Genomic DNA, 115,343 nt, shown 5'->3' with positions numbered 1-115,343 from the left:
TGCAGAGATATTTCTATGCTGGAGTCCATCCCACCGAGGAAGAAGGAAGCCGGGAGTATGACTATAAAAGGCTGAATCGAGTCCTTACATACGTAGATCAGCATTACAGTGAAAAAATAACGCTGCAGGCTATGGCAGCTCGTGAGCATCTAAGCCTGCATTATTTCTCCCATTTCTTTACAGATAAAATCGGCATACCCTTTCAAAAATATTTGACGCTGATTCGGCTGGAGAAGGCTCAGGCCGAGCTGGCAGGCGGTGACAAGAGTATCACGCAAATTGCCCTGGATTGTGGCTTTGCTAATGTGAAGCTGTTTAATAAGTATTTCAAGGAAAAGTACGGCTATACTCCCGGTGCTTACCGTGAAGCCAGCCTGATCCGTGAACCTGACAGGCCTGATCGCAAGCCACTGACATATGAGGAATCCTCAAGCGGGGATTATTATGAGATGGATACTTTGAATGCCATGGGCTCGTTGTATCGTTATCTTGGTCCTAGGACGGATTCGCAGCAGAAGACAATGGACTCCTCGACTCACCAGACAGCAGAACATCAGCTCATTGAGATTAAGGCGGATCATGCGTCTACTCCTTATGATCAGCATTGGAATGTCATAACGACAGCAGGCAGGGCTGTGGAAGGGCTGAGAGAAGACTGGCGACAGCAGCTATCCGAAATGATAGGGCGTATTCCCTTTCAATACATCCGTTTTCATGGCTTATTTAATGATGAAATGATGGTATACAGTGAGGATATGGATGGGAATCCCGCGTATAACTGGGCTTATGTGGACAAGCTGTATGATTATCTGCTGGAATTGGGCATCAGACCGTTCGTAGAGCTCAGCTTTATGCCAAGTCAGCTCGCCCGCTCCGGTGAAACTGTGTTCTGGTGGCGAGGAAATATATCGCCTCCGGCTGATCAAAGTAAATGGAATGCATTAGTCCGCGAGTTCATCCGTCATTGTTTGAATCGGTATGGGGCAGATGAGGTGAAGCGCTGGTATTTCGAAGTGTGGAATGAGCCGGATTTGCTCGGGGTTTGCTGGGCGGGGAGCAAGGAGGAGTATTTTCACTTCTATGAATCGACGGTCCGCACAATCAAGTCAATCATGCCAGAGCTGAAGACAGGAGGACCAGCCATGGGGTATGGTTCGCTATGGAATGACACATGGGCCGAGGAATTTATGAACTTTTGTGAAGAACGAGAGGTGCCGCTCGATTTCTTTTCATTTCATATTTATTCGGAATACCCAAGAACCAAGCTGGAGAAAGAGCTTCTAACCCAAATTATGCCCCCGTCCTACTATAAAGAGAGCCTCGATCGTTTGAAGCAGAAAATAAGTGTCCCTGCCTTCCGTGAGCTTGAGCTTCTGATCACGGAGTGGAATTTTTCGCTATATGACCGAAATTTGCTGCATGATACGATGTTTATGGGTCCGTTTGTCATTCATCAAGCGATGAATACGCTCGGCCTAGCTCATGCCTTGGCATTTTGGAGCTTCACCGATGTATTTGAAGAAAGTGTGGTTCCTTCATCTCCATTCTATGGCGGGTTTGGTCTTATCAGCAGAGATGGGTTAAAAAAACCGAGTTACTATGCTTTTGAACTGCTGCAGAAGCTGGGTGATGAACTGCTTGGCATTGGTGAAGGTTATGTGGTAACTCGCAGTCAGAATGGAAGTATCCAGCTCTTGTTCTACCATTATGTTCATGTGGATCAGCTCTTTGCCAGTGGGGATTGGTCTGAGCTTTCGAGTCTAAACCGTTATGATGTGTTTGAGAAAAAAGGAAATAGAGTATTCGATGTCACACTCGATCAGCTATCCGGAAGCTATAAATGCACCCGTTATCAGCTGGATCAGAAGCACGGATCGGTGTTTGATGAGTGGGTTCGCATGGGAGCTCCTGAATCTCTCACAGATGAAGAGAAGATGTATCTTCATGGCAGAAGCGGTCCAGATATCGAGACACAAATAGTACACGGAGACAGCTGGCAGTGCGAAATTATACTTCCGCCTCATGGTGTGATGATGATTACGCTGGAGAGACAATATTAGAATAATGAATTTTATTTTCGAAACATCCCTCTTTTAGTTCGAGGGGTGTTTTTTGTTGTTTATTTTAGAGAGGGAAAGAAAAGATAGTAAGAAGATAAAGAAGTAGGCAAAAAACAACCCGTGACACGGCAAGTTATAACAAGAAAGCGTTAACAGCAAAAAATATACTATAGATATGAAATACGAAACACCAAGGAGAGACGAGGGGGAGTACAGATGAAGCGTTTCATGAAATGGATGACAGAATCCTTTGCGCCTAGATTGGAGGCGTTTACAAATAATATCTGGGTTGCATCTATTCAGGAAGCCATCATGGTTGCCATACCGATGATATTCATCGGTTCCATTATTACACTGATTTCGATCTTACAGGACTTCATACCGGGCATGCCGGACCTAACACCAATTACGACGTTTAGCTTCGGACTGTTAGGTTTATTTATTGCATTTCTAACGCCCTATGTGGTGATGGAGAAAAAAGAACGCCACAAAGTAAAACTGCTTGCAGGTATGACCGGGGTATCTTTGTTTGTCATGCTGCTAGGCCCGACGATAAACGAAGATGGAACCATCCAGTTCATTCTTGAGCGCTTTGGTCCATCAGGTATGATTACTGCACTTCTGGTAGGTGTCTTTGTAGCTGTCATTATGAATGTCTGCAATAAATTTTCTTTCTTTAAGAAAGGCTCTACGCTTCCGGAATTCATTATGGACTGGTTTGATTTCCTTGTTCCGATTGCCGTTGTTCTTGTCACAGGCTGGGTGCTTGTATATCAGCTTCAATTTGATATTTTTGCACTCATTGTAAGCGTGTTCGAGCCAATCAACGCAGTGGGACAAAGTCTGCTAGGTTTTGTACTGTTTAATTTTATTGGTGTCGTGCTGTATTCCTTTGGTGTCAGTCCATGGGTGATGACTCCGATCTGGTATGCCATATGGATTCCTGCCATCGAGGAGAATGCTGCATTGGTGGCGCAAGGACAAGATCCAGTCAATATTAACACCTTTGAGACCTTCTTTTCCGGCTGGCTTGGTATTGGAGGGATGGGGGCGACGCTGCCGCTGGTCATCTGGTTCCTGCTCGCTAAGTCGAAGAAGCTGAAATCAGTCGGTAAGGCGACGATTATTCCTTCCTTATTTAATATTAACGAACCCGTGGTCTACGGAGCGCCGATTGCATTTAATCCGCTCTTAATGGTGCCAATGTGGATTAATGGACTCATCACGCCTGTCATTGTATATTTGGCGCTCGATATGGGACTTGCCCGCATCCCAAGTCAAATATTCCAGCTATGGTATACACCGATTGGATTATCGACATACATTATGTCTGGTTTGAATGGGCTCGTGCTGCTCGCTGTCGTGTTGGCCATTGTATTTATCGTATGGTTTCCGTTCTTCAAGCTGTACGATGCACAGGAATTGAAGAAAGAACAAGAACAAGCATCGAATTAAATATCGCTAGTAAAGGATAGTTATATAAAGGATGGTTAAAGATGAATAAGTCAATTGAAGCAACACTAGATGAAATGACACTGACGGAAAAGGCAGCTCTCACTGCAGGGCTAAACATGTGGATGACCAAAGGAATCGAACGGCTAAATATTCCTCCCATTCATATGTATGATGGAACCAATGGTATCCGCAAAACGAATAGTGATGAAGAAATGGGCATCACAACGGAAAATGTTCCGGCAACCTGCTATCCTACCGGCTCAGCCATTGGCTCGTCTTGGAACACGGAACTGCTGGGCGAAATCGGGATTGCGCTCGGTCGTGAATCCAAGGAGATGGGAGTTGAGCTCCTGCTCGGACCAGGGGTCAACATGAAGCGAACTCCGCTTGGGGGAAGAAACTTTGAATACTATTCGGAGGACCCTTTCCTCACAGGTGAGCTTGGTGCAGCCTTCATTAATGGACTCCAAAGTGAGGGGGTAGGTGCTTCCCTCAAGCATTTTGCCGGCAACAATCAGGAGTACGAGAAGATGGTGACAAGCTCGGAGATTGATGAGCGCACGCTACGCGAAATCTATTTAAGTGCGTTTGAACGGATTGTTAAAAAAGCAGATCCATGGACTATCATGTGCTCTTATAACTTGCTCAATGGATCTTATACAAGTGAGAACGAGTATTTGTTGAACGACATTCTGAGAGAGGAATGGGGCTACGAAGGGGTCGTATTGTCAGATTGGACAGCTGTGAATGACCGTATTCGCGGACTCAAAGCCGGACTTGACTTGGAAATGCCAGGGCCTGCTCATTACAATATGAAGCTGATTGTAGAAGCCGTTAACAACGGTACCCTCAAGGAGGAGCAGCTCGATAAAAGCGTTGCCCGTATCCTTAAGCTCGTAGAGCGAGTGACCGGTAATGAAGAGTCGGGTCCTGCTGCAGGCTCCAAGCCGGACTATCATGCACTTGCGAGAAGAGCTGCGGCAGAGAGCATCGTGCTGTTAAAGAATGAGGGCCGTATTCTTCCGCTGCAGCCGAATACCGATCGTTCGATTGCCATCATCGGACGATTTGCGAAGACGCCGAGAATCCAAGGCGCAGGAAGTGCGAAGGTAACACCTACACAGGTCGATATTCCATGGGAAGAAATGAAGGAGCTTGCGGGAGCATCAACGAATCTGAGCTATGCTGATGGTTATCCAGAAGATGACTCCATTAATGAGGCGATGATTCGAGAAAGTGTGTCCATCGCGGCGAAGTCTGATGTGGCTATTCTGTTCGTCGGCCAACCGGAGTATGCGGAGTCAGAAATGCATGACTTAAAAGATATTAAACTTCCAGATCATCAAGTTGCGCTCATTCAAGCGGTAGCAGCCGTTCAGCCGAAATGTGTGGTGGTGACCAGCAGCGGTACTGCACTGTCCATGCATCCTTGGGTAGAGCATGTGCCTGGTGTGATTCATTCTTGGTTAACAGGTCAGGGTATGGGCAGAGCCATAGCAGAAATATTGTTCGGTCTTACCAACCCATCTGGTAAGCTGTCAGAGACATTCCCGGTTAAATTGTCTGATAATCCTGCTCATATGCGGATTCGCGGAGAAAATGGCAAGCTGTACTATCGTGAAGGGATATTTGTTGGATATAGATATTATGACAGTAAGGAACTAGCACCGGCATTTCCGTTCGGCCACGGTTTATCTTACACCACGTTTACCTATACCGATCTAGAAGTAACTCAGCATGATGAAGGTGTCACCGTATCAATACAAATAGAAAATACAGGTGATCGGACAGGTAAAGAAGTCGTTCAATTGTATGTACATGATGAGGAGTGCAACTTCGTACGGCCTGACAAGGAATTAAAAGCTTTCGCGAAAATTGAGCTTGCTCCGGGAGGGAAACAGAAGATTGTCTTTACTCTGGAGGAAAGGGACTTTGCATACTATAATACCAAGCATGGCCGCTGGATAGCAGAGAGTGGTTATTTCAAGATCTCACTTGGCAGCACGTCTCGTGATCTAAGAATGACAGAGCGTCTCTATTGTGAATTTGAAGTGGAGGAGATTAAGCTTCATAAATTCAGTCTGATCAGTGAATGGGTCAGTGATCCAATTGCGAAGGCCGTATTTGAAGAAACGTTGGAAGAGATGAATCAGCACGTTACGGAACAAATTTATCTGGACGAGGTCTTTGTCGGCTTCTGGGGAGATGCTCCTGCGATAAAAATTCTTCAAATGTATGGACAGAATTGGTTGACGGAACGAACTCCGGATGATGTGATGGATGAGCTCATTACTCGTGTTCATGAGAGAAGATTTGCCGGTAAGCTCAGTTAATAATTATTGCGAAGAGATTTTGAACATGACAAGAAGCAGGAGATCCATGAAGATCTCCTGCTTCTTTTTGTCATCTACGTCTGTTTTATACGTTATTCAGCTGGGAATGGCTTGATTGTCTCTGTCGAATCTTCAGCTTCTGCTGGTGCTTCAGCTGACTCTTCAGGGGACTGACTGACGTCTACCGAATCAACAACGATCTTGATTGCATTGCCGATTGGAGGCAGGCTGCGAGTCAGAACACCATTGTGGAAGCCGATGACATAATCCTCGTCCGTAATGGATGCCGGATCAACCTTCTCGCCTTTGGTATTCACGACCTGAGTATCCTCATTAATCTGCAGTACGATTTCAGACTGCGGGTTTGCTGGAAGCATTCCGCTCTGGATGAGGAGGCTGCGGTCACCTTCGTCTGTTACACGAATATCACCGATGGTCCCTTCAACGCTGTGAAGGTTCTCTTGAGCCTGCTCTGTGACGGTGATTTTGTACACAGCAGATTGAGGCGGCATGCTGAGTGCCATTACCATGGAATGCTGTGCTACCACTTGATCCCCGACTTTTAGATCGGTGATATCCAGGCTAGTGCCATCCGCTAACAGGTATTCCGTATCGTCAATTGCATTCAGGATTAAGCTCTCTGGGCCGACTCCGTTAATGTGGACTCTGGAATCATCAGCATAAGTAACAACACCAACCGATGTGGCAAATTCCTGTACTTCTTCTGTCGTAATCGTTACTGAGGCTCCTTCCGTCTTCACATTGGCATGCAGTACTTCACTTGCAAAGTTTAGCGGAACGTATTGTGTACCCTCTACAATGACAGGTGCTTGCCCAAGCTCCACGTACATGCGATTCACATTATATTGATCTTTACCTGTCGGTATGGCAGTCCATACATTGCCTTTTGTTAGTTCCGCTGTCTTGCTATCCTTCACCCATGTGAGCTCCATGCCAAGCGCCTCTGCAAGGGAACGCACAGGAATCATTGGATGCTCGGCATCAGGCAGTATAAATCCTGCATCAATGGCATGACCGTTGACTGTAATACTCACCTTGCCTGCCGCTGTGGTGGAGACAGATACAGGGGCGTCGGTGTTGCCGTTAGCGTACACATATCCACTGCTTAGGGCTGCGGTCAGTGCGAGTGCTGCTGCGCCGGTTTTCATTTTCTTGTTCATTCGATCTTGATCTCTCCTTCGTCTTGATGTAAGTGTCACTTCAGCCGTAAGAACAACGCAAGCTACGGTGGTGGTCACCATGAAGCGGCGCGATTGGTCCAGCGGTTGACAAGTTATTAGACGAAGTCAATCCGATGAAGGTTGCAATGTCCTCAATACTGGTGCTTAGCTCCTATCCCTATACTCTTCCGTACATAGTCCATGGATGTTGCTGCCTTATGTTAATAAAATTAGGGATGATGACTTCCATAATACCCTGTTCTAAGATAGCGAGGAGAATAGAGACAGATGAGAGAAACCTTTAAGCAAGAAAAAATAGGAGGGAGGGACGTGCACATATATTTGCCTCCATCCTATCATCAAGGTGCTGCACGATTTCCCGTTGTTTATATACAGGACGGAATGACATTGGTACGAGATTGCTTGAATCTGCTAGAACACAAGCTTCGGATCAAGGAGCTTCCCGAGATCATATTTGTGGGTATCGTACCTATTCATCGCAATGATGAGTATACTCCATGGCCTGCTCCGTCATTAAATGGAAGGTCAGCGGGTTTTGGTGGCATGGGGGAGGAGTATATATCGTACGTTGCGGACGTGCTGAAGCCGCATATGGACCAGACTTACCGCACCCTTTCCGGTCCAGAGAATACAGCAATGGCAGGAGCCTCTCTGGGCGGGATGATCTCGATCTATGCGGCATATCAGCGCCCGGATCTGTTCGGAAGAATCGGTGCCATATCTGCCTCGATGTGGTACGAGGGGATGCTGGCCTTTATTCAGAATACGGAAGTGCCCTCATGTGATCAGAAGCTGTATATGTCTGTAGGCAGCCTGGAAGGTGTATATAAAGAAAGTATCCAGCGAAATATGGTAGAGAATACACATGAAGCCTACAGAGCACTGATTGACAATGGCTTTCCCGAGGATCGGCTAAAGTTCACGGTCGAAGAAGGCGGAACACATGATGCTATGTTTTTTGCCAAGCACTTTCCCGAAGCACTGAGATGGCTGTTCACATAGGTCGCTCTGCCTTCTTCTCATTTCACCGATTTACGGTCCCCATGTGACACTTAGATAAGGCAGTTCATCGTACGCGCCTGCCCAGTAATATCCGGATGCCATCATGCGGCGGGGCTCGAAGCTGATCTCGCCGTCAGCGGCGGTAATGCTCTCAGACACCGCTTGAAAAAGTCCGTTCGCATCCGTAGCGGCGGTAACATACTTGCCTGCCATGCGTGTGAATCTGCCGCTGACCTTGGCAGGCACCGGTTCTCCAGTTTCGCGGTCGATGACACTGAAGGAGACGGCTGCTTTTCCGCCAGTAAATTCGATGTTCATATCACGGATGACCATAGGCTTGAGTGTGGAAGAGCCAGTGGTCGCAGAGCCGATGCTGCTCGCCGGACCTTCATTGCCCTGAATATCGACAGCTGTCACTTGATAGTAGTAGGTCGTATCCGGCAGCAGCCCTTTGTCTATGAACGATAATCCTTTGGCTGTGCCTGCATACGTCTCCGGCCCAATACTAAATGCAGCATCTGTACTGCGATAAATCCGATAATCGTTGATGGCGGTATTATCCTGTGCCATCCCGTAAGAGAGGTCGATCCGTTGATGGTCAAAGGTTACAGCCTGCACCTGTCCGGCAGGAGCGGTTGGCGGCCCGCTGTCCGCAGGAGGTGCCCATCGATATCCTCCAGGTCCCCACTTGCTAGGGAAATCAATCAGTGATGAATAATGGTGCAGCGCAACGCCGCCGAAGGCAGGGTCATTCTCAAAGGCAGTGTAGACCTTGGCCAGCTCCTGTTCCATGTAGGTTCTTCCTTCTTCATGGAAACTGATCGTCTCCGGGTCTCCACCATCCGCAATGTCTTTGGTTTCCACTCCGATAATGACGGATTTCGGCTTGCCGATTGCATTCGCATAAGCAGCCTCACCAAGTGCATGATTGATGATGCCGGCGCTTCCTTCCGCCTGATCACGATAGTTCATAATCGAGATATAATCTGCTGTATCCTGAATATGTTCCGACATCCATTTGGTTGCTCCATTCCAAGGAATGTTGCTGGCATCGGCTGATGTGTCGTACCATCTTGGGATCGCTGCTCCAACTGGGAAGGTGAGGCCGGAAGCAGCCTTGCGTTCCATAAGTGCGGCAAGCATATCAAGATACTGAACCTGGACAGACGGTTTGGCTGTCTTGAAATCAGGCAGGATGTAAGGCTCTGTATCGAGATTGATGCCATCAAACTGCGCTTCGGAATCAGAAGCAATATTGTAATTCAGCACTTTTTCAAACTCCCGCACCGCCTGTGTACGGTATCTTGTGTAGGCTCCAAAATAAGGTGGCTTGGTTCCACCGGCAATCAGAGCTTCCACCCGAAATCCTGCTCCATGAGCCCATGTAATAAACTGCCGGACTTCACTGCGATAATCCTCCAGCATAGAGGCTCCATCATATTGGTCAACACCTAAGTATAATGTCGTGATGGGCCGCTGATTAAAGGTCGTTGTATCGGATGCAAGCGAGGACAAGACAGGCCAGGAATTTGGGTTCCGTACGAGATGATAAGACGCGGTCTCCCATATCCATATCGCCCGATCCTGATCAGGGAGTGGAGAAGGTTCAGCCAGCAATTCCCCCAATTCCTCTGTGGAAGAGTCTGGTTCATAGACACTATCTGTCACCGAATCCGATTCATATACACTGTCTACGACCGAATCAACCGAATCAATGGATTCGAGGTCCATCTGTAATGATCCGTCCTTCACTGTTTCACTATCTACATCATTCTCTATACCCATCTCCATATCATTCGCCGCGTCGTTTAACTCCCCGGCATTTGAAATCTTCCTTGTGTCTGCGTAAATCGTCGGACTGTATCCTGTATTCCCGTTCGCGTCGGTCGCTCTAGCTTCCAGACTGTGTACCTTCTTCGCTTCCATGCGTGTATCCCAGGTATAGGAATATCCATCACGGCTGGATGCAAGTGGAATCCACTCTTTACCATCAATGCGAAGCTCAACTGTTGTAATGGGGTTCTTGCTGTTAACCGCAATATTGACCCGCTCTTTGGCCTTCAGCATAGCGCGTTCGGCCGGACCTGTAACAAGAACCTCAGGGATGTGTGCTGCAGGGTTATCCACGACAAGTGACATAAAGGAGGACCATATCCCATATCTGGTGCCGGTATCCTTTGACTTCAAGACAACCTCAATCGGACCGTCCCATTGTGAAGTATCGAGGGAATACGACCAATCTCCGCTGTCGTTACCGTCCGGATCATCCATCTGCACATCGGTTACCATCTCGCCGTTCACAATCAGTTCCACTTCATACACATCGGTATACGTACCATAGAGCTGGGTCAAGCCTGGGGAGATCGTCTGTCCATCCTGATGCGAGTCAATCGTAATCCGGGCTGCTGCGGTAACAGAATAAGGGGAGACATAAATTAAGAAGAGTCCTAATACGAGGCTCAATAAACCACACGTTCGCAGAAATGAAAACATGATCATCTCACATCCTTGTCAATATGATGTAAACATATTTGACGGGAAACGCTGCTGTGATCACTGCCAAGACCGATCTACGAAATTTGGTGTTAGCTTGAAGCGGTTACTTTTAGATATTACGAAAAATCGTTGAATAGAACTGTTGAAGGGTTCATGTCAGGTTATTTTTGCTTAAATACGAAAAGACCAAATTCGTTGATGCGAATTTGGTCTTTTCGTAAGATGAAGCCTTCGTTACCTCGCTTCATTTCTTATCGAGTTTACTTGTTCATGGGTGAATTCTCATAGCCTCTATTGTCATAGTCGGAATGTTCTAGCTTGTCCAAGATCCGAAGATTACGGATCTCTGCGCGGGTGTCATCGGTTCCTGCGTCGTAGATGAACTGATACAGCTCTTTTAATTGACCTGTAAACTCATCATTTGCATCATCGTGATCCGCTGATTTGTAAGGCACAGGGGTCCGCTGCAACGTATATCTGTCCTCTTGATCCATGGCCCTGAGCATATCCTGCAGTATACTTAGCTGTTCTTCATCTAAGTGTACTTCATAATCACTCGATTCAGAGGAATCTTGATGAATTAACTTTTGAGTGATGGATACATAATAGGATTGTTTTCCCATTGGAGCACCTCCTCTTAAGCTGCCTGCGGCATACTCAAATTTAACGATTTCTATAAATTCGCGTAACGCAGCACTTATGAGTTCTTACACGGTTTTCTCCATAAGTGAATCATTTCATCTGTAATGCTTGGGTATGGCAGGGACCTCGCGCATTGATTTCTCCATCGCCGACTTGCACAGCGGACAGGACGGTGGTTTGTTAGACGGCGTACTCGTACCTTGAGCGGGATGCTGTCTAATCCAGGCAGGACAAGAGCTGGAAGTGCAGGACCATACAGGCACCGTTTCCATCCGCTGATGTGAAGATCGATCAGAGCGGCTGTGCTCCTTCTCCTTGGAACGGGAATGGTCCTTTGTATAGGCTTTGCGCTCGCTCACAGGCCCTCGCTGTTCCTGCGAATCTTTGATACCGAACGCCTCCAGCAGAAATCTGGACACCGGGGCCGGCTTACCGTGCTGACTTGCCGGTGATGTGATATACAGCTGCTTCTTGGCTCTTGTGACCGCAACATAGGCGAGTCTGCGCTCCTCTTCAAGCAGAGCCTCTTCGACTTCCGTGCTTGAAGCGCCTGTATTCAGAGCTGCCTTTCGATCCTCGGGTGCTTCCTTCGTGAGCGCAGAGCTGTGCGGCAGGATCCCTTCACTTGCTCCAATTAAGTAGACGATAGGGAACTCAAGTCCTTTTGCCCGATGAATCGTCATGAGCTGAACGGCGTCACTGTCGCTTGCTGCCTGCAGGCTTTCCATTTCCTTATGCCGTCTTGTAAGCTCATCTGCAAAAGCCACAAAGCTCTCCACCGTTTCAAAACGCTTAACTGCCGCTTCAAGCTCATCGAGTGTTTCAAGAATCGTCTCACGATAATGGGTGTAGATGCTTGGATCTCCGCTTTCCATATAGGAATCGTAGAATTGTCTTCTCATCTCCTGAATGGCAGCAAGCGGCGTCATGGACTTCAGCAGCTTAATCAGTTTGATACGTTCCTTCACTGCCTCCTGCTGAAACGGCTTCAGCTGTTCCCAACGGGTAAAATGGATCAATGGATACTTCTTCGGCTGCTGCTTCTCCTGCTGATCCAGATAGAGCAGACCCGCGTCCCTGGAAATGTAGAGAGGACCCAGTGTACTGGGAATAGCCTCAAAATTCCGCGGATTGAGAGACAGCCTGAGATGATCCATCAGCGGCTTGACCAAGCTCTGATCGTAGAACACCGGTCCTGCACCGTGCTGTATGAACGGAACGTCCTTCAGTACAAGCTGTTCAAAAATCGCGCGGCTGCTGCTCGCCGTTCGATGCAGAATGGCGATATCCTTATAAGAATGCTGTCCGTTCTCAATCTGCTCCTGCAGATGACCTACGATCCAGGAGGCTTCCTCTTCTACACCGGAAGGAGTTGCATACAAGGGCTGTGAGCCTTGCTTGCCGGCAGAAACAAGCCGTTTATATCTGCGTTTCTTATTATGCTTAATGATCTCGGTACCCAGCCCCAGGATGTGGGCGTCAGAGCGATAATTAATGTCGAGCGTAATGACCGATGCGCCGGGGTACAGCTTGTCGAATTCCAGTATGACCTCCTGTTTAGCCCCGTTGAAGGTGTAGATCGTCTGGTCATCATCTCCTACGACCATCAAATTCCGATGCGCTGCGGCCAGCTTGCGTACAATTTCGTACTGTAATCCGTTCGTATCCTGAAATTCATCCACCATAATATATTGAAAGCGCTGCTGAAGCGGACGAAGGATGTGAGGGTCAGACAGCAGCCGGTTCGCATGAAGCAGGATGTCGTCAAAATCCATTTTGTGACGTTCCTTCTTCCATGCTTCATAGCCGAGCAGTATTTGCTTGGTCTCCCGCTCCTCACGGCTTGCGTCCGGCAGCTCATCCGCGGTTTTGCCCTCCATCTTCCAGGCGGATAGGGAGGAGAGCAGGCTCTCGGGCTGAAAGGCATCACTGAGTCCGTGCTTGCGCTGAATCATCTTAATGATCGTATGCTGGGCTTTGGTATCGCCAAAAATATCTTCGGTCATGCCATAGTGACGCAGCAGCATCAGTGCAAAGGAATGAAATGTCCGTGCCTGGACCGCACGGGCGGCCGCCGGACGAATACCGGGAATGGCCGCAATTCTTGATTTCATCTCGCCGGCTGCCTTGCTCGTAAACGTGACGAGCAGTATACTACCGGCCGGGACATTAGCGACCTGGATAAGATAGCCTGTCCGGGAAGTCAGTACCGTGGTCTTGCCGCAGCCTGCGCCAGCAAGTGTCAGGAGCGGCCCCTTGCCGTGTCGTACGGCCTTGATCTGAGGAGCATTCAGCAGAATACCTGCCTGCTCAAGTGACCTGAAGAAGTAAGCATCCTTCTCTCTGTCAGACACAAGCTCAATACTTGTCTGATCAGGCGCAGGTTTGGCTTGCGGAAATCTCGAATTTCCGGTAACACCCAGCGGACGCAGATGAAAAATGGGGTTCACACTATACATAAAAACCGTACACCTCATCTAATTTCAAAGTAAATCATTGCCCTTTTCACAAGAGGGCTGTAAATTTGGTATGATAGAGTCACCTTAGCTACTGCAGCAGTGCTAGGGTGCATCATAGCACGATTCTAATCATGCCTGAGCCATCACAAAATGGAAGCAAATAAGTATAAACAAACCGCTCTCTATTATACCTAAACGAACAGACTTCTGCGAAGTATACGGTATAATTTAACGGCAGTTGAATCATTTTCATATCCTTTAGGTGCTTCAATCAAGGTTAGCGGGTTATGAAATTGATTCAGGTTTTATCTTTTTGGGTCTTGGCTAAGTAATGAGTGAAGGCTTAGCTGTTAAGTGAATTAACTTTCAGCTTGTCATGGGAAAGAGGAGGAAGAACCTGAGATGAATTTTTTACAGCGAATTAAAGACGGGGCAGGCCGTGCAACGGAGAAGGCACAGCATGCCGTGGAAATCAACAAACTAAACTCACAAATTGCGAATATCAAACACGAAATGTCGGTGAATTATACAGAAATGGGCCGTATCTTCTACGAGGGTTACCGTGCTCAAGACATGTCGATCGCTGAACAGAGAATGATGGAGCTGTCAGAAGCATGTGACGAGCTGCAGGAAGAGATCAATGAGCTTCGTGAGAAGATCGCAGTACTGAAGAACGAACGGGTCTGTGTATGTGGACATGTATCTGATCTGGATGCCAATTTCTGTCCGAAATGCGGTCGTCCGTTGACACCTGCGAACTCTGAGACTTATACGAGTCCGGCTAAACCGGAAGCTGCGGCAGCAGAAGAGGTTGTAGCTGAAGAGGAGAAGGAGGAACTCTTCCCTGATCTATTGCTCGATGATGATGTGCTGCCACCGGATGAGGAAGACTACGATCTGAAGGATTTCCTCCCTGAAGAGAAGGAAGAGTTTGACGCGGAGTGGGAACGCAGACGTCAAGAGGAACTGCAGCGGGAGCGGGAGAGACAGCAGGAGCTGGACGAGCGAATCCGTTACTGGAAAGAGAACAATGAGCACATGGAGGCGCCTGTCAAAGCAGAGGTGCCGAGAGATAGCGTCAAGTGTCAAATTTGCGCCTCTGAGCTGCCAAAAGGATCGAAATGGTGTCCGCATTGTGGTGCAGAGCAGATCTAACGATAAGGTACGCATAGGTTCCTTAACAGCATGGGAGGACAGTGACGATGGAGCAGCTGCTTGCGCACCTTAAGAATCTGGGCTTTACAGAGATGGAATCCAAAATTATGGTTGATCTGTCCCGCCAGGGGGCTTCATCAGGCTATGAGGTAGCTAAGCGTCTTGGCGCTTCACGTTCGAACATATATGCGATGCTCCAGCGCTTGAATGCGGAAGGATACCTTCATTGCAGCAAGGGGGAGCCGGCTAGATACAGCATGCTTACACCGGAAGAGCTGACAAGCAAGATTTCGGACAATGTGAGACAGTCCCTTCATTTCGTTGAAAGATCCTTGCCAAGACATCATCCGGGATCTCCGAGCTTCTATAACATGGAGGGAGACCGCCAGGTGCTGGACACATTATTGGTTCGGGTTGCTCAGGCAGAGAAGGAGATCGTCATAGATATGTGTGCAGAGGAGGCGGCGCTGTTCCACGAGGAGCTGAGAGCTGCAGAGGAACGGGGCGTTAGGCTGCTCTGGTCTTACGATGCTGATTCAGGGGAGCAGTATTCCATGCTCCCTTGGGATCCCTTTGAGCCCTCGGCCGAGTTATGCGGACGGAAGTTTTCTTTTGTCATTGACCGGCAATGGTGCATGCTGGGACTTCGAGGGGAAGAATGCATGACACAGGCACTCGTCACGGAGCATCCACTGATGGTCAAGCTGCTGCTGGAGTACTTTGCGCAGGAGTTGATTTTGTACGAATTAGAAGAAGATATGGGTGAGGAGCTGGAGAGACGTTATGGCCGGCGCTTCGAGCATATGATGAACAAATATGTTGTAGAGAGGTAACACTGTACTGTATGTAGGTTACAGGTTCTCTGCCCGCAGATGGTTTGCCTTGGTGCACCATCACGGCAGAGGACCTTTTTTTATGTCCCTGCGTCTATAGCTGCTGTAACTTTTGGAAGGCAGAAACGTAGTAGGAATAAGGGCGGGCAACAAATTGTCCTGGACGAATAGGCTCTGTAACCTTGGTATAATGGCCGTCTTCTTCATGATAGAGGATGCCGGTTGCTGTTATGTTGCTTGGACCGCCGAGGAACATATCGAGCATCTGCTTAAGATCTGCTTCGTACAATCCTGCAACCTCACTCGCTTGCAGCTTGTATTCTGTCAGCTCCCAAGAACTAAGGCAGCCGTACACATTACTAATCTCTCGATCAATGAAGGGTACGCCGGAAATCTCGCCGCTCATTTCCTCGGTGACTTCGAACAAATGGGTAAGCTGCTCGAATTCGGTACGGAGACCAAGCTCTTCTTCCAGCTCTCTTGCTGCATCCCGAACCGTTTCTCCGGCCGTGAGATGGCCGGCAGCAGTGATATCATAACAAGAGGGAAAGGTATCCTTGCTGCTCGTCCGCTTCTGGAACAGAACCCTTCTACCTTGCGGGGTGTCCCGCACCAGCCAGCAGTGAAAGGATTTGTGCCAGTGGCCTTCGCGGTGAACCTCAGAACGCGGTGCTGTACCGATGTGTGCACCAGATGGATCGTATATATCAAAATGCTCTTCACTCATTTCGGTTGACCTCCAGAGATGTGATATAACATACAATGCGATGATCTTATGTCAGCATCATTACATCTTTTTCAGGGGAATATAATTACAATATGGGTAGAGCGCTATAAGTACATACTGCTGCTTATGTATGATTGATGAGATAGAGAAGGGAGTATGAGAACCATGGAATGCATTGTAAAATTTCAAGTGATTTACAAAAATGAGGAGCCAAAACCATTAAGAGGGCTTCTGCTCATGGATAATAATACGCCTCCCGGACCGGAGCAGCTTATCCCGATGTTTAAACGCTTGGGTTATGAAGTGGTCACCGAGAATCCCGACGACCTGACCTTCAAGCCGGTGAATCCTGGCGCAGATTACATCAGACTTCGTGTGACCGAGCTTGATACAGGTGAAGAAGTCTACAGGGAAGATGCGAACCTGCGCAGAATTCTGGAGAATCTTCTCTAGGAAGATCTCTCCACTTCCAGCACAGAGGTGCAGTGAGCGCAGCGCGTAGCGGCAAGCGGGATGTCCGAGAGACAGTAAGGACAAGCCTTCGTTGTCAGCTCTGGCTGTGCGGGCTCCTCTTTTTTGCGTTTCAGTCGATTAATCCCTTTAATGAACAGGAAGATACAGAATGCCACGATCAGAAAGTCCAGTACGACATTGATAAATTGTCCATACTTCAGCACTGGGATGGCGTCTGCTTCAGCCATGGCGAGTGTCGTGTACTTGCTGCCTTCTGAGGTCAGCACCCCTCGCTCCAGCGGAATGAACAATTGCTCGAAGCTCTTGTTCCCCATCAGAAGTCCAATTGGCGGCATGAGGATATCATTAACGAACGAGGTTACAATCTTGCCGAATGCCCCCCCGATAATGACTCCGACAGCCAGATCAATGACGTTGCCACGAACGGCAAACTCCTTGAATTCATTCAACATTTTCTTCATATCTACTCTCCTAACATGGCTATATACACTCAGTGCAAGAACCTACCCCTCCATTTAAACATTAGGCTCAGTCCCTTGAACAAAAAACTGGCGACGCATTCCTCTTTCCGAACTACATTTTGGTGGAGATTAGTCGACCTTTTTTTCTTGGTTATATGATAATATCATAGAGGATAGTGGAAACGGGAGAGGTGAAATTTGTGAAGGTGGTCAAAACACTGAGATATAAAATTACAAGTCATTCTAAAATCTTTGATAAAACGATCGAAATCTACAATGAAGCACTTGGTTTTCTGATCAACGTGATTGACCAGGAGTTCAATTCGATTGGTCATCTATCAACCAAATCATTGGTCCCAGCAGTCGAATCTCTTATTCATTTCACAAAAAGTAACCTCCGCCCAAAGTACGGGGCATTCGATACCACTTTTTACAAGTTCCCGTCTTATTTTCGAAGAAGTGCCATTTCTGAAGCTTTTGGTATAGTCAAGAGTCATCGTTCCAACTTCTATAATTGGAACCTTGAAAAAGAAATGGCTGTTTCTGAAGGTAGACTTTTCAAGAAGAACCCGCCGAGATTACAATTTCAACACAAATCATTCCCTGTGTTTTATAAGGACAACATGTTTGAAAGAATATCTGAGAAAACAGGCAAGATTAAAGTGTTCCATAAGAAGGATTGGGTTTGGATCGACATCGATTTCAAAACACAAGATTTATATAAACGCGGAGTTTGGGACTGGAAGGAGAATAACCCGACCCTTGTAAAGGTTGGGAAAAAGTACTTTCTTAACATCTCATACCAATCACAGGTTAAACTCAAGACCGAAAAAATACAAAACCAACGAATTTGCTCGGTAGACCTAGGTCTCACAAAATCTGCGGTTTGTTCCATTATGGACGCTAACGGAACTGTCTTGGCTAGAAAGTTCATTAATCAGCCCAAAGAAAAAGACCGTTTTACTGCCATAATCAATAAATTAAAGAAATCCCAACGTGAGTCCGGAAATGGTGCGAAACCTAACTTTTGGAGACGCATTAACGGATTGCAGAATCAAATCGTTACCGATACAGCCCACCAGATTACAAAATTTGCTCATGACAATGGAGCTCACGTTATCGTGTTTGAGTATCTAGGAAAAATGCGTTTACCTAAAGGTGTTTATGGTGCGAAGCGATTACGCTTTAAATTTCAATATTGGGCGAAATTACTACTTCAAAACAAAGTGAAGCAAATGGGTCATTATTTAGGTATGCGTTTTTCAAGAGTTAACCCGAAAAACACAAGTGCCTTAGCTTTCGACGGGTCAGGCTATGTAGTACGCAGCGACCGTAAAGATTTGTGTGTGTTTACAACCGGTAAGACCTATCATTCCGACTTAAATGCATCCTACAATATAGCAGCTCGTTACTTTATTCGAGAAATCCAAAAATCCATCTCTGAAAAGAAGTGGTTGTCAATTCAGGCAAAAGTTCCTGAATTGGCAAAAAGAACATCTCTTACATTGTCTTCATTCATTAATCTAAAACAAGCACTCCGACCTGTGTATACAGTTAATTCGCTCGTTTAGACTGTATTTAAGATGATGTAAGCTCCATCTATAGTGCGCATGCATTTAGGTGGAAAAGGTTTAAAATAACACTTTATTTTGCTGCACCAATCCGTTATACTTCTAACATTGTTCTAACATAGGCGAGGGAGTACACCGATAAGGTAATTTGCTCCTTTGCTCATGTCGTGAAATATACAATTAACTCGTATATGTGCTGGAATGGGCCGGCATGTCTCTACCCGATCACCGGAAATGATTGGACTACGGGAGGAATATGAAGAATGCAACAAAATTTGAAGGCCTCTGCTATACTGCTGCATGTGAGCTTGAAATCTTTACTGCATCTTTATTCTAACCAGTACCTGTTCTAATCCATCCGTGTTTTCGGCGGTTGATTTGGAATGGGTTATTTGCATTTTGCCGGGTCAGGCTCAAATTTAAGAAATATCCATACAGGAGGAGAGATACCACTTGAAGCTGCTAAAGGAAAAAGTGATAAACGAAGGGATTGTGTTGTCAGATCAGGTACTGAAGGTGGATTCATTCCTGAACCATCAGATGGACCCGATTCTAATGAAGGAAGTCGGCCGCGAGTTTGTCAGACGGTTTGAGGGAGAGGATATTAATCGTGTGCTCACCATTGAATCCTCCGGGATTGCGCCTGGCATTATGACTGCACTTGAGCTGGAAGCGCCGCTGATCTTTGCCCGCAAGCAGAAGTCTTTGACCCTGCGTGATGATATTTTTGTAGAGAAGGTTTATTCCTTCACCAAGCAGGAGTCTAACGAAATTACGGTGGCTAAGAAGTTTATGAAGCCAGGAGACCGCGTACTTATTATTGATGATTTCCTTGCGAATGGGGAAGCGGCGTTTGGTCTTGCGCGGATTGTTGAGCAGGCAGGTGCTGAGGTTGTCGGTATCGGTATCGTAATTGAAAAAGCGTTCCAGCCTGGCGGTCGTCTGCTTCAAGAGAAAGGCTACCGTGTTGAATCACTGGTGCGAATTGCATCACTTGAGAATGGACAAGTTACATTTGCAGATGAAGAGGATGGAATCTAATGTCACGTGAACGTATATTTAACCGTAATCGTCACCCTTTAAAAACATTTTCGCTAGGCATTCAGCACGTCTTGGCTATGTATGCGGGAGCTGTCATCGTTCCCCTGATCGTCGGTGGACCGAGCGGTCTGAATCTGCCTCCAGATCAAATCACCTATCTGATTGCAATTGACCTACTGGCCTGTGGTCTGGCAACACTGCTGCAAGTATGGGGCGGCAAATATTTCGGTATCGGCCTTCCGGTAATGCTCGGCTGTGCCTTCCAGGCGGTTTCGCCGATGATTCTAATCGGTAATCAATATGGTGTTAGCGCCATTTATGGTGCGATTATCGCCTCTGGTCTGTTCGTCATGATCTTTGGCGGATTGTTCGGCAAGCTGATTCGTTTCTTCCCGCCGGTCGTTACAGGCTCGGTCGTCACCATTATTGGTCTCACACTTATTCCGGTTGCGTTAAACGATCTTGGCGGCGGTAATGGGGCTGCGGATTTCGGCGATCCTGTGAATCTGCTGCTGGGCTTTGGTGTACTATTATTCATTATTGTCTTGAACCGTTTAACAAAGGGATTTATCCAGTCGATTTCGATCCTGCTCGGTCTTGTTGCCGGCACATTGGTTGCAGGACTGTTCTTCGGTAAAGTAGACTTGTCTCCAATGCTTGAAGCAAGCTGGTTCCGTGCACCTGAACCGTTCCATTTTGGAACGCCTACCTTTAACCTGTCTGCTATTCTGACGATGATCCTGGTTGCGATCGTCAGTATCGCGGAATCAACAGGGGTATTTATGGCTCTGGGCAAAATTTTGAACAAAGAAATTGATTCTAAGGACTTGTCCAGAGGATACAGAGCAGAAGGGCTTGCGATTGTGGTTGGTGGGATCTTTAACTCCTTCCCGTATACAACGTACTCCCAGAACGTTGGTCTGCTCCAAATGAGCCGTGTGAAGACACGGGACGTTATCGCTGTAGCCGGTCTGCTGCTCATTCTGATCGGATTTGTTCCCAAGATTGCAGCAACGGCCCAGATGATTCCTCCTTCCGTGCTTGGCGGCGCTACCGTAGCCTTGTTTGGGATGGTCGTATCCTCCGGTATCCGGATGCTGGCCGATCAGGTAGACTTTAACCGATACGAGAATCTGCTTATTATTGCAGTGTCCGTAGGGATGGGTCTCGGCGTTACGGTTGTACCGAATCTGTTCTCACAGCTTCCTTCCGAGATCGGTATTTTGCTGAATAACGGAATTGTGGTCGGCAGCTTTACTGCGATTTTGCTGAATCTGATTTTTAACGGATTGGGTCCCAAACCGCAGAAAAAGGCTGAACTGGACACGACAACTGAATCCGTCTAATTTTTTCATAATTCTAGCCGCTGGTTATCCTGTTTGAGGGTCATCAGCGGTTTTTTTGTGTGCTATGAAGCTTGCTGGGGCAGGCAGGCGGCAAAGTATAATTGCCAGCTGCTCTGTTCGTGAGAGAGATTACAGCTTGCGCATCTGCTTCTCAGCAAGGTCGCCTACTAGAGGAAGTTTGAGCCACTTCCCTTGCAGTGTTGCTGCCAGCATAATTACCCATATCGCCACACCAAGCAGTGACAGCAGCGCAGCGAGCAGGGGGCCAAGCAAAGGGATCAAGCCGCTGAGTACATGACCGACGACAATAGCTCCGAAGGCAAACAGGGACTGAAGTGCATGAAACATAACGAAGCGGCTTCGCTTCTCGAGCGCAAGCAGCAATATGGCTCCGATAAAACCGAAGAAGTAGCACAGTGCACCTGCAATATTCTCATCCAGTCCGGTCGATGATTTGAATGGGGACATCAAGTATCCTCCTCCTTTGTCCATCTCTCTTAAGCATCATATGAGAGAGGGGCGTGGAGTTGAACAACCATCAAAATAAAAAAATATCACTCTTCCATGAAGGAACAGTGATATGTATTCTCTAACCAGAATCAGCTTCCGCCTTGAAATTGACGACGCGGGCTTGTTATTTTGCCTTTTTTATTCTCATCGTCCTCTTTGGGAACGAGGCGCTCGTCTGTTCTGCCTTCATGATGATTCTCAAACGCAAACTCCGTCAGCTCCCATTCCGTAGCTCCATGAATCGGGTCCGGCGGAAAATGCTGTCCTCTATGCAGATGTTCCGTCAGTCCGCGTTCATTGGTATATACTCCATCTACCTCAACCTTTTCCCGCGTGATCGGGAGCATGTCCTTATCCTTGCTGCTCATATCAGGAGCCTCCTTGAACTTATTTTATTTAATGAAACATGAATCTTAGGAAGTGCGGCCGCTTATATAAGCGGCTTTAAGCTCTTACTTCAGTAAGTTAGGTTATCCGTTTCGGTGCATAACTATCCGTGTTCACGGCATAATAAATGTATGTAAACGATTGGTATTCAAAACATTGACTGAATCCGAATTAAACATTGGCCGATATATTATGTATGGAGTACGGTATTCAGAATTTGATTTTGATTTTACAAAATTGATATTTCTGGAAAGCTGTACGCAAGCTTTGAATATGATACAATAGAAGTGTGATTCAAAAAGAATCGTTTCGGGTATTTATAATGTCAGGTACCTGTTTAAGTCAGGGATTCCCGGCCTGAAGCTAATTACAGCTGCACACACTTCTTCATGGTATCACTTAGATCTTTTTTTTCTACGGATTCTCTAAACGGAGCATTTACTTTTGAACGTTTTGGGAGGGAGTTATCATGGCAACAAAAGGTCATAATGAGGTCAAAGAAAGTTTACGAGAAATGACTCGGATTTTCAGGCCGAAGGATCCTAAAAAATTCGTGAAGGAGTATGTGAAAAAATACCGGATAACAGGAGGTTACGAAGAGGAGCTTACGCTCGTCGTCGAGCGTGAACTGACAAGACTGAATTCCTCAGTCTCCTGATTCTTCACTTTTGCGTCACTACTGTAATCAAGCATCTGAATATACTGTTCTTATTTGAATAGAACCGCCCGCCTGTGAATGGATGCAGGAGAGGCGGTTTTTTTTGCGCGGGAGTATGCATATACATAGAGTTAGCGCCACAACGGGAAGGGGCTGACCTGTAGATGTCTGTGATCCTGAAGACAAAAGAGGAAATCGGGTACATGCGGGAGGCAGGGAGAATACTGAAGGCTTGTCATCAAAAGATCGAATCCATGCTTACGCCAGGAATAACAACTCAAGCGATTGATAGCTTTGTTGAGGACTTCCTTGCCGAACAGGGCGCAACGCCGGAACAGAAGGGGTATAAAGGCTATCCCTATGCGATATGCGCATCAGTGAATGAAATTGTATGTCATGGCTTCCCTTCCGATACAGCATTAGTCAATGGAGATGTAGTAACCATTGATATGGTAGTCAACAAGGATGGCTGGCTGGCGGATTCCGCATGGACTTATGCGGTAGGGAAGACCGATGCCAAGACCGAGAGATTTCTGAAACGGACGGAAAAGGCAATGCATCAAGGGATTGCCGCAGCGCTGCCGGGCAAGACGGTAGGAGATATCGGTTACGCCATCGAAAAATGCGTGAAGCCTTGGCGCTACGGGATCGTCAAGCCGCTTGTCGGACATGGCATTGGCCGCATCATGCATGAGCAGCCAGACATTTTCCCTTATGGCAAGCCCGGTCAAGGCATCCGGCTTGAAGAGGGGATGGTTATCACAGTAGAGCCTGTTCTAACCATGGGGCCGACAGGTGCCGTTTACTGGGAAGAGGACGGCTGGACGATCCGTTCTGCGGATGGCAGCATCGGAGCCCAGTATGAGCATACGGTAGCCATTACAAAGGACGGCCCTCTGCTGCTAACCGTTTGAGTTGAAACAACAGCTTATTCTGTCTGGTAATTTATCCGAGATTTTCAATAAGATACTTCTGGCTTCCTAGTAACCCGCTTCTGCATAGGATCGGGTTTTCTTTTGTGGTAAATGATGGATGGAATTAGAAATGAGATGGCATTTCATATGCTGAGATGGCAAAAAAGAGAGATGCATTCTATAAATAGATTGCTAGTGTTGCCAGCAAATTATTTGCACTAAACTACATAAATCAGTAATCTGCCAAACTTGCTCGAAAGCTCCCGTATTATCCGTAATTTGGAAGAAAACAATGGAATATTGCGCTATTATTCAGTCGTGAAATCGTTAACAAACATAATAATGGCGCGGTTTCTAGGACTTTTTGAACAATTTGTGAACATGTGTCTAAAGATTGACAAAAACAGGGGGTCGACTTATATTTAATAAGTGATTGTATTAATTTACAGGATTACAACAAAGGTACTAGAGCAGGTAGAATACTCGCTTTTTGGAACCAGATGGTAATCAGCGAAATTGGGAAAAGTGGGGTAGATAGGTGATGAAAAGGTGGCGGCACGGAAAAAGAATCCTCCCATTGCTGGCAGCATTCTCATTGTTATTGTCCGCTTGCGGCCGTGAGGATTTGTCTGTATTGAGACCGCAGGGTCCCGTAGCACAAGGGCAGCTTGATCTAATGAAGCTTGCCATAACGATCATGGTCGTCGTACTCCTTGTGGTGTTTGCGATTGCGGCCTTTGTATTGATCAAGTTCCGGCGGAGGCCAGGACAGAATGAAATTCCTGAACAAGTGGAAGGTAATCACAAGCTGGAGATTATATGGACCGTCATTCCTCTCGTGCTTGTCATTATATTGGCTGTTCCAACCGTTCAGCAGCTCTCCGCTTTAGGCAAGGACTACACCAAAGACGAAAACGCCCTTCAGGTTAAAGTGACAGCTCACCAGTACTGGTGGGAATTCAGCTATCCTGATCTCGGTGTGACGACCGCACAAGACCTCATTATTCCAACCGATAAGACGATTTCATTTGTACTTGAAAGTAATGATGTAATTCACTCCTTCTGGGTACCGTCCCTGGCAGGTAAGATTGACACGAACTTTGACGGAACCTTGAATAAATTCCACTTCTCTGCACCGAATGAAGGCGTTTACCGCGGGAAGTGCGCCGAGCTGTGCGGACCATCCCATGCATATATGGAATTCAAGGTTAAGGCTGTCAGCCAAGAGGAGTTTGATAATTGGGTGACTGCGATGCAGGCGCCGGCTGTTCTGCCTGAAGATGAGCAGCTTGCCGAGAAATTCAAGTCTGCTTGTCTGAGCTGCCATGCTGTGGGCGATCAAGGCGGTCCGCTAGGTCCGAATCTTACAGGAATCGGCGGCAGGGAATCCATTGCGAGCATGCTTCTGAATGAACGTGAAGGTCAGGAGGGTGCACCTGTAGAGGAGAACCTCAAAGAATGGCTTCATGATCCGCAGGCTATCAAACCGGGCAATGAGATGCCGTCTCCGGCGGAGCTTGGACTGACCACTGAAGAGGTCGATGCAATAGCCGAGTATTTGGCCGATTACAAGCTGGATTATGAAACGAACAGTGCGGATTGAGAAGGAGGTACTTGAACTTGGCTCACGCTCATACGGTTAAACGGTATACGGGAATTATGGATTGGCTGACGACCGTTGACCACAAAAAAATCGCGATTCTTTACTTGGCGGCAGGAGGCTTGTTCTTCGGGATCGGTGGGATTGAAGCCATTCTGATTCGTCTTCAATTAATTATTCCTTACAATGGTATGATGACTACCCAGACATTTAATGAAATGATTACAATGCATGGAACGACAATGATCTTCCTCGGCGTTATGCCGATCATATTCGCACTGATGAATGCGGTGCTTCCACTGCAGATTGGGGCAAGGGACGTTGCGTTTCCTTTTCTGAACTCGCTCGGCTTCTGGACCTTTCTGTTCGGAGGATTGCTGCTTAATCTGAGCTGGTTGATGGGTGGTGCTCCGGACGCAGGTTGGACATCCTATGTCCCGCTCTCAAGCACGGAGTACAGCAGCACACACGGTGTCGATTTCTACACCATCGGTCTCCAGATTGCAGGTCTTGGTACGCTGATCGGGGGCATCAACTTCCTTGCTACGATTATTACGATGCGTGCACCCGGGATGTCTTTTATGAGAATGCCGATGTTTGCCTGGACGACATTTATAACATCCGCCATTATTCTGTTTGCTTTCCCAGCCATTACGGTGGGTCTTGTTCTACTAACCTTTGACCGAATTCTCGGAGCTAACTTCTTCGATGTTGCAGGTGGAGGTAACCCGGTATTATGGCAGCATATTTTCTGGATCTTCGGTCACCCTGAAGTATATATCCTGATTCTGCCGGCATTCGGAATCATTTCCGAAGTCATCCCGACCTTCTCCAGAAAGAGATTGTTCGGTTACAGCTCCATGGTATTTGCAACGATTCTGATTGCGTTCCTTGGCTTCATGGTTTGGGCGCATCACATGTTCACGACAGGAATGGGGACGGTAGCGAATGCCCTGTTCTCGATCTCTACAATGCTGATTGCGGTACCTACGGGGATCAAGATCTTTAACTGGCTGTTTACAATGTGGGGCGGACAAATCCGGTTCACGTCTGCAAATCTGTACGCGATCGGCTTTGTTCCTACCTTTGTCATGGGCGGGGTAACCGGCGTCATGCTCGCCTCTGCACCGGCAGACTTTCAGTTCCATGATACATATTTTGTCGTCGCGCACTTTCACTACGTCATTGTGGGTGGTCTTGTCCTCGGACTGTTCTCCGGTCTGCACTACTGGTGGCCGAAGATGTTCGGTCGTGTACTCGCAGAGGGACTGGGCAAGATTACGTTCTGGATCTTCATTATCGGCTTCCATCTTACGTTCTTCGTTCAGCACTTCCTCGGTCTGATGGGGATGCAGCGCCGGGTTGCAACCTATGCACCGAATCAAGGCTTTGACATGCTGAACCTGATCAGTACGGTTGGTGCACTCATGATGGGTGTAGGCGTCATTTTATTCCTGGTAAATATCGTTAAGACTTCATTGAAGCCTGCTGATGCTGGCAACGATCCTTGGGAGGATGGACGTACACTGGAATGGACGATTCCTTCTCCGCCGCCAGAATATAACTTTAAACAGACTCCGCTTGTACGCGGAATTGATGCTTACTGGAAAGAGAAGATGGCTGGCCATTCAGAGATGACTCCGGCTGAGCCGGTCGGACCGATTCATATGCCTTCGGCGACCATATTACCGTTTCTAATGTCCGTAGGGATATTCATCGCGGGTCTCGGTCTGATGTTTACGAATGATGACTTCGGCAATGCATTTATGAATTTTATGTTCAATAACTATATAGTTGTCATTATTGGTCTGGGGATTACCTTCGGTTGTATGATCGTTCGCTCCCTCTATGACGACCATGGATGGCATATCGAGCCTGAGGAACTGGAAGATAAGGGGGCAAAAGCATGACAAACCCACACGCAGAAGCTGTAAATGGTCAGCTGCCTCATGAACCGGAAAAAGCAACGCTAGAGGGCCGCAACAAGATTCTTGGCTTCTGGCTGTTCATGGGTGGAGAAGCGGTTCTGTTCGGTACGCTATTCGCGACCTTCCTTGCGCTTCGCAACCAGACACTGGATGGACCAACAGCAAATGATCTGTTTCATCTTCCCTTGGTTGCAGCGGCAACCTTCACTCTGCTGGTAAGCAGCTTGACGAGCGTATTTGCGATTCAGGCGATGCATAAGCATAACGTCAAAGCGCTCATTAGCTGGCTCGGCGTTACTATTTTGCTAGGACTCGTCTTTCTCGGTATCGAAATTTATGAGTTCTACGAATATGTTGTTCATAAAGAATTTGGTATGACAACGAGCGCATTCAGTTCGGCGTTCTACACGCTGGTCGGCTTTCACGGGGCGCACGTTGCCTTCGGTCTAGGCTGGATCGGACTTCTCATTGGACAGCTGTACAAAAAAGGATTAACGGTCGTAACCGCACCGAAGATTTATGTGTCGGCGATCTACTGGCACTTTATCGATGTGGTCTGGGTCTTCATCTTTACGGTCGTATATCTGCTTGGGAAGGTGGTTTAATCCATGGCGGGTAATGGTCAATCTAGCTCGGGCGCGGAAGGTGTTAAGCATCGCCATCGTCCGGAGGGACCGGAGAAGCATATTGTTGCCTTTATATTCTCGATCGCGCTTACGCTAATTGCATTTGCTGCAGTGGCCGCCGGCGGTGTGAATAATACGTTTACGATTATTATTTTGCTGGTCATGGCTGTGCTTCAGGTCATTATTCAGATGGCATATTGGATGCATATGAAGGACAAAGGGCATCTGATCCCGCTCATCTTTATGGCATTCGGATTCTTCGTGGCCTTTACGGCCATTATTACCGCCTTATTGTGGATGTGGTGGTAAGTAAGGCAAGAAGGCGGCGAATCTTTCGCCGCCTTTTCGAATTTTCATAAAGACAATCATTACCATTCATCTACGTGGAGCAGGGCAGGAGGAGGAGAAGCATGCTCGGTCTACAATATTTCAGCTTTAATGATCTGTGGAGCCCGCTGTTTTTGGCTTTTATGATGATGATGACTGCACTGTATTTTGTTGTGATTGGTCCGATTGCCGAGAAGGCAAGAGGAAGTGAGAAGGCAACGACACGGCAAAAAGGGATGTTTCTATGCGGGATGTTCATTTTGTATATGGCACAGGGCGGGCCGATCAGCTTGTTTGGCCACACGATGTTTACCTTCCATATGCTCAGCATGGCTTTATCCTATATTGCGGCTCCACCTCTCATTATGAGAGGGATCCCGGCATGGGTCTGGCGCAAAGTGCTGGATTATCGTCCTGTTCGGTGGTTCTCGTTTCTAGGCCATCCGATCGTAGCGGCACTGCTGTTTAATGGACTGTTCTCCTTCTATCACATTCCGGTGATTCATGATTATGTCATGCTTCATTTCATCGTGCACCGGCTGTATTATATCGTCTTATTCATTACTGCCATGCTGATGTGGGGATCACTTGTCCATCCGATACCGGAGCGGGACAGGGGGTCAGGATTACACAAGATCGGCTATATCTTTCTCAACATGGTGCTGCTTACGCCTGCTTGCGGTCTGATCATCTTCGCCTCAGAGTCCATCTATGAGACCTACAGCAATCCCAATGCCTGGGTGGCAGCCATGGGATACTGCGTATCACCTGAGACACAGCTTCGGCTGCAGGGTATCGGCGGCCCTTCGTTCTTCAATTTCCTGTCAACCGCACAGCAGGATCAGCAGGTCGGCGGCATTGTGATGAAGATGATTCAGGAGCTGATATTTGGTGTGATGCTGGCATACGTGTTCTTTCAGTGGTATCGGAAGGAAAGTCAGGAGGATGACGAGAATATTCCCTTACAAGTACCAGGTAGAACTGAAGCATAAAGGTCTATAGGGAAGATTGATTCACTAAAGCATTCAAGGAACGACTACAAGCAGGTGAAGACTCGAGGGGGAAAAGACATGGACTTGGATTTCTTACTGCCAATGCTAAGCACGGCCTTTATAGTGATCAGCGCAGTGCTGGTAGGGATTGGCTGGTATCTCATCGTAAAGGGTAAACGAGAGGCGCATAAGAAGATGATGATTGCCGGAGCTTGGGCAGCGATCCTGTTTTTTATCATCTACTCATCCCGTACCTTTATTGTTGGTAATACCTCCTGGGGTGGGCCTGATGATTTAAAACTGTTCTACCAAGTGTTTTTAATTTTTCATATCATTTTGGCAACCGTGGCTGCCGTCTTCGGGATTACAACCCTGGTCTGGGGCTTCAAGGAGAAATATGCGAAGCATCGCAAGCTGGGGAGAGTGACCTCGATGGTATGGTTTTTTACAGCCATTACGGGGGTTGTCGTCTATACGCTTCTCTACGTGATGTATCCGGGCGGTCATACCAAGCCTGTGTGGGAAGTCATTATAGGTACTTAATACGCTTCACAAGGTTAAATATTCATAGCTTATCGCATTTATCAGGTTAAACTTTTTTGAGTGGATTTAGTAATATAAAGGCCTACCCACAACGTGAACACGTGGTGGGTAGGCTTTTTCTATAAGCAAAGGCAATAGCATTACAATCAGATAAGGTCCTGTTCCATCAGGCTGTGGGCAATTTGCAGTGAATTCCACGCAGCGCCTTTGAGCAGGTTATCAGAAACGATCCACAGATGGAATGCATTAGGAATATCCGGGTCCTTGCGGATTCGGCCGACGAATACATCAGGGCTTCCTGCTGCCTGCAGTGGCGTGGGGTATAGCTGCTCTGAGGGGTTATCCTGTACGACAACACCAGGTGATTGGGACAGAAGCTCGCGAATTTCACTCACCGACGCAGGAGCTGTCAGTTCAATGTATACAGACTCGGAATGGCCAGTGACGACAGGAACGCGGACACAGGTTGCAGCCATTTTTAAGAAGGGCAGCTCCATGATTTTCTTTGTTTCATCCATCATCTTCCGCTCTTCGAAGCTGTAGTCATTCTCTGTAAATACATCGACCTGGGGCAGCACGTTGAATGCTATCGGATAATGCTTTTTATCTTTTTTGGCAGGCAGCAGGTTAGCTTGAGCGGGTTCTCCTTGAAGAGAGGATTGCGCTTGGGACAGCAGCTCCGTTATGGCCCCGACACCTGAACCCGATACGGCCTGATAGGTGGAGACAATAATGCGTTCGAGACCGTAAGTGTGGTGTATAGGTGTAAGAGCAGTGACCATTTGCAGGGCAGAGCAGTTCGGTACGGATACGATGCCTTGGTGGGTCTTCAGCACATGTGGATTGACCTCGGGAACAACTAACGGCACTTCCTTATGCATACGGAATTCACTTGTATTATCTATAACGATTGCCCCGCTTCTCACCGCAATAGGCACGAATTGCCTTGACACCTCACCGCCTGCGCTGAAAAAGGCGATATCTACATCTTCAAAGCTGGACGCTGTCAGCTCTTCACACGAGATTTGTTCATCTCGAAACGAGATGAGTGTGCCTGCAGATCTCCGAGAGGAGAGCAGCTTCAATTGACCGATTGCAAAATGGGTATCTTGTTCAAGCAGTTCCTTAATTTTAGTTCCGACAGCTCCGGTAGCGCCGACGATTGCCACATGGTACTCTGTTTTTTTCATGGATTAATGGTCCTCCTCACATCTTGAATTCATTCATTGTAATACAGCAGATGGTATAATGATCATCAGAAGATCCGATAAGGTTGTTCGCAAAGGATGATATAAAGGAGCAACGCCATGGATATCAAGCATGTCAAAACATTTTGTGCTGTAGTGAAGCACGGAGGCTTCTCCAAAGCGGCAGAAGCACTTAGCTATGCGCAATCCACCGTTACGATGCATATTCAGTTCCTGGAGCAGGATTTGAGCTTGCGTCTGTTTGACCGTCTTGGCAAGAAGACGATCCTGACCGAGCCGGGGGAACGATTTCATCAATATGCCATTGAGCTGCTTGCCATCTATGAGAAGGCGAAGGAAATATCCAGAGAGAAGCACGAAGTGACCGGAAGCCTTAGCATTACAGCGAATGAATCGGTTGCTGTATATCTACTGCCTGGGATACTCAAGAAGTTCAGGGAACAGTATCCGAAGGTGAATATTACCATTGAAGCTTCATCTGGTGTTAATGAGCTGCAAAGGCTGAGAGAAGGCGAGACAGACATTGTTTTTCGAATTGGAGAGCAGCTGGAATATGATGAAATGGTGACCATATTGCTTCGTCAGGAGGAATTTGGCTGGATTCTCCCTGAGGGTCACGCAGACCAAAGTTATTATCAATTGCTGCAGCAATATCCCTTTATATATACAGAGCCGGAGTGCAGCTACCGCAAGCTGGTCCATAGGGTGCTCATGCAAAATGGAGCTGCTCCTGAACGCACATTGGAGAGCTCGAGCATCGAGGTGATCAAACAATCGGTTATGGCTCAATTAGGCATAGCTATACTGCCGCATATGGTTGTGAAGGAAGCTGAAGCAAAGGGGCAGCTTATCTATCGGGAGATCCAAATGCCGACAAAGATATACAGCCAGGCTTATTATCATGGAAGCAGGTGGCAGTCACCTGTTCAAAGTGCATTTGTTGATGTGCTGCGGAGGGAGTTTGCTGTGCCTGTGAGAGAGGTATGAATATGAGGCCATACACAAAATGTAAAGAATGTGACGCAGAAGGCGGTCACATTCTTTTTTTACAAAAAGAGGTTGACTTGGTATGAGTTTAGTTTGTATAGTGTGTATAAAGATATATACAGTAATCACACCTGGAATGGTGAGGGGGATATACAGCATGAGTTCGAAAGTAAGGAAGCAAGCTTGGTGGATGACGAGGCAGGAATTGGGGCGAGATTGGCTTCAATGGATCTGGACTCTGTTGTTCACAGCGTATGCGGCAATTATGTGCGGCGCCTCCATGCATGAAGCACTGAAGGATAAAGGCTATACGTTAATGGGGGATAACTTTTTTCTTATATTTGTTCCATTCTTAGGCTTTTTCTTCTCAAGAAGGTCCTTTCGTTATTTACAGGAAGATTCATATACACAAATGCTTGCTTATATGAGACGGATTCCTGTTCCTGTGGATGCCCTTCTCTTGAATCGTATCATTCAAATGCTGATCACTTTTGTAATTAACGGGATTGCATTCTTCAGCTTGATCTATGTAGCAGCTCTTCGAGGAGAGCAATTTGGACTATCGGGGGTCCTGGCGTTCACAATCATGTGGATTGGGTATGGGCTGTTCATTAACTCGATCTACTTCTACTGGGAATTTAATTGCAGCGGCAAGCGATATTTTGTTCAAACCATGGCTCTGATGCTATTCACTCTGCTCGTCTCATTGCTAGCTGCGATGTTCGACCAGAATTTGATTAAAATTACACTTCAGCAAAGTGCTGATTATGGTTTATTATCGCCGATAATGTGGGGGATGCTGCTTATCGCTGCAGCCAGTCTTACGATCAGCTTCAAGTTGACTCGCAGACAATTGTTAATAAGGGATTTGAGTTAAGAGAGCAGGACGGAGACGAACAAATGAGAACAATCGAGAATGAATCTATACAGGCTGAGGGGGTGCGCATCCTGTGAATATACCCATTCAAATTAATGAGAACAGTGCGGAGCCCTTGTACCATCAGATTGAAAGTCAGCTGCGTTCACTAATAATATCCGGTCAGGTTAAGGAGGGAACGCTATTGCCGTCTATTCGTGAATTTGCAGGCAGTCTTAGCTGCAGTGTAATTACGGTACGAAGAGTGTATCAGGATTTGGAGAATGAAGGGCTTCTTCGTACAAAACAAGGCACGGGTACTTTCGTAGCTGAAGTCGGAACGAAGGAGCGAAATGAGTTCAAGCTGACGGCAGTCAAGGATGCGCTTGTTCAGGCAGCCAAGGTTGGCATCTCCGTTGGCAGTACCAAGGAAGAGCTGACCGCATGGTTTAGTGAGGTGCTCCGTGAGGTCTACGATGGTAAGGAGGAGAAGCAGTCATGACAGAAGCTCCCGTAATAACAATGCAAGAGGTATATAAATCCCGAAAAGAGAAAACGATCGGACCCATTAATATGGAGCTGGCTGAGGGCTATATATATGCCCTTGTCGGACATAACGGATCAGGCAAGAGCACGCTGCTGAATATGCTGCAGAAGATTGTCATGCCTGATTCGGGAAGGATTCTCTGGTACGGAAGTGAAGTGGAAGGCGAGCTCCCACCAGAGCTTCGGGAGAAGATCAGTTCGGTAACAGAGAAATCCATTCTGGATGAAGATCATATGACGGCGATGGAAGCGGCTGAATTTCGGGCCTATTGGTATCCCAATTGGAATCAGGGCTTGTTTGAAGAGCTGCTGAGTAAGTTCGAGGTTCCTCTCAAGTCGAAACTGAAGAAGATGTCGAAGGGGGAGCGCAGGAAGTATGAAATCGCAGCAGCGCTGGCCGCACAGCCTAGGCTGCTCATTCTGGATGAACCTTCTTCAGGACTCGATCCCTTCTCTTGGAAGCAGATGATAACAGAACTCCAGCGTTATATGGATCTAGGGAATACGACCGTCATCATTGCAACTCACATCCTTGACGAAATCCGGCGGCTTGCTGACTATATTATCCTCATGCATCGAGGGCACACCCTCGGGATGGCGGAGAAAGATCTGCTTCTAGACAGCTGGAGAGAAATTTGGTACGAGGGCGATATCAAGCCGGCGCATCTGCCGGGGATCGTGGATTGGTCAGAGGAAACCGGGAGTATCCGGCGAATTGTAACAACACATACGAGAGACGTCATGGAGATTCTATCCGAGTCTGGCATAACGCCAGTGAAGGCCCGAATTCTAGAGCTGGATGAGATATTGGCTTATTGGATTGAAGGATACGGTCCGGCAGGCTGGGAGACGAAAAAGGGGGAGAAGATACGATGAATCGATTAGAACTGAGCCAAGTAATGAAGCAGTATGGAGACAAGACGGCGGTTAACGGGGTAACACTTAAAGTAGGCGAAGGAGAAATATACGGACTGCTTGGCGCCAATGGTGCGGGTAAGACAACAACGATGCGCATGGTGCTGGGGCTGATCTACCCGGACGGCGGAGAGATTTTGTACAACGGGAAAAAATACAGTCCTGAATTGCAGCATATGATGGGTTATCTGCCCGAAGAGCGCGGAATGTATCCAAAGGTCAAGGTCAGTGAGCAGATTAACTATCTGGGCAGGCTGCGCGGTATGAATGCGAAGGACGCGGATCAGAGCCTGCGATACTGGCTGGAGCGGTTCGAAGTCCCCGAGTACTACGATAAACGGATCGAAGAGCTGTCCAAAGGGAATCAGCAGAAGATGGGCTTTATCGCTGCTGTCGTGCATAATCCGCAAATATTGATCCTCGATGAAGCGTTCAGTGGACTCGATCCGGTTAACGTTGAGCTGCTCAAAGCGACGGTCAAGGAGCTTCGGGATCAAGGCACCTCGATTCTGTTCTCAACTCACCGGATGGAGCATGTGGAGGAGCTGTGTAAGAATATAACGATTCTCCATCGTTCGAATACGGTCGTGCAGGGGAATATACAGGAGGTCAAATCACGGTATCCGCGCGAGCATGTACGTCTTGTAACAACCGATAGATTGAATGGACTTGAGAAGATTGCAGGTGTCACTCGTGTAGAAGCGATGGATAAAGGATATCTGATCACAATCTCTTCTCTGGATGCGGCTCAATTGATTCTGCAAAAAGCGCTCCAGGAATCGACGGTCGAGCATTTTGAGATCAAAGAACCTACGCTTAACCAAATCTTTATCAAGGAGGTAGGAACCGGACATGAATAAACTCGGGACGATTATTGGTTTTACTTACAAGCAGAAGGCCAAGACGAAGGCATTCAAAATAACGACATTGGTTCTGGCTATACTGATGACCATCGGCATGAATATCCCTTATGTAATCGATATGTTTGCAGGCAATGACGGAGAGAGTGGTGGTAATGCTCCCGCCGATATCCCGGCGATTGGGCTTGTTGTAGGTGAGCAGCAGGAGTCCGCTCAGGCGCTTGAGGAGTTTGTAGCAAGTCAGCAGGTTCCGGCTCTCCGCTTCATATCCTATGAGCAAGCGGATGCACCAGAGCTGAAGACGGACCTGGCAGATGAAGTAATCGAGGGATATGTTGAGCTGCATGCTGCAGGAGACGGTACAACACCAATGGCTACCTATTATGCAGAGGATGCGAATCCGTCCCCGGCAGTAATGACAACTATTCAAACCGGACTGCAAAATGCAAAGACCAAATCGATCGTACAAGATGCGCTTAGTCCTGAGCAGATTGAAGCGATCAGCGTTCCGGCTGTCGTTGATGTTCAGGAGGTAAGCGTGGAAGAGGATGCTGCAGCTGGTTCTGGAGCAGATGTGGAAAGTGCAGCTGTTGATTATGTTTTTGTGTATGTTCTTATGATTTTGTTCTTCTTCTCCATTATTATGACCGGGAATATGATTGCATCTGAAATTACGGCAGAGAAGAGCTCGCGGATTATGGAAATTCTCATTACGAGCGTATCGCCGCTGACTCAAATGTTTGGAAAAATCATCGGGATCTTCCTGCTCAGCCTGACGCAGATCGGAATCTTTGGGCTTGTGATCTTCGGAAACCTGATGCTGCCGCACAATATCGAGCTGCTTCGCAGTATTGATATCGACTTGTCCACTATGAATTTGGATGTACTGATCTATGGATTCTTATTCTATATCCTGGGCTTCTTCCTGTATGCTGTTCTGTTCGCAGCCATTGGTTCCATTGTCAGCCGTACCGAAGAGCTGGGTCAGGCGCTGACTCCAATGACGATGCTGTCCTTAGTTGCTTTTTATATCGGAATCTTCAGCCTTAGTACGCCGAACAGCCTGCTCGTGCAAATCTCAAGCTTCGTTCCGTTTACTTCTCCAACGGTGATGATTCTTCGTATCGGTATGGGTGAAATTGCGGTATGGGAAATTTGGGTGTCGCTCATCCTGTTGGTTGCGTCGATTCTGGTGTTCGGCTGGTTGTCGGCTAAGATCTATCGCACAGGGGTGCTGATGTATGGCAAACGCCCAAGCATCAAGGAGCTTAGAAAAGCGATGAAGGCATATAAGATTTAACAGGATTAAAAGGTATTTATTTATTTATTAATTAATTTCAAACTAGAAAAGGATGATGGCAAGTTGGAACAATTTTTGCAACAGCTGCAAGATTCGAGTCCGATATTACAATTCCTGGGGGTTATGCTCGTAGGAATGATCCCCTTTCTCGAAGGATACTTTGCAGTACCTGTAGGGATTGCGCTCGGGTTCCCTGCAGTGATGACGATCGTAGCGGCAATCGTCGGAAACTGGATCTCGGTTATGGTTGTTATCCTGGCTAGTGATCGCGTAAGGCAGTGGCTGCAGAGAAGAAAATCGTCCGAACGTAAACAAGAAAAACACAATAAACGTCTAGAACGCGGGCAGAATCTATTCCAAAAGTACGGTGTTCCCGGAGTGTCGCTACTAGGTCCTTTGTTGATTGGAGACCATATTGCGGCTTTAGTCTGTATCGCATCGGGTGCATCGAAACGATATGTGATGATTTGGCAGACGATTGCCATAGTCGTATGGGCTGTCGGAATGGGGATACTGGTGCTGTTAGGAATAAATGTTATAAAGTAATTCTAAGGAAATAAAAGAGAACCCTTGATTCATTGCAAGCATGGATGTATCGAGGGTTATGTATTTAGATATTATTTGACGGATTGTAATATGAAGTGCGACACCTATTTCAAAAAAATATAAAAATGGCCCACGGACTGATTCGTGTAGAATAAAGTCACCACAACCACATTCACACAGGAGAATCAGTCTGTCGTGATGGCACTAAAGAGGGGGGGGCTCGGAGCAAGCTCCTGACAGTTATGCGGAGTTATTCTAACCGCAGCATTTCTCTCGTAGTGATGTGATACGAGACTCGAAAGGATGCATTTCTGCAGTTTTTTGATGTGTAGAAATTTTCTCATCCGATTTAAACATGCTGATCATACCTCAAAGGAGATTCAAGGTGGTTCAAATTGTTTGCGTTGTAGGCTGTGCTTATGCAAAAAAAGGAACTGCCAGAGCGGAGAGCTCCAGCGGTTCCTTTCTCATTTCACAATTCATCTGCTAACGCCAATATTGCCGATATTGTCCCGGCGTAATACCTTCCCGGTTTTTGAATTTCCTCATGAAATTCGGCGTATCCTGGTAGTAGCCTACCTCCGCAATTACCTCTCGAAGCGGCTTAAATAAGATGAAGACATTTCGAATTCGCGCATTCCTCTCATTTTATGATTACTGGCCATTATAAGCTTAGAAATTTCAATGAGACGTTCATATAGATGATTTCACAAGAAATGAGAATAAGGCGCATATTTTGGGAAGAATTCCGGTCCATTCTCCAATAGACTCGAAGTAGAGGGAAATACACTATTGGAGGTAATAAGATGGCCGGATGGGTTGGACTAAAAGATTTATTGATCGCGGAAGTGAAGCAGCGCAGCGATGAGACATGCTTGGTGGATGGATTTTTAGAGCGAATTGAAGCTTCCGGCGACAACCAAACGGAGTTAATGGACATTTATGCGGAACTATGCACTTTGGAGCCTCAGCAACCCAATCAAGACGAGCCTGATGAACTGGAGGAAATCCGGCGGCTTCGTCCGAACGGTCCCCGTCAACTGGACAAAGAGCTGACCCATGAGCAATGGTCGGACAAGTTCTATGGCGCATGGCTTGGCAGAGCCATTGGCTGCGCGCTGGGAAAACCGCTGGAATGGCCCAATTTCATGGCAGGATCGCATGGCAGAGCGGGTTGGGAGAACGTGCATTTATGGTTCAAGGGAGCAGATGCATATCCGATTAACGGTTATACTCCCGGGCACTCCACGGCAAAGGATGAATACGGGATCGAGCTTGCTTCGTGGGGGTCCGCAAGCACAAGAGAACGTATTTCCTATATGGAGACAGATGATGATATTCGTTACACCGTGCTTGGTTTAATCATGCTGGAAAGAAAAGGACTTGATTGGGATTCATGGGATATTGGCAAGCTCTGGCATGAAGTTTTGTCCTATAATCAAGTCTGTACGGCCGAAACGCAGTCCTATCTGAACTTTGCCCAAGTCACGTATCATTATGGGGAACAAGGCAAGCCGGCGGATTGGAAGCAGAAGAAAGAATGGGTGCGTACGTATTTGAATCCTTACCGCGAGTTTATTGGCGCACAGATTCGTGCAGACGGTTTCGCTTACGGGGCAGCAGGCCAACCGGAGTTAGCGGCCGATTTCGCTTGGCGGGACGCCTCCTTCTCACATGTTCGTAACGGTATTTATGGTGAGATGTTCGTAGCGTCTATGATTGCGGCTGCATTCCTGGAATCAGATCCGTTAAAAATCGTAGAGATTGGACTAAGCGAAATCCCTGCAAACTGCCGTCTGGCCCATGATATTCGGCAAGCTGTAGAAATTGCGCAAAGTACAGAAGACCAGCTCGCCTTAGTTGAGAAGATCTGGGATGCCTTTAATCATTATGATCCTGTGCATACCAATAATAATGCCGCGCTGGTAGCTGCCTCTCTGGTATTTGCAAAGGGTGATTTCAATAAGGCGATAACGACATCGGTATTAGGCGGGTGGGATACGGATTGCAATGGAGCGACGGTAGGTTCAATTATGGGAGCCTCGCTTGGGGCCAAGTCATTGCCAAGCCACTGGGTAGAACCTCTCCATGACACCCTATATTCGGCTGTTATCGGCTTTCACCCGATTGCCATATCGGAGTGTGCTCGAAGAAGTCACGAAGTCTATTTGAAATTGAAGGAGCAGCAGAGAGCAAAAAATTAACGCTACGGCGTCTGAATGAGGATGTATCCTTCCTCGTTCAGGCGCTTTTCGATTACAATGGAAGGAGAGTGGAATATGGTCTAAGGATGGTATTGCTTATGATTCTGCACATTACATACGAAGATAATGAACTTCCGATTAATATTTTCAAATGGACGCCAAGCTTTGAGCTGGAGACTCAGCATCATCACCAAAGCTTCGAGATGGGTTTGTGTCTGTCCGGGAGCGGGCGTTTCTATTTTGGCGATACGGTCTACCCCGTAGTCCCGGGCGATATTTTCATTGTGAACATACTGGAAAATCATATAGCGCAATCGGATGAAGGCTTTCCTTGTGAGTTCCTATTCTTTAACTTTGATGCGGGGCTGCTTGCCAAAGAAGAGCCTGAGCTCATGGTACCCTTTCGTTATTACCCGTTTCATTTTCAAAACCGGCTGCACGGCAACACCGACGTTATGGAACGTCTGCGGTCGATGATTAAACAGATTTATGTCGAGAAAAAGCAGCGTGCTCCAGGTTATCGGACGGCGGTCAAAAGCTTGCTGATGTCGATATGCGTGGAGCTTCTTCGCATGTCCAAAGAAGAGATCAGCAATACGACATGGCTGGATGGCATGAGAAATTACGAGCATATCAGACCGGTACTGGAGTATATGGATCAGCATTACCAGAAAGAAATCAACTTGTCTCAATTGGCTTCAATATTTCATATAAGCCAGTCTCATTTATCCCGATTAATCTCGGAGGCAACGGGGAGAAAGTTCAAAAGCTATATGTCCACGCTTCGAATACAACATGCCAAACGATTATTAGCAACGACCGTTATGCCGGTTACCGAGATATGCTATGATTGCGGATTTCAAAGTATGGCCACCTTTTATCGCAATTTTAAACATTTCGTGGATATGTCTCCCGAAGATTATCGACGCATAATGCTAACTAAGTTCTGAAGGTTAGAACAGACAAACAGGCGCAGAAGCATGCTTCTGCGCCTGTTTGTTTGCAAATCTGATAGATACGATCATCCGTCTGCTTGAGCAAATAAGCGGCCTTCTCCATCTTGAGCTGTTTTCGACTGTCTCGGTGTTCAAATTCTGGACAAGTAACTCATGAAGATACTACCTTATCGTAATGGGTGGTCTGCCCAGAAGTCGTTCCACTACCAGCCGCCTGAGAACTGAAAATACTAGACCCTGACAGCTTGGTAGCCTATCGTTTCTAAATAGAATTTTATAAGGAGTTTAATCTACGAAGGAAGCAGTTGAAGAACTGCTTCTTTTTTAGTTTCCTATATTACTTTTGGAGTGTCAAAAGCGATCTGAAGGGGAGCCGCCCCTGTTGTGCAAAAACATCTGCGCAGGAGTGTTTACTTGCTCCGGAGGGCACTTCTAGCTGAGGCTATAAAGTTGAAATGGTACAATTCCAGGTTGATGCCAGCCATTGAGAGATATTCTCCATCGAAACATAATGAGGGAGAGCAAGGCTTTAGTAGAAAACGAAGGGAGACTTAACTATGATTACGGATGAACAGTTACAGCATTATGAGGAGCAAGGTTATATTATCTTTGAGGATTTGTTTTCGGATGGAGAGATTGCCAAAGTCCGGAGCATTGTTGACCGCTTAAACGAAGAGTTTGAAAGGAAAATGGAGCAGGTTGGACGGTCAGGTATCAGTGTAGAGAATAAGATCAGCTTTAACATGCATTTAACAGCACAGGATCCCTACATGAACAGTTTCGTCGGGAACGAGAAGATGGTTTCTATCCTAACCGCTCTGTTAGGTCCTAATGTCAAGCTGTATTGGGATCAGTCCGCTTATAAGAAGCAGGAGGCAAACCGTGACTTTCCGTGGCATCAGGACAACGGCTATGGACCGATTGAGCCGGAGCATTACGTAACTTGTTGGCTCGCTCTGGAAGATGCCACGATAGAGAACGGATGTATTTGGATTCATCCCGGAACGCATAAGCTAGGACTGGTGGAGCATCGAGATACAGATGTCGGTAAGCAATGTTATTTCGGTGAGGATCCGGGCATTCCTGTGCCTCTACGCAAAGGCAGTATGGTGGCTTTCCATTCCTTGCTCTTCCATCGGAGCACGCCAAATTGCAGCGAGACGATCCGTAAAGGTTATATTATGCAATACTCCGTTGATGGCGCATTCGATCCAGGGACTGGCAAAGAGTTTGACAACGGTCCTGTCATTGCACGAAACGGCAAGCCGGTACTGACGGTCTAACGGGCTATGAATGCCTTCTCCCGAGTTGTGAGAAGCATAGTGTTGCGTTTCTGTCCGTATGACAGTAAGCGCTCCAATTGGGGTGGTAAATTGCACATTTTAGGAGGTTAGGCAAAAGTGACATCGAATTCTATATGGATGTCATACGAGAAGATGCATCTCTATTCGAAATAGAAGAGGAGATCGAGCAAAGTGAATCAATCGTTACAGCCGGTTACAGGCAAAAGCATACATTACCAATTACAGCTGTCCGTGCTTGTTGCGGCGGAAGCTCCTTATACTTCCTTACAGCTCCGGGATTATTGTTTTCCTTATTGGACCTGCAGCTTTGTCCAGAGAGGAAGGGTCATCACGGAGACCAAGGGTGTACGAAAGGAGCTGCTGCCCGGTTCACTGATGCTCCATCCGCCTAATATTACGTTCTCGGAGTGGACCGATACGCCAGGAACCCATCTCTGGTTCGCCTTTCAGGCAACATTGGCACAGAACTTGGAATTGTTCCATTTGTATCCGGTTCCGCTTACGCTGGAATTTAGTCGTAGTGAGGAATACGTATTAAAGTTTTACCGTATGTTGTCGAAGTGGAAGGATAAGATGGACCCTTTCCGGGATCAAGCCGTTTTTGCGGAAACGTCCGGCTTGTTTCATCTGATTCTTCTCGAATGGGAGCGGCAAGGCAGGCCTATACGGGAAGAGGAAGCAATGTCAAGCCAAGATCGGTTCGCAAAAGTAATACATTATATGAAGGAACATTTATCGATCAGGATTAGCAGGGAAAGACTGGCAGAGTTGGTTCATCTGCATCCGGTGTATTTCGATCGGGTGTTTCGGGATACTTACGGAGTTACGCCGATGGACATGCTCAAATCGCTGCGACTTCGTCTGGCAAAGGAGAAGCTGGAGAGCACCTCCGATACGTTGGAAGTGATAGCCGGTGAATGTGGCCTCGGCAGCTCCGCCTACTTCATTCGAATCTTTAAACAGGCAGAGGGGATGACCCCTGGTGAATATAGGGAACAAACGCAAAGACATGCAAGAAACTATCTCTTCTAGGAGGGGGAGCTAATATGGAAAGCCGGAGGCTGGAATTTTGTGCTGGAAATACGATGAGGCACGAGCTGTACGATAATCTCTTGAAATTGAAAGATAAGCAATATGACGTCCGGGTCAACGGATGTATGGGCCGATGTCGCGAATGCAGAGAGCAACCTTTCGCTCTACTTGACGGACAGGTAATCGCTCTGGAGAAAGGTGAGGCTTGATAACCACTATGCTCTGCAAACAATAAGCAGCGAAAGTTTGAGCTCGCATACCGAAGGAAGCATGGAACAACTGGGCATCACAGCATTAAGAAGGAACTAATTAAATCCTACCGGCAATTACATCAAAGCAGGCTCTCTATTCCAGAGGGCCTGCTTTTTCGTAATTGCCGAGGTTTTTACGAAAAACGCTAGGTGAATAGCCGTTGCGCTTTTTGAATATTCGGGAGAAATAAAACACGCTGTTAAAGCCACAATCCAAGGCAACCTGCTCGATACTGCGGCTGCTGCTGATGAGCAGCACCTTAGCCTCCTCCAGCCGTTTGGTAATCAAGTCATCCTTGGGGCTTGCTTTAAAAAATTTCTGATATAGCACCCAAAAACGCTCTGGACTGAGATTCACAAGCTTAGCCATCCTCTCCACGTTCCACGGCTCCTGATATTCGGAGTGAACCTGTGCCCGAATCTCAGTAAACTTATATCGCAGCTCCTTCTCCAGGGGCGTATATGATTCCAATTCCTGAGTTAACTTCTTCTGTCTGCCTAATTGAAGGAAAAGGTCCTCGACCAGCAAGGTAATTCGCTCCACCGTGTAGGGCTTGCGGTGAAACAGCTCATGCTCCAGCGCACGTGCGGTCGGCAGCAGCCAGCCGGGGTCGCCTGTAGAAATAATTTCATTGAACGGAACGTCATATTGCTCCGCGAGCAGGGGAACCTGTTCTCCGGATAAGTGAAACCATATGTTACGAAAGCCATCCGTCATTCCAGGTGCCGAGCGGTGATACTCGCCGAAGCTTGGATCATGGAGAAGGCAATCGCCGATTCGGCCCTGTTCCATTCCTTGCGCCGTCCGGGCAACGAAAGGAGTCATAAAACACAAAAGCACGTAAGCATGGAAGCCGGCAGGTCGATCTAAGATGAAATCAGGCTCGTGTGGCGTGTTGATTCCCATGAGAGTAACTTGGATGCTGTTTGACATACTCATCCCCCTATGCCATTTACAATTATCATAAAAGAAAAAGATAAATTGTCAAACGGTTAGTCCATGTGAAGTTAGTAAGAGAAAGCTATAATCAAATTATGAAGATATTGATTTGTGTAAAGGATGGTCGGGATATTGAACATGATGAAAGATTCGCTAACTGGCAAGCACATTGTATTTATTGCCGGAGAGGATGAGTATCTGTCTGAAATAACCTTACCGCAGGTAGCAAAGGAGATTTCCGACGGGCATGGGGCGAGGGTGACAGTACTGACTGCCTCTCCTGAACCGAAGGAAACAGCCAATCTACCGGGAATGGAGAAACTGGCTTCAGCGGATTTGATCGTGCTCTACCTACGGTTTCGCGAGCTGCCAGAGGAGCAGTTTCGTCCGTTGCTCGCTTATGTCCAATCTGGCAAGCCTATTTTAGGCTTTCGAACCAGCACGCATAGTTTCCGTTATCCGGAGGGACATCCGCTGGAGGAATGGAATTCTCGCTTCGGGATCGAGGTACTTGGGGCGCCTTGGATTCGCCACTATGGGCATTCATCGAGCACTGACGTCTCGATCTGCCGGGGAGCTGAACATCATCCCATAGTGGAAGGGCTTCCGTCAAGCTTTCACGTTCGGTCTTGGCTGTATCACGTACTGCCCTATCCGCCTGAAGGAGCACAGCTGCTCTTGAACGGTCATACAGTGGATCCGGAGCTCAAGGAGCAGACGATTAATGCCCCTCGAATTCAACCTGTAGCTTGGACCCGGAGGAATGCTTGGGGAGGCAATGTATTCATGACCACCCTAGGTCATCCGGAGGAGTTCACCATGCCGGAATTTCGAAGATTAATCAACAATGCCATTCACTGGCTGCTGAAGGAGGATGAGGGTCGATGATGAAGGCGGCCGAAATCATAGGAGAGAAGCTTGCCGTAATAACGGATAGGGAAAAGCCGGCGCTACCGGAGGGCTGGGCTTTGGTGAAGATTCATACGGCACCAATGTGCGCTGAATACAAGAGCTTCCTTCAGGGGCATGTAAGCAGCTGCCTGGGGCATGAAGCCGCAGGAGAGGTCGTTGAGACAGCTTCGGGCAGTAACATTGCCGTCGGCAGCAGGGTTGTCGTCATGCCGCAGTATCCTTGCGGACGTTGCCAGCTATGCATCACGGGCGATTTCATCCACTGCGAGCACAGCCTTCCCTATTCCGCACCTACCATGGCCCAATATATTGCGAAGCCCTCCTGGCTGCTGCTTCCCATCCCGGATCAGCTTAGCTATGACGAGGCATCGCTTGCCTGCTGCGCGCTAGGGCCGTCACACGGGGCCTTTTCTACGATGGGAGTGGATGCCTTCTCCACCGTGCTCATTACAGGACTAGGACCAGTAGGGCTTGGTGCCATCGTAACGGCCAAATACCGCGGAGCGAGAGTCATCGCGGTAGAGTCGAACGAATACCGCATCGAGCTTGCCAAGCGGCTCGGTGCCGATGAAATTATCGACCTGAGTCAGGAAGATGCGGTGAATCAGATCAGGTCATTGACCGATGGACAAGGTCCGGACTTCGGGTTGGATTGCTCCGGAGCCGTTGCCGCTCACCGTCTGCTGATCGATGCAGTCCGGCGAAAGGGGAGTATTGCCTTTGTCGGGGAATGCCACGCAGAGACTCCCATTCGGATAAGCCAGGATCTGCTGCGCAAGGGTATTCGACTGATCGGCTCCTGGCACTATAATCTACGCGAGTACCCTCAGCTCATCAAGCTGATTCAAAGCTCCCCCCAAGCGAAGCAGCTCATAACGCATACGTTCCCGATGAGCCGTATTCAAGAGGCCTTCGAGGTATCGGCATCGGGGCGCAGCGGGAAGATCTTACTACATCCATGGGGTGATCGATGATGAGAATTGGGATGAACACGCTTCTATGGACAGAAAACTTTAGAACGGAGGAGCACCAAGGGCTGCTATGGAAGTTGAAGAATTGGGGCTTCGATGGGGTCGAGCTGGTCGCTGATGCCATCCCTGCCGCGGAAGCTTCGGGCATCGCTTCTATGCTGAGAGAAGTGGGACTTCAGTGCACGACGATTGCCTCCTTGGATGCGAACGTCGCCGACCCGGCAAGCAAGAATCCGATGCTGAGAAGAGCGGCGGCAGACACGTTAAAGCTAGCTATCCGCAACACGAAGGAGCTCGGAGCGGAGCTGCTCTGTGGACCGCTATTTCAAGGATTAGGTCGCTTCACGGGACGTGGGCCCGAGCCAGAGGAGTGGAACTATGCCGTAGAGACGATTCGCGAGGCAGGGGAATATGCTCAGGATTTGGGCATTCGGCTTGCATTGGAGCCGCTGAATCGGTTTGAAATGTATATGGTGAATACACTGCGGGAAGGAATGAGGTTTTGCCGTGAGGTTGGACTTCCCAACGTAGGCCTGCTGGCGGATACCCACCACGGCAATATTGAGGAATCCGATGTAGAGACATCGTGGCGGGAAGCCGCCGAGTTGATTTATCACGTGCACATCTCCGAGAATCACCGAGGCGTGCCTGGCTCAGGACATGCGGTTCCACCAGCACTGTTCCGGCTGCTGCAGGAGATTGACTATGACGGATGGCTGACCATCGAAGCCTTCAGTCAAACAGTGCCGGGGCTGATCCCTCGGCTTCATATTTGGCGAGCATATTCCGAGCATACCGATGATGCAGCCAGGCTCGGAATTGACTATATTCGTCGCCATCTTAAGGCAGGGGGAACAGATTAATGCCGAATGTCGAACGAAATGGAATTCGTATTCATTATACGCAACGAGGAAAGGGTATCCCGCTCATTCTTCTGATGGGTTTGGGGGCCGACGGATCCTTGTGGGAGCTGCATGCAGCAGAATACGAGAAGCATTATCGGTGCATACGGATTGATAACCGGGGGGCAGGAGGCTCAGATAAGCCAGCAGGACCCTACACTACCGAACAAATGGCCCAGGACACGCTGGCGGTTATGGATCAGCTTGGTATTGCCAAAGCGCATATTGCCGGTATCTCAATGGGCAGTGCCATTGCGCAGCATGTCGCTCTAGAGAGCCCTGAGCGGGTCTTTTCCTTATCCTTGCACTGCTCGTGGATGGCTTGTGATACTTACACGAGACGAATATTCGAAACGTTTCGCTCCGCGTATGACGTTCTGCCTATAGAGGAATTCCAACGCCTGCTGCAGCTGTTTATCTTCACTCCTCAATATCATGAGGACCATTTGGATGATCTCCTCCTGAGGCAGCAAGCGGCTGCAGCCGCTAAAGGACAGATGCCAGTGCACGCCTTCCAGGCCCAGTGCGATGCTTGCCTCGCACACGATACGATGGGAAGGCTAAGGGAAATTCAAGTGCCTGTCTTGCTAACGGTAGGGGACCGGGATATTTTCACACCGCTTTCCCTAACACAATTGATCCAGCAGGAAATCCCTCATGCTGAGTTGGCGGTCTTCCGAGGCAGCGGGCATACCCACCATTGGGATCAGTTGGAGGAGTTCAATCGGCTTACGACAGCATTTCTAATGAAACAGAGGGAGGCTTGAGAAGTATGACCCAACTATCTATCGGCTCCTGGGCGTTCGCCTTCGGACCGTTTGAGCAAAATCCTTGGCCCTTCGAGCGAGTATTGAAATATGCTAAGGAGGCGGGTTATGACGGCATTGAGGTGAACGGCTTCCTTCCTCACCCGGTACCGGAGCTTTACCCAACGCGGCAAATGAGGGCCGAGCTGTTGCAGCTCATCCAGTCTTATGGGTTAGGAGTATCCGCCTATGCCCCCGATTTTCGCATGGTGCCCCCGGCTATCGTAACGAAGGAGTCCTATCTGGAACTGCTGAAGCGACATGTTGAATTTACGAAGGATCTTGGTGCTGACTTGCTTCGTGTGGATACAGTGACCCCGGCTGGTCCGCTAAACGGTCGGGAGTATCAGGAACGCTTTGCACGTTTAATCGATACGTGGCATGCTTCCTCTGAGATCGCTGCTGAGGCCGGCCTTCGGCTGGTCTGGGAGTTCGAGCCGGGCTTTTGGCTGAACAAGCCGAGTGAGGTGCTGAGAACGGTTCGAGAGGTACAGCATCCTTCCTTCCAGATCTTGTTTGACACGAGCCATGCCTATATGAGCGGTGTGATAGGTGCTAAACAGGATGGGGAGAGGGAACTGCTGACCGGGGGAGTCCTTGAGTATGTATCTTTGCTTGATGGCCATATCGGGCACTTTCATCTGATTGACTCTGACGGCACACTGCACGGCGAGGAGACTAGCACACACGCCGAATTCGGTGCCGGTTACATCGACTTTCAAGCACTCCTTGCATCCCATTCAGCCACCTTCAACGCACTTTCGTGGTGGTGTGTTGATTTCTGCTTCAATGCGGAGGCGGAAGTGTGGGGAAGAGAAGCCGTTCCCTTCATTAAGCAGCTAGTAAAGGAGGCTGCCACGCAATGATGAGATTTGGCTGTCAAACCTATACTTGGCAAATGACTTATCAAGTCTATAAACATCGGTTTTCCGACATCCTCGACGTCATTGCCGGAACCGGCTTTAAGGGGGTCGAGGCGGAGATCTGCATGCTGGGGGCGTATTATGAGGACCCCGCCCTGCTGTCAGAGGCAATTGAGTCCAGAGGGCTTGAGCTTGCCGCATTAACGCTGGCGGAGCCGTGGCTGGCTGGGAAGGAGAGTGCAGCGGAGCGAGAACAGGCCGACCGCTTAATTCGTTACCTGCAGCATTTTCCCGGTGCCAAGCTGATTACCGTCCAGCTGCCCGGTACAGATCGCAGAGAGCTGGATGCCAGACAGCAATCGGCCATAGCTTGTGTGAATGCGATCGGGGAGCGGGCAGCAGAGGCTGGAATCTGCTGCGCATATCATCCGAATTCCCCGGCAGGGTCTGTATTCCGTACCGCTTCTGACTATGAAGTGTTATTCCGCGGACTCGATGAGCGGTATGTGGGCTATTGCCCGGATTCGGGTCATATAGCCAGAGGAGGTATGGATGTCCTTGAGGTGATCCGTAGACACCGGAACCGTATTGTCCATGTACATTTCAAGGATTATGACGAGAACACGCGGGAGTGGAGAACCATGGGCCAGGGAACGCTGCCTCATTCGGAGGCAGTTTCGCTTCTTCGTGATACCGGCTACGAAGGATGGATTATGGTAGAGGAGGAGTCGGCTTACGCGAAGGCGGAGCCTGAAGCGGCCACACGACAGAACGCAGAGTACCTGGAGCTATGCTTTACCGAATTTGCAAAAGGATGAGATAAAAGGTTGAGAGATGGGGACTATTGAACCCTGAAAGCTTTGCAGCCTATCGATTCTAAATAGAATTTTATAATGAGGAATTGGGCTTTAATCTACGAGGAAGCAGTTGAAGAACTGCTTCTTTTTTTAGGTCACTATTATACTTTTGGATACTCTCCTTTAATACCAAATCAACAATAACCTGGACAAATTGTGGTCCGGATACGTTGGTTGCCTTGTGGTGCGTACATCCGCTCTTAGCAGTCACTACGCAATCTGAAGTGATTCTGCCGGACGTCTATAAGGTATTTCTTGCTGCGAAGCGGTTTTTGCAATCTTTTTTATTAAGATAATCATATGTCTCTTAAGAAAATGGTATTTAAGCTTCTTGAGCCTACACGTAATATTATTGGAAGATACGTCGGATCAATTTTATTTGTAAGGGACAAGGGTCCATAGAAGAGAAAATATTTATAGGGAACCGAATTATTGAATAATGAAAGGATGAGGAAAGATGAGACAAACGATTATTTTGCGTTCCTCTTGGCAGGTAGTCAACATTGGAGATATTGCTCATACTCCTGGGCTATTAGCGATCTTAGAGAAATATATGCCGGAGACGCAGGTCGTTCTATGGCCCTCTAAAGACTTCACGGTTGAAGTAGAGGATATGATCTGCCGCAGATTTCCCCAATTGAAGGTGGTAAAGGGCACAATCGGAGAGGACGGCAAAGCCTCCAATGAAGAGCTGCAGATGGCGCTTGACGAAAGTTCCTTCCTATTGCACGGCTCCGGTCCTTTGCTGGTGGGGCGAGATGAGGCGGAAGCTTATGTCAAGTTTTACAAGAAGCCTTTTGGTGTATTCGGGATTACTTATGGAGGCTATAACGAAGGTGAATGGTGCCGGGAGATTCATAGCCTGGCCAAGTTTATTTATTTTAGAGATTCTGTATCCCTTCAAAAGGCAATCCAGGATGGTGTTTCTAGTCCGGTTATGAAATTCGGGCCAGATGCGGCATTCGCAGTGGATTTGGAAAATGATGCGAAAGCAGAAGTATTCCTCCGAGAAAACAAGTTGGAGCCAGGAAAGTTTCTTTGTTGTATTTCGAGGCACCGGTATACTCCATATTGGGAGATTAAAGATTGGCCGTATGATGCCGATAAGGATGCTTTCAACCAGCAAATGAAGGAACAGGATAATGCGCCGTTGCGAGAGGCGATCATTCAAGTTGTCAGGAAAACGGGACTGAAGGTACTGCTCTGCCCGGAGGACAAGAGCCAGATGGCATTTGAGAAGGAAATGATTTATGACCTGCTCCCGGAGGATGTGCTTCCTAATGTTGTTTATAAAAGTGAATTTTGGCTGACGGATGAGGCTGTAAGCGTGTACAGACAATCTGCGGGGTTGTTCGGAAGTGAGATGCATTCCCCAATTATGTGTATTGGCAGCGGGATTCCTGCGATCGTATGCCGGTGGGAAGGTCAGACCACTAAGGGTTTTATGTGGAGGGACATCGGGTTGGGTGATTGGTTATTCGATCAAGACCAAGAGGCAGAAATGAGCCGATTGGTGCCAGCTGTTCTAGATATGGCCATTCATAACGACGCGGCAAAGGAGAAGGCACTGGCAGCCAAGCAAAAAGTAGAGAAATTGTATGTGGAAATGGTGGATACGTTAAAGAATTGTTTGAACGCTTGATTGCAAGATGTGGTGAGGAGCCAAGGGATTTTCATCGATGATTTAACATCATTGAAGATTAGCTGGCTCGTAATAAGACAAGGGGCACCTATAAAGGTGCCCCTTGTCTTATTACTGGTGCCCGTTTAGTCCGTCCCTGTACTCTTGCGGGGTTACACCGTAGTATTTTTTAAACAACTTAATAAGATATGGAGGGTTCTGGTATCCAAGACTGGCACAGATTTGATAAATCCTCTCATTCGTATGTTTGAGGAGCATAGCGGCTTTTTCCATCTTAAGACGAATGATATATTCACTTAAATTTTCCCCTGTCTGACTCTTGAACAACATGGATAGATAGGCCGGATGCATGCCGATATGGTCGGATATGGCTTGTAAGCTGACATCCTCTGACAGTCTGTCATTAATAAACTGCTGAATAAGAAGAATTGTATTACTCTTGGCATTAAGGTTCTCTTTATTCAGATCATCAAAGATCTTAGATGTGACCCGCAGCGCCCAATCCTTTAATTGCCGTATGCTCAGGAACGGTTGACGTGAATAAAAGGGCTCATAATCAATACCAATCAGATCTTCTAGCGGCTTTCCGTTCTGGTGTGCGGTATAGGTAAAGGAGGCTCCCAAATGCAGGAATACCTCTTGCATATGCTCTTGGGAGCCGCTCCAATGCTCCTCCAGCTCTCTTGTAATAGACTCGATCTTGGCAAGAGCAGCCTCACGTTGCCCCATATCCATAATTTGATTCAACGTTGGCGTTTCATATAGGCTTCGCAGTGATTTATAAGGCTTAGTAAAGCCTTTATCGGACATACGTATGAATATATCCCGATCGTTGCCGATGTTGCGTCGCATTATAGTGATGGATTCTTGGTAAAGCGGGGATACATCGTTAGGAAATTGTCCCCAACTGCTCATAACCAGGGAAATATTCCGTTTCAAATACGCTTTAACATTCTCTTGCAGTTGGAGCGCGGTTTGCTCAAACAACGTAGAGCTGGCGTTGCTGTTTACACCAAGCTCGGAAAACTCCGCAGCCTTCTTCTGTTTAAGCTTGGCAACCAAGACCAAATAATTGTATTGATCGCGACCGGAAAGGAGATCAAAATGCTCTCCAAATGTTTCTTCTGCGATATTATTAACTGCGTACTCGAACAGAGTAAGGCTCTGTGAATCGGAGGTGGGAAAGCCTTCCTCCAGACGAACGACAAGTATTGATATGGAGTCGTCCTGCTGAAAGGCAAGTCTCAGCAGATTCAGCTTCCCTTCAAGCTCATAAGAATTCCATCGTTTTCCCGCCAGCAAGCTGTCGAGGAACTGAGACCTGAGTACGGGCAGCTGCTCCCGGATGGCAGAAGCCATGCTCTCGACGGAATAGAGTGCCTCCGTCTCCTGACGATAGGCTTCTAGCATGCGGTTGACCGCTTCAAGGATTTCCTCATCGCTGGCAGGCTTCAGCAGATATTCGCTTACCTGAAATGCCATCGCTTGCTTGGCGTATTCAAAGTCAGCATGTCCCGAATGAATGATACATTTGGTCTTTTGGTTCAATTCGCGAATTCGTTCAATCAACTCCAATCCGCTTAACCCCGGCATCCGTATATCGGTCAGAACCACTTCTATAGGAGAGGTGGCCAGAATCTGCAATGCTTCCTTACTGGAATATGCGGTATAAACATGGTGAATATTAAGATCTACCCAAGGCAGCGTTTCAGCTAACGAATCCGCTACCATTCGTTCGTCATCCACAATTAATAATTGAGCCATTATTCATTACCCCTTGTCTGCTGCCGAAGGCCAATACAGCCATATCTTCAGCCCGCCATAAGATGATGATTCTATTCCAATTCCCGCTGATTCGCCGTACTTCAGATTGATCCGCTGGGCTACGTTCCATAATCCGCACAGATCATCTTCTTCCTTCGAATTTGCGATCTGAGCAATCAACGCTTTCTGTTCCTGCTCCTGAAGGCCGGGACCATTATCCTCCACACAGAGCATGTAGAAGCCGTCCTGAGCAGAGGCTGTAATTCTAATATAGCCTGCTAGTTCACTCTTGGATATTCCATGAATAATGGCATTCTCCACCAAAGGCTGCAAAATGAGTCGGGGAACTTCTACTTCAGCCATATTTTCAGGCAAATTTATATCGTAAGTCATCCCATGCATTCTGAGCTTGTGAATCTCAAGATAGTTATATATCAGCTTAAGCTCTTCCTCCAGAGTAGTCTCGGCTTTACCTAGTCGAGTTGCTGAGCGGTAATAAGCGCCCAAGTGCACCGTCATTGAGACAACGGCATCCTCCTCCCCTTTCTTAGCACTGTACTTGATAAAATTCAAGCTGTTGTACAGGAAATGAGGATCGATCTGGGATTGCAGCTGCTTCAGTGTAGCTTGCTGCAACCGGATTCTGGACTCGTAGATTGACTCGATCAGCTCCTTGATCTGACGGGCCATATTGTTAAATTGAAAGACCAATACGAAAAACTCGTTCTTGGAATGGTACTCGACCTGTGTGGAGAAGTCTCCCTTCGCAATAGCACGGGCACCTTTCAAGAGTTTACGAATGGGAATCTGTACATTACGGTAAATGTAATACGACAAAATAAGGCAAAGCACAATTAATACGGCAGCTGATGTATAGAAGATCAGGCTGGAACGATAAATGGGAGCTAAAGCTTCATGGATTGGAACATAATCTACTAGATACCAGCCAAGCGTATCAATTAGTTTATAGGTGACCAAGTATTTCTCGCCTTGGAGCTCCAACGTCTCATGACCGGAGCTTGTCATCGTCTGGTCATTCAGAATTGTTCCAAGTTGTTCTATATGTGCAAGCTGAGCAGTGTTGCTTACAAGTGGTTCATAGCCAGGACTGTACAGAAAAGGGTCGTGCACATTGTGTCTGTTCTTGAATTTTTCTAACATTTTGATCAAATTATTTGAACTAAAGCTAATCTCCGAAACAATCCTGTAGGAATCCAGCGGAGCATTGGAAGAATACTTGGGCTCGCTAAAATGTCGGATGAAATAGGGCTGTCCGTATTTATAGTCGGTCGGCATAAACTTCCAAACGGGCGTCATGTTGTTCTTCAGAAACTCCTCGTCATAAGTGCTTAGTCCACTATCTGAAACCGCTTTCTTATTTGCGGGAGAATAAACCGTGATCTGGTTGTTCCAGGGAAGGGACAGACTGTTGAGTTTAAGTTTTTCGTAGATATTGTATATTGTGTTGTACCTGTCGTAAGGGTGCCTGGACCCTTCGAATGTAGTAAAGGTCGATAGATTGCTGTCCCGGTTCATGGTCAGGGCGAAGACTGACATCTGGTTGGCTATAGTCTCAATTTGGCTGGTTAATAAGGACATGTATGTTTCGCTTGAACGGTGAATTTCATTGCGAACAACCTTCGTTCCAATCAGATTTTGATAGTAGTTAAGTCCAATAAGCGGTATAAGCATAAATAGCAGAATCAGGTTAATTTTGGCAAAGGTACTGAGTGTATGAAACTTATTTTTCCGCAATTTATTCCCCTCCGGGCTTGTCTGACTCTAGTTAACATTATGCTAAACCAAGTCTAGACGCAAAGTAAATAGTAGAGTTCAGGATTCTTAATATAACATATCGGACCTTAAGAACGTGTTCTTTTTCGGTGTTTTAGGCCTGTGCTAGAGTGAACATAACGGCATACAGCTATTGGAGGACATTGAAGGAGATGAGGAAAAATGAGTTTGAGGAAACAAAATAGCGTGCTATATCTCATGCTGATCCCTGGTTTTATTTTAACATTTATTTTTCATTACTTGCCCATGGGAGGGTTAGTTATTGCGTTTCAAGACTTCAAACCTTGGTTGGGTATTACTAACTCTGATTGGGTAGGGTTAGAGCATTTTCGGACAGCCTTTACGAGACCTGACAGTGTTCAAGTGATATGGAATACGTTCTTGATTGCTATTATGAAGATTATAGTCAATCTAGTTGTACCTATCATTTTCGCCTTGTTGTTAAATGAAATACGACACATGATGTTTAAGAGAATCGTACAAACTCTCGTCTACTTGCCCCACTTTTTGTCTTGGGTTATTCTGGGCGGCATTGTTACGGATCTGGTATCTTCTCAGGGGTTGATCAATACGGTGATTTTGCCTTTCTTCGGTCTTGATCCCATCATGTTCCTTGCGGACGGAAACTGGTTCCGTTTCATCGTTGTCTTATCGGACATTTGGAAGGAATGTGGATTCGCGACAATTGTGTTCCTGGCGGCCTTATCCAATGTAGACCCTTCCTTATATGAGGCGGCAGAAATGGATGGAGCCACCCGTTGGCGCCAGACATGGACGGTTACTCTCCCGGCTATCGTACCGATTATTGTAGTAGTGGGGACTTTGGCTATGGGGAATATTCTGAATGCAGGCTTTGACCAGATCTTTAACTTGTATAATCCTCTGGTTTATGAACAAGGTGATATTATTGACACCTTCGTCTATCGGGTGGGATTGGTAGGCTCCCAATTCGGACTTGCTACGGCAATAGGGATGTTTAAGTCCGTGGTAGGATTTGTGATGCTCATTATAGCCTACGTTTTGGCCTACCGTTACGCTGATTATCGTATTTTCTAGGGGGACTAATCATGTATTACAAAACAAGACCATACAAAATCTTTTACGCATTTAATGTTCTGATACTAGGCGCCGTTGCCGTCGGATGCATCCTTCCTCTTATCCATGTATTGGCCGTCTCTTTCAGTGAGGGAGTAGATGTAACGGCAGGACGTGTAACTTTTTGGCCCGTGAACTTTAATTTGGACTCTTATATACAGACCTTCCAGGATGATGGCTTTATCGGTTCGTTTGCCAACTCGGTTCTCCGGCTTATACTCGGCGTCAGCATTGGTATTACGGTTACCGTTTTGACTGCTTATCCATTATCGAAGATGGATTCTCTAAAAGGTGGCCGTATGATCACGTGGTACTTTGTGTTTACCATGTTGTTTCATGGCGGACTGATCCCTACTTATATTGTCATCCAGAAGCTTCATCTGATGAATTCTATCTGGGCTCTTGTTCTTCCGGTCGCCCTTAACGTCTATAATATGATCCTTATGCTGAACTTCTTCCGAGCTATTCCCAAGGAACTGGAGGAAGCGAGTCTGATCGACGGGGCTGGTCATTTCACAACCCTTCTTCGGGTCTACCTTCCGGTTTCGCTGCCGTCCATCGCGACTATTATCCTGTTCGTGGCCGTCTTCCATTGGAACGCATGGTTTGATGCTCTGATTTATTTGAAGCAGGATAAATGGCCGATGAGCACTCTGCTGCAATCCTTGGTGAAGGCGCCAGATCCCAGCATCACGACATCGGCAGAGGACGCGGCTAATATCACCGAGCGCACACTCAAATCAGCCAAGATATTTATAGGTACACTCCCTATTCTTGTAGTCTACCCTTTCCTCCAGCGGTTTTTCGTAAAAGGAATTGTTCTGGGTGCTGTTAAGGGCTGATACTCGAATATTAAAATCTTAAATGGGTCTTAAGATAACATAACTGAACTTAAGGATGTACTCTTTGAATCCGGTTACATTATCCTTAAACTAGGATTTGTTATACGCTTCAAATAACGAGGGAGGTTATAAAATGTCTAAAACATTATACAAACTGTCGGCTATTGTATTAGCCACCGCTTTGACGATCACGGGTTGCAATTGGGGTTCCCAGTCCGACTCCAGTTCGGAAACGGCTCCTGCGACGTCTTCGGACAACGGTTTCTCAAAAGGGAAATTCGAGACACCGGTCACTATGACCACAGTAGGATATGTGAACGCGAGCTTTAAATTCAAAAATGGTGAGACCTTGGAGAACAACATCTTAACGAAGTGGGTAAAGGACAATCTTAACATAGATATCAAGTACAACTGGACCACGGCAGAAGATCAATATAAGACCAAAATCATGCTTGATATGTCCTCCGGAGAAGAGATGCCCGATGTTGTCTATGTCAGCGATCCTCAGTTGATGAGCGACCTGATTGATTCGGGCCGATTTAAAGATATTTCAGAGGACTTCGAGAAATATGCTTCACCTGAGGTGAAGAAAATTTATGAGAAAGACCCAATGTATTGGGCTCAGGTAACCAAGGACGGCAAACGCTACGGGCTTCCTCAGCTGGCTAAAGTCATGAGTAACGATCCGCTTCTATGGATCCGAACTGATTTCCTGAAGAAGGCCAATCTTGAGGAGCCGAAGACATTAGATGACCTGGAGAAGGTCATGGAAGCAATGAAAGGTACGGAGCTGGGTAACCCTCCGCTTGCTGTATCCATTAAAGATGGGGGCAAGCCATATACATCATGGCGCGGGGATACTAGCTGGGTATTCGGTGCATACGGTGTTATTCCGCACTACTGGAACAAATGGAACGGGAGCGACAAGCTGGAGTATGGATCCATTCAACCGGAGGTCAAACAAGCGCTTGCCCGATTGGCTGAGTGGTACAAAAAGGGTTATCTCTCTCCGGACGTAGCCATGATCGATGTAAGCAAAAGTGACGAATCCTTCAAGAATGGCAAATCCGGAATCATGACCGGACCGATCTTCCAAGGAAACTCTGTACGTAATTTCCTGTGGAAGAACGAACCCGATGCAACAGTGAAGCCTATTCCGGTGCCTACAGGTCCGGATGGCAAGTCGGGTAGACGTTACAGCCCGGTTCAGATTGGTGCCTTCCTGATCAACAAAGACTTCAAGAACCCGGAAGCATTTTTTCTCTATGTCAACAAAATGTTCGAATTCTCCAATCCGAAGGCAGGCGGAGAGTTTGATAATGGATATTTTGAAGGTTACGATTACGTTATGAAGGATGGCAAACCTTCCTCCGTGGAAGCTGACTTCCCGGATAAAACGAAAGTAGAGCCCTTCAAATATATGCTTGGTGGCCAGTGGTTCTTTGACCCTATGCAGGAGCTAAATGCTTACCAGAAGTTCTACAATGGGGAAAAACCTTCTACTCCTTTTGAAACAAAACTTTATAATTCAATTTCCGATAAAGAAAAAGCAGATCCTAAATCAGTATTAGAATGGCAAGCTGCCCAAATCACCTTGGACATGAAAGACACATCCATTGAGGATCTTTTCACTGGTGCGATGACAGAGACGATGAAGTCCAAGTGGGAAGGGCTGATTAAGCTCGAAACTGAAACGTTCGCAAAGATCATTTACGGCAAGGCTCCAGTTGATGAATTCGACACTTTTGTAACGCAGTGGAAGGAACTAGGCGGAGATAAGATTACCGAGGAAGTAAACGCTTGGTATCAATCCATTCAAGGAGAATAATAACGTTTATGGTGAAGTGGTCCCGGAGCTCAGTGAGCGACGGGACCACTTTCCTAAATTGGACACGGCGATATATCCGATTGGTTTGCCGAATATACGAAGATTGTCAATTGGCCTATGAACGATATAACGTTCCGATCTGGTTATCCAGCTTGTTGATGAGACAAAACATTCAGTTTAAAGGGAGTTATCATGCGATATGCTATCCATACTGGGCTTTCTTGCCGCTGCATTTACAACCATTTCCTTCCTGCCCCAGGCGATTAAGGTTATTCAGACTAAAAATACGGCGGGAATTTCCTTCGGCATGTATCTGATTCTAACAACAGGCCAGATTCTGTGGGTCATTTACGGATTAATAACCGAACAGACGGCTATCTGGCTAGCTAATCTAATTACATGCACTTTAGCGATTATAATTCTTAAGTATACCTATAAGGATCTTAAACGTTCAAGAAAACCAGAGAGTAAATAAATGACTTGAATTGAATGCTAGCAATAAGGCCTTTGGTCAATCCGCTACCCACCGTGCGCTGCGGGTATATAGGTGGGATCTACCTAGAGCTTATCACGCTTTTGATAAACATAGAAAAGGCCGTGCATGTCCAATTGCGTTATTGGATGGTACGGCCTTCTGTCTTTTGACACCCCTCTTGCCACGTTCAACGGTTCTTGAGATAAGTCGAAGGCGGCATGCCGGTTATCTTTTTGAAGAGTCTGCTGAAATAATAAATGTCTTTGAAGCCAACCGCTTCCGCTGCTTCTGATACATTGCAGTAGCCCCCGAGCAGAAGATCGCCGGCTTTATTAATTTTTAGCTGGTTCTGATATTCGATGGCTGTCATGCCGGCTGTTTGTTTGAAGACAGTGCGAAAGTAAGACGGACTTAGTCCTACACGAGCAGCAAGCTCGTCGACAGAGTACGTTTTGTGTACGTGGGCTTGCAAATCATCCATTAATTTTTCGATCGTATGGGCTTGTGGTGTAAGAATCAAAGGCTGACTAAATTGTCGGACAATGAGATAAAGCATCTCCATGAGCAAACCTCTGCAAAGAAGTAAGTAACCCGGCTTTTTACTAGTCCATGACCGATACAGCTTGCCAAACAGCTCATGCATTTCATATCCATATGAAGAGGCCATACAGCGCGGGAGACTTTCAATGGCTTTTTCCGCCGTTCCCTGCAAGTCGGCCAGTTCAAAAGCAACGGTTAGAAAGGACCAGGGGTCATGAGGATCGCTGGCGGCTCCATGCTGGTAGAGCTTGGGGAATAGCAGAACATCGCCCTTGCTGACGTTTACTTGCTCGTTGTTGTAATGATATTCAGCCTGACCGGACTTGCAATACGCAATAACATAATGGGGGTTGCAGAAGTTGCTTCGCAGCCTCCACTGGGGATCAGGATGGCGATCGAGAACATACATGATATCCGTTACTACGAAATCATGGCCGGCTAACGTTGTTGCATGGTTCATGGAAGCGGTGCCTCCTCATGTCGTTTTTATATATTATAGAGCAGGAGACGAGGTTTGTGTTATATATTCAAGTGAAAATTAAAGGCAGATTGTACAAATAAAACGGCGAACTCGGCATGGTTCGACGAATGTAATCGGATTATGATGGAATCATTAGAAGTCGTTGTGGAGGGTGAATAATATGAATACCTTGTCGGTAGCGGTAAAACTTTACGACAATTATGAACGGTTAGAAGAAGTTAAGCATTATTATGGGCTTCTAGCCATTTATGGTCTGCTTCGAACAGCAGAAGCGGGAGGAGATAATCTACTGATGGAACGCTGTCTTGCTATTTTAAAGCGCTTTCCAGATGAAGTGGACCATCCGCCGTACAACTTTCCGAATTATCGGATTGGTGGAATTGCGAGAGCGTATGCGTTCATGAAAGGTCACGTGCCTGAATCAGCGAATCAGATAAGGGAATATGCGGAGGAACTTATGCAAGCTCCGAGAGATGATAAAGGCATTCTGAAGATGCCCGGCGCTCCAGAGGCAAATCTAATCTGGATCGACGTGGCGATGGCAGCTACTCCCTATCTGCTGTTCTCTGGTATTGGTCTCCGAGAGGAGCGTTATATAGAAGAGGCGGCTAACCAAACGTTTCTTATGATCGAGGAGTTTAGAAATCCCGAGAACGGACTGCTTCATCAATGTAAAAATTTTGTTGGTCCCGGAAGATTCTCCGAGGATCACTGGAGCCGAGGGAACGGCTGGGGGTACATCGCTTTGACCGAGCTGGTACAATATTTGCCCCGTCAATCACCGTACCGGGAACGTGCGGAGCGGGAGTTCAGGGCACTGTCCGAGGCGATGCTGCCTCACCAATCCAAACGTGGTTTCTGGAGACAAGAAATTCCGTTTGAATATTCGTACGAGGAGTCTTCCGGCACAGGGCTGATTCTGTACGGATACGGAGTGGGGTTGCGGCTGGGGCTTCTAGATAAGGAACGCTTCGGAGCTGCATTTGAGCGCGGAATAAATGGGCTATATAGACACGGCGTGACGCCCGAGTTCGACACCGAGCTTAGCTGCCCCGGTAATTTGTGTCCCGGCGAAGGAGAAGAGAAGGGAACCGTGAAGGCTTACGTTACTCTTCCTCTTCCTTATCGCAACGAGCATCATAGCTTCGGCTCGTTCTTACTCGCGTTTTCGGAGGCTTATAGGCATGGATATCACGAGTTAATCACGGAATAGTGAGGACGATAGGGTATACGATTGAGATAAGGAGTGGTCAGTCATGTTGATGTTGACGTCAGAAGAATTGAAAGCAGTAAGAGCCGCCATTCAAGAAGGAGGCAAGCTGGAGCGTCTGTGGCACAATTTGCTGGAGCGGACGGAGCGCCAAATTTGCACACCGGGGCTTGTGCAAGACGGAGATACGGTGGAATGGTGGCATTTGGCATGGGAACGGATTAGCGACGCGGCATTCGTATATGCGGTCGATCGCCATGCCGAAGCGGGACAGTGGCTCCGCGAAGTCGTGCTGGAGCTGCTGGATAAGCCGGGGACGGAATGGCACGGTCCATGGTTCCGGGGCAGGGGCAATCCGCAGCACGGCGTGCTTGAGACGTCCCATGTGGGGCTCGCGATGTGTGCAGCTTATGATCTGGCCGGCGATTTATTTACCAATGAGGAACGTGCAAAGCTCCTCGAAGCGATCCGAGAGCATTGCCAAGAGCCTTGCAAGCGTTCTCTTATTCGGATGAAGGATGATACGGGGAACATCAGCAACTGGTTTATGGTGCTCTTGAACGGCTACGGCACGGCATCGATCATTCTGGAGGATCGCTCTGCGGTCGAAGAAGCACTTGATTTCTACCAGACGGCAACCCGTATGTACAATGGGGACAGCTATGGGGAATCGCTTCAATATTGGAATTATGCGACGCTTCATCTCAGTCATCTGAACGAGATGCTGATTCGGTACGATTCGAAGCTGGCAGAGCGCGCGGATTTCTTATGTTATGTCCGCTGTATTCCTTGGGCTGTACAATCCTTGCTCTACATGAAGCCGCTTGGAAAAGAAGATGATCCTGTGTATCCCCGCTCTGCGAACTTCGGAGACTCGGCGGCTATCTACCGGCCGAGCGCGGACATTCTCCTGCATATCGCCTGCAGGGCAAAGAACGCGGCACCCATGGAGGCGGGTCTCTCCAGATGGCTCTTCGAGCAGACTTATGACCGTCTTGAGCTGGAACGTAATGAGCTGGGCACCTTTGCATTCATCAGTTCCTATCAGTTCATGACGATGGTTCATTACCTCGACGCCGCAGAACCGTTATCTCCGGAGAAGGCTGGGCTTCCGCTGGCTGCCTCGTTCGAGACGGGCAACGTAATTGTCCGAGACGGAAGAACCGCGGAAAGCTCCGTAATTGCCATTCAGGCAGGATATGAACCGCTGCAGGTGACCAGCCATAACCATTATGATCAAGGCTCATTCATTCTGGCGCACAGGAACGAAAGGTTCTTCATTGATCCTGGACATGCATGTTATCGACTAGATGCGCAGGCGAAATCCATCGCGACCGAATCCCATAATACGTGGACCTTCGAGATCGAGGGAAGAAGTGAGCCTATCGCGCAGCGATCCATCGAAGGAGCGAACTTCCGGAATCCCAGCGAACCCCTTGCGCACAGGAAGCTGATTGGAACGATGGACGGTATAACCGTTGTTCGATCCGAGATTGCCGGTGTGTACGGTGATCCGATTCGCAGAGCCGAACGAACCTGGATTACGGCATTTCCGCATCTGTTATTCATCGTGGATCGGATCGTGGCCGATGTCCCGGTAAAGACAAGAGCTCATTTCATGACCAATAACCGTGACAACAAGCTCCAGACCAATCTATATTCCGATACGAAGATTGTGCTCCGGCGCGGCGGCGCGGCGGTCAAGTTTTTCCTCATGGACAGCATCTCGGACGGGGAGGCGTCTGCTTGCAGGCGACATATGTCTTGGGGCCATATGCACCAGTACTATCATCCCCAGCCCAATCAGGACGGACAAGGAAAGGAAGGAAGTGCGGTCCGATTCACCTATGAGAACCAATGCTTCGCAAAGGAGCATGTTATGGTCTACGCGTTCGCTATGGATGGTCTGGAGTCCATTCGAGGCTGGCATATGTACAAGAACGAGGCCGCTCAATACTTTGCTGAACCTCCGGCGCACGAGGGAGGAATTGCGGTCGGGTTCGAGCAACAAGGCCAGATACTGGTAACGGATTATCGTACCAACCTAGCGTACAGGATTAGCGATAAAGATATACAACTTGTATAAGGAGGCTGATAGAAATGGATTTGGAACAATTCGCAGCATCACGGGAGCAGCACGAGATCGTGCAGCTTCCGATTCCGGATAAGGAGCTGTGCGACCGATTCGAGCAGGTATTCACGGCTGCGGTTAATGACGTGCTGAGAGAGCTCGGACTTGTCTATCAGACGTTGCCGAACAGCATATTGCCTTTGAAGGACGAGATGAAAGTGGCAGGAATCGCGTTTACCGTCAAAGGCTCCAAGAATCTGACGTTGACGAGCGAGATGGAGCAACGTGCACAAATGCTGGAGGCGCTTCATGAGGATTCGGTATGCGTCTGGGACACAAGCGGTGATGACGAATCGGCGCAATGGGGCGAAATTATGACGATGGCATCCAAGCGCCGTGGCTGTCGTGGGGCTATTGTAGATGGAGGCGTTCGGGATACGGACAAAGTGCTGGAGCAGGACTTTCCCGTCTTCTGCAAATACAAAACGTCGAACGGCATGCTGGGCCGCTTCCGCATGATCGGTTGGCAAATGCCGGTCAAGCTCGGTGACGTCATGATATTCCCGGGGGATGTCATCCTGGGTGATATCGACGGCGTCATCGTCATTCCGCGCAAGCTGGCATACGATGTGTTGCTCAAGGCGGAATACATCAAGGAGAACGAGAAAGACATTAAGCAGATGATTGTGGACGGACTGACTCCGACCGAAGTCGTAAAGCGCGGCGGTTATTTCTAATTATGAACTTGAAGGGAGTGTACCCGGAATGAAAGCGGCAGTACTGAACGAATGGGAACAGATCCTCTATAAGGAAGTGCCGGAGCCCAAACTCCAGGAAGAAGAAGTTTTAATACGGGTTAAATATGCGGGCGTATGCGGATCAGACGTGACAATCTACAAAGGTAAGCATCCGACCGCCCGCACACCGGTTATACCGGGACATGAATTTGTCGGAGTCATTGAGGAGGTTCGATCCATTAAACGGAACGATCTTCAGCCCGGCGACAGAGTCGTCGTGGAGCCTCTCATCAGCTGCGGCGAATGTGCGGCATGCAGCTCGGGCAACTGGCATGTATGCCGTACGCTCAAGCTGCTGGGTATTCATACCGACGGCGGTTTCGCACAATACGTGAAGGCTCCTGCCGCCAAGGTAATCAAGCTGAAGGATTCCATCAGCGACCGGATTGCCGCATTAACCGAACCTTTCGCCGTTGGTTTCCATGTGAATCAGCGGGCAGGAATCAAAGCTGGCGACAAAGCGCTTATCATCGGAGGAGGTCCGATCGGACTCGTCATCGGCATCGCGGCCAAACGGTGCGGGGCGGAGAAGGTAGTATTTACCGAGCTGAATGATGCTCGAATCGAGATCATTAAGTCCTTTGGATTTGATGCAATTAATCCGAAACGGCAGGATGTTACGGATCTGTCCGCCGAGCTGACAAATGGGGCCGGATATGACGTCGTGTTCGAAGTGTCGGGCTCGCAGGGCGGATTATCCAGCGCGATCGAGCTATGTGCCATCCGTGGGACAGTCGTGCTCGTCGGATTCCCGCACAAGCAACCGGAGATCGATGTTCTAAAGGTGATATTCAAGGAAATAAACGTGGTAGGCAGCCGTGTGTACACATTCCAGGACTTTACACGGACGGTTCGGATGCTCGAAGAAATAGTTGAATCCGGGCAATTCGACTTAGATCGGATCATTAGCGACACGATGCCGATGGAGCAGGCGGAGGAAGCCATTCGGCGTATGATCGCGGGGGACAACTTAGGGAAAATATTGCTCGACTGCAACGTATCGGGAAGAGAAAGGGGATTATAATCATGAAATCGCTTCGGAACAAAGTGGCTGTTATTACCGGCGCTACAGGAGGCATGGGCCGTGCGTTGGCGGAGTCGCTCGCCAACCAAGGCGTCAAGCTTGTTCTGACCTCAACCAACGAGGAGAAGCTTGCCGAACTGAGGATGCAATTGGAAGGCAAAGGCGCGTCGGTTATCGCTGTTCGGGCGGATGTGACGAAGGAGGAGCAGGTAAGGTCGTTGTTCGAGCAGGTAGCGCAGGCGTATGGGCATGCCGATATGCTTGTTAATCTGGCAGGTCTGTCGATTCCGGACAAAATCGAAGCTATGGAGGAAGAGCGATACGACCTGACGATGGATGTGAACGTGAAGGGTACTTTCCTGTGCTGCAAGCATTTTATTCCCGTGGTGAGTCCGGAGAGTGGTGCATCCATTATTAATATAGGCTCCATGGCGGCAAAGCGAGCCAATCCGAACGCGCCGCTCTATTGTACCGCTAAAGCGGCTGTCAATATGTTCTCCCAAGGCCTTGCGATGCAGGTCAAAGAGCAGAATATTCGAGTCACCACGCTTAACCCAGGAGGGGCGGATACCGGCTTCTGGGGCAACAGGCAGGTACCTCGAGAGAAGTTTTTACTCGCGTCCGATGTGGCGGATGTCATTCTATTTGTACTGGCATCGGATACTCGCATCGCGTTTCATGAGATTTCTTTTGAGTCCTTTAATGCCTTATAGCTGGTCTATGTAAGCGGTTCAATGTATACTGAACCAACCCGAACTAAATTGCGTATTACGTCATGCCTTAGAAATAGCCGAGCAGAGCTGCTCGGCTTTCTATTCACAGCTTCTTCTTACGTGCGGTAAGGGGTCGTCAATGAATTGGGAGGAATGTTACTATGTTGGCACAAGAAATAAAGAACCGACTTCGTCAAATTGTTGGTGCGCAGCAATTTCGAGACGATAATGAAGCATTGGTCGCCCATTCTTATGACGGGACCCCGATGCTGCAAAGTTTGCCGGAGGGCGTTATCTATCCGGAAACGACGAAACAGGTGTCCGAGATTATGAGCGTACTGGCTGCTCATCGAATACCGCTTGTTTCGCGAGGCTCCGGTTCTAATCTCTGCGGGGGAACCGTTCCAGTCGAGGGTGGGGTCGTCATGGTTATGCATCGTATGAATCGTATTGTCGATGTGGATTTGGAAAATCTGACGGCAACGGTACAACCAGGCTTAATTACGGCTGAGTTCATTGCACACATTGAGTCACTGGGCCTGTTCTACCCTCCAGACCCGAGCAGTATGCGAATCTCCACGATTGGCGGCAATATTGCCGAGTGCTCAGGGGGCTTGCGAGGCCTGAAATACGGAACGACGAAGGATTATGTCCTCGGTCTAGAGGCCGTTCTTGCGAACGGAGAAATCATCCGTACAGGTGGTAAGCTGATGAAGGATGTGGCAGGTTATGATTTGACGAAACTGCTCATCGGCTCAGAAGGGACTTTGGCTATTATTACGGAAGCAACATTAAAGCTAGTTCCTCCGCCAAAAACGAAGAAAACGATGATTGCGATGTACAAAGATCTATATGGAGCCGCTAGAACGGTATCTCGAATTATCGAATCGCAAATTATACCTGCTACGTTAGAGATCATGGATAATCCTACAATCCGGGTTGTGGACGATTTCGCCAAGTTAGGACTGCCGAGGGATATGGAGGCGATCCTGCTTATTGAACAAGATGGTGAACCAGAAGCGGTGGAACGTGACATTGATCATATTCGCCATATTTGCTTATCGGAGCTTGCCGACCGCGTTACAGTGGCTGAGAGCCGAGAGCATGCGGAGAAGCTAATGACCGCTCGGCGCAGCGCTTTTACGGCCTTAGCCCGCCTGCGACCTACGACAATCCTGGAAGATGCTACGGTTCCACGGTCAAAAATCGCGGATATGGTGCTCAAAATTAATCAAATTGCCCGGAAATACGATGTCTCCATTGCTACATTCGGCCATGCCGGCGATGGGAATCTTCACCCAACGGCAACAACGGATGCCCGTGATAGCGCTGAAGTGCATCGTGTTGAGAAAGCTTTTGAGGAAATTTTCGAAGCAGCGATCGAGCTGGGAGGAACGATTACCGGCGAGCATGGTGTAGGACTCGTCAAAGCACCGTTCCTGGAATGGAAATTAGGGAAGGCGGGCATCGAAGTTATGCGTGGGATCAAACAAGCTTTTGACCCTGATCATATACTCAATCCAGGCAAGATCTTTGCCAAGGAGACGAGAAAAAGAGTGGTGATTCAACGTGAATAATATAAATAACGTAAGCTCAATCCCCCGTAAACCGGATGTACAGCTTACGAGTCCGCTCGCTCAAAGACTCCACCTGAAGCTTGATTACGATCAATTAACGAATTGCATGCGCTGTGGATTTTGTCTGCCGGCTTGTCCAACGTTCCGGGAGACAGGGCTTGAACAGGAATCACCGAGAGGCCGCATCGCCCTAATGAAAGCCGTTGCAGATGGACTTATGAGTCCAGATCAGGCCTTCCAGGACCAGATGAATCATTGTCTCGGCTGCAGGGCTTGTGAACCAGCCTGTCCCGCAGATGTTAAATACGGACAATTAATCGAACAGGCGCGAGATGCTATAGAAGATGAAGTTAAGCATCGTATCCCCGTGAGAGGCTTGCGAAGAACAGTATTTGAAGGGCTTTTTCCACATCGAAAAAGGCTCAAGGTCTTAGGCGGAGCGCTTGGCTTCTATCAGAAATCAGGCCTTCAGAAAATGGCAAGGCATAGCGGAGTGATGCGGATGTTTCCTAAGCACCTTGCCGAGATGGAGAAGGTCTTACCTGAGGCATCTGCTAATGGGGTGGTGGAGCAAATTGGTACGATCTTCCCTGCCAAGGGCGAGACCGTCGCACGTGTCGCCTTGTTCCGCGGATGTATCATGGACGTCCTATTCGCCCAGACGAACGTGAATACGGTAAAACTGTTGTCGGAAGCTGGCTTCGAGGTGGTTATTCCGAATGAGCAGGTTTGTTGCGGTGCGCTTCATGCGCACAGTGGTGAGATGGAGCTGGCTAGAAGTTTGGCTCGCACGAATTTGAGTGTATTTAAAGAAGCCGGAATCGATTATATCGTTTCTAATGCAGGCGGTTGTGGCGCCTTACTTGTTGAATATGACCACTTGCTTCACGAAGATAGCGAACACGCTGAGATGGCCAAATGGTTTGCTTCCCGCGTGATTGATGTCAGTCAGCTGCTCCATGAACACGGCAGAATTCCTGTATTCGCGGAAACGGAAGAACGTACGTCTGGGACGGTGACGATAACCTACCAGGACTCCTGCCACTTACGCAATGTGATGAAGAGTTCAAACGCGCCGAGACAGCTAATGAAGCAGGTCGCAAACGTCAATTTTGTTGAGATGAAAGAAGCGGATCGTTGCTGCGGGTCAGCGGGCATCTACAACGTAACGCAGCCGGAGATGGCGGGAGAAATCTTGTCACATAAGATGGAGCATGCCAATCGTACGGAGGCCCGTTATCTACTCACAAGCAATCCTGGTTGCTTGCTGCAAATGAAGCTAGGGGTCGAGAAGCATGGGGCGGCTGGGGAGATGGAAGTCAAGCATATCGTAGATTTCTTATATGAAAGAATCTGTCATCACGATTAAGGCTTGCGACCAACAATAATAGCGTTTAGAAAAAGCCGAGTGCAGCAGATGCTCGGCTTTTCCCATGCTATGTTTGTGTGCGGTAAAGGGCAGGGTTAGTAGATTAATACCTGGTTCTACCCGTCTCTGACCCCTATTCTGTACTGATAGGGAGTTGTCCCGGCAAACTCGCGGAATCGCTTGCAGAAGTAGGATACGTTGGTGAGGCCTACTTGATGGCATATATCGTAAACCGGGAGATCGCTGTTGCGCAGCAGCCAGCAAGCTTGACGCATGCGTCTGGCATTCAAATAATCGGTAATCGTGGTTCCGGCAGCAGATTGAAACAACCGTGACACGTAATGACGGCTTAAATGCAGTTCTTCACCGAGCTCTTCAAGTCGAAACTCCTTTGCGTAGTTCTCTTCAATCCAGGTCATAATTCTTTCGATGTATGAGATATGGCTAGATTCATGGACTGTCGGTTGATGCTGCTTTTGATTGGGCCATATCGTTTTCGCGTATTGTAAGAAGGACAATACAAACATAACAAAAGGCTCATTACTTCTTTTTGAATCACCAGAAGATAAGTGTGTGTGATAGTGCTCGAACAAATGCTCGAGATAACGCTCTGTACCTAATGGAATGACTTGGGTCGGAAGCTTTGATTTCCATAGTTTGTGAAAAAAAACTCTCAGATCGTGGAAGTGGTGCAAATACGAAAGCATTACAGACGGTTCGAATGAAAGGATGGATCGGGAATACAAGGTTGAACGAGTGGCCTCGATTCGCACGCCATGGAGCTGGTAAGGTTGGAAATAGATCAACGTGTTGGGCGCAATATCGTATATTTTTTGTCCAATTACGGCTTGGCCAATGCCTTCATGAACATATAGAAACTCCATTCCCTCATGAATATGGTATATATTCCAATCCTTCTGATAAGTTTGACTTCGATATAAAAAGTCGAAGGACTTATCCAATGAATTATAGTTGAATCCTAATTCAAGGTGGCTTTTCATCTTGATCTCCTCGACTTGATTTCTATTTATAGCTTGATTGTAACCGTTTTAATTGTTTGTGACAATGTAGCGTTATTTTGTTGCATCTTAAGAACAAGCGGGAGGATAGATTTGAACTATAATGAGGAATAAATAAACATCAAATGGAGGTTATTATGAAACAAGTTCGAGACGAAGGCATTGTAGATAAGAGCAAGTACACGAATCGACCTGCATTATCAAAAGCGCAGTGTGAAGAAGCCATTGCCTATATTTTAACTAAGGTGGATCAGAATCTAGGGACTTTCGCTACCCAATATCCGGCGCCTGCAAGCATTAATCTGGTTTATCCCGCGCTCGATAACATTGAGTGGACGTCTTCATTCTGGACAGGAATGATCTGGCTGGCGTATGAGGTAACGGGAGACTCTAAATACCGTAACATTGCAGAGGTTCAACTTGAAAGCTATAAGCATCGTATCGAAGAGAGAATCAATACTGGAACCCATGACCTCGGATTTCTATACACGTTGTCAAGCGTAGCGGCTTATAAGTTGACAGGCAGTGAAAAGGCGAAAGAGATCAGCTTGAACGCAGCCGATCAGCTTATGGAGCGCTACTTCGAGAAGGCGGGCATTATTCAGGCATGGGGGGGGGCCGACGATCCGGAGAATGGCGGACGTATGATTATCGATTGCTGCATGAACCTGCCGTTATTATATTGGGCTGCCGAGACGACGGGTGATTCCAAGTATTACGATGCCGCTTACCAACATGTGAAACAGGCTGCGAAATACATCGTGCGGGAAGATGCATCGACTTATCATACTTACTTCATGGATATATATACCGGTGAGCCCAAATATGGACGAACGGTTCAAGGTTATTCCGACAACTCTTGTTGGTCGAGAGGGCAAGCTTGGGGCATTTACGGTTTTCCGCTTAGCTACAAATATACGGGGGATGTCCAACTGCTCGATCTGGCCAAGAAAATTGCCCATTACTTCATCAATCGGTTACCGGAAGACCAGGTTTCTTATTGGGATCTCGTCTTTACAGAAGGAGAAGAGGAGAGGGACAGCTCGGCGACAGCCATCGCGGCATGCGGTCTTCTGGAATTGTCCAAATATCTCCCTGTTACGGACGAGCGTAAAGAAGAGTATGAACATGCAGCTATGCTGATGGTTCAGTCCTTGATGAATCATTACACGAGCAAAGAAAAGCCGGAGTCCAACGGCGTACTCCTTCATGCCGTTTATGCGAAGCCGCATGGCAAAGGCATTGACGAATGCAACATATGGGGCGATTACTTTTACTTCGAGGCACTGGTTCGACTCGTGAAAGATTGGAAACCGTACTGGTAATATAGATGGGGGATAAAAAATGAGCCGACAAAAAACAGCCATTTCATCAAATCCGCTGAAGTCGAAAGCGGATATGGTTAAAGCAGTTAATCAGCTATGCGATCCGCTTATCCCTTATTTCAGCGATAGCGGGGCATTATTGGATATTGGGGACACCTATTCTCAAACCTCTCGAAGAGTTGCTCAAATGGAGGGCTGTCTTAGGCCGCTATGGGGACTTGCTCCTTTATATGCGGGGGGAGGAAGTTGGGATGGATGGGAGATTTATATTAGAGGCTTGATAAATGGTTCCGATCCGGGACATGCGGATTATTGGGGCGATATCAGCAGCTATGATCAAAAACAGGTCGAGATTGCCTCAATTGCGCTACTGCTTATTTTAGCACCAGAACACTCATGGAACCGATTGGATGAAGTAGAGCGTATCAGGCTCGCGGATTGGCTGAACCAGACGAATGCCCGTGAAACCGTAGATACCAATTGGCGATTCTTCCGAGTGCTCGTCAATCTGGCACTATATAAAAGGGGATTAAAGGGCGATGCGAAAAAAATGGAGGAGGATCTAAACCGATTAGATCAATTCTATATCTCTGGAGGCTGGTATACGGACGGGGATACGGATCAGATTGACTACTACGTACCGTTTGCCTTTCATTACTATAGCTTGATTTACGCCAAGCAAATGGAGAATGAGGATCCCATTCGAAGCAAGCTATATAAGGAAAGAGCCTCCCTCTTCGCGCGTGATTTTATTTACTGGTTCGGAGAGACTGGAGAGGCCGTTGCTTTTGGACGAAGCATGACTTACCGATTCGCCCAAAGCTGCTTCTGGGGGGCGCTTGCATACGCAGGGGTCGAGGCTTTTCCTTGGGGTGTCGTGAAGGGACTTTTGTTAAGAAATTTGCGATGGTGGTTCAACCAGCCTATCTTTTCACTTGAAGGCATCCTGACGATAGGCTACAGCTATTCTAATCTTAATATGAGCGAGGGATACAACGCACCAGGCTCGCCATATTGGGCGATGAAGTCATTCCTGCCGCTTGCTCTAGCGGACGATCATCCCTTCTGGCAGTCGGAGGAGCTGCCGTTGCCGCACCTTGAACAGAAGTCCGTGCAGCGGGAAGCTCGAATGATCTTGACAAGGGAAAATACGGGGAAACATGTCATTATGTTTCCAGCGGGCCAATATGCGGGCTTCGAGCCTGCGAACAACGTTGCCAAATATGCCAAGTTCGCTTATTCCAATATATACGGATTTAGTGTTTCGAAGGGGAATTACGGGCTAGTCCAAGGGGCATACGATAACTCTCTTGCATTAGCGGAGAAGGATGGACTGTACCGTACGCGCGGGAAATGCGATAAGTTCGAAATCAGCGACTCGTGCGTATATGCCAAGTGGAAGCCCTGGAGAGACGTTGAAGTAGAAACGTGGGTCATCCCAGGCGCTCCTTGGCATGCAAGAGTCCATAAGATCCGAACGGCAAGAGAATTGGATGTGGCAGAGGGAGGTTTTGCATTCCCTAAGGATCAAAACGGACAGGGTCATGCGGACTGGAATACGATTGAAACCGACCACGAAATCGCCGTGTTGCTTCCATGGGGAGGTACGGGAATTAAACGGCTGCTCGGAACAGCAAGGCCGCAAATTATTCACACCGAACCAAACACGAATGTCTGCCACCCGAGTACGTTCTTGCCGACCTTGACGGAAGAATTGTCGCCAGGCGTTCATTGGATGGCAAGCGCTGTGTTCGTCACGCCTTCTCCTCATAGCGAACAGGAATATAATCTGGCTCCCGTTCTTGAAGTGAACGGCTCACAACTTTTATTAAAGGATGGTTTCAGCGGCAGCCTTCTACTACATTTGGACATGCAAACACTCTAACGGATCGGATTATGAGAACCATTAGCTGGACTCTATGTTCAAAAATACTACTGAATTGTAATTAACGCTTTAACGCACAACAGCTATTGCTGGTAATATACCGGCAATAGCTGTTTGCATAATAGTTGCTTTTTCTATAAGAGGTAGGGAGCACACACGTTAGACACCTTGAGCAAGCATTGCATCGGCCACTTTGACAAAACCGGCAATATTGGCACCGATGACCAGGTTACCTGCAAGACCGTACTCCTCGGAAGCGCTCATACACTCGTTATAAATATTGCTCATGATCTGTTGCAGCTTCGCATCGACTTCTTCCATCGTCCAGGACAGCCTTGCGCTATTCTGTGCCATCTCCAAGGCAGATACGGATACGCCGCCTGCATTCGCCGCTTTAGCGGGAGCGAATAAGACGTTGTTCTCGAGGAAGACATCCACAGCTTCGAGTGTAGAAGGCATGTTGGCACCTTCGCCGACGGCTTTCACGCCATTGCGGACAAGTAATTCAGCGGAAGCTTTGTCTATTTCGTTCTGAGTCGCGCATGGCAAGGCGATATCACAAGGAATGGTCCAAATGCCGGAGCAGCCTGCAACATAGACGGCATCCGGATGCTCAAGTACGTAATCCTCACATCTGCGATTCTCTACTTCCTTCAAACGCTTGATCGTATCCAGGTTAATACCTGCTTCATGATAAATATAGCCGCTGGAGTCACTGCATGCGACAACCTTGGCACCTAACTGCATCGCTTTTTCCATGGCATAGATGGAGACGTTTCCTGAGCCTGATACCACGACGCGGCTTCCGTTGAAGCTGAGGTCTGCATTCTGCAGCATCTGCTCCACAAAGTATACGGCTCCGTAGCCGGTGGCTTCTTTACGGCCCAGGCTTCCGCCGTATCCGATTCCTTTGCCGGTTAGAACGCCTGCTTCGTACGCACCGACCAGCCGTTTGTAGTGACCGAACATGTAGCCGATTTCTCTGGCACCGACACCAATGTCGCCGGCAGGAACATCTGTATCCGGTCCAATATGTTTTGACAGCTCGGTCATGAAGCTTTGGCAGAAGCGCATAATTTCGAGGTCGGTTTTTCCTTTAGGATCAAAGTCAGAGCCGCCTTTACCGCCGCCAATCGGTTGACCGGTTAACGAATTTTTGAAGATTTGTTCAAACCCTAAAAATTTGATAATGCTTGCGTTCACCGTGGGATGGAACCGAAGCCCGCCCTTGTAAGGACCGATCGCATTGCTGAATTGGACACGGTATCCTCGGTTCACGTGTACCTTACCATGATCATCTACCCATGGTACACGGAAAGATACGAGCCTGTCCGGTTCGACCAACCGATCCAAGATAGCGTGCTTTACGTACTGCGGATTACGCGCAAGAACAGGGATCAAGGAGATCAGGACTTCTTTGACCGCTTGATGGAATTCCGTTTCACCCGGGTTTCGCTTCTGAATCGTTTCGAATACCTCATTAACGTATTGCTGTGCTGCCTCTGTCTGCCCAGTCGGTGCTTGCTCTACTTCCTTTACTAAACTCATTGTTCCACTCCTTTTGATGTTTGAGAATACATTTGTCGTTTACCTATTTCTCTTTATCTGATTGTAGTTTAATATTAAATTCAACTAATTCATCGATTCAATATATAGATAAGATAAAGTTGATGCGTTTTGCGCATAAGGGAGGAGGAGAATGATGGAGATTAGGCAGATGCGTTACTTTATTGAGGTTGCGAGGCGTGAGCATGTGACCGACGCGGCTAATGCCCTGCACGTTGCCCAATCTTCGGTCAGCAGACAGATCGTTCAGCTGGAAAGCGAGCTTGGAGTGGATCTCTTTATTCGCAAAGGACGGCGAGTGAAGCTAACACCGATCGGGAAAATTTTGCTGGCACGTGTAGAGCAAGTGATGAATATGATCGGTGAGGCGGAACGAGAAGTGAAGGAATATTTGGATCCGGAGAAGGGCGTTGTCCGCATTGCATTCCCGATTAGTTTGGCTGCTCATGTACTGCCCACTGTCATCTATGCCTTCCGTCAGCGGTATCCGGAAGCGAGATTTCAGATGAGACAAGCCCTTTATCGGGATTTGATAGACGGTGTCATTAATGGCGAATTTAATTTGGCTATGATTGCCCCGCTGCCGAGTGAGGATACGCAGATTCGGTCCAAGCTCCTCTTCACGGAGCGCATTGTGGCACTATTGCCGCTTCAGCATCGGCTTGCGGACCGAGCTGCAATTCAATTGTCAGAAATGCAGGATGATGCCTTCGTTACGCTGCCAGAAGGGACCATTTTCAGGGAAATTGTGCTGCAAGCGTGCAGTGAGATCGGGTTTACTCCTCATATTGCCTTCGAAGGGGATGATATCGATGCCCTGAAGGGCTTGGTCTCCGCAGGACTTGGTGTTGCGCTGATGCCCGAAGTCACCTTGGTTGACAGTATTCCGCATTCAACGGTAAAAATTCCTCTCGTTGAGCCTGAGGTAACTCGGACGATCGGTGTCATCATTCCAACGCAGCGTAAATTACTGCCAACAGAGCAGCTGTTTTATCAGTTTCTCTCAGAGTTTTTCGCGTCAGATGGTGAATAGTCGTTAGAATGTACAGTATTCTTCATTTTTACAACAAACAATCCACTAACAAAATCTCAGAAGATTTTGTTAGTGGATTGTTTAGTTCTTAGACATTTAATCTTTTCTTCCAAGCTAAAGAAAATAAACTTGAAGAAATAGAAACAATAAAAATCGCAATTACGATAATGAACACGATATAGTAAGAGCTTGTTATGTCATATAGGTAACTAAATAATGTTGTACCAAATGCGACGCCTAATGTGGAAGCCGACATAATGGTGGTATAGATGGAAGCATAATCACGTCCGCCGAATACTTCACGTATGACCACAGGAGGAAGTAGAGTTGAGCCTGAGAATCCGACTCCGAACAGCAATGCACCGGCATAGAGTATACCTATTCCGAATGAGTCAGAGATAAGTAGTGCAATTACACCAATCATCCCACTGCCGATCCCCACAAACAAAGCCGCCTTTACGCCGAATCTATCATTTATTGCACCTAGTAGAAATTTACCGCCTGTTTGACCAATGGTTACACAAGTTACACCGACTGCAGCCATTGCAGCAGTGAATCCCACCGATTGTACAAAGTTTGGTACGTGGAAGCTGACTGTCGAAGCCAAACCAAAGAGACCTGTAAAGAGCATAACCAAATAGAATGCGGGAGATCTCATTGCAGCACTTTTGGTCACGCCTGTGGCACTTGTTTTTTGTACAGCAGGCTCATGATCTGTGTTTTTCGCTTCATCGGCACCATAAGGTCTCATATTTAATTCCTCGGGCTTCGAACGAATGACAAAAATAGAGAATGGCAGAATTAAAATGGCTACGATCATACCTAAGACGACATAGGTCATGCGCCAGCCAATGGATTCGATGAAGAGGGCTGTGATTTGTGCAAAAACCGCACCGCCAATTCCCATAAATGCCATAGCGATCCCTAATGTGGTTCCAACTTTAGCTTTGAACCAGTTGTTCATGATTAGGGGGATTGAGCCGTAGATTAGGAACGTACTACCAATACCTAAAGCAATACCAGAAAAATAAAATGGGAACACCGAGTTATAAGTACCCATTAAGCCAAAAGCTACAGCATTAACAAGCCCAGCAAGTGTCAACACATAGCGAATATCAAACTTATTTAATATCTTCCCTGCAAAAGGAAGCAGCACGGTAATCGTTAAATACATTAACGATGTGTATAAACTGATCTCGGAAACACCAACTTCAAAATCTTCTGCTACTGCACGGTACAGTAGACCGGCACAGCTGACGATAATTCCTACGCTTGCGGCATAAATTGCAGAACTTGCAATCATGATCCACCAAGCATAATGAAGTTTCCCCTTCTTATTCATATTTCCACCTCATGACAAAGGAGAAGCAAGCACGATTGCTCCTCCTTTAATATTATTGAAAAATTGAAGCGCTTTAATAATTGGAATTATTGAATAGTAAATCCGCCGTCAATTGGAACAGCTACACCACTCATGAATTTGGCTTCGTCCGATGCTAAGAATACCGCCAGATCAGCCACTTGTTCTACTTGTCCAAAAGTACGGGTTGGTACAAGATCTTTAGGAATCCCGGCCAAGACATCTTTAACTAATGGGGTTTCAATTGTTCCTGGGCAAATTGCGTTAATTTTAACACCGTATCTAGCATATTCAGAAGATAGATGCTTGGTATATCCAATAACTCCATGTTTGCTGGCCGTGTAAGCAGCCCCGCCTTTGCCTGCAACAAGACCGGCTACTGAAGCTATATTAACAATCGAGCCCGAACCACGCTCAATCATGCTCGGCAATACCGCATTTGAGAATTCAAATACACTTGTCAGGTTGACATTTAAAAAGAAATTCCATTGATCCAAAGTGGTATCTAACGATGCAGTATATTTGTCAAATACACCTGCATTATTTACTAAGATATCAACGGGTCCAAAGGTGCTTTCTGTTGTTTTTACGCAGTTAATAATATCCTCTGTCTTCATAACGTTCACTGCGACAGCAATAGCATCTCCACCAGATGCTTTAATCTCATCAGCAACGGCCTGAGCACCTTCTAAATTTAAATCCGCGACGACGACTTTTGCACCTTCCTTGGCAAAGCGGATTGCTTCGGCTTGTCCCATACCTGATGCTGCTCCTGTAATCACTGCAACTTTATCCTTCAATCTCATATGAAAAGCCCCCTAAGTTAGTTATGACAAAATTATGAATTTTTTTGGCGAGCAGATCTCATGCACACTAAATAAAATTCATAAATTGTTCACATATTAGTGACATTACTTATTTTAAACGTGTTCATTTATAATATAAAATACATATATTTTATTTCTATATAACTTGCAGTTATAAAAGGTGGATTAAAACTTGGACTTAGTCAAACTGAAATATTTTTATACCACAGCGAAATTAGGGAACATGTCACTAGCCGCTAATGAACTTCTCATTTCACAGCCGGCATTAAGTAAAGCAATCACAAATCTGGAGACTGAGTTAGAAATGGATCTGTTTTTTAGAAATGGCAAACGAATTTCATTAAATGAAAATGGGGAGTTTTTATTACAAAGAGCGGAGCGTATTTTCTCTGAAGTCAGCAATTTAGAACGTTCAATAGAAGAAAGAAGGGGTGAAAGAGGTGGAAGCTTATCTATTGTCACGACCCTGCCATATACTTTCACGAATATTATAGACCTGTTTTTGACTGACTACCCGAATGTGAAATGCCAACAAGTTCCTTTATCTAAAGAAAATTTGCAGCAGTTTATTGAGCATGGGAAATACGATGTATGTATTACGACAGATCGAATTGATCATTCAAATGTGGAATGGGTACCTTTATTTGACGAGGAAGTTTTTTTGACGGTACCTAACTCGTTTGAAGAAACTACAAAAGGGACAATAGATTTGATGGAGTTAGGCGATTTTCCGTTTATCGGGCTTTCGAGTCGATTTAGTTTTCGTCAATTTACCGATCAAGCTTGTAAATCAATAGGATATACGCCGATTTATCAAGTAGAAGTAGAGGAAGCGACAACGATATTACAGCTAGTTAAAAATGGACGAGGGGCAGCATTTACTCCTCAAACCTCAGTTGATTTGTATGAAAATAAGTTGAAGCACTTAACAATTATGAATAGGAATTTTACACGAACGATAGGTTTATTAAGGCATCGATACTCATATCCGACTAAAACATCAACGGCCTTTGTTGCCCATTGTCATCGGTACTTTCACGATATGAAAAATGGATAAATTCAGACCGTCTTTAAAAAGTGAGCAATAAGGCGCCTATTATGGAGATTTCCGTAATAGGCGCCATTTTCTCTTTTTAACAATCAACGCTCTGCATCCATCTTTACCGAATGCTTGGAGTACCAGTCATTCGCTTCCTGAATCACCTCTGTTCCACCGGCTGTCATAAATTCCTGAACAAATTCGTCAAAGTAATTCAGTGGTTTCTCTCCCGTAATAATCGAGATATAGGCCTTGTTTTTTAATTGAACCAGATCAGGTCCTTTATCGGTCAGGGAAGGTGTTGCAACCTCCAAGGCATTGGAGATGCCATCCTGATCCAGGCCCAAGGTAGACGCCCATTGCTCTCTTCGTGTTGCAGGCATGAGGGGCACGGTCATTCCGATGTTAGCGCCGATACTATTCTGATAGCTGAACATCTTGTCATAAGGAGGGAGCACAATGACATCCTCCTGTGAGGCTCCGGCCCATTGCCAATGCTTCCCCTGAACACCATGAATCATGGAAGTATATTCATCCACATCAGGACTTGCGCTGACATAGTCCAGGATCTTCAGAATTTCCTCCATTTTGCCGGGCTCTTTCGCGGCATCTGCACCAATGGCTGTAAAGCTCATCAGCATATCATAAGCTTGGGAGCCCCGCTGTCCATCGGGTCCGCGGAAGGGGCGGCCAAAAGTAATTCGGGCCTGCGGATTTTTGACGTTTAATTCCTTCGCATTAAATGCGGCCTCTACGGGAGTCTCTTCGCCATAAGCATCCAGTGTCATATAATCGCCGTCTTGAATCCAGTGATAATAATTGCCCATGGAGGTCATGCCGATTCTCCCATCAATGAAGGCATGAGAGAGATGCTTGTAGCCTCCTTTATTCTCACCTGTAATAAACTCAGGATCAATGACACCGTCCTGGTACCATTTGCGAAGATACTGCAGTGCTTCTTTCATTTCCGGTTCCAGTGCACCGATGACGAGCTTCCCATCTTTCTTGCCGAAGTAGAGCTGATCTGCGAAGACGATCTGGCCGAAGGCACCGAAGACGACATTCATTCCTTGTCTGGACAAGCCGTAGGTATCCTTCTGACCGTTGCCATCCGGATCTTCGTTCGCAAATGCGTAGATGACTTGTTCGAATTCTTCCAGTGTGTCCGGCACAGGCAGACCAAGCTTGTCGAGCCAGTCCTGGCGATAGACGACCGGCATACGATAAATATTGGTCGGATTGATACCAGGAATACCATAATATTTGCCGTCAATCATTCCATCGTCCTGATAGTCCGGAGCATAGGCTTCGAGAGCCTTCATAATGTTCGGTGCATATTCCTTCAGCATGTCCTCGGGAATTTCTGCGAGCAGTCCTTGCTGCTGATACCTTAGCAGGTCCTGCGGCTGTCTAACCCTGAACAGATCCGGAATTTCGCCTTGGGCGAGCTTTTTATCGAGTAGTGCTTCATAACGGTTGTTCTCGATATTCCAGATGTTCAGATCCACGCTGAACTGATTCTCCACCTGCTGAACCATCTCGGCATCCTCTGGCACCGGCAGATTCAGATGCATCGTCCATGAAATCTGGTAGCGCGGTGAACTCACGGAGGTGGAGGCTTGGGGATCTGCTGGGCCGGACGCGGCATCCGGCTTCATATCACAACCGCTGAGTATGCTGAATAGGGCAATAAGAATAGTAAGAGACATAATGGACTTCATCATCATGTGAAAACCTACCTTAAGCTAAGTTTGATTCTAAACTGACGGCGTTTGTAATAAGCGTTTATCAGGTTTCTCACGTGTTCGTCGGTGAAGCGTGTAGCTTGCTGCTCAGCTCATCTCTACATATGCTCAGCGATGCTGCGCATGTAATTGCGCGGCGTACAGCCGTACGTTTCCTTGAATTTCTTAATAAAATAGGCGGAAGTTCCATAGCCGACCGTACTTGCAACCTGCTCGATCGTCAGGTGGTTACTTTCGATCAGCGTTTTTGCCTTTTCGAGACGCTGGGTGGTGACATACTCGGTGTAGGTGACCCCGAGCTCTTCCTTAAAGAGCCGGCTCAAATACTTCGGACTGATGAACACTTTCGACGCCACGGCATCAAGTGACAGATCCTCCGATAGATGGAGGTCAATATACTGTCTGGCAAGCTCGATGCTGGAAACAGCTCTTTCGCTGCTTCTCTTATCCATCTGGGCAGTGAATGTGACGATGGACTCGGTAATCCAAGCTCGAAATTCATGAATATGATTCAGCTGAAGATACTGCTGATACAGATCGGCATGTTCATCGCCTGGGGGCTTATACCGGATGCTCTTCAGATGATCGGAGTACATAAATACGATATTTGCCAGGATAAAATGGCAATAGTGAGCAGGATATGTTCCCTCCTGCAAAGTCCTGATCAAGGCATCCACTGCTCCGATCATGTCTTCCGACTGCCGATTCTGCAGCTTATCTCGGAACCTGCCCAGCAATGACTGAGGGATCTCTTCGACACTATTTTCTCGTGCGAGAATCAGACGGTCCTTCAATATAGTCTGCTCCGGCAGGAAGTAACCATATTTCATCAGCGTCACCGCCTCGCTATAGCTGCGGTGTATATCCTTCATCTTCTGTACCCAGCAGCCCCAGGATACATGAATATCTCGATAAAACTGGCTTCTGCCAGAAGACAACAGCAGATCGGATATCTGTTCAAGCAGTGAATCACCCGCACTATTCGTGCATACGATGACCACCACTTTATTGTCAGGCAGCTCCTCAGCAATCACATAGCGCTCATGCAGGGAGGCAGCATTCAGCTCGTTCACGATAGGATAGGCAAATGTCTCCTTGGCGTGGTCAGGATTATAGCCGGCTTCCCCCAGATTCAGCAGCAGGCAGCAGTAATGCGTATAAGGCTGAGGGATACCGAGAAAAGGCAGCTCTTCTGTCAATTCTTCAGGGGTGTAGGCGTTTCGAAGTATGTTAAGCACCACATTATGCTTAATGACGGAGCTGTTTGCATTTAGCGTCTCTTCCAGACTGCTGACCTTGTTACTAAGCTTACTAAAGGCCGTATCAATAAGGCTGTATTCATTCTGAATCTGATCAGGCGCATGATCTGTAGATTCCTTGATCTTGTTTACGATGCGCTTGATTGGATTGTAGCTGGCCAGTGCCAATATTCCGGATAAAATAGTGCCAAGCAGAATGGCAAACAGGCAGATGCCGACAATCAGCTTCTGAATAAATTCTGACGGTGCATAAAAGGTGCTGGCGGGCACTGCGCTGTAAATCTTCCAGCCGGTCGTCTCAAGCGTTTGATAGGAAACAACATAGTCGGTGTGATGGATCGTTTCCTTGAAGCTTCCCGACGGGGTCTCAGACATAAGCGCCCTGCGTACCCCCGAATCATAATCCCGATAGACACCGATGCTTCCCTTGCTTACATCGCTTATCGTCATTCCCGACGAATCCAGAGTATAGGTATCCTTGTACTGTGAGGGCATCATACGCTGAATGATGGAGCTGACGGCGCTTTCCTTCACATCGATGGCAATCAGAAGGTCGCTATTTTGTCCTGAGGACTGAACGGGATAGCTGTGTACATATGTAAATAGGGCACTCGCATTGCTGTCCGGCTGACTGGAGTAGATATCCTGAGGAACCAGCCGGGTCGCTGTCCATAGACTGCTGTCCTTGCTCGCTCGCATGCCGTTGATCCAGTCTGCAAAATATACAGAGCCGCTGCCCTGATCGGCGTTATAATTCAGCCCATGGTTTGAAGACAGCATGATCTGTTCTTCTGGATAGTAGAGATGAACCGCATGCACCAGATCCGAATTGTTCGTTACCTTGGACTTGATCAGCTCCTGCAGGTCAATGACCTTACTGAGATGGCTGGTGTAGGAAGAATCGGCAAATAAACGAAGATCTGCGCTCTTATCGAGAGAGATGTCGAGATAGATCTGTTCGACTCTCTTCAGTACGTTAGATTCAATCGTTTGGGCTGTGTTTTGCATCATAATTCTGTTTTTGCTATGAAGCTCTTCCTTATAATTGTTCGTGAAAAATACATAGAAGGCAGAGCACAGTAACAGAACGATGACAAGAACGATGGATACATGAGAAATGGCCAGGTTTGCAAATACAGAATTCCGCTTTTTCAAATCAACTCTCCTCCCACTCTCGAGCATAACCGATGTAAGGGACAGGCTTCGACCGAAACATTCGCGATTTGTATTAACAGAATGTAAAATTACAGCTTCGAAAATACAAAAATGTCCAACCTGGCTTGGAATTATCCCATTTTTATAGAAGGTGGAAATTATCATATTGCTGTGTGCTGGAGCCTAATGCTAGATTGAGATCGATTCATACGTTACAGGCGAAGGACGGTGTTGCTCATCCATTGCTGGGACTGAATTAAGTTCAAAATAAAATCCACGAAGACCAGGAGGTTAAAAAAATGAATTTAAAATCCAAATGGCTGCGCAGCCTGCTGCCGGCACTAGTATTGTTCACTTCGATTCCTATGGCTTCACAGCCAGTGGCTGCGGCGGAAGCAGAGATCCAGACAGGCTCATTCAATGTGCTCAGTTATAATGTAGGAGGTCTGCCTGATATTTTCTCAAGCTCCAATCCGGCAGAATATACGGTGCAGATCTCTCCGAAACTGAATGCGTACGATATTATCAACGTTCAGGAGGATTTCAACTATCATGCTGAGCTGATCTCTGAGGTGACACATCCGTATCTCACACCAAGCAGCGGGGTCGCGGGTTTTGGAAGCGGGCTGAACAGCTTGTCCAGATATCCCTATCGGGATCTGCAGCGAATCACTTGGAATGATCGCCATGGTCTGTTTGACAGTGGAAGTGACGAGCTGACGCCAAAAGGGTTTACGTTCATGACCTATGAGATTGAACCTGGTGTCAAGATTGATGTGTATAATCTGCACGCTGATGCGGGCTCGGACGCACAGTCTCTTGCTGCACGGCGCAGCAACATAGAGCAGTTGTCGAATTATATAGAGCAGCATTCGGAAGGGAATGCCGTGATCGTCTTTGGCGATACGAATACGAGATACACCCGTGCAGACGATAATATCGAACTCTTGATGACGCGTAACGGATTAAGCGATCCGTGGGTAGATCTGGTGCGGGGCGGTGAGATTCCGGCAGACGGGGAAGCACTGATGGATGAGTCTGATGTGAACGGACCTAACTTCGAAATCGTGGACAAAATTTTGTACCGTGGCAGCAGTGCGCTTCAATTAAATGCGGAGTCCTTCCGGATTGAAGACACTTACTTCTTAACGAGCACGGGAGAGCAGTTGTCTGACCACTATCCGATTACCGCTGAGTTTGCCTATTCCACTTCTCCAGATGTGCAGATCAGCTCAAGCATCGGAGGATCGGGAGGAATCGGATTTAACGACCTGGATCAGATCCCGGATTCCCGAATGAGCTCTGTTACGATTCACAGCGGCAGCAGAGTGGATGGTGTGTCCACCGTGTATGAGGATGGAACTGTACTTGCGCATGGCGGAACGGCAACGGCGAACACCCTTAATCTGGCGGCGAATGAATATTTGACCCAGGCTGTTATTGGTCAAGGCACGCGAAGCGGTGGGAAGCGGATCTTTTATGTGCAGCTTACGACGAACCTAGGGAATACCGTATCTGGTGGACAGGCTACTTCAGAACAGATAGTACTTAGTGCTCCAGATGGCTGGTATATTGCCGGTTTTTATGGAAGAGCAGGGGATGAGCTGGATCAGCTAGGTGTCATATACAAACCCCTGTCTCCAAGATAATAGGGCATTGAAATAGAAACGGACTCCTATCCAATACAGGCACTAAGGCCCCTCATCATTTAAGGTGAGGGGTTATTACGATTTGATCTTTTTTAGAGCATATTGCTTAGAGTTTGCAACTTTCTTCATATATTGGGGCCGATTCTGTCTCCAGTCACGGATGGGGTCTTGTATCGAAGATTTAGTATGAAAGGAATTCGGGGAGTTATCCTTCTCTTATTAGCCTATCTGTTGCTGGGTGCGGCCTGTGGTATTATTGTCAGCATGTTCTTTGGACAAATGAGTTTCATGAGTGGATTCATTCGTACTTCTATGATATGTGCTGTGGTCTTTCTGTTCTTTCAAATGGTGCTTCAAGCCATCTTCTATAAACGAGAGTATTCGGGCACCTAATCGTCTTCTCTTATATTCAGTCCGCCGCCAGCAATTTCTTAAAGAGGTGACAGAAGCTGCTTTATGGAGGAATGGCCATCGTCACAGGTTCTACGAAGGATGAGGTAAAGCATAAAGTAGACAGCAGACTTGAGGAGGTTATCGCTGCTTTTTTTGAAGAACATAAATGGAGCAGCTAGGCAGGACAGTAGAAGTGAGGTATAGTATAAATTGTAAATAAGCTTTTTCTTACTCAAAATCTCGCATATCAAGCTCACTTATAATAAAACATATGTTGTTAACAGCCTGGAGGATCAGAAATGAATCTTTCAGGCTTTTTTTGAGCAGTATATACAGCAGGAAGTTATGTTTCTTTGCAGTGATCCATATTAATGGATAGAATGTAGGCGTCGCGAAAGGCCGAAGAGGTGTGGGCTAAATGCAATCTAAATTTTATTTAATTACTTACTTGACAACACATAATATAATTAATACAATAACTTACGTAAAGTAACTTAATGCATCTTTTGCTCATAGCAAAATGAAATACAGGTGGTGTAGAAAATGGGTTTTATGGATCGATTATTTGGAAAAGAAACTAAGGAGGAAGAGAAAATGACAAAATTGAACATCGGTATTATTCTGGGAAGTACACGGGAAGGACGCGTAAGTCCGCAAGTAGGAGAATGGGTAAAGTCTATTGCTGATAAGCGTGGAGATGCAAATTATGAGATCGTCGATATTGCGGACTACAAATTGCCGTTCCTCGGCACTACAGACGGCTCAGAGCCAGGCATTGCTGCATGGAACGAGAAGCTGAACAGTCTGGACGGATTTGTATTCATCGTGCAGGAGTACAATCACAGTATTACAGGAGCACTGAAGAACGCGATTGACTTTGCTCGTGAAGCATGGAATAACAAGGCTGCCGGAATTGTGAGCTATGGCTCAACGGGCGGAGCACGTGCAGCAGAGCATCTGCGTGGGATCCTTGGGGAGTTATTAGTTGCCGACGTACGCGTGCATCCAACATTGTCCCTGTTCACTGATTTCGAGAACGGAACGGTGTTTAAGCCACAGGAGCTGCATTTGACGAATGTGAATGCCATGCTGGATCAAACGGTGGCTTGGAGCGGAGCACTAAAAACACTGAGATAAGCAAAAAGCCTGAGCCTGATTGAAAAGGCAAGTTGCCAGGCACATGAATACAGCAATACAAAACTATAAACGCAGATATCTTCTAATGACAGGACGCCGCTGTAAGGCACTGACAGAAGATATCTGCGTTTTTTTATATGCACATCGATTCAAGGATTTCCTAAATGTGTATCTATTTTAAAATATAGGACGCAGGACATGGGCGTAAGGAGTGATTGAGTCCTGCTCTAAATCACCCTACAATAAATTGAAGCTGCATTTGCTATAGAAGGAGGACGAATGGTTGTCATCATCATATACAGTCCAATTAACCGCTGCCGAGGCGGCGTTTTTGTTCCAGCTCATGGATATATCAGAGGGAGAAGCATGGTTTAAGATATATGAAGCAAATGAGGAGCGAGGAAAAGAAATCCCGCCGGAACAACGCTACGCTCCAATCGCAAAGGGCTTGGAGGATGCAGGGCTGCTCGCTATGGAGGGCAGAGAGATCATCCTTGACGTTGTCCTGCTGGAGTTGTTAAACAGCTGCAAATACAGCAGTGCAGTGACGATTCTTAGATCCTGCACAGCTCAGGGTCAATCTTCTATCACATATGGATTTATATCTGGAACTCAGGTAATTGAGATGAAGTGGAGTTCAGAGACAGGAGAAGTGCTGCTTACTGCGCTTGAGGAAGGACTTGAGACGTTCGTCTCCCGTATGGGGGATAATCTGTTGCTGCCTGATGTGGAAGAGCAAAGCGGACGAATATCTATGGAGAGGGAGACACTGAATCGGCTGGTCTATCAGCTGAGCCATCCAGATGACAAGATGCTGCAATCTATTCTACAGAATGATCAAATAGCGCAAGCTTCTTCTCCGTTATTCCCCGCATTGATGGAAGCCTGTGCTTCGGCCCGGCAGCAGGGAACATTCGAGGCAGTCATTCGCGGAACAGAGCTTCGTTCGGCAACTGTTTATTATATAGGAAGCCCACAGGGGAACTGGCTATTCATTCAGGATGCAGAGCGGGATCTCGCACAAGGATATCCGGTAACGGAGCCCGAATTTATACAGACCGTATATCTGATAACGACACGTACACTGTCTGCTCTTACGCCAAATTGAAGGATTGGAGCAGATCTAGAGGAGGAGAAGCATGACTCGGATTGTAATGACATCGGCGTATCTGAACACGCTGGTTCAGCAGCTGGAGCAGGTAGCACAGCAGCTGACACAGGTGGATACTGCACTGATGAATGCGCTGAATGGCGCGGCCTGGCAGACAGGCAACCGTGAGGCCATCATAGGGATGTATCAGGCGCATCAGCGCAATTTCCAGACAGCCGCTCAGAATATGCAGGAGCTGTCCAATTTTGTGAATACGACTCGTCAGCAGTTTGAACAGGAGGATCAGTCAGGCGGGGGTATTGGGATAACGGGGTTTAATCCTATGGCGCCAATTGACGGTCTGGGGAATATAACGGGAACTGTCATGGGGGCAGCTGCCGTAGCGCGGCTCGGATATAAGGTACATAACGGATACATGGTCAGACAGCAGCTGGATCGGAGAAGCCCGAGAATTCTCGTTCGCGACAACTATGATTCGGTTCGGAATAATCCCATGGTTAACGGAAGACCTAGAAACTACAAGATTTATTATTTACGTGATATGGAAGCTAAGATTGCGAATGGAACCGCCTCTCCCAAAATTAAAGAGATCTATTCCATGGCCGATCCGATGTACGGAGCCAAGGCAGCGCTGAAGGATAAGCTGGGCTGGGCAAGCGTCGGCATTGATGTGTTTACCGATACCAAAGAAAATCTTGCAAACAATGCTTCAACAGACAAGGTAGCCGGAGATATTATCGGCAATGTCGTCGTCGGGGGAGCAACAACGGTTGGAGCTACACTGCTGACAGCAGCAGTGATGCCTGCGGCAGCACCTGTCCTAGCCGTCGGGGCTGTTGGACTTGGTGTATCCGTGGGACTGACGTATCTTGCCGAGGGTATTAAGATGGACATGGATCTCGACAAGGATGGACAGGACGACTCCTTGAAGGATGTTGTTAAGCATGGAGCGAAAGAAGCCTGGTCTACCGTATCGGGCTGGTTTAAATAGATGGCGAAGCATAGTAAGCTGCATAAGTCTCAGACTCAGATCCGTACCTGGGAAGGAACAGACTATGACTGGAAAAAGTTTGAGATGTATCTCTCACTGTATCCGGTAAGCACCATTCGGCTAAATGCCGGTATTCTCGTGCTTTTTTTCTTAAATGTGTTCTTGATTATTCCCATCTTAAGCGCACCATATGAACCGCTTTATGCTTATCTGTTGTTTCCGCCGCTTGCTGTCATGAATGGTTGGGCACTTGCGTTGATAGCAGCTCCCCGGAAGCTGCAGATGAACTATGTTCTGTTCAGGGGTGTGTTCGGTATTGTAGCATCACTTGGTCTGATGCTGGCTACGCAGAAGTTTGCATATAGCAGTCTGGAGTTAACGACACCATGGTATGCGATTGGTTCTTTTGCCGTTTATGGATTTGCGCTGTATCACTATGTGCGTTCTCATCTGCGGAAGCTCCGGACCCCAGAGAAGAAGCAGCAGGAAGAGCGTAAGGGGATGCGTCTGCTGCCGTTAACGATGATCGCCGGACTCGGATATCTGCTCGCGAACCTGTCGTTGATGTTTGTGAGTGAGAACACGGTTGTGATTGTACTGATGTGTGTGTACGCGATGCTTGCTTTTGTGCTGTTTCATTTCATCATGGAGCTCCATCGGTACTATTGGATTAGACGAATTCATCTAGGAAGCAGCGCTCCGAATGGAGATCAGCAGCCTGCTCAGCATGGTTAAAGGAGGTATAGCTAACAATGAACAATTCAGAAACACTGCTCCCTAACGGGTCGATCGTCCGACTGAAGGAAGGGTCCAAGAAGTTAGTGATTTACGGACGCAAGCAGATTATGATGACCGAGCCTCCGCGGACTTTTGACTATATCGGATGTCTGTACCCGGAAGGGTATATCAACCCGGATTATACGTACGGTTTCAATCATGAGGATATTGAAGAGATTGTGTTTATGGGATTTGCGGATCAAGAGGAGGAGCAGTTCTCTGCACGTTTAAAAGAGGCTTAGAGGTTACCTGTATCCAGCAAAGGCTGGGAGGAATAATGAGTTAGCTGGAAGTGTGCTCAAAGCAGTAGACTTTATCAACGATTTAAAGGTATGCAAAAAACCATGAGTCAACGGCATTATTCTGCCGAAGCTCATGGTTTTTTTATGCTTCTGAAGCTTTATCTGCATTGGTCCGCATTTTGAAAACGAACTGCCGTCTGCTGCAGCTGCGTACCTGTCTCCTGCAACCCACTCAAGTAGGATTGGACGGAGGTGAGACTCTCCTGAATCCGCTGGAGAAATTCCCGCTGCCGCTCGCCTTCCCACTGACCCTCCGATTCAAGAATCATCTTGTTCAGCTGCTGCACCACCGTTTGTCCATTCTGGGATGCCTGAGTGAACTGCCGCGAAATCTGCTGCAGCTCCTCTGGGTAGAGGTTGATCCGCTGATCCATACGTATTCCCTCCTTCGTCTCCACATATGAAGTTCGACTATACTGATCTTACCCCATTATATATGGAATATTTTCTCAAGGAAAGATATCGGTCATTTACGTGATGAATCCTTAGGCAAGTTAAATGTTAATTCACTAAATTAAGCAGCAATGCTAAGATAGGTGCACATAAAATGTAGTCGATTCACCTACGGTGCTCTTGGCATAAATCCTGCCCTTGTGCTGCTCCACAATCGACTTCGCAATGGCGAGACCTAGTCCGTACCCACCTTGCTTGCGCGCTCTCCCGGAATCTGTCCGATAGAAACGGTCGAATATTCGCGACAAATGCTCAGGAGCAATACCTTCACCGCTATTCGTGACGGACAAGACAACCTCATGCTGTTGTTTTTTCAAAGAGAGATGAACCGAACCGCCCTCATTCGTGTATTTGACGGCATTATCGAGCAGAATCATGACCACTTGCTTAAGCTGTTCACTCGCTCCGGTTACCTGAAGACCGGGTTCGATCTCATAGCTGAGGTGAACCTGCTTCTCGAACATAACGGCTTCCATCGTTAACAGGATATTTTCGACCGCCTCGCTCATATCAAATTTCGTATACAGGATGCCCGCACGAGAATCATCCATCTCCGTCAGGTATAGAAGATCATTGGTCAGTCTGGTCATACGTTCCGTTTCGGACTTGATATAATACAGCCATTTTTCCTGGTTGCGGATCTGATCCTCACTGTTAGCCAGCAGAACATCCGTATTGGTATTGATAATGGTCAGTGGTGTCTTTAACTCATGAGAGGCGTCGGCGATGAACTGCTTCTGCTTGTCAAAGGCCTCCTGAATCGGTGTAATGGACCGGTTGGCAAAGAAGCGGCTCGTAAAGAAGATGACGATCAGCATCACGAGTGCAACAATCGCGAAGGTATAGATCAGATTCGTCAGGATAACCTGCTGTGAGCTGGTATCGAGAAATACGAGCATGTAGCCTGTGCTGGTCTGAAGAATCTCAAAAGTCCAGTGACTCCCATCCAGTTCAAATTGTCCACTCGCTTTGTTCTCCGCAACGGCTGCATCCAGAGCAAGCGGATAGAACGTCTCCTCCAGTTCAAGTGTAGTCTCACGACCTGTAATCGTAAGGTTAGGATCTGTCTCCAGCATGAAAGAGATCGAGCGCTTGGGTGGTGCTCCTTCGAATCCGAACTCACCATCGTCCGGTCCTCCCATATTCAGATCTGCACCTGGACGATCTCCGTGCGGAAGATCAAAGTCCCGGGTGTAGGAATCCGTTACTTTATTCAGCTCCATATGAATATTTCGCTGAACATCTCGATACGTAATCGTATATATCGAGGTAAAAGCAACCAGCATAATGATCGAGATGATGACGAGATTCAAGATCAGGAACCGGTTTCTAAGCTTCGTAAACATCAGGTATTCACCTCTAACACATACCCAACGCCTCGAACGGTACTGATGCGGACGGCAGAATTCAGGAAGTTCAGCTTCTTACGCAAAAAAGAGATATATACCTCTACATTGTTGTGCTCGACATCAGAGTCAAAGCCCCACAGCTTCTCAATAATCTGCTCCTTGGAGGTAATTGACTGCTTCCTTACCATTAGCAGCTCCAATAGCTCATTTTCTTTCAGATTCAGCTTCATTTCCTTCCCGTTAACCGAAAGCTTCAGGGTAGAAGTATTGAGCTCCATATCCCCGAATTTCAAACCTTCCTCTGGCATGACCTCGCTTTTGCGCCGCAGCACGGCTCTGATTCGGGCCAGCAGCTCTCCGGAGGAAAAGGGCTTGGCGACGTAATCATCGGCACCATAATCCAGCCCGGTAATTTTGTCATCGATCTCGCCTTTGGCCGTCAGCAGGATGACGGGGGTGGAGAGGCCTTCCTTGCGAATCTCCTTCAGGACACTGATCCCATCCATTTCCGGCATCATAATATCAAGCAGCAGCAGATCATAGATCTCGCTGAGTGCATAATCGAGTCCGCTTCTGCCGTCATGGACCATATCTACGGAATAGTTTTGTTTTTTTAAGATTTGGGAGAGAGCCTCTGCCAGATGAAGCTCGTCTTCCACAATTAATATTCTCATCGCTTTTTCATCCTCTGTATGGATTATCTGTAGGTTTGAATAGGCCTAGTATAGCAGGAGTACCTTTAACCAACCTTAAGCTGCTTATTCTACCATCATACGAATGGATAACTTTCAGATCAATAATTAGTGCCTATTATATGAAGCTTCTTAATTAGAGATCGGGATTGTAAACGCAGTGTAAAAAAGATTCTCGAAATGTTAAATGCATTTAAGATTCATTAAAGGTTGAGAGCTTACGATACATACATCACCACATGAGACCTACCACAACAGAGAAAGGATCTGAAGCACATGGCTATAGAGGTATTTAACCGCTATGAGAGCAAATATCTGCTCGACAGCAACTCGTACCGGAGGCTGTATCTCGATCTCATGGAATATATGGAACCCGATGAATATAACAAGCAGCATGAATTTTATTCCATAAGCAATCTGTACTTCGACACAGCACATGATTCATTGATCAGAGCGAGCCTGGCGAAGCCCAAGTATAAGGAAAAGCTCAGACTCAGAGCCTACGGTGTTCCGGGCAAGGACGCGAAGGTGTATCTCGAGATCAAGAAGAAGGTGTTCGGCCTGGTCAACAAGCGTAGAACCGCGCTCAAGCTGGATGAGGCGTACGAATTTGTCCGTACCGGACAGGCACCGGAGCTGAAGGATTACATGAACGCCCAAGTCGTGAACGAAATCAGCTATTTCCTGCGGAGGTACGATTTGGCACCCAAGCTGTACCTGTCTTATGACAGAAAAGCACTCTTCTGCAAAGACAGCCGCGATCTTCGAATTACGTTTGATACCAATATTCGCACAAGACGCTATGACTTGAAATTGGAGAACGGAGATTACGGCGAGCAGCTGCTGGATGAAGGCCAATGGCTCATGGAAGTGAAGGCCGAAAAGACGGTGCCTATGTGGCTGTCGGTCCTGCTCTCAGAGCATCAGCTGTATCGGACGAGTTTCTCCAAATACGGCAATGAATACAAAAAAATGATCAAAAACGAAAAACAGAAACAGGAGAGTATGCTTTATGCTTGATTCCCTATTAAACGCAGCTACAGACACAACGACAGAACTTACATTTATGAGCACGGTGCTCAGTATTCTCATCGCCATTTTGTTAGGCGGTATCATCAGTCTTACCTATATGAAGACGAATGCAAACGGGTATACCCAGAGCTTTTCCTTGACTATGGTCATCTTACCGGCCATTGTGGCCATTATTATTCTGCTGATTGGCAGTAATATTGCACGAGCGTTTAGTTTGGCGGGAGCATTCTCTATCATCCGGTTTCGAAGTGCGCCTGGGGATCCGAAGGATATTGCTTTTGTCCTGTTTACGATGGCAGCGGGTCTTGCCTGTGGTGTGGGAGCCTTCGGGTATGCGGTGTTATTCACCCTGATTCTGTGTATCCTGATGTTCGTCCTGAGTAAATTTAACTTCGGTGCAAGAAAAACATTGCAAAGAACACTTAAAATCACGATTCCTGAGAATTTGAGCTACGATGATGCCTTTGACGAGGTGTTCCAGAAATACAACGTACAATATGAGCTGAAAAAGATCAGAACAACCGAGCTGGGCAGCTTGTATGAACTCGTGTACGGCGTGACGATGAATCAGCTTACTAACCAAAAAGAATTCCTGGACGAAATCCGATGCCGTAATGGTAATCTGGATCTTTCCCTGACGATGAGCCCTACGACCTCAGAATATTAATTTATCCACTCCACTGTGAGTGACCTTATAATTCAGCATTAGCGAAAATTTCAATCGAAGAAGAAATTTGAGCCCAAAAATACTTAGCGAGGAATTTGAATTTGTTGTGTTTTTGCATACGTAACTAAGCGAGGTTTTTGGATGACGAACGACTTTTGGCGAAGCCAACCGGAGAGAGACAGCCAAAAACCGAGCGGTACACACGGAAGCAACTCTCACACCAATTAATTCAATTTCCGAGCGACCAGGAAGGATGAATAAAATGAAAAAGACAAGCATAGCGAACAGACTTAGCGTCGTATTCTTATGCGCGGTGCTGATGACAGCATGCAGTGATGCGTCAGCGACCGACGATACAGGAACAGCTGAAGCAGGCACCGCGAATGAGGCCACAGCTGAGCTGGCGAGCTTGAAGATGGAGGATATGATTACCTTCGATGAGGAGGACCGTAACACCGAATGGAGTGCAGAGAGTGCCGTAACCATTGAGCTGGATGGAGCAAGTGCTCAAATTAACGGTACGGGTGCAGAAGCTGTCGAAGGATCTGTGACCATTACGAGCCCGGGTACCTATGTACTCAGCGGAACGCTCAGTGATGGGCAGATCATCGTGGATACGGCAGAGAAAGAGCTGGTGCACTTGGTTCTGAACGGTGTCGATATTACAGACAGCGACAGTGCGGCGATTTACAGCAAAGGTGCGGGAAAGACCGTCATCACACTGGAGGATGGAACTGAAAATAAAGTGACGGATGGCAAAACATATGTTTATGAGGACGAAGCAAGTGATGAGCCGAGTGCGGCTGTTTTTGCCAAAAATGATCTGAGCATCAACGGTACAGGCAGCTTATCCATCACCGCTAACTATAAAGATGGAATCACGAGCAAGGACGACTTGAAAATAGTAGAAGGCACCATCGACATCCATGCCGAGGATGACGGGATCGTAGGTCGTGACCGGCTGGCTGCCGAGAACGGTACCGTGACGATCAAGGCCGGTGGAGACGGCATGAAATCGACCAATGATGAAGATGAGGACAAAGGGATCATCGCGATCGCTGGCGGTACTTTTAAGATAGAAGCTGAGAATGACGGAATTCAATCGGAGAAATCACTGCTGATTAATGGCGGTACGTATAACCTTGTCACTGGCGGCGGCAGTGCGAACGCTGAGGTGAAGACCGAGAGCAATGAGATGGGACAAGGGAGAATGAATGGCAACGGCGGCATGATGCGAGGGGAATGGAACCGAGAGTCTGCACCTGCAGCGCCTTCGGATACAGCGAATCCATCAGATGAAGCAAGCAACAATACAGATGAAGCAGGCACAGCGAATACAACCAGCACGAATACGGCCAGTACGGTGGTCACGGCAGCAGCAACAAGCACGCCGGCAAGTACAACAACGGACACAGCCGCCTCCACTGCAGATGCTGACAATGCAGAGGATACAACAGCCGCTGAGGAAGAATCGACGAGTGCAAAAGGGGTCAAAGCAGGCGGGGATATGGTCATCAATGGCGGAACATTTACGATGGATTCAGCCGATGATGCGGTTCACAGTAATCAAAATATTTCGATCACAGGTGGAGAGTTCAGTATTGCCTCGGGTGATGATGCGGTTCATGCGGAGCTTCTGCTATCCATCTCTGGCGGAACAATGGACATTACCGCAAGCTACGAAGGACTGGAAGGAGCAGATATTTCGATCTCCGGCGGTAAGACTTATGTAGTCTCCTCCGATGATGGAGTGAATGCGTCCGGTACAGATACGACGACCGAGACCACAGACGCCGCTGCGGAAACAACAGAAACATCCGAAGCAGCAGGAACAACCGCAGGTGAAGCGGATGCTTCCGCATCCGGAACTCCAGAAGCTTCCTCTGCAGCGGATGAAGCACAGGGTACAACAAGTGAACAAGCGCCTGCAGCGGGCGAACGACCGGAAGCTCCTGCGAATGGCGAGATGCCGGAGCCTCCAGCGGATGGTGAGATGCCAAGCGGAACTCCGCCGCAAGGCGGCTTTGGCGGCGGTGGATTCGGCGGCGGAATGGAAGGCAATCAGAATGCGAAGCTGACTATCTCTGGCGGACTTCTCACCGTCGAAGCCGGCGGTGATGGGATTGACGCCAATGGTTCCATTACAATGACGGATGGTACCGTAATCGTAAATGGTCCAACCAATAACGGAAATGGTACACTGGATTATGGAAGCACATTTGACATGAGCGGGGGTTACTTGATCGGAGCCGGCACATCAGGAATGGCACAGGCATTATCTGAAGAATCCACTCAGCTCTCGATTGCGATGACTTATCCTGAAACACAGGCTGCAGGAACGCTGGTGCATCTGGAAGACAGTGAAGGCAACACCATCGTGACTTTTGAACCGTCCAAGGATTATCAGTTTGTCGTGATCAGCTCACCGGATCTTGAGAAAGGAAAAACCTACACGCTCTATTCCGGAGGAAGCTCAAGTGAAGACGTTACCGGCGGATGGTATAAGACAGGGAATTACGAAGGCGGAAGCGAGGTCGTGTCGTTCGAGCTTGGGGAAACAGCTACCACATGGCTGGATGAGTCAGGCGTAACAACAGGGAATGCGAACGGCGGCTTTGGCGGCGGCAGAAGATAGTTTATCTTAAACAGACGTCAGCCAAAAAAACGATTGTAAATAGCATACGGGTGGTGTATACAGCCCAGGCAACTCCGGAAGTGATGGAGATGCCTGGGCTTATTTCATGCAGTGGTGTTAAGCTGTTTTTCTTCGAGAAGAGGCCGTGCTAAATGAAAGGTTTGATCGTGATCTTACAATATAGTAAGTAAGAATCAATTTGATCCTTTGGTAAGATGAAATTGTTCATCTTGTAAGTTAAACAAAAATAGCTTATCCCCGTTGTGAAAGGAACAGCAAATCTATGACCAGAAGAACAAAGCGTTTTACGCTGACAATTATTCTCTGTATCGTTGTTTGTGCCATTGCTCTCGGAGGAGTCTACGTCTCTTCAATAGTGAAGGAGCTTCAAGGCTTGCAAAAGGAAGGAGAAAGCTCCCCATTTCATAATATAGAGCATATTGATCAGGAGCAGACGATCGAGCCGCCCGTATGGGAAGGTGATGAGGTCGTCAATATTCTTATTATGGGCGTGGATGCCAGAGGCATGAAGGAGGGAGAGATTCCTCGCTCAGATGCTATGCTGGTAGCCTCTCTTGATCCCGAAGCGAAGAAGATCTCTCTGTTCTCGCTCATGCGGGATAGTTACGTTGAAATTCCGGGCTATAACAACAATCGAATTAATACGGCCATCACCCATGGTCCGAATGTTGCGATGCAGGCAGCGAGCGATCTGCTCGGCATTCCGGTGCAATATTATGTGTACACTGATTTTCAGGGCTTCATCAAGCTCGTGGACGCTCTAGGTGGAGTGGATTTTGAAGTAGAGAAGGATCTGTATTACGTCAGCAAGGCGGATAATCATCAATATGATATCGATCTGAAGCAAGGAATGCAGCATTTGGATGGAGAGAAAGCGCTCATGTATGTAAGATTTCGGCATGATGCCATGTCCGATTTTGCCAGAACGGAGCGTCAACGTGAGCTGTTGAAGGCGATAGCAGACAAAATGCTGACTTCCTCCTCCATCGCCAAGCTTCCGTCCATATTAAATGAGATCAACCCTTATATAGATACGAATCTGTCCCTTAATGATATTTGGAAGCTGGCCTCGCTCGGATACCAGAGCACGCTCCAAGGCAGCGAACAGATTCCGCCGATGAGCCTGCTCAAGGAAGAAAGAATTGGCGGAGCAGCGGTTCTTACAGTTAGAGACGAGGAGGAGCTCAAGAGCTACGTACAGGATGTGCTGAAGCCTGCGGATGCTCAAACGGAGGAAGTGCCTGAGAATAGGATAGACGATAACGACATGAGTCTAGAGGAATCGAGTGAGAAGGTCACTTATTAGATATATGATAAAGGTGGTTAACACTTGCCTTGAGCAACCATAGCCTGCGGGAACCGCAGGCTTTTTCTATTTACTGACAAATGCAGGATACTTATGTTTTGTAAATTGTTGGTAAATAAATCTAAAGTACTAATTATTCAAGATGTTAATTAAATGGTACTGGGGCCCTCCTGCGAACATCAGTCCAAGTGTATTGAATTCTTCTATTCTTCTGTGATTATAAGCACTTGCTACCTCTAAGTTTGGACATCTGAAACTAAGACAATGGGGTATCCCTATTACATAAATCCTATCTTTTCCTCATTTACAAGATAATACATGGCTGTTTACATAAGATTGCTAGCATTACTGTGAAGCTCGTTACATGCTTACACGTTCCATATAGAAAAAGGGGAGGGAGATTACAAAAATTCATCTAGAATGACAGTCAAATAAATGAAAAGATCCGAAGAATAATCTTATTAGAGGAGAGAATTTGATGAAGAAGCGGATGTACTTTCTTGTACCCTTCAGTTTCACACTATTATTTAGTACATTGCCATATCATACGATCAATGCAAACGCAGCTACGGTTAGCGAAGCGGTTTATCAGAATCCAGAAGTACAAGAAGTGAATGGGCAAGCAGCCATAAAGTCTTTAGCCCATGAAAAAGGTTATGTGTTAGCCACAAGCGGACAAGCAATTTCCTTAAATAGTATTATATTGAATGCAGCCTACGATGACTTGACCGAGGAACAGATTACTGGGGACAAGCTAACCTGGACTTCGAATCGTGATGCAATAGAGATCACAGAAGATACGATGACTGCCCATCAAAATGGGGTTTATCCATTAACGGTTACAAGAGAAGGAGCTTCTGCTAATGTACTTCTGGTAGTTAAAGGAGAGGATGAGGAAGAATATGTCCTCTATGAAGAAGATTTTAATGACCAAGCAGATGGAAGTATCCCTCAGGATTGGTCTAAGCTTAGCAGTACAACCGATGAAGAGATTAGTGTGAAGTCCGGAGCCCTTGAAATTGATGGAAGAGGCAATAACAGTGGGGGCAAAGGCGTACTTCTTCCCGAATATTTGGGCTTGTTCGGTAATTATAAAATAGAAGCAGATGTTAGCCACCTAGCTGCAAATGATAACAGCCGTTGGCATTCAATCATGTACCGTGTTCAGAACCATAGCTACCCTTACTATCAAATGGCTGTCCGTCAAAATTCAACAGCAGCGAACGGGGTTGAATTTGCAGAAAGAACTCCAGAAAACGCATGGAACGTTGCTGCCAAAAATTCATTCAGTGAGGCAATCGCTGCGGATCAAATGTACCGATATACAGTGATTGCTCAAGGTAACAGAGTGCAGGAATTAATAAATGATGAATTACTCATTGATACAGATCTTGCAACCCATTATTCAACCGGAAGAATTGGATTCCAAGCCGCTGGTAGTTTAACAAAGGTGGATAATATCAAAGTAACACTCCACACAGAGGCGTTGCCTGAGGTAGTCCAGCCCGGTGATAACTTCACTCATGTTGAAGAACCGGAAACGAACATTTCCCTTGCACCGACAATCGTTACAGAAGTAGATTCAAGTGAAGATCTGCAATCTATAGTGGAAGGCACGCGTCCGGCCACAGCCATTCTCCATGTCAACAGCCGCCTGCAAGTAACAGATGAAGCAGGGAGCGTAATTGATGAGCTCGGATCAGTGATAGAAACATTGGATCAGACCGTAATTCCAGCCTTCGCGATTGAAGAAGAAGCTACGATTGTTCCTTTAACAGATTATTTGAAGAGTATTGACCTTGAGGATGCCTTTGTACTGTCTGATCGTCCGGAGCTGGTGAAGAAGACAAGAGAAGCTTATCCTATTATTCGCGGTATTATTGAATATCCTGTTTCGGGTGAACTCAGCGAAGAACAATTGATGGACATTCGGAGGACAACCAACAGCCATTTAGCGAAAATTGTGCTCTTGCCGGAAAGTGCAGGAAGTATCGAAAATATCTCCTACCTACAGAAAAAATTAATGACGGTATGGGTGGAAGAAGACTCCAACACAGCTGCAACAAATGTAGATATTCACCGCATGATTACATCGGGCACGAACGGAATGGTTACGGATCAGTATAAAGAAGCAGTTAACGCTTTATCCTTTTATGATGAGAATGTGACCCTTGCTCGAACACCGTTTATTTTTGCTCATCGGGGGATACCTGGACTTGCACCGGAGAATACATTGGAAGGCGCCAAGCTGTCTTATGAAAAAGGTGCAACTCATATTGAAAACGATATTTATCTGTCCAAAGACGGACATATCGTCATCATGCATGATGAAACGATTGATCGGACAACCAATGGAACCGGAAAAGTGGAAAGTTATACTCTTGCAGAATTGGAGCAATTTCTTGCGAATGATCAATTTCCAGAAGCTTATCCTGACGCAAGGATTCCAACACTGAGACAATTTTTTGAAGAATTTAAAGGCAAAAAAGATGTCGAGCACATTGTTGAGATCAAAACCGGTAATCCAGCCATCATTGATAAATTGGTATCCCTTATTGAAGAAATAGGCGTAGAGAATCAAGTATCTGTGATCTCATTTAATGCATCTCAATTGCTATTATTAGCTGAGCAGATGCCGGGCATGTCTATCGGCTACTTAACGAGCGGAATTGCAAATGAAACAGACGTGTACCCATCCTTACGTTCTACTTTAAATACCGTTCAAAATTTGAATTCTACCTTTAATACAAGCTATGGCGGATTAGGTGTAAACTTTTTGGAAGCGGCTAAACACCGTGGTGTGACCGTATGGCCGTGGACGTACAGAGATGAGGCGCTGTTTACAGATCACTTTTTACTTGGTATCTATGGATTAACAACGGATTATGCTCATTGGGCTTCTGAGTGGGCATCCCGTATTACGCCGAAGCAAGCCGAGTTCAAACTAAATGCAGGTGAAAGCACCGAAATCAAGGCAATGATTGAAACCTATGATCGTCAGACCAAGGATATTGCGCCTGAAATTGTTGTTATTGATGGAGAAGATAAAGTTGAAGTTAATGGGAATGTGGTAACTGCTCAAGCGGAAGGAACAATTCATGCGATGCTGCGTTATACACAACAAGTATCAGTAGACAAGTCATACCACATTTATACACAACCCATAACGATTACGGTTAAAGCGGATAACAAACCTCCTGCAAAACCTAAAGTAAACCCTGTTGCAGACAATTCAACCACGGTGAGTGGTACAGCAGAGGCTGGATCTACTGTGTATGTGAAAGCAGGGAAAACGGTATTAGGTGAAGCAATAACGAATAGCGAAGGTAACTTCTCTATAAATATCCCAGCACAAAAGGCAGGCACAGAGCTATCTGTTTATGCCGTTGACCAAGGGGGGAATACGAGTTCACTTGAGAAAATCAAGATTATCGATAAAACACCACCATCCATGCCGGAAGTTAATGAAATCACCATAAAAAAGATGAGTGGAAAGGCCGAGTCAGACACTACCGTCTATGTGTACAACGGCAAAAAGTTGGTTGGAAAAGCATCGGTGAATAGAAAAGGGGAATTTTCAGTATCATTAAAGAACTCGAAAAAAGGTGACGTGTTGACAGTATACGCAGAAGATAAAGCCGGCAATGTCAGCCTGAAGAACAATGTGAAAGTCAATTAATATCTAATAAGCGAAGGCTTATCGCCAGGTCTAACGGCGAAAGCCTTCGTTTTTTTGCTGTCATTAATAATACAAGCAGATCACAGATCGCGAAGACGCATGTCTGAAGTAAACCATTCACGATAGGTGAGCTGGCTGAGCAAGATGCTGGTGATTGCAGCTGAGCTTGTGAACGCAAATACGATCAGAATCTGATACCGGACAGCCTCGATCGGATCTGCACCTGCGATGATCATTCCTGTCATCATCCCTGGAAGCTGGACGATACCTACCGTCTTCATGCCATCGATGGTTGGAATCATGCTGGATTTAACGGAACGCTTAAGTGCATCCTGAATCGCCCGTTTGGGCGCAGCGCCAAGAGCAAGCAGAGTTTCAATCTCGCCTTTGGAGGTCTCCATTTCACGTTTCATATGGTTAAGGAACAAGCCGGATACAACCATGGCATTGCCAATCGTCATTCCGCTGATAGGAATAATATACCTTGGCGTCGGCTCAATGATGTTCAGTCCGAGAAGCAAGCCCATCATGAGCAGCTCTGTTGTCAGTATGGACAAGGCGATCTTCCAGCGGACACCCCGAATGCCTTGTCCACGCTTGCCTGCATTCATTGAAGCGACCGTGATCATAAAGGTAACGATGAGCAGAATCAGCGCAGGATGCTTGGTATGGAAAATAAACTGCAGGATGTAGCCGACAGCAAGCAGTTGTATGGCTGATCGTATGGTTCCAATAGCTATATCCTTCTCCAAATCGAGCTTTTGCCAGACGGAGATCAGCATCGTCACCATGACAAATACAATGGTGAAACTTAGAGCAAGGAAGGACATAGCTCCTCCTTATCTGAATCCATAGATTGGGTAATGAAGCGGCGGGCCGATTCGGTATCAGGCCGAGAGAAGAACAGTTTTGTCGGCTGACGTTCGAGAAGGGTATGGCTGCCCATATACCAGGTCGTCGTGCTGAATGAGCGGGCCTGCTCCAAATCATGTGTCACCCAGATCAAAGTCGTTCCTTCTTGATCACTCCATGCCGTCAGCAGCTGTTCCACAAGAACTGCATTTGCCGGATCCAGTGATGCAGTGACTTCATCCAGCAGCAATGCCTCCGGACGCAGCATCATTGAGCGGAGGAGTGCGATCCGCTGCTTCTCGCCGCCAGACAGATCAGAGGCCCGCTTGTGTATATCCAGTGCAGACAGGCCGCTTCTCTCCAGCAGGCGCCGTGCAAGAGCTTGGTCGTAGGGGACTTTATGCAGGGAATGAACCATTCTGAGGTTATCCTCAACACTGCCGGGCAGCATCACGGGATGCTGTGCGACATAAGTAATCTTCATTCTCCACCATCGCGGATCACAGCGCAGGTAAGAAACACCCTTCCACTCCATTTCCCCTTCATCAGGACGATCCAGTAACGACAGTATTCGGAGCAGTGTGCTCTTGCCCTGTCCTGAAGCGCCGATGACAGCGATGCGTTCGCCCTGCTCCACCTGAGCCTCGACGCCCGAGAACAGCATCGTTTGGGTTGATGTGCCGATATATTTAGTCAAACCATGAATGTCCAAGAAATGAGACATGACCATAGACTCCTTTCAGCCGTTCTTCTAACCTATTCATCTTAACAAATGAGATCAGGAGAGGGGAATAGGAGCTTCGGCTGATGATATAATGCCTGAACATTAAGCCGACAGGGCTGCTATTCCGATATATATAGCACTTGGTTCATTTATATCAAACCATGTTTATTATTTTAAACAGGAGAGTAAAAGGATGATTACATTCGAGAAGGGCGAGCTCCTTAAGGCTGCAGAAGACATTATTGGTCACCAGGTGAATTGTATGGGGGTCATGCGCAGCAGAATATCCAAACAGATCAGAGATGAGTACCCTGAAGTTTATGCCGCCTATATTTCACTGACGAACAGTGAGATTTCTCCGCTTGGGCAGATGCAGATTGTGAAGACGAAGGATAAGTACATAGCGAACCTGTTTGGACAGAAGCATTATAAGAAGAGCTTTTTTCGAAAAAAGCTGACAAGCATCAAGGCACTGGAGCAGGCGTTGACTGAGCTTCGCATCTACGCAGAAGCCCGGGATCTCTCTATTGCGCTGCCTTACAGGATAGGTGCGGATCGTAATGGGACGGATTGGAATGAGGTATACCGAATGCTTCAGAGGGTATTTAATAACTATCCCGTAACCTTGTACTCAATCGTGGATATGGAGGAGAAGGGTTGATGCGGGAACTCGTTCTGTATTCATCCTGGACGGAGGTCTAGCCCAGAAACCGTCTTGGGACTATTTTTAAAATAGACTTAAATGGCATAAACTAAGATAAACATAGGTTCTAAGGGAGGTACATAGATGGATTTTTTGTGGTGGACCTTAATTATTGTATTATTCATACTTAGCTTCGTCGGCATTGTGTATCCGATCATTCCGTCTGTTCTGGCCATATGGGGTGGCTTCGCCATTTATCAATTCCTCATTAATTCAGAGGAGCTGTCCTGGTGGTTCTGGGTTAGTATGGCGATACTAACCGTCGTTATTATTGCCGCGGATATCATAGCGAACAGCTATTTCGTTAAAAAGTACGGAGGATCGAAGACCTCGGAGACGATCGCAGCCATTGCGACCATTGTAGGCTCGTTCATCCTTCCGCCTTTCGGGATTCTGCTTGTGCCGTTCCTAGCCGTGCTGGTAACCGAATTTATCATTCACAAGGATGCTTCGAAATCGGTCAAAGTCGGCTTTGCAACCATCATTGGATTCCTCGGAGGAAGCATCGCCAAAATCCTTATTCAGCTGCTGATGATCGTATGGTTCATTCTCGATGCGATCATATAGGGCAGGGCGGATAGCAACTTGATATGGGACTTTCAAGCAAGGGGCGCTCAAGGCGTCTCTTGTTTTTTTATAATTGGAGGCAGGGAGGCACAGGGCTGCAGATTATGGTAAGCAGCGGATTTCTGAGTGCTTCCAGTTGAAGAATAGGATATACTGAGAAATACATTTGCAAGAATACATACGTGTACGTGTGTGTAACGTAAATAAAATGACTAGCATGAAATGCATCAGGGAGGATACGAATGGGAAATACAGAAGGATCATTACAGAAGAAGCTGAAGCCTAGACATATCAGCCTGATGGCGATGGGCGGTGTCATTGGTACCGGCATCTTCAAGGGAAGCTCGGAAACGATTGGTCTTGCAGGACCAGGCGTTATCTTCACCTATATTATCGCGGGCTTGCTGCTTCTCGTCGTAATGACGGCCATGGCTGAGATGGCTACGGTCTATCCAAATCGCAACATGAGGGATTTTGTAAGGGAAGCTTTTGGCGAGAGAGTCTCGTTTATTATGGGCTGGATGTACTGTTTCATGTGGCTGGCTGTATGCGTGATCGAGATTATCGCGGCGGGCAGCTTCTTACAATATTGGTTTGCGGATGTGCCGCTGTGGATGCTCAGCTTGGGCTGTGCGGCGATCGTGATCTTTATTAATTTACTTAGTGTCGGTACCTTTGGAGAGTTTGAATTTTGGTTTGCCGGCATTAAGGTGACGATGATCATTATCTTTATTGTCCTGGGTGTGTCGCTGATCTTTGGCATCATTCCTAGCGGCGAAGCGCCATTCCTTAGCAATTATACGGACCATGGCGGATTTCTGCCGAACGGCTGGACCTCCATATTTTCTGCACTGTTAGTGGTCATGTTCTCCTATGGTGGATCGGAAATGATCGGTCTGACGCTCACGGAGACAGAGAACGCAGAACGGGTTCTGCCGAAGGTAGTTCGCAACTTTATTTTACGGATCATCCTGTTCTTTACACTGCCGATTCTCATTATCTGCGGTCTCATTCCCTGGAATGAGCTTGGTCCGGAGAGCAGTCCCTTCGTACAGGTGCTTAGCTCCACAGGACTTACGGGTGCTGCTCACATTATGAACTTCGTGCTGATTACAGCGGTGCTCTCTGCCGCGAATTCGGGAATCTACGGGGCATCCCGGATGCTCTATTCCATGGCAGCAGCAGGAGAAGCACCGAAGGCACTGACCAAAACAAGCCGCAAGGGCAGTCCTTATAATACACTGCTGCTGTGTGCTGTTATTTTGATCGGGGGGTCCATGCTGGGGCTGATTTCCCAGGATCAGCTGTTCCGGATTCTCATGGCTGTTCCAGGCTTCACTGTGCTGCTCGTGTGGATCTGCATTGCTTCATCCCAGCTTAAGCTGCGGAAGCAGTATCCTATACAGCCGTCCTTTAAGGTATGGGGCTACCCGTACATTACGACCTTTACGATTATCTGCCTGTCGGTGATTGCGTGCGGCTTCCTGATTGATGACCAGAACCGCTTCAGCATCAGTATTTGTTTAGCTGTACTGGTGGTATTGATCGTCACATCGATCATGAAGTTCCGTAAACCGGCTACGAAATAACAATAAAGCCTGTCTAACAGCTGAAGAGCTGATGGACAGGCTTTTGTATTTTGTATACTAGTGAATGTCTCGTTTCTTGAAGTTGCCGCCGCGAACCTCGGATACATCCGAGATGACAACAAAGGCACTTTCGTCAATGTCTTTGACGATGGTCAGCAGCTTGTTCTCTTCCATACGGTTGATAACACAGTTAAGGATTTCTGATTGTTCATTAGAGAAGCCGCCCCGGCCAGGGGTATAGGTTACGTTCCGCCCCAGGCGGGATTGGATGGTATCCCCGATCTCCACCGATTTTTGACTGACAATACGTACCGATTTGGATTTTTCCAGACCGACCTGGATGATATCGATCACATTCTTCGCAATGTAGTAGGTCAGAGCAGAGTACAATGCACTTTCCAGACTGTACACGAAGCTTGCCGCAATGAAGACGAAGGCGTTAAGGAATAGAATAATATCTCCGACAGAGAAAGGGATCTTGCGTGATACGAGAACAGCCAGTACCTCAGAGCCATCCAGCGCACCCCCGTTACGCAGTACAATCCCGATCCCGATCCCGAGCAGCATTCCGCCAGACAGGACAACGAGGAGCGGGTCCTCTGGTCCCAGAATCGTATCCACATGATGCAGAACCACCGTAGATATAGACAGAGCAACAATCCCGACAACACTCATTAAGGCAAAGGTCTTACCGACCTGCTTATAGCCGAGATAGACAAAAGGAATATTCAAGACGAAGAGGAATACGCCAAGCGGAAGTCCGAACAGAGAGGATCCCATGATACTGAGACCTGTCACACCACCGTCGATAACATCGTTAGGAATGAGTACGGCTTCCAGCCCGTAAGCAGTGATGACCGCACCGATAATAATCATAATGATCTTGCGAATATGTTCCAGCAATCCGTGCTTCTTCATTTAACTCTCCTTTTTTGTTTTTAATATATTTAAGGATTTTGCATCCTGCCATTTCATCTGTAGAAGATCTAGATTGACGCAAAATCTTTATTTACAGGAGATGATGGATTAAAATAGGAGCATCCTGTATCATTCTCAATTGTATATGTATCAAATGGCACATCTTTTAATTTTATCACGAATGTCTAAGCAAAGGAAAGTTCATCATAAGAAATATACATGATGTGTAGGATTAATGTCGTGAAGTCGTATGGGATAAAATAAGTGGCAGCTCAAGGAGAAATCAAAATATATGGAATATACACCACAGCAGGTTGCTGAATGGATGGTAGAGACGATCCGGTTCAAAGGGAATCTCTATCAGACAGAGGCGATTGAATATGTACGAGAGCACTTTGGAGAAGAGTTTGTATATGTGAATGAGAATGGAAATGCTTCCTTGGAGAAGGAAGTGAAGAAGGCATTTCGTAAGCTGCATAAAGGAAGAATTGCCTGGGATCGGGATGGATTTCTCTGGGCTTGGACGTAAGAATCCAGAATACAGAACACAAAACACAAAACACAAAACACAAGAAAACAGACTGCATATCGCAGTCTGTTTTCTATATAACTCTGTTATTTTAGAGCAACAGTTACTTTCTCAGTTCCCCGACAGGTCAATCTTGGTTTCCAGTCCTGCAATGAACTGATCTTCCTGCACATCCTCTGCAAAGTCATCCTTAATTATAAAAGGTTTAATGATGAGGTACTTGCTCTCACCCGTGGTAGTTGCATAGCGCCGGTCAAAAATAAGACGGTTACCCTCATATACTCCATCCCCGGACAATGCGGTCAGCTGTCTGCCTTGATCATCATAGACCGCGATCCCAATCTCACGTAAACGCTCTTCCTCACGCTGAGTCAATGAGCTGGCACTATTAAGTGCTATGGATGTGGTCAAACGGGTCGTAATAGGGGATACGGAAACATTTGCAACGCCAAAGGTAAGATCCTCTTTCGTCACGGCAGTATTAGGATTAAGCGCGATGGTTTCTACATTGTTCTTCTCAAAAGGGACATCCACGTTGAACTCATGATCTATTCCATCCAGCTTGATGCTGACCTTCGAGGTAAAGCGGTCTGGTAAGCTGTTCGTATCTGTTGGACTCAGCACTTGCTCGAATACAAGCGTATTCGGATGCGCCTCACCCGCACCTCCGTAGAAGAGTCCTCCTTCTAATACAGAAGCGGCTTCCCCCTCAGTCTTGCCATTAATGGATAGAGTTACATTCTCAATCGCATTGCTAAGCTTCATCGTCTTGCTGCCATTATCATAGGTTCCGTTATCCAAATTCGGTGCAGTTACATTCACAATAAAAGCCGCTCGTGTGCCGTCATACAGCGTCTCTGTGACTTCGAGCTTTACATCCTCATAAGACACGGCATCGTTAACGTTAGTTGCAAGTCCGAGCTCTCCACCGGCACGAAGGCCGCTGTCTGTCTCAATGATGCTGAAGAGGCTTCCGATAATGGGAATACTCTTAATGGAAGCTGCCATCACGGGAGATATGAAGCCGGAAGCGAACACCCCGACACCCAATATACCCGCAGCTGCCGCTGTTAATACGGCCCGGCGCAGGGTGGAGGATCTCCTCCGTGTCGTATGCTGCTTCTGTACTGTCAGAGAGGCATAGGTCTCATCGAGCCTTGCCCGGACCAGGGGTGAGATTTCCGTATTGCTCACGTCAACCTTGTTAAGTTCTTTCTCCATATTAAATGCTGCCATAGTTCATCTTCCCTTCTTGGATATTGGGTAAACTGTGCTTCAACGCTTGCCTTGCTCTCGACAGCCGCATCTTGACGGCGCTCTCTGAAATGCTGAGAACCTCAGCTACCTGACGGAGTGGGAGGTCTTCAAAATAATGAAGAATAACTACAGTGCGCTGGGGCTCCTCAAGCCGTTCAACGGACTCTCTTAGATCGACCATTTCGTAGCCGCCCATCGAAGCTGCTGTGGCTGGTATTTCGGCGTAAGCGATCGTACGGGAGCGTTTGGAACCAATATTGTTACATTCATTAATCAGAATTCGGAAGAGCCATGTCTTGAAAAATTTCGGTTCTCGTAAAGTGCCTATGGATTTAAAGGCTTTTAATATCGTTTCCTGCAGAGCATCTGCAACATCTTCTTCCTTGCCCAGCAAGGATCTTGCCATATAATACAGTGATCCTTCCAATTGCTGTACGAGCTGAACAAAAGCATCGGAATCGCCTTTTGCTGCCTTCGCGGCTAGAACTGCTATCTCCACAACGTTTGCTCCTTTCGTTGTTTTTGTCTTGATATTAATTAGACTGGCGACCATGATCCGTGGTCACAATTTTATTGTTTTTTATTATCCGACGACATCTGGAAGCAGGAAAGACGTGCGACATGGCACGTCTCATGGGCTGACTATAGCAGCTCTTATATCGTATATTGCTTACGGAACTTGGTAGGGGACACACCGATATGCCGGCTGAAGCAGGCAGAGAAGTAGGGGATATTCTCGAATCCGACCTGAACCGCTATTTCGGCAACCGGCCATTCGGTTTGCAGCAGAAGCAGCTTCGCTTGCTCCAGGCGGTATTTCATCAAGTACTCTCCAGGAGTTACTCCATATACCTGCTTCATGCAGCGGGTGATGTAGTTGTAGTGAAAATTGAAGGCATCGGTCAGTGTAGTGCTCGTGATTTCGGAACGGTAATGGTTCTTGATATAGGACTCTACTTGCTCCGCAAGCGCGATCACCGGACCTGCAAAAGCGTCGTTCTGACGTATATCCATCAATCGGAGAAGCTCCTCGAAGGTCTGCTGCTGAGTCCAAAATGCACGGGACTGACGCTCGGTTGCCGCTGCATTCAGCTTGTTCATCAGCCGATAGGCTTGTTCTGGATAGGGCAGGGTCCACGATTTGTGCAGATGCAGCAAGTAGGGTGAGGTCAGGAAACGCTCATAATGTGCATTTTGATCCATATGGAATCCCTCCTGATCCGATTGCATCCACTCTCCTATGGTTTGAAAGTGTATCCAGTAGAATCGGGTATGCCCGGTTGACTGCTGTACAGGATAATGATGCTTGTCCGGCAGTAGAAGCAGCGTTTGCCCTGATGTCAATGCCCAGGAAGTACCCTCTTCACCGATGTAGAGACAGCCCGATTCCACTAGAATCAGATCAAAGATCCCGAGGTTGTTACGATTCGGATGCTGGTCGCCGGCTGCATATTCTGTCATACCACTTTCCAAATAATAGGGCAGGGGAGGCGCGGCGAAATAGATATGTCCATTCCCTTGCATATTCATGAGCTCCTTATTCTATGCTTGTGTGATATTTTATAAAAATCAGGTTGGTATCAGCTATATTCCTGTTCTATTGTAACGCATAAAATGAAGTCGAACAGTAAATGGAATCAACTTCTGATGAAAAGGAGCAAATACGTATGGGACAAACTGCAGGCATGAACAGAATAAAGCCGGTATCCATGAAGCAAGTAAGCATTAAGGACGACTTCTGGAGCTATTACATAGATTTAGTCAGGGATGTGGTTGTGCCCTATCAGTGGGAAGCGATTAACGACCGGGTGGAAGGTGCAGAGCGAAGCGGGGCGGTGAGCAATTTTAAGATTGCTGCTGGTCTTCAGCAAGGGGAATTCTACGGCTATGTGTTTCAGGATACCGATGTGGCCAAATGGCTGGAGGCCGTCGCCTATCTCTTGATCAATGAGCGGGATACGGATCTGGAACAGATTGCAGACGGCATGATTGATATTATCGGAGATGCTCAGCAATCCAGCGGCTACCTGAACACTTACTTTACCATTAAAGAACCAGATAAGAAGTGGACGAATCTGACGGAATGCCATGAGCTGTACACAGCAGGTCACATGATCGAAGCAGGTGTTGCGTATTATCAGGCGACAGGCAAGCGCAAGCTGCTCGATATATGCTGCCGTATGGCGGATGACATAGAGCGTGTATTCGGGTATGGTCCGGATCAGATTCGAGGTTATGACGGCCATCAGGAGATTGAGCTGGCACTTGTTAAGCTGTATGAAGTGACAGGGGAGAAGAAGTATCTGGAGCTGAGCAAGTACTTCATAGATGAGAGAGGACAGAAGCCAAGCTTCTTCGAGGCAGAAGCAGAGCGCAGGGGCTGGACCACGATCTGGAGTAATAACAAATTGCAGCTCGATGAGGCCTATTATCAGGCACATAAGCCGGTAAGGGAGCAGGATGTAGCGAAGGGGCATGCGGTACGTGTCGTATACATGCTTGCCGGCATGGCAGACGTTGCACGTGAAACGGGCGATACATCCCTGTTTGAGGCTTGCCGGAAGCTATGGGATAATATCGTCTCCAAGCAAATGTACGTCACAGGCAGTATCGGCTCCATGGCGCAGGGCGAGGCTTTCTCGGTCGATTATGATCTGCCGAATGATACGGTATATTCCGAGACCTGTGCTTCCATCGGTCTTGTGTTCAGCGCGCAGCGCATGCTGCAGCTTGAGCCTGACAGTGCTTACGCGGAAGTGATGGAGCGCGCGCTCTACAACACCGTCATTGCGGGGATGTCGAGAGATGGCAAGCGCTTCTTCTATGTCAACCCGCTGGAGGTAAATCCTAAGGTGTGCAGCGGCGCAAACCACAATTACAACCATATCAAGCCGGTTCGTCAGGAGTGGTTCGGCTGTGCCTGCTGCCCGCCGAATATCGCAAGACTGCTGGCTTCGCTCGGTGAATATATTTATTCGGTGCAGGACAAGACCGTATATACCCATCTATACATCGGCGGTGAAGCTGCGATTGAAGTGGCGGGAACTAAGATGGTGCTGAAGCAGGATTCCAGCATTCCTTGGGAAGGCAAGGCCAGCTTCGAGATGGAAGTAGATCAATCTGCAGAATTCGGTATCGCACTCCGTATACCGCAGTGGGCAGCGAATGTACAGGTGACGGTTAATGGCGAGGCTTACGATGTGACAAACAAGATCGCGAGTGGTTATGCCGTCATCGAACGGGTGTGGAAATCGGGTGACCGGGTTGAGCTGGTGATGGAGATGCCAATTAAGCGCGTTAGAAGTCATCCGCTGATCAAAGGAAACGCGGGTAAGGTTGCACTCCAGCGCGGTCCATTCGTGTACTGTATTGAGGAAGCGGATAATGGGGCGCAGCTTCAGCAGCTGATCCTGCCACAGGACAGCGAGCTGCATGTGAGCGATGATCCTGCCATTGCCGGGGGAATTGTAGCCATCTCAGGAGAAGCGCTGCGGATGAATATGGATCATTGGGGTCAAGCACTGTATCAATATGATGAGCCGGTACCGCTGAAGCAGGCGCAAATCAAGTTCATTCCGTATTATGTCTGGGCGAACCGGGATATGGGCGAAATGTCCGTCTGGGTAAAGGAACAGCTATAGTCAGAAATGTTAGAAGGGATGAGAAGTCAGATCGATATGATCTGGCTTCTCTTTTTTCATGCTTATTCTGGAAACAGCGTATTCTTTCAAAAAGTTAATTTCAGAAATAAAAGGGTAATGAACTCTTATTCCACAGAAATAGCGATTCATACAATTCTTTTGTAGATGAGGTGAATATTCATTATGTGGAAAATCGTTTTTCCTGCACTGGGAATGATTGCAGTGACCTATGCATTGGCTCGTTTAAGCTTTGGGCTATTTCTTCCCAATATATCCGATTCGTTAGGCTTAAGTGAGAGCGAAGGTGGGATTGTGGGATCAACAGCTTATGTATCCTATTCGTTGGCTCTGCTAATTTCTTCATTCTTAATTGAGAGAGCAGGACAGTATAAGGTGAATCTGATTGCTGGCATGACAGCGGTCTTGGGACTATTAGGCATTGCTGCTTCACAATCTTTTTTACATCTAGTGATTAGTATGTTAGTAGCAGGCTTGGGAAGTGGATTGGCTTCACCTGCCTTAAGTCAGATGGCGCAGCATACGCTGTCCAATAAAGAGCTTGATCAAGGAAATACGTGGATCAATAGTGGAACCAGTGTTGGTGTTATTCTAACAGGACCTGTTGTTTTGCTATTTACAGAGCATTGGCGGCTATCGTACTACTTCTTTGCATTCATCGCTGTCATCGTATGGATATGGAACTATTTGGTTATTCCGTCTGATCAAGATAGGAAGTCATCCGCTCATTCACATACAAAATGGCTGTCGGCTATAAACAAGGCGAAATTTTTGATTGCAGCGTCTCTTGTGATCGGTATTAGCTCGTCTATTTATTGGACATTTTCCAGAAGCTTTATTACCAGTGAATATGGATTTACGACCAATGAGAGTGTTTTTTTCTGGATTATATTAGGTATAGCAGGTATATTGGGCGGATTTGCAGGGGGCTTCATACAAAGGTTGGGCTTGGCAAGGTCGTACCGGTTACTTCTTGTTGTCATGCTGATTTCAATCCTGCTCCTTACGGTCCCTAATCAGGTTACAGTTTACATTTCAGCTGGGTTGTTCGGGAGCACGTATATCTTTCTTACAGGCTTATTTATTGTTTGGGCGACGAGAATCTTCAGCATCTTACCTGCATTAGGTGTCAGCTTATCTTTCTTAGCATTAGGAATCGGTCAATCCCTGGGCTCTCTTATTGCCGGGAGCACGATAGAAATGATAAGCTACTCGTTTAGCTTCACACTATTTGCCGGCCTCGGTATTATTGCTCTATTCATTCCCGCACAGCAAAAGTAAGAACACCTAAGGAAGGATTACCTTCAAGTTTAAAAATATAAAAAGAAGCCTGATCAACGATCAGGCTTCTTTGCTCGGCGCTTAATGCTTAACAGTGTTCATGCTTTATCTCTGTGATCATCCCTGTACTTTCTTACTTCAGGATGGTGTGGAGATATTTAGTATCTCAACCCCATACGGTGGCAGGACTAAAGTGGGAGGCTGCTCGCCAGCGGTTAATAAGCTGAGATAGGAATGCCCGAGATCAATGACAGCTTCCTGTCGGCTTAGATTAAGCACAAAGAGGTAGGCCTTCGTCTCGTTCTGGCGTACAGACAATTGCACGCCTTCTGGCAGATTTTCGTAGTAGGGAAGGTCCGCTCCCTCGGCAGCTTCTTGAATCAGTCGTTCCATGTAAGCATCGTCAGGCTGGGTTCCTACATAATAGACTGTCCCATTACCGTAGCGGTTCCTTGTCACAGCAGGTACCCCTTCGTAAAAATCATCCGCATACCATGCGATGGCTTCTGCGGTGACCGGTTCGAGCAGATCATTCCACTGTGTAGAAGTGAACTGTTGCTGATCAACGGTACGGATGTGATGGACATCATTTCCGATAGGATCATACTCACTGACAACAACACCCGCACAATTAGACAGCAGCGCTGGAAGGGGCTGCATGTGACAAACGCTTAAATAGTCTTTAACCCCCGAGCGGTGTGTCAATATGACGGTACCGCCTCTCGCTGCAAATTGCTCAATTCGTCCAGCTAGATGGTCATCGAGAAGATAGAGGTGAGGAACAAGGAGAATTTTGTATCCCTCCAGCGCTTCCATCGTATGGATGACATCAACGCCAATGCCAAGCTTCGTTAACGCTCTGTGCCATGCCTTGATATTCTCATAATAGTCGAATCCGTCAACGGGCTTCTGGCTGCCAAGGGCAACGAGCTGGTCGCTAGAGTATAGAATAGCTGCAGAATTTCGCAGGGTTGTTCCTTCCAGCTGTGCAGCAACGGAGTTCACTTCCCGGCATAGATCTGCAAACTCCTTGAATCTTCTGCCCGGTACATTGCTGTGATCAATGAGTCCATGCCAGAATTGCTCAGCTCCCTGAATTGCGCTGCGCCAGCGAAAATGGACGACAGTATCGGCTCCGCGTGCAATCGTCTGCCAGGAGAAAGCCCGAATAAAGCCGGGATAAGGCGTACGCCAATTCGGGAACCAGCAGCCTGGAGGTCCGCTGAGCTGTTCCATAATCCAGAAGTTGCGGCGTTTAATGCCGCGGGTCAGATCGAGAGATAACGCTCCGCTGTAAGGGCCGGTCGCAGTCTTGTCCGGTGATGTATTCGGATAATAGTCGAAGGATGCGAAGTCCAGCTCTGCTCCGATGAGATGGATATCCATCTTCTGCGGATAGCTGTGGAAGTTGTGAGTAATGAAATGCCCGGGCGCATACTGACGGATGACCTCCATCTGTTTACGCTGGAACCTAAGTGCTGAATCGGACTGAAAGCGGTGATACTCCAGCAGGAAGGAGGGGTTCTGATTCGCTGTTCCTCCGAGCGGAGTGGTGATCTCGCTCCAGTCACTGTACTCGCCGCTCCACACAACCGTTCCCCATGCATCGTTCAGTTCCTTGAGCGATGCGTATCTTGCCTCTGCCCATTCTCGAAACCTCGTGTTACAGGAGGGGCAGTGGCATTCCAGCAGCCAGTATTCATTATCAATCTGCCAGCCGCATACCGCCGGGTGCTTAGAATAGTGCTTGGCAAGCTCGCTGACGATCCGGATACTGTACTGGAGCAGGGAGGGGCTGTTGAAGCAGCGATGTCCTCGGACACCAGGCTGAACTATATCTCCGTTGTGCTGGATAGGCAGAATATCTGGATGCATGCTCGTAAGCCAGCGTGGAGGTGTATTCGTCGGTGTACCGATGACGACTTGGATGCCGTAGCGGTGAAAGATATCGATCGCGCGATCCAGCCAGGCAAAATCAAATCGACCGTCTTCAGGCTCAAGACGACTCCAAGCAAACTCGGCAACCCGAATGAGCTTCACACCTGTCGTCTGCATGAGCGCGGCATCCTGCTCCCACATGGTCTCATCCCAATGCTCAGGGTAATAATCGACACCGACTTGAACGTTTGAGAAAGCTGTTGTTGATTGTGTCATATAACCATTCCTCGTTTCGATTGAAATCTCGTATGCTTATATACTATAGGTTCAAGCGCTTGAGACTCTTGCAGCATTTTAGCACGAAATATCAATATCTTGTCCTTATATCCTGCAGACAAAAAAACCGGTGCCTTCTCAAGAAGGACCGGTCTTATCTTAGTGTTCGTGTTGCTCCACAACACCGAGCTGTTTGTTTTTCTCTTTGAATTTCGCGTTATGGGAGGAGACGTAGGCGTATTTATCAGCTTCAGGCTCTATGTACAGCTTCGCTCCATTCAGTGCACTTACGGCATCAGTGAATGTACCTGCGATGAGACGCACCTTACCTTCAAAATCCACAAAATCACCTGCAGCAAATACACCCGGAATGTTCGTGTTCATGCTGCTCCCTACTTTGCAAGTCCAATCTCCCATTTCAATGCCCCATTCTCGAATCGGGCCAAAATTGTAGCGCATCCCATGATTAACGATGACGGCATCGACTTCGATCCGTTCCTGTTCACCTGTCTCCACATGGCGG

Annotated in this window: 100 protein-coding genes and 1 riboswitch (2 of these 101 running past the window's edge); of the genes, 70 read left to right on the top strand and 30 right to left on the bottom strand. The window is 47.3% G+C overall.

The window, feature by feature from the left end:
* The 3 genes from BK126_RS22555 to BK126_RS22545 all read left to right on the top strand — a co-directional run.
* On the top strand, positions 1-2,060 hold the 3' portion of the coding sequence (locus tag BK126_RS22555) for a GH39 family glycosyl hydrolase (protein WP_083656102.1). Its footprint begins 388 nt before the window's first position; 2,060 of the gene's 2,448 nt are visible here — the last part of the coding sequence; its start codon lies beyond the left edge, outside the window; the stop codon is at positions 2,058-2,060.
* Between the two features lie 216 nt (positions 2,061-2,276).
* Entirely contained in the window at positions 2,277-3,515 is a 1,239-nt protein-coding gene (locus BK126_RS22550) for a PTS sugar transporter subunit IIC (protein ID WP_076314788.1), read from the top strand.
* Positions 3,516-3,556: 41 nt separating this feature from the next.
* Complete coding sequence (locus BK126_RS22545; RefSeq protein ID WP_076314787.1) at positions 3,557-5,848, top strand: beta-glucosidase family protein; 2,292 nt, start codon at positions 3,557-3,559, stop codon at positions 5,846-5,848.
* 92 nt (positions 5,849-5,940) lie between these two features.
* Here the strand turns inward: BK126_RS22545 and BK126_RS22540 are convergent, their stop codons facing one another.
* Entirely contained in the window at positions 5,941-7,029 is a 1,089-nt protein-coding gene (locus BK126_RS22540; protein WP_076314786.1) for a copper amine oxidase N-terminal domain-containing protein, read from the bottom strand.
* 330 nt (positions 7,030-7,359) lie between these two features.
* Here BK126_RS22540 and BK126_RS22535 point away from each other — a divergent pair, with 330 nt between their 5' ends.
* Positions 7,360-8,052 carry an alpha/beta hydrolase gene (locus BK126_RS22535; RefSeq protein ID WP_256703002.1) on the top strand — a complete coding sequence of 231 codons (693 nt, stop codon included), beginning with the start codon at positions 7,360-7,362 and terminating at the stop codon, positions 8,050-8,052.
* Positions 8,053-8,082: 30 nt separating this feature from the next.
* Here the strand turns inward: BK126_RS22535 and BK126_RS22530 are convergent, their stop codons facing one another.
* The 3 genes from BK126_RS22530 to BK126_RS22520 all read right to left on the bottom strand — a co-directional run bounded on the left by BK126_RS22530 (position 8,083) and on the right by BK126_RS22520 (position 13,649).
* Positions 8,083-10,545: an Ig-like domain-containing protein gene (locus tag BK126_RS22530; protein WP_256703001.1), complete on the bottom strand. Its 2,463-nt coding sequence runs from the start codon at positions 10,543-10,545 to the stop codon at positions 8,083-8,085.
* Positions 10,546-10,808: 263 nt separating this feature from the next.
* Positions 10,809-11,171 (bottom strand): hypothetical protein, encoded by a 363-nt coding sequence (locus BK126_RS22525; RefSeq protein ID WP_076314784.1) that lies wholly within the window; start codon positions 11,169-11,171, stop codon positions 10,809-10,811.
* A 114-nt stretch (positions 11,172-11,285) separates the two neighbouring features.
* Positions 11,286-13,649, bottom strand: a complete 2,364-nt coding sequence (locus BK126_RS22520) for a UvrD-helicase domain-containing protein (protein ID WP_076314783.1) — start codon at positions 13,647-13,649, stop codon at positions 11,286-11,288.
* Between the two features lie 402 nt (positions 13,650-14,051).
* Here BK126_RS22520 and BK126_RS22515 point away from each other — a divergent pair, with 402 nt between their 5' ends.
* Together BK126_RS22515 and BK126_RS22510 are read left to right on the top strand one after the other, a co-directional pair.
* The gene (locus tag BK126_RS22515) at positions 14,052-14,804 is read left to right on the top strand and encodes a zinc ribbon domain-containing protein (RefSeq protein WP_076314782.1); all 753 of its coding nucleotides are present in this window, start codon (positions 14,052-14,054) and stop codon (positions 14,802-14,804) included.
* A gap of 47 nt (positions 14,805-14,851) precedes the next feature.
* Positions 14,852-15,637, top strand: a complete 786-nt coding sequence (locus BK126_RS22510) for a TrmB family transcriptional regulator (RefSeq protein WP_076314781.1) — start codon at positions 14,852-14,854, stop codon at positions 15,635-15,637.
* Between the two features lie 94 nt (positions 15,638-15,731).
* Here the strand turns inward: BK126_RS22510 and BK126_RS22505 are convergent, their stop codons facing one another.
* On the bottom strand, positions 15,732-16,364 hold the full coding sequence (locus tag BK126_RS22505) for an NUDIX hydrolase (RefSeq protein WP_076314780.1): 633 nt from the start codon (positions 16,362-16,364) through the stop codon (positions 15,732-15,734).
* Positions 16,365-16,529: 165 nt separating this feature from the next.
* Here BK126_RS22505 and BK126_RS22500 point away from each other — a divergent pair, with 165 nt between their 5' ends.
* Positions 16,530-16,817, top strand: a complete 288-nt coding sequence (locus BK126_RS22500) for a hypothetical protein (protein WP_076314779.1) — start codon at positions 16,530-16,532, stop codon at positions 16,815-16,817.
* Here the strand turns inward: BK126_RS22500 and mscL are convergent.
* Entirely contained in the window at positions 16,814-17,299 is a 486-nt protein-coding gene (gene mscL, locus BK126_RS22495) for a large-conductance mechanosensitive channel protein MscL (RefSeq protein ID WP_076314778.1), read from the bottom strand. The two genes, BK126_RS22500 and mscL, sit on opposite strands and share 4 nt — an antisense overlap.
* Before the next feature lie 200 nt (positions 17,300-17,499).
* Here mscL and BK126_RS22490 point away from each other — a divergent pair, with 200 nt between their 5' ends.
* The 3 genes from BK126_RS22490 (at position 17,500) to BK126_RS22480 (ending at position 21,257) form a co-directional block, all read left to right on the top strand.
* Entirely contained in the window at positions 17,500-18,870 is a 1,371-nt protein-coding gene (locus BK126_RS22490; protein ID WP_076314777.1) for an IS200/IS605 family element transposase accessory protein TnpB, read from the top strand.
* 165 nt (positions 18,871-19,035) lie between these two features.
* A riboswitch (purine riboswitch) is annotated at positions 19,036-19,136 on the top strand.
* Between the two features lie 187 nt (positions 19,137-19,323).
* Positions 19,324-19,911, top strand: coding sequence for a xanthine phosphoribosyltransferase (locus tag BK126_RS22485; protein ID WP_047911485.1), 588 nt, complete (start codon positions 19,324-19,326; stop codon positions 19,909-19,911).
* On the top strand, positions 19,911-21,257 hold the full coding sequence (locus BK126_RS22480; protein WP_076314776.1) for a nucleobase:cation symporter-2 family protein: 1,347 nt from the start codon (positions 19,911-19,913) through the stop codon (positions 21,255-21,257). Before BK126_RS22485 ends, BK126_RS22480 begins: the two co-directional genes overlap by 1 nt.
* A gap of 129 nt (positions 21,258-21,386) precedes the next feature.
* Here the strand turns inward: BK126_RS22480 and BK126_RS22475 are convergent, their stop codons facing one another.
* Together BK126_RS22475 and BK126_RS22470 are read right to left on the bottom strand one after the other, a co-directional pair.
* A complete protein-coding gene (locus BK126_RS22475; protein WP_076314775.1) occupies positions 21,387-21,725 on the bottom strand; it encodes a DUF4870 domain-containing protein in 339 nt (112 codons plus the stop codon).
* A gap of 131 nt (positions 21,726-21,856) precedes the next feature.
* Positions 21,857-22,135 carry a hypothetical protein gene (locus BK126_RS22470; RefSeq protein ID WP_047911488.1) on the bottom strand — a complete coding sequence of 93 codons (279 nt, stop codon included), beginning with the start codon at positions 22,133-22,135 and terminating at the stop codon, positions 21,857-21,859.
* A gap of 488 nt (positions 22,136-22,623) precedes the next feature.
* Here BK126_RS22470 and BK126_RS22465 point away from each other — a divergent pair, with 488 nt between their 5' ends.
* The 8 genes from BK126_RS22465 to BK126_RS22430 all read left to right on the top strand — a co-directional run bounded on the left by BK126_RS22465 (position 22,624) and on the right by BK126_RS22430 (position 29,742).
* On the top strand, positions 22,624-22,812 hold the full coding sequence (locus BK126_RS22465; protein WP_047911489.1) for a hypothetical protein: 189 nt from the start codon (positions 22,624-22,626) through the stop codon (positions 22,810-22,812).
* Between the two features lie 164 nt (positions 22,813-22,976).
* Positions 22,977-23,726: a type I methionyl aminopeptidase gene (gene map, locus BK126_RS22460; protein ID WP_076314774.1), complete on the top strand. Its 750-nt coding sequence runs from the start codon at positions 22,977-22,979 to the stop codon at positions 23,724-23,726.
* Between the two features lie 538 nt (positions 23,727-24,264).
* A complete protein-coding gene (gene coxB / locus BK126_RS22455; protein WP_076314773.1) occupies positions 24,265-25,329 on the top strand; it encodes a cytochrome c oxidase subunit II in 1,065 nt (354 codons plus the stop codon).
* A 56-nt stretch (positions 25,330-25,385) separates the two neighbouring features.
* Positions 25,386-27,236: a cytochrome c oxidase subunit I gene (gene ctaD, locus BK126_RS22450; RefSeq protein WP_379263423.1), complete on the top strand. Its 1,851-nt coding sequence runs from the start codon at positions 25,386-25,388 to the stop codon at positions 27,234-27,236.
* Complete coding sequence (locus BK126_RS22445; RefSeq protein ID WP_047911493.1) at positions 27,233-27,859, top strand: cytochrome (ubi)quinol oxidase subunit III; 627 nt, start codon at positions 27,233-27,235, stop codon at positions 27,857-27,859. Before ctaD ends, BK126_RS22445 begins: the two co-directional genes overlap by 4 nt.
* Positions 27,860-27,862: 3 nt before the next feature.
* Entirely contained in the window at positions 27,863-28,189 is a 327-nt protein-coding gene (locus tag BK126_RS22440) for a cytochrome C oxidase subunit IV family protein (RefSeq protein WP_047911494.1), read from the top strand.
* Positions 28,190-28,290: 101 nt separating this feature from the next.
* Positions 28,291-29,199, top strand: coding sequence for a cytochrome c oxidase assembly factor CtaG (ctaG, locus tag BK126_RS22435; protein WP_076314771.1), 909 nt, complete (start codon positions 28,291-28,293; stop codon positions 29,197-29,199).
* A gap of 78 nt (positions 29,200-29,277) precedes the next feature.
* On the top strand, positions 29,278-29,742 hold the full coding sequence (locus BK126_RS22430; RefSeq protein WP_076314770.1) for a DUF420 domain-containing protein: 465 nt from the start codon (positions 29,278-29,280) through the stop codon (positions 29,740-29,742).
* A 146-nt stretch (positions 29,743-29,888) separates the two neighbouring features.
* Here BK126_RS22430 and BK126_RS22425 read toward each other — a convergent pair whose 3' ends face one another.
* Positions 29,889-30,932, bottom strand: coding sequence for an aspartate-semialdehyde dehydrogenase (locus tag BK126_RS22425; protein ID WP_076314769.1), 1,044 nt, complete (start codon positions 30,930-30,932; stop codon positions 29,889-29,891).
* Between the two features lie 117 nt (positions 30,933-31,049).
* Between BK126_RS22425 and BK126_RS22420 the strand changes: the two genes are divergently transcribed.
* The 12 genes from BK126_RS22420 to BK126_RS30295 all read left to right on the top strand — a co-directional run bounded on the left by BK126_RS22420 (position 31,050) and on the right by BK126_RS30295 (position 42,665).
* Positions 31,050-31,937: a LysR family transcriptional regulator gene (locus tag BK126_RS22420; RefSeq protein ID WP_076314768.1), complete on the top strand. Its 888-nt coding sequence runs from the start codon at positions 31,050-31,052 to the stop codon at positions 31,935-31,937.
* 157 nt (positions 31,938-32,094) lie between these two features.
* The gene (locus BK126_RS22415) at positions 32,095-32,814 is read left to right on the top strand and encodes an ABC-2 transporter permease (RefSeq protein ID WP_076314767.1); all 720 of its coding nucleotides are present in this window, start codon (positions 32,095-32,097) and stop codon (positions 32,812-32,814) included.
* 73 nt (positions 32,815-32,887) lie between these two features.
* Positions 32,888-33,295 carry a GntR family transcriptional regulator gene (locus BK126_RS22410; RefSeq protein ID WP_076314766.1) on the top strand — a complete coding sequence of 136 codons (408 nt, stop codon included), beginning with the start codon at positions 32,888-32,890 and terminating at the stop codon, positions 33,293-33,295.
* Positions 33,292-34,215 (top strand): ATP-binding cassette domain-containing protein, encoded by a 924-nt coding sequence (locus tag BK126_RS22405; RefSeq protein WP_076314765.1) that lies wholly within the window; start codon positions 33,292-33,294, stop codon positions 34,213-34,215. Before BK126_RS22410 ends, BK126_RS22405 begins: the two co-directional genes overlap by 4 nt.
* The gene (locus tag BK126_RS22400; protein ID WP_076314764.1) at positions 34,212-35,114 is read left to right on the top strand and encodes an ABC transporter ATP-binding protein; all 903 of its coding nucleotides are present in this window, start codon (positions 34,212-34,214) and stop codon (positions 35,112-35,114) included. The genes BK126_RS22405 and BK126_RS22400 overlap by 4 nt, the downstream gene beginning before the upstream one ends.
* Entirely contained in the window at positions 35,107-36,414 is a 1,308-nt protein-coding gene (locus BK126_RS22395) for an ABC transporter permease (RefSeq protein ID WP_076314763.1), read from the top strand. The genes BK126_RS22400 and BK126_RS22395 overlap by 8 nt, the downstream gene beginning before the upstream one ends.
* A gap of 63 nt (positions 36,415-36,477) precedes the next feature.
* On the top strand, positions 36,478-36,960 hold the full coding sequence (locus BK126_RS22390) for a small multi-drug export protein (RefSeq protein ID WP_083656098.1): 483 nt from the start codon (positions 36,478-36,480) through the stop codon (positions 36,958-36,960).
* A gap of 806 nt (positions 36,961-37,766) precedes the next feature.
* Positions 37,767-39,164, top strand: a complete 1,398-nt coding sequence (locus BK126_RS22385; RefSeq protein WP_076314762.1) for an ADP-ribosylglycohydrolase family protein — start codon at positions 37,767-37,769, stop codon at positions 39,162-39,164.
* Between the two features lie 98 nt (positions 39,165-39,262).
* Positions 39,263-40,114 (top strand): AraC family transcriptional regulator, encoded by an 852-nt coding sequence (locus BK126_RS22380; RefSeq protein WP_076314946.1) that lies wholly within the window; start codon positions 39,263-39,265, stop codon positions 40,112-40,114.
* 563 nt (positions 40,115-40,677) lie between these two features.
* A complete protein-coding gene (locus BK126_RS22375; RefSeq protein WP_076314761.1) occupies positions 40,678-41,403 on the top strand; it encodes a phytanoyl-CoA dioxygenase family protein in 726 nt (241 codons plus the stop codon).
* 192 nt (positions 41,404-41,595) lie between these two features.
* Positions 41,596-42,456: a helix-turn-helix domain-containing protein gene (locus BK126_RS22370; RefSeq protein ID WP_076314760.1), complete on the top strand. Its 861-nt coding sequence runs from the start codon at positions 41,596-41,598 to the stop codon at positions 42,454-42,456.
* A 14-nt stretch (positions 42,457-42,470) separates the two neighbouring features.
* Positions 42,471-42,665, top strand: a complete 195-nt coding sequence (locus BK126_RS30295) for a DUF1450 domain-containing protein (protein ID WP_076314759.1) — start codon at positions 42,471-42,473, stop codon at positions 42,663-42,665.
* Positions 42,666-42,801: 136 nt separating this feature from the next.
* On the opposite strand, the gene BK126_RS22360 is transcribed toward BK126_RS30295, so the two are convergent.
* On the bottom strand, positions 42,802-43,641 hold the full coding sequence (locus BK126_RS22360; protein WP_076314758.1) for a helix-turn-helix transcriptional regulator: 840 nt from the start codon (positions 43,639-43,641) through the stop codon (positions 42,802-42,804).
* A gap of 144 nt (positions 43,642-43,785) precedes the next feature.
* On the opposite strand from BK126_RS22360, the gene BK126_RS22355 reads away from it, so the two are divergent.
* From BK126_RS22355 to BK126_RS22325, 7 genes are all read left to right on the top strand, one after another.
* Complete coding sequence (locus BK126_RS22355) at positions 43,786-44,535, top strand: ThuA domain-containing protein (protein ID WP_256703016.1); 750 nt, start codon at positions 43,786-43,788, stop codon at positions 44,533-44,535.
* A complete protein-coding gene (locus BK126_RS22350; RefSeq protein WP_083656092.1) occupies positions 44,532-45,533 on the top strand; it encodes a zinc-dependent alcohol dehydrogenase in 1,002 nt (333 codons plus the stop codon). The genes BK126_RS22355 and BK126_RS22350 overlap by 4 nt, the downstream gene beginning before the upstream one ends.
* The gene (locus tag BK126_RS22345) at positions 45,530-46,393 is read left to right on the top strand and encodes a sugar phosphate isomerase/epimerase family protein (RefSeq protein ID WP_083656090.1); all 864 of its coding nucleotides are present in this window, start codon (positions 45,530-45,532) and stop codon (positions 46,391-46,393) included. The genes BK126_RS22350 and BK126_RS22345 overlap by 4 nt, the downstream gene beginning before the upstream one ends.
* Entirely contained in the window at positions 46,393-47,199 is an 807-nt protein-coding gene (locus tag BK126_RS22340) for an alpha/beta fold hydrolase (protein WP_076314755.1), read from the top strand. The genes BK126_RS22345 and BK126_RS22340 overlap by 1 nt, the downstream gene beginning before the upstream one ends.
* Positions 47,200-47,204: 5 nt before the next feature.
* Positions 47,205-48,104 carry a sugar phosphate isomerase/epimerase family protein gene (locus tag BK126_RS22335; protein ID WP_076314754.1) on the top strand — a complete coding sequence of 300 codons (900 nt, stop codon included), beginning with the start codon at positions 47,205-47,207 and terminating at the stop codon, positions 48,102-48,104.
* Positions 48,101-48,919: a sugar phosphate isomerase/epimerase family protein gene (locus tag BK126_RS22330; RefSeq protein ID WP_076314753.1), complete on the top strand. Its 819-nt coding sequence runs from the start codon at positions 48,101-48,103 to the stop codon at positions 48,917-48,919. The genes BK126_RS22335 and BK126_RS22330 overlap by 4 nt, the downstream gene beginning before the upstream one ends.
* A 496-nt stretch (positions 48,920-49,415) precedes the next feature.
* Entirely contained in the window at positions 49,416-50,600 is a 1,185-nt protein-coding gene (locus tag BK126_RS22325) for a polysaccharide pyruvyl transferase family protein (RefSeq protein ID WP_076314752.1), read from the top strand.
* Positions 50,601-50,711: 111 nt separating this feature from the next.
* Here BK126_RS22325 and BK126_RS22320 read toward each other — a convergent pair whose 3' ends face one another.
* On the bottom strand, positions 50,712-52,364 hold the full coding sequence (locus BK126_RS22320; RefSeq protein ID WP_076314751.1) for a response regulator: 1,653 nt from the start codon (positions 52,362-52,364) through the stop codon (positions 50,712-50,714).
* Positions 52,365-52,370: 6 nt separating this feature from the next.
* Positions 52,371-54,119, bottom strand: coding sequence for a sensor histidine kinase (locus BK126_RS22315; protein WP_256702999.1), 1,749 nt, complete (start codon positions 54,117-54,119; stop codon positions 52,371-52,373).
* 201 nt (positions 54,120-54,320) lie between these two features.
* Here BK126_RS22315 and BK126_RS22310 point away from each other — a divergent pair, with 201 nt between their 5' ends.
* From BK126_RS22310 to BK126_RS22295, 4 genes are all read left to right on the top strand, one after another.
* Positions 54,321-55,214: an ABC transporter permease gene (locus tag BK126_RS22310; RefSeq protein WP_076314750.1), complete on the top strand. Its 894-nt coding sequence runs from the start codon at positions 54,321-54,323 to the stop codon at positions 55,212-55,214.
* Between the two features lie 11 nt (positions 55,215-55,225).
* Positions 55,226-56,095, top strand: a complete 870-nt coding sequence (locus BK126_RS22305; RefSeq protein ID WP_076314749.1) for a carbohydrate ABC transporter permease — start codon at positions 55,226-55,228, stop codon at positions 56,093-56,095.
* A gap of 133 nt (positions 56,096-56,228) precedes the next feature.
* Positions 56,229-57,923, top strand: coding sequence for a type 2 periplasmic-binding domain-containing protein (locus BK126_RS22300; RefSeq protein WP_076314748.1), 1,695 nt, complete (start codon positions 56,229-56,231; stop codon positions 57,921-57,923).
* Between the two features lie 199 nt (positions 57,924-58,122).
* Positions 58,123-58,398, top strand: a complete 276-nt coding sequence (locus BK126_RS22295) for a SemiSWEET family sugar transporter (RefSeq protein WP_076314747.1) — start codon at positions 58,123-58,125, stop codon at positions 58,396-58,398.
* Between the two features lie 187 nt (positions 58,399-58,585).
* Here BK126_RS22295 and BK126_RS22290 read toward each other — a convergent pair whose 3' ends face one another.
* Positions 58,586-59,398: an AraC family transcriptional regulator gene (locus tag BK126_RS22290; protein ID WP_076314746.1), complete on the bottom strand. Its 813-nt coding sequence runs from the start codon at positions 59,396-59,398 to the stop codon at positions 58,586-58,588.
* Positions 59,399-59,579: 181 nt separating this feature from the next.
* On the opposite strand from BK126_RS22290, the gene BK126_RS22285 reads away from it, so the two are divergent.
* From BK126_RS22285 to BK126_RS22255, 7 genes are all read left to right on the top strand, one after another.
* Positions 59,580-60,632 (top strand): glycoside hydrolase family 88 protein, encoded by a 1,053-nt coding sequence (locus BK126_RS22285; protein WP_076314745.1) that lies wholly within the window; start codon positions 59,580-59,582, stop codon positions 60,630-60,632.
* A gap of 43 nt (positions 60,633-60,675) precedes the next feature.
* Positions 60,676-62,715, top strand: coding sequence for a heparinase II/III domain-containing protein (locus tag BK126_RS22280; RefSeq protein WP_076314744.1), 2,040 nt, complete (start codon positions 60,676-60,678; stop codon positions 62,713-62,715).
* Positions 62,716-62,729: 14 nt separating this feature from the next.
* A complete protein-coding gene (locus tag BK126_RS22275; RefSeq protein ID WP_076314743.1) occupies positions 62,730-63,437 on the top strand; it encodes an RraA family protein in 708 nt (235 codons plus the stop codon).
* A 28-nt stretch (positions 63,438-63,465) separates the two neighbouring features.
* Positions 63,466-64,521, top strand: coding sequence for a zinc-dependent alcohol dehydrogenase (locus tag BK126_RS22270; protein WP_076314742.1), 1,056 nt, complete (start codon positions 63,466-63,468; stop codon positions 64,519-64,521).
* A gap of 2 nt (positions 64,522-64,523) precedes the next feature.
* On the top strand, positions 64,524-65,234 hold the full coding sequence (locus tag BK126_RS22265) for an SDR family NAD(P)-dependent oxidoreductase (protein ID WP_076314741.1): 711 nt from the start codon (positions 64,524-64,526) through the stop codon (positions 65,232-65,234).
* 161 nt (positions 65,235-65,395) lie between these two features.
* A complete protein-coding gene (locus BK126_RS22260; protein ID WP_076314740.1) occupies positions 65,396-66,811 on the top strand; it encodes an FAD-linked oxidase C-terminal domain-containing protein in 1,416 nt (471 codons plus the stop codon).
* A gap of 1 nt (position 66,812) precedes the next feature.
* Entirely contained in the window at positions 66,813-68,180 is a 1,368-nt protein-coding gene (locus BK126_RS22255; RefSeq protein WP_076314943.1) for a (Fe-S)-binding protein, read from the top strand.
* Positions 68,181-68,296: 116 nt separating this feature from the next.
* Here BK126_RS22255 and BK126_RS22250 read toward each other — a convergent pair whose 3' ends face one another.
* Complete coding sequence (locus tag BK126_RS22250; protein ID WP_076314739.1) at positions 68,297-69,181, bottom strand: AraC family transcriptional regulator; 885 nt, start codon at positions 69,179-69,181, stop codon at positions 68,297-68,299.
* Positions 69,182-69,336: 155 nt separating this feature from the next.
* On the opposite strand from BK126_RS22250, the gene BK126_RS22245 reads away from it, so the two are divergent.
* Complete coding sequence (locus tag BK126_RS22245; protein ID WP_076314738.1) at positions 69,337-70,524, top strand: glycoside hydrolase family 88 protein; 1,188 nt, start codon at positions 69,337-69,339, stop codon at positions 70,522-70,524.
* Between the two features lie 19 nt (positions 70,525-70,543).
* Complete coding sequence (locus BK126_RS22240) at positions 70,544-72,409, top strand: DUF2264 domain-containing protein (RefSeq protein ID WP_076314737.1); 1,866 nt, start codon at positions 70,544-70,546, stop codon at positions 72,407-72,409.
* Between the two features lie 159 nt (positions 72,410-72,568).
* On the opposite strand, the gene gdhA is transcribed toward BK126_RS22240, so the two are convergent.
* Positions 72,569-73,957 (bottom strand): NADP-specific glutamate dehydrogenase, encoded by a 1,389-nt coding sequence (gene gdhA, locus BK126_RS22235; RefSeq protein ID WP_076314736.1) that lies wholly within the window; start codon positions 73,955-73,957, stop codon positions 72,569-72,571.
* A gap of 154 nt (positions 73,958-74,111) precedes the next feature.
* Here gdhA and gltC point away from each other — a divergent pair, with 154 nt between their 5' ends.
* Entirely contained in the window at positions 74,112-75,008 is an 897-nt protein-coding gene (gltC, locus tag BK126_RS22230) for a glutamate biosynthesis transcriptional regulator GltC (RefSeq protein ID WP_076314735.1), read from the top strand.
* A gap of 88 nt (positions 75,009-75,096) precedes the next feature.
* Here the strand turns inward: gltC and BK126_RS22225 are convergent, their stop codons facing one another.
* A complete protein-coding gene (locus tag BK126_RS22225) occupies positions 75,097-76,350 on the bottom strand; it encodes an MFS transporter (RefSeq protein ID WP_076314734.1) in 1,254 nt (417 codons plus the stop codon).
* An 86-nt stretch (positions 76,351-76,436) separates the two neighbouring features.
* Complete coding sequence (locus BK126_RS22220; protein ID WP_076314733.1) at positions 76,437-77,174, bottom strand: SDR family NAD(P)-dependent oxidoreductase; 738 nt, start codon at positions 77,172-77,174, stop codon at positions 76,437-76,439.
* A gap of 193 nt (positions 77,175-77,367) precedes the next feature.
* Here BK126_RS22220 and BK126_RS22215 point away from each other — a divergent pair, with 193 nt between their 5' ends.
* Positions 77,368-78,252, top strand: coding sequence for a LysR family transcriptional regulator (locus BK126_RS22215; RefSeq protein WP_076314732.1), 885 nt, complete (start codon positions 77,368-77,370; stop codon positions 78,250-78,252).
* Between the two features lie 83 nt (positions 78,253-78,335).
* Here the strand turns inward: BK126_RS22215 and BK126_RS22210 are convergent, their stop codons facing one another.
* Together BK126_RS22210 and BK126_RS22205 are read right to left on the bottom strand one after the other, a co-directional pair.
* Positions 78,336-79,961: an extracellular solute-binding protein gene (locus BK126_RS22210; RefSeq protein ID WP_076314731.1), complete on the bottom strand. Its 1,626-nt coding sequence runs from the start codon at positions 79,959-79,961 to the stop codon at positions 78,336-78,338.
* Between the two features lie 116 nt (positions 79,962-80,077).
* Positions 80,078-82,393 (bottom strand): AraC family transcriptional regulator, encoded by a 2,316-nt coding sequence (locus BK126_RS22205; protein ID WP_083656088.1) that lies wholly within the window; start codon positions 82,391-82,393, stop codon positions 80,078-80,080.
* Positions 82,394-82,692: 299 nt separating this feature from the next.
* Between BK126_RS22205 and BK126_RS22200 the strand changes: the two genes are divergently transcribed.
* The 7 genes from BK126_RS22200 to BK126_RS22170 all read left to right on the top strand — a co-directional run bounded on the left by BK126_RS22200 (position 82,693) and on the right by BK126_RS22170 (position 88,693).
* Positions 82,693-84,042, top strand: coding sequence for a jacalin-like lectin (locus BK126_RS22200; protein WP_179085586.1), 1,350 nt, complete (start codon positions 82,693-82,695; stop codon positions 84,040-84,042).
* A 186-nt stretch (positions 84,043-84,228) separates the two neighbouring features.
* A complete protein-coding gene (locus tag BK126_RS22195) occupies positions 84,229-84,435 on the top strand; it encodes a hypothetical protein (protein ID WP_076314729.1) in 207 nt (68 codons plus the stop codon).
* Between the two features lie 543 nt (positions 84,436-84,978).
* On the top strand, positions 84,979-85,572 hold the full coding sequence (locus tag BK126_RS22190; protein ID WP_076314728.1) for an NADPH-dependent FMN reductase: 594 nt from the start codon (positions 84,979-84,981) through the stop codon (positions 85,570-85,572).
* A gap of 283 nt (positions 85,573-85,855) precedes the next feature.
* A complete protein-coding gene (locus BK126_RS22185) occupies positions 85,856-86,680 on the top strand; it encodes a hypothetical protein (protein WP_076314727.1) in 825 nt (274 codons plus the stop codon).
* 31 nt (positions 86,681-86,711) lie between these two features.
* Positions 86,712-87,674, top strand: a complete 963-nt coding sequence (locus BK126_RS30020; RefSeq protein WP_256702997.1) for a WXG100 family type VII secretion target — start codon at positions 86,712-86,714, stop codon at positions 87,672-87,674.
* Positions 87,675-88,409 (top strand): hypothetical protein, encoded by a 735-nt coding sequence (locus tag BK126_RS22175; RefSeq protein WP_256702996.1) that lies wholly within the window; start codon positions 87,675-87,677, stop codon positions 88,407-88,409.
* A 17-nt stretch (positions 88,410-88,426) separates the two neighbouring features.
* Entirely contained in the window at positions 88,427-88,693 is a 267-nt protein-coding gene (locus BK126_RS22170; RefSeq protein ID WP_076314726.1) for a DUF4176 domain-containing protein, read from the top strand.
* A gap of 158 nt (positions 88,694-88,851) precedes the next feature.
* On the opposite strand, the gene BK126_RS22165 is transcribed toward BK126_RS22170, so the two are convergent.
* From BK126_RS22165 to BK126_RS22155, 3 genes are all read right to left on the bottom strand, one after another.
* Complete coding sequence (locus tag BK126_RS22165) at positions 88,852-89,127, bottom strand: WXG100 family type VII secretion target (protein WP_076314725.1); 276 nt, start codon at positions 89,125-89,127, stop codon at positions 88,852-88,854.
* A gap of 153 nt (positions 89,128-89,280) precedes the next feature.
* A complete protein-coding gene (locus BK126_RS22160) occupies positions 89,281-90,552 on the bottom strand; it encodes a sensor histidine kinase (RefSeq protein ID WP_076314724.1) in 1,272 nt (423 codons plus the stop codon).
* Positions 90,552-91,229, bottom strand: a complete 678-nt coding sequence (locus BK126_RS22155) for a response regulator transcription factor (protein WP_076314723.1) — start codon at positions 91,227-91,229, stop codon at positions 90,552-90,554. The genes BK126_RS22160 and BK126_RS22155 overlap by 1 nt, the downstream gene beginning before the upstream one ends.
* 294 nt (positions 91,230-91,523) lie before the next feature.
* Here BK126_RS22155 and BK126_RS22150 point away from each other — a divergent pair, with 294 nt between their 5' ends.
* The 5 genes from BK126_RS22150 to BK126_RS22130 all read left to right on the top strand — a co-directional run bounded on the left by BK126_RS22150 (position 91,524) and on the right by BK126_RS22130 (position 100,587).
* Complete coding sequence (locus tag BK126_RS22150; RefSeq protein WP_076314722.1) at positions 91,524-92,267, top strand: polyphosphate polymerase domain-containing protein; 744 nt, start codon at positions 91,524-91,526, stop codon at positions 92,265-92,267.
* Positions 92,260-92,946 carry a DUF4956 domain-containing protein gene (locus BK126_RS22145; RefSeq protein ID WP_076314721.1) on the top strand — a complete coding sequence of 229 codons (687 nt, stop codon included), beginning with the start codon at positions 92,260-92,262 and terminating at the stop codon, positions 92,944-92,946. The genes BK126_RS22150 and BK126_RS22145 overlap by 8 nt, the downstream gene beginning before the upstream one ends.
* A 262-nt stretch (positions 92,947-93,208) precedes the next feature.
* Positions 93,209-95,581, top strand: coding sequence for a carbohydrate-binding domain-containing protein (locus tag BK126_RS22140; protein WP_256702994.1), 2,373 nt, complete (start codon positions 93,209-93,211; stop codon positions 95,579-95,581).
* Between the two features lie 283 nt (positions 95,582-95,864).
* Positions 95,865-96,908, top strand: coding sequence for an LCP family protein (locus BK126_RS22135; protein WP_076314719.1), 1,044 nt, complete (start codon positions 95,865-95,867; stop codon positions 96,906-96,908).
* A 478-nt stretch (positions 96,909-97,386) separates the two neighbouring features.
* Positions 97,387-100,587 carry a glycerophosphodiester phosphodiesterase family protein gene (locus tag BK126_RS22130; RefSeq protein WP_076314718.1) on the top strand — a complete coding sequence of 1,067 codons (3,201 nt, stop codon included), beginning with the start codon at positions 97,387-97,389 and terminating at the stop codon, positions 100,585-100,587.
* Between the two features lie 80 nt (positions 100,588-100,667).
* Here the strand turns inward: BK126_RS22130 and BK126_RS22125 are convergent, their stop codons facing one another.
* Positions 100,668-101,417 (bottom strand): ABC transporter permease, encoded by a 750-nt coding sequence (locus tag BK126_RS22125; protein ID WP_076314717.1) that lies wholly within the window; start codon positions 101,415-101,417, stop codon positions 100,668-100,670.
* Entirely contained in the window at positions 101,399-102,163 is a 765-nt protein-coding gene (locus BK126_RS22120) for an ABC transporter ATP-binding protein (RefSeq protein ID WP_076314716.1), read from the bottom strand. Before BK126_RS22120 ends, BK126_RS22125 begins: the two co-directional genes overlap by 19 nt.
* A gap of 193 nt (positions 102,164-102,356) precedes the next feature.
* Between BK126_RS22120 and BK126_RS22115 the strand changes: the two genes are divergently transcribed.
* The 3 genes from BK126_RS22115 (at position 102,357) to BK126_RS22105 (ending at position 105,022) form a co-directional block, all read left to right on the top strand.
* Positions 102,357-102,824, top strand: a complete 468-nt coding sequence (locus tag BK126_RS22115) for a macro domain-containing protein (protein ID WP_076314715.1) — start codon at positions 102,357-102,359, stop codon at positions 102,822-102,824.
* A 126-nt stretch (positions 102,825-102,950) separates the two neighbouring features.
* Positions 102,951-103,433: a DUF456 domain-containing protein gene (locus BK126_RS22110; RefSeq protein ID WP_076314714.1), complete on the top strand. Its 483-nt coding sequence runs from the start codon at positions 102,951-102,953 to the stop codon at positions 103,431-103,433.
* Between the two features lie 242 nt (positions 103,434-103,675).
* On the top strand, positions 103,676-105,022 hold the full coding sequence (locus BK126_RS22105) for an amino acid permease (protein ID WP_076314713.1): 1,347 nt from the start codon (positions 103,676-103,678) through the stop codon (positions 105,020-105,022).
* A 57-nt stretch (positions 105,023-105,079) separates the two neighbouring features.
* On the opposite strand, the gene BK126_RS22100 is transcribed toward BK126_RS22105, so the two are convergent.
* Positions 105,080-105,940: a YitT family protein gene (locus BK126_RS22100; RefSeq protein ID WP_047911532.1), complete on the bottom strand. Its 861-nt coding sequence runs from the start codon at positions 105,938-105,940 to the stop codon at positions 105,080-105,082.
* 292 nt (positions 105,941-106,232) lie between these two features.
* On the opposite strand from BK126_RS22100, the gene BK126_RS22095 reads away from it, so the two are divergent.
* Positions 106,233-106,469, top strand: coding sequence for a DUF6953 family protein (locus tag BK126_RS22095; RefSeq protein WP_076314712.1), 237 nt, complete (start codon positions 106,233-106,235; stop codon positions 106,467-106,469).
* 111 nt (positions 106,470-106,580) lie between these two features.
* Here BK126_RS22095 and BK126_RS22090 read toward each other — a convergent pair whose 3' ends face one another.
* The 3 genes from BK126_RS22090 to BK126_RS22080 form a co-directional block, all read right to left on the bottom strand.
* Entirely contained in the window at positions 106,581-107,705 is a 1,125-nt protein-coding gene (locus tag BK126_RS22090) for a DUF4179 domain-containing protein (protein WP_076314711.1), read from the bottom strand.
* The gene (locus BK126_RS22085; protein ID WP_256702991.1) at positions 107,692-108,225 is read right to left on the bottom strand and encodes an RNA polymerase sigma factor; all 534 of its coding nucleotides are present in this window, start codon (positions 108,223-108,225) and stop codon (positions 107,692-107,694) included. The genes BK126_RS22090 and BK126_RS22085 overlap by 14 nt, the downstream gene beginning before the upstream one ends.
* A 155-nt stretch (positions 108,226-108,380) precedes the next feature.
* Entirely contained in the window at positions 108,381-109,250 is an 870-nt protein-coding gene (locus BK126_RS22080) for a helix-turn-helix transcriptional regulator (RefSeq protein WP_076314709.1), read from the bottom strand.
* Between the two features lie 143 nt (positions 109,251-109,393).
* Here BK126_RS22080 and BK126_RS22075 point away from each other — a divergent pair, with 143 nt between their 5' ends.
* Entirely contained in the window at positions 109,394-111,367 is a 1,974-nt protein-coding gene (locus BK126_RS22075; protein ID WP_076314708.1) for a glycoside hydrolase family 127 protein, read from the top strand.
* 183 nt (positions 111,368-111,550) lie between these two features.
* Positions 111,551-112,666 carry an MFS transporter gene (locus BK126_RS22070; protein WP_076314707.1) on the top strand — a complete coding sequence of 372 codons (1,116 nt, stop codon included), beginning with the start codon at positions 111,551-111,553 and terminating at the stop codon, positions 112,664-112,666.
* 138 nt (positions 112,667-112,804) lie between these two features.
* Here BK126_RS22070 and BK126_RS22065 read toward each other — a convergent pair whose 3' ends face one another.
* Together BK126_RS22065 and BK126_RS22060 are read right to left on the bottom strand one after the other, a co-directional pair.
* Positions 112,805-114,820, bottom strand: coding sequence for a beta-galactosidase (locus tag BK126_RS22065; protein WP_076314706.1), 2,016 nt, complete (start codon positions 114,818-114,820; stop codon positions 112,805-112,807).
* A 159-nt stretch (positions 114,821-114,979) separates the two neighbouring features.
* A protein-coding gene (locus BK126_RS22060; RefSeq protein WP_076314939.1) for an NAD(P)/FAD-dependent oxidoreductase crosses the window boundary here: on the bottom strand, positions 114,980-115,343 show its final stretch. The gene runs 683 nt beyond the window's last position; only the last 364 of its 1,047 coding nucleotides appear in the window; the start codon falls outside the window, past its right edge; the stop codon is at positions 114,980-114,982.

It is taken from the genome of Paenibacillus sp. FSL H7-0326, from assembly GCF_001955535.1.
GTDB classification, from domain to species: domain Bacteria; phylum Bacillota; class Bacilli; order Paenibacillales; family Paenibacillaceae; genus Paenibacillus; species Paenibacillus shunpengii.
This window is presented reverse-complemented; position numbering and strand designations above follow the sequence as displayed.

Coding starts and splice junctions, on each gene's coding strand:
- BK126_RS22090 (WP_076314711.1), bottom strand. CDS start 107,705: ATGGCAGCATTTAATATGGAGAAAGAACTTAACAAGGTTGACGTGAGC.
- BK126_RS22190 (WP_076314728.1), top strand. CDS start 84,979: ATGGGTTTTATGGATCGATTATTTGGAAAAGAAACTAAGGAGGAAGAG.
- ctaD (WP_379263423.1), top strand. CDS start 25,386: ATGGATTGGCTGACGACCGTTGACCACAAAAAAATCGCGATTCTTTAC.
- BK126_RS22140 (WP_256702994.1), top strand. CDS start 93,209: ATGAAAAAGACAAGCATAGCGAACAGACTTAGCGTCGTATTCTTATGC.
- BK126_RS22175 (WP_256702996.1), top strand. CDS start 87,675: ATGGCGAAGCATAGTAAGCTGCATAAGTCTCAGACTCAGATCCGTACC.
- BK126_RS22300 (WP_076314748.1), top strand. CDS start 56,229: ATGTCTAAAACATTATACAAACTGTCGGCTATTGTATTAGCCACCGCT.
- BK126_RS22320 (WP_076314751.1), bottom strand. CDS start 52,364: ATGGCTCAATTATTAATTGTGGATGACGAACGAATGGTAGCGGATTCG.
- BK126_RS22305 (WP_076314749.1), top strand. CDS start 55,226: ATGTATTACAAAACAAGACCATACAAAATCTTTTACGCATTTAATGTT.
- gltC (WP_076314735.1), top strand. CDS start 74,112: ATGGAGATTAGGCAGATGCGTTACTTTATTGAGGTTGCGAGGCGTGAG.
- BK126_RS22395 (WP_076314763.1), top strand. CDS start 35,107: ATGAATAAACTCGGGACGATTATTGGTTTTACTTACAAGCAGAAGGCC.
- BK126_RS22170 (WP_076314726.1), top strand. CDS start 88,427: ATGAACAATTCAGAAACACTGCTCCCTAACGGGTCGATCGTCCGACTG.
- BK126_RS22080 (WP_076314709.1), bottom strand. CDS start 109,250: ATGCAAGGGAATGGACATATCTATTTCGCCGCGCCTCCCCTGCCCTAT.
- BK126_RS22120 (WP_076314716.1), bottom strand. CDS start 102,163: ATGTCTCATTTCTTGGACATTCATGGTTTGACTAAATATATCGGCACA.
- BK126_RS22330 (WP_076314753.1), top strand. CDS start 48,101: ATGATGAGATTTGGCTGTCAAACCTATACTTGGCAAATGACTTATCAA.
- BK126_RS22550 (WP_076314788.1), top strand. CDS start 2,277: ATGAAGCGTTTCATGAAATGGATGACAGAATCCTTTGCGCCTAGATTG.
- BK126_RS22225 (WP_076314734.1), bottom strand. CDS start 76,350: ATGAATAAGAAGGGGAAACTTCATTATGCTTGGTGGATCATGATTGCA.
- BK126_RS22415 (WP_076314767.1), top strand. CDS start 32,095: ATGAGTTCGAAAGTAAGGAAGCAAGCTTGGTGGATGACGAGGCAGGAA.
- map (WP_076314774.1), top strand. CDS start 22,977: ATGTCTGTGATCCTGAAGACAAAAGAGGAAATCGGGTACATGCGGGAG.
- BK126_RS22095 (WP_076314712.1), top strand. CDS start 106,233: ATGGAATATACACCACAGCAGGTTGCTGAATGGATGGTAGAGACGATC.
- BK126_RS22160 (WP_076314724.1), bottom strand. CDS start 90,552: ATGTTTACGAAGCTTAGAAACCGGTTCCTGATCTTGAATCTCGTCATC.
- BK126_RS22135 (WP_076314719.1), top strand. CDS start 95,865: ATGACCAGAAGAACAAAGCGTTTTACGCTGACAATTATTCTCTGTATC.
- BK126_RS22265 (WP_076314741.1), top strand. CDS start 64,524: ATGAAATCGCTTCGGAACAAAGTGGCTGTTATTACCGGCGCTACAGGA.
- BK126_RS22545 (WP_076314787.1), top strand. CDS start 3,557: ATGAATAAGTCAATTGAAGCAACACTAGATGAAATGACACTGACGGAA.
- BK126_RS30295 (WP_076314759.1), top strand. CDS start 42,471: ATGGAAAGCCGGAGGCTGGAATTTTGTGCTGGAAATACGATGAGGCAC.
- BK126_RS22250 (WP_076314739.1), bottom strand. CDS start 69,181: ATGAAAAGCCACCTTGAATTAGGATTCAACTATAATTCATTGGATAAG.
- BK126_RS22375 (WP_076314761.1), top strand. CDS start 40,678: ATGATTACGGATGAACAGTTACAGCATTATGAGGAGCAAGGTTATATT.
- BK126_RS22165 (WP_076314725.1), bottom strand. CDS start 89,127: ATGGATCAGCGGATCAACCTCTACCCAGAGGAGCTGCAGCAGATTTCG.
- mscL (WP_076314778.1), bottom strand. CDS start 17,299: ATGAAGAAAATGTTGAATGAATTCAAGGAGTTTGCCGTTCGTGGCAAC.
- BK126_RS22290 (WP_076314746.1), bottom strand. CDS start 59,398: ATGAACCATGCAACAACGTTAGCCGGCCATGATTTCGTAGTAACGGAT.
- BK126_RS22125 (WP_076314717.1), bottom strand. CDS start 101,417: ATGTCCTTCCTTGCTCTAAGTTTCACCATTGTATTTGTCATGGTGACG.
- BK126_RS22275 (WP_076314743.1), top strand. CDS start 62,730: ATGGATTTGGAACAATTCGCAGCATCACGGGAGCAGCACGAGATCGTG.
- BK126_RS22350 (WP_083656092.1), top strand. CDS start 44,532: ATGATGAAGGCGGCCGAAATCATAGGAGAGAAGCTTGCCGTAATAACG.
- BK126_RS22360 (WP_076314758.1), bottom strand. CDS start 43,641: ATGTCAAACAGCATCCAAGTTACTCTCATGGGAATCAACACGCCACAC.
- BK126_RS22075 (WP_076314708.1), top strand. CDS start 109,394: ATGGGACAAACTGCAGGCATGAACAGAATAAAGCCGGTATCCATGAAG.
- BK126_RS22340 (WP_076314755.1), top strand. CDS start 46,393: ATGCCGAATGTCGAACGAAATGGAATTCGTATTCATTATACGCAACGA.
- BK126_RS22245 (WP_076314738.1), top strand. CDS start 69,337: ATGAAACAAGTTCGAGACGAAGGCATTGTAGATAAGAGCAAGTACACG.
- BK126_RS22240 (WP_076314737.1), top strand. CDS start 70,544: ATGAGCCGACAAAAAACAGCCATTTCATCAAATCCGCTGAAGTCGAAA.
- BK126_RS22465 (WP_047911489.1), top strand. CDS start 22,624: ATGGCAACAAAAGGTCATAATGAGGTCAAAGAAAGTTTACGAGAAATG.
- BK126_RS22540 (WP_076314786.1), bottom strand. CDS start 7,029: ATGAACAAGAAAATGAAAACCGGCGCAGCAGCACTCGCACTGACCGCA.
- BK126_RS22150 (WP_076314722.1), top strand. CDS start 91,524: ATGGCTATAGAGGTATTTAACCGCTATGAGAGCAAATATCTGCTCGAC.
- BK126_RS22440 (WP_047911494.1), top strand. CDS start 27,863: ATGGCGGGTAATGGTCAATCTAGCTCGGGCGCGGAAGGTGTTAAGCAT.
- BK126_RS22425 (WP_076314769.1), bottom strand. CDS start 30,932: ATGAAAAAAACAGAGTACCATGTGGCAATCGTCGGCGCTACCGGAGCT.
- BK126_RS22115 (WP_076314715.1), top strand. CDS start 102,357: ATGATTACATTCGAGAAGGGCGAGCTCCTTAAGGCTGCAGAAGACATT.
- BK126_RS22480 (WP_076314776.1), top strand. CDS start 19,911: ATGTCACGTGAACGTATATTTAACCGTAATCGTCACCCTTTAAAAACA.
- BK126_RS22400 (WP_076314764.1), top strand. CDS start 34,212: ATGAATCGATTAGAACTGAGCCAAGTAATGAAGCAGTATGGAGACAAG.
- BK126_RS22405 (WP_076314765.1), top strand. CDS start 33,292: ATGACAGAAGCTCCCGTAATAACAATGCAAGAGGTATATAAATCCCGA.
- BK126_RS22355 (WP_256703016.1), top strand. CDS start 43,786: ATGATGAAAGATTCGCTAACTGGCAAGCACATTGTATTTATTGCCGGA.
- BK126_RS22380 (WP_076314946.1), top strand. CDS start 39,263: ATGATTCTGCACATTACATACGAAGATAATGAACTTCCGATTAATATT.
- BK126_RS22420 (WP_076314768.1), top strand. CDS start 31,050: ATGGATATCAAGCATGTCAAAACATTTTGTGCTGTAGTGAAGCACGGA.
- BK126_RS22525 (WP_076314784.1), bottom strand. CDS start 11,171: ATGGGAAAACAATCCTATTATGTATCCATCACTCAAAAGTTAATTCAT.
- BK126_RS22310 (WP_076314750.1), top strand. CDS start 54,321: ATGAGTTTGAGGAAACAAAATAGCGTGCTATATCTCATGCTGATCCCT.
- BK126_RS22100 (WP_047911532.1), bottom strand. CDS start 105,940: ATGAAGAAGCACGGATTGCTGGAACATATTCGCAAGATCATTATGATT.
- BK126_RS22430 (WP_076314770.1), top strand. CDS start 29,278: ATGGACTTGGATTTCTTACTGCCAATGCTAAGCACGGCCTTTATAGTG.
- BK126_RS22510 (WP_076314781.1), top strand. CDS start 14,852: ATGGAGCAGCTGCTTGCGCACCTTAAGAATCTGGGCTTTACAGAGATG.
- BK126_RS22505 (WP_076314780.1), bottom strand. CDS start 16,364: ATGAGTGAAGAGCATTTTGATATATACGATCCATCTGGTGCACACATC.
- BK126_RS30020 (WP_256702997.1), top strand. CDS start 86,712: ATGACTCGGATTGTAATGACATCGGCGTATCTGAACACGCTGGTTCAG.
- BK126_RS22195 (WP_076314729.1), top strand. CDS start 84,229: ATGAAAGGAATTCGGGGAGTTATCCTTCTCTTATTAGCCTATCTGTTG.
- BK126_RS22210 (WP_076314731.1), bottom strand. CDS start 79,961: ATGATGATGAAGTCCATTATGTCTCTTACTATTCTTATTGCCCTATTC.
- BK126_RS22280 (WP_076314744.1), top strand. CDS start 60,676: ATGTTGATGTTGACGTCAGAAGAATTGAAAGCAGTAAGAGCCGCCATT.
- BK126_RS22500 (WP_076314779.1), top strand. CDS start 16,530: ATGGAATGCATTGTAAAATTTCAAGTGATTTACAAAAATGAGGAGCCA.
- BK126_RS22130 (WP_076314718.1), top strand. CDS start 97,387: ATGAAGAAGCGGATGTACTTTCTTGTACCCTTCAGTTTCACACTATTA.
- BK126_RS22065 (WP_076314706.1), bottom strand. CDS start 114,820: ATGACACAATCAACAACAGCTTTCTCAAACGTTCAAGTCGGTGTCGAT.
- BK126_RS22295 (WP_076314747.1), top strand. CDS start 58,123: ATGCTATCCATACTGGGCTTTCTTGCCGCTGCATTTACAACCATTTCC.
- BK126_RS22335 (WP_076314754.1), top strand. CDS start 47,205: ATGACCCAACTATCTATCGGCTCCTGGGCGTTCGCCTTCGGACCGTTT.
- BK126_RS22270 (WP_076314742.1), top strand. CDS start 63,466: ATGAAAGCGGCAGTACTGAACGAATGGGAACAGATCCTCTATAAGGAA.
- BK126_RS22345 (WP_083656090.1), top strand. CDS start 45,530: ATGATGAGAATTGGGATGAACACGCTTCTATGGACAGAAAACTTTAGA.
- BK126_RS22200 (WP_179085586.1), top strand. CDS start 82,693: ATGAATTTAAAATCCAAATGGCTGCGCAGCCTGCTGCCGGCACTAGTA.
- BK126_RS22325 (WP_076314752.1), top strand. CDS start 49,416: ATGAGACAAACGATTATTTTGCGTTCCTCTTGGCAGGTAGTCAACATT.
- BK126_RS22515 (WP_076314782.1), top strand. CDS start 14,052: ATGAATTTTTTACAGCGAATTAAAGACGGGGCAGGCCGTGCAACGGAG.
- BK126_RS22470 (WP_047911488.1), bottom strand. CDS start 22,135: ATGAGCAGCAAGGATAAGGACATGCTCCCGATCACGCGGGAAAAGGTT.
- BK126_RS22110 (WP_076314714.1), top strand. CDS start 102,951: ATGGATTTTTTGTGGTGGACCTTAATTATTGTATTATTCATACTTAGC.
- BK126_RS22385 (WP_076314762.1), top strand. CDS start 37,767: ATGGCCGGATGGGTTGGACTAAAAGATTTATTGATCGCGGAAGTGAAG.
- BK126_RS22145 (WP_076314721.1), top strand. CDS start 92,260: ATGCTTGATTCCCTATTAAACGCAGCTACAGACACAACGACAGAACTT.
- BK126_RS22530 (WP_256703001.1), bottom strand. CDS start 10,545: ATGTTTTCATTTCTGCGAACGTGTGGTTTATTGAGCCTCGTATTAGGA.
- BK126_RS22260 (WP_076314740.1), top strand. CDS start 65,396: ATGTTGGCACAAGAAATAAAGAACCGACTTCGTCAAATTGTTGGTGCG.
- BK126_RS22285 (WP_076314745.1), top strand. CDS start 59,580: ATGAATACCTTGTCGGTAGCGGTAAAACTTTACGACAATTATGAACGG.
- BK126_RS22475 (WP_076314775.1), bottom strand. CDS start 21,725: ATGTCCCCATTCAAATCATCGACCGGACTGGATGAGAATATTGCAGGT.
- BK126_RS22105 (WP_076314713.1), top strand. CDS start 103,676: ATGGGAAATACAGAAGGATCATTACAGAAGAAGCTGAAGCCTAGACAT.
- BK126_RS22155 (WP_076314723.1), bottom strand. CDS start 91,229: ATGAGAATATTAATTGTGGAAGACGAGCTTCATCTGGCAGAGGCTCTC.
- BK126_RS22520 (WP_076314783.1), bottom strand. CDS start 13,649: ATGTATAGTGTGAACCCCATTTTTCATCTGCGTCCGCTGGGTGTTACC.
- BK126_RS22070 (WP_076314707.1), top strand. CDS start 111,551: ATGTGGAAAATCGTTTTTCCTGCACTGGGAATGATTGCAGTGACCTAT.
- BK126_RS22445 (WP_047911493.1), top strand. CDS start 27,233: ATGACAAACCCACACGCAGAAGCTGTAAATGGTCAGCTGCCTCATGAA.
- ctaG (WP_076314771.1), top strand. CDS start 28,291: ATGCTCGGTCTACAATATTTCAGCTTTAATGATCTGTGGAGCCCGCTG.
- gdhA (WP_076314736.1), bottom strand. CDS start 73,957: ATGAGTTTAGTAAAGGAAGTAGAGCAAGCACCGACTGGGCAGACAGAG.
- BK126_RS22220 (WP_076314733.1), bottom strand. CDS start 77,174: ATGAGATTGAAGGATAAAGTTGCAGTGATTACAGGAGCAGCATCAGGT.